The sequence below is a fragment of the Herbaspirillum sp. AP02 genome, assembly GCF_015767275.1.
GTDB lineage: Bacteria > Pseudomonadota > Gammaproteobacteria > Burkholderiales > Burkholderiaceae_D > Herbaspirillum.
In genome coordinates this window covers 1-115,343 of the sequence record NZ_JADWMY010000010.1, presented here as the reverse complement: position 1 = coordinate 115,343, position 115,343 = coordinate 1, and the positions used below count along the sequence as shown (strand labels likewise).

Sequence of the window (115,343 nt, the reverse complement as noted above, 5' to 3'; positions counted from 1 at the left end):
GGTCATCCTGGAAAACCTCAAGCACCGACTGCTGCGGTATCAGTATGTCTGAGCGGTATGTCTGAGGAAAAATCCTGATCCGGGTTTGACCCAACACCAGGTATTCAAGTCATCTGGACTCACGATGCGCGGTCTTCATTCTTTCATTTTTGCGCTGGCGGCATTGCTGTCATGCAGCCTGCAAGCCGGTGTACTGGATGACGCCCGCCGCAGCGGGCAGCTGCGTATCGGTCTGGATCACGTACCGCCGACCTACAAGGGCGGCATGAAATTCCGCACGCCGGAAAACATCGCCACCGTGCTGGCGGACGACCTGGCCGCGCAGTGGAAGGTGAAGGCCGAGCTGCAGACCAACGTGGCCGAACGTGCCGCCGTGAAGGGGATACGGCCCGAGCTGGTGTTCACCCGCACGGCGCCCGGGCAGGCCGCGGCCGGCGATGTGGTCGAGATCCCCACCGGCTACAGCGCCGGCGGCATGGCCATCATGCGCACCGACACCACCATCCGCAAATGGGAAGACCTGCAGGGCCGCAGCGTCTGCGTCGCCATCGGTTCGCCCTATGTCGGCACGCTCGCTGCGCGTTACGGCGCCATCGAAAAGCAGATGCCGGCCCCGGCTGATTCGCTGCTGGCGGTGCGCACCGGCCAGTGTGACGCAGCCGTGCATGACGACACGCTGATGAAGGCCCTGCTCAAGCTGCCGGAATGGAAAAAGTTTTCCGCCCAGTTGCCGCCCACCTCCCGCCAGGCACTGGTACTGCAAGTACGCAGCAGCGACCCGGCCGATCTGGCGGCGGCACGCCAGGTGGCAGCGCGCTGGAACGAGGCGTTCTGGGGCAATGCCGTCAAGAAGTGGGTCAATAGCGTCGCCTTCGAGGTCTATCTGGATCAGAACGTTCCGGATTGTCATTGATCGGCGGGAATCGGGGGCCGGCAAAGAGCGGACGCCACTGATGGCGGGCGGCCCTGATGTGTTCACGTACGGATTGTTCGTTGTCATGCCGGTGTTGCCTTCAATTAGGCCCTAGGTTCCCACCCAATCTGCGCATCTCGCAGATTGGGTGGGAACAGGCCCTAGATAGGGGGCCCTCCCCACGCTCGGTTCTCCTGCAGCACTGCGGCTGCTGGTGGCGGATGCCCGGAGAACTGCCGCGTCCTTCACGTAGCCGGCTTATACACCAAAGATCGTCTGCGTATTCGCCGCCACATACTTCAGGTTCTGCAAGTTCAGCGTATAGGTCTGGCTACCGGCACCGGCGCCGTCTAAATCCACCACCAAGGTCGTGCCAAGCCCATCTGCGGTGGCCGCCGCGCGTGTGGCAAAGCTGGCGAAGTTGGCCGCCGTCACCGTCTGCCCAAACACCTGCACCTTGTCCAGACCGAGCTTGAAGTCGGTCACCGTGGCGCTGAAGTTGCCCGTCTTGCCAAAGGCGCCCACCGTGAGCGTATCGGCGCCATCGCCCGTGGTGACCGTGGGCGAGCTGCCGCTGGGGGTGGCGCTGAGCAGCAAGCCGTCGCTGCCACTACCGCCGCTCAAGTCCCCCATGGATTGCGCCGCCCAATACCAGCCCAACCCCACATCCTTGATCACCGACGTTTGCCCGTTGTGGATGCTGCCTTCGGTCACGTTGGTTACCGTTGCCGTCAGGTCCCGGTAAAAGCCCGGGGCCAGCAGATTGGGCGCGGCTTGCAGCGTGAAGCTGTTGGTGCTTGCCGCGGTGCTGTCGAAGGTGAAGGTGTCGAAGGCCAGCATCTTGCCGCCCAGGCTGATGGTCACCAGATATTGCTGGTTGCCGGTCAGGCCGGGTGTAGTGATGTTGCCGCTAAAGATCAAGCCCTTGTCATAGACCCCGCCGCTGCCCGTGCCAGGGTCGGTGATGGCGGCATAACGCTCACCCCCCAGCACCACGGCCTTGGCGTTGGCGTCAGTGTCGTAGGAGGCCTTGACCGTGAGCTGGGTCAACAGTGGCGCCTTCATGGCCGCGCTGATGCTCACCGTCTCGGCCGCCGATAGGCTGCTGGCGCCGGCGGCCGTGGTGTATTTGCTGACGATGGCATGGTTGCCGGCCGACAGGCTGTCGCTGACCTTGAGCTCCAGCGTTGCCAATGTGCCCGTCCCCGTCGTGAGATCGGTGCTGGTGAGCGTCTTGCTCACCAGCAGCTTGGTCCCCTCGTAGAGCGCAATCACGTCGCCCGCCTGCGCCCTGGCCCGGGTGAAGGACACCGCCATGGTCGGCGTACTGTTTTCGTTGGCCGTGGTGGTCTGGTAAAGCAGGCGGATGTTGCCCATGTCGTAACCGCCTTCGCTGGCGCTGCTGCTGCCGGTAAAGCGGTACTGATCGGTGAGCAGCAAGTCGACGTCCAGCGCGCGCACATCCTTGATGGTCTTGATGGAAATGCTCTTGAGGAAGGCATCGGATTCGGAAAACTTAAGGACGGTGGTGTTCATGGGGACTCTCTGAAGGAACGGATGGATAGAAATCGGCAAGTGGCGCTTGCCATGCGTCATGACCGGGCGCGGCGTTGCATCCGTTGGGGATGGGGGGGGCGTGCGGTCGTGCACATGAGGTCGACGCATCGCTCGTCGATTCGTGATCGGAGCATGGGATGCGAATGGAACCGCGACAAACGATATGCGGATGCGATGATGAAGGCAGGTTCTTGGTACGGTAAGGAGTGCGGTGGAAATTCAGCGAAAACTAGAAAGGATCGCGAATTTGTATCGACGGAATTCTGGATTTGAATCGATTTAAAGCGACGTACTTCAATCGTTGGGGGAACGGTACTTGGCTTTCTCGTCGGGTCTCTTGCGTGCTAGTCAGGTTGCGTCACCCAGCAATTTCGCGGCGCTGGCTGGGCCGTATCACCGACCGACGTTGGCGGATATGCGCCCGCTTGCCCTGGTCTGCGTCCCGCTGACATGGCCTGCAGGGGGCAGCTGGTTCTTGATGGGGGGCGGCCGTCCATCGGCATCGTCCCGGAACTGGATCTCGTGGTAGTCGTGACGGCGGGCTATTGCCAGGATGACAGTGCGCAGGCTTTCAACGTGCAATATGGCGTGTTTGGACAGGCCCTAGTTGAAGCGGAGGAGAGGGGTGCTGGCCTGCATCGCTTGCCCTTCAAGGCCGCGCTGACGAATCCGCTGGCCAGTGATATCGGGCTTGCCTGCAAGACAATCACTTGCCGCCCTGACATCGATGTCCACCGGAATAGGGCGTTTTATTTGCCAGATTCATCACAGTTTCCCCACTGCACCCCGGTAAATCTGCATGCCTCAGGATTTTCCCGGTGGCAGAGCACGACAATGGGCGTAACATAGCGAATTCGTACCAGCAGCGGTACGCCCGATCCGGTTCAGTATCCATCTTCAGTCTTCGCAGTCACAGGGAGCCCAACATGCCCATCGACATTTCCTCCGCCGTCAACGCCGTCGTCGCCGACCCCAACGGCAATACGCCCACTACGGGCAAGGCCAACGACCCGGTCGCCGTGCGTCGTGCCGAGGAGGCCGCCGCTGCCGCCAAGGCCGAAATGCGCCGCCAGGAAGAAATCCAGGCCGACGAAACCCGTGCCGAGACCGCCAACGAAGAGCGCAATCGCCGCGAACAGGCTTCGCGCAACTCCACCGGCGAAATCATCGGCACCACCATCAATTCGGTGGCCTGAGCCGCTTTATTCCGTAGGGCAATGAATACCCGCCCTGCCAATCCGATGGCAGCGCGGGCTTTGTCGTTGCCGCTCGTCCTCAGTGGTGGCCGGGGCCGTTCAGTGAGCCCAGCAGCCAGGTTTCGGCCATGTCGATCTGGTTGATCAGCATCAGGAAGGTTTCATCGTTGATGCGCTGTTCGGCGCGCAGGTAGTGCACCTCCAGGCGCTCGGCGCGGATCGCCTCCAGCCGCAGTTCGCGCTCGAACTGCTTGAAGCGGTTGGCGGCGCGCTGGGTTTCTTCCGAATCGCTCTCCGCATTCATCCGCATCCGGTAGGTGGCCAGCAGGCTGCCGCTGACTTCGGTCAGCAGCGCCAGGTCGTTTTCGTCCAGGGTCACGCCGATGCGTTCCTGGGCGGTTTCGATGCTGCGCACGGCGGCCTCCGACAGGCGCAGGCGCGCCATCATCTCTTCGGCCCGGCGCCGCTTGACCTCGGCATCAAGCTGCAGGTCCTTGAGCAGCCACGGCAGCAGGAAGCTGCCGAACAGCAGCGAGCTGACGATCACCCCGGTAGCCAGGAAGATCAACAGGTCGCGTGCCGGGAAGGGCGTATGTTCCTTCAGCAGCAGCGGGATCGACATCACGCCGGCCAGGGTGATGGCGCCGCGCACGCCCGAGAGCGCGGTGATGCTGATCAGGCGCAGGTCGAACGTGCGGTTACGCCCGCTCTGCCCCCGCAATGCCGAGGCAAAGCGGCGCATGCGCAGGTTGATCCAGACCCAGACGAAGCGCAGCACGATCAGTGCCACGGTGATGGCCAGGATATAGACGAACAGGTGCCACACCGGGACGTTGCCGGCCATCTGCGCATCCACGTGGGCCAGGCTGACGATACCCGGCAACTGCAGGCCCAGCAGCAGGAAGGACATGCCGTTGAAGACGAACTCCAGCATGGTCATGATGCTACGCCCCTGCAGGCGGGTGGCGGCCGATTCGCCGCCGGCCGTTTCCACGTAGGGCATGAGCATGCCGGCGGCCACCGCCGCCAGGATGCCGGACAGGCCGAAATGTTCGGCGAAGATGTAGGCCGAGAAAGGGATCAGCAGCAGCAATACCACCTGGATGCCCGGCTCGTCGCCGGCCCATTCGATGATCTTGCGCCGGATCAGGCCGAAGCCCCAGGCCACGATCAGGCCGACCGCGACACCGCCGGCAGCGATCAGCACGAAGGAAATGCTGGCGTCCAGCAGCGAGAAGCTGCCGGTGATGACGGCGGCAATGGCGAACTTGAAGGCCACCAGGCCGGAGGCGTCGTTCATCAGTGCCTCGCCCTCCAGCACATGCTGCATCGAGGCCGGCAGGCGCCCCTTGCCGATGATGGACGAGACCGCCACCGCATCGGTGGGCGAGAGCACTGCGGCCAGCGCGAAGGCCGAGGGCAGCGAGATGACCGGGATCATCCAGTGGATGAAGTAGCCCACCCCGACCACGGTGAACATCACCAGACCCAGCGCCAGGGCCAGGATGGGACGCGCCAGCCGGAAGAACTCGCGCTTGGGCATGCGCCAGCCATCGGTAAAGAGCAGTGGCGGGATGAACAGCAGCAGGAACAGTTCCGGATCGAAACTGATGCGCAGGCCGAACATGGGCAGCGCCAGCACGGCACCCAGGGCGATCTGGAACAGCGGCAGGGGCAGCTTGAACGGTGCCAGTCTTGCCACCACGCCGGAGACGGCGACGGCCAGCAGCAGGATCAGGACGGTAAAGACGATTTCCATGAGGCAGCGGTAGTGTGTTCTTGTGATGAGGCGCGGGAGGGTCAGACCCGCATGACCGCACTGAGTTGCAGGGGAGTTACAAAGGCTTGCAAGCCGGTTGCAGATGGTTTGCCAGGCGATGCAGGAGAGGGGGAAGTATACGGCAGGAGGGGGCACTCCGTCGCCTGAGCGTGAAGTGGTGGCGACGTCTGCAAAGGAAATGCCGCCCGGTGAGGTACCGGGCGGCATCGTGGGTCAGAGGAACAACGGTGGGCGCCTCAGCCTGCGACCTTGGCCAGGTAGCGCGCGCGCCAGGGTTTCAGGACCATCAGCGCCAGGCAGGCGGTCAGGATGTCCAGCGTGATGGCGGTGCCGAACACCGGGTGCCAGCTGCCGGTCTTCTCGTGCATCATCGCCGCCAGCGGACCGCCGAAGATGGAGCCGATGCCCTGCGAGATATACAGCCAGCCATAGTTGGCGGTGGCATTGCGGGTGCCGAAGGTGTCGGTCAGGGTGGAGGGGAAGAGCGAAAAGATTTCGCCCCAGCCGAAGAACACCACGCCCGACAGCAGCACGAACAGCACCGCGTTCTCGCGCGTGGCCAGCCACAGCGCCATGGCCACGCCTTCCAGGGCGAAGGCGAAGAACATGGTGTTCTCGCGGCCATAGCGGTCCGAGATCCAGCCGAAGAAGGGGCGGGTCAGACCATTGGTGAGGCGGTCGATGGTCAGCGCCAGCGGCAGCGCGGCCAGGCCGAACACCACGACGTTGGCCACACCGAAGTCGCGGGCGAAGGTGGCCATCTGCGAGGTCACCATCAGGCCCGAGGTCGACATCATGGTCATCATCGCAAACATCAGCCAGAACAGCGGGGTGCGGAGCATCTGGCGCGGCGCCAGGTCATGCGTGCTGGCGGCAATGGCCGGGGCCGGCATGGCGGCGGCGTGGCTGGCATCCGGCGAGCGCAGGGCCTGCGAAGCGATGACGCCGATCACGGCAAACACCAGGCCGAACTGCCAGAGCGTGGTTTCCAGACCGGCGCTGGCCAGCGAGGCCGAGATCGGGAAGGTGGTCAGGATCGCGCCCATGCCATAACCGGCTGCCACCATGCCCACGGCAAAGCCGCGCCGGTCCGGGAACCAGCGCACCATCTGGCCGACCACGCCGACATAGACGATGCCGGTGCCCAGTCCGCCCACCAATCCATAGGCCAGGTAGAACATGCCGATGCTGGAAACCTGCGCCGCCAGGACCCAGGACAGGCCGGACATGAAGGTGCCGATGGCGATCAGGCGGCGTGCGCCGAAGCGCTCGATCAGGCTGCCCTGGAAGGGTGAGAAGAAGGTCTGCAGCACGATCAGCATGGAAAAGGTGATCTGCAGTTCCGACAGCGGCACGCCCAGCTTGGCGGTCAGGGGTTTGGTGAACAGGGTCCAGACGTATTGCGGGCTGGAGATGGCCATCATGCAGATCAGGCCGATCAGCAACTGGAACCAGCGGTTGCGCAGCAAGCCCTGCGTGCTCGCCGGGGCGGTTTGGGTGAGGGTGGTCATGCGTTTCTCCTGTACAGAAAGCCGGATGGGGAGGCCAGGGACTGCCGGATGAGGCAGCGGGCCGCGTGCCTGAATTTATGTATGCATAAATCCTGCGCTCACAAAAGCAGTTTTCATGCCATTTGCCTGGCGGCAAGCGCGCATGCGGAAAAACAGTCCGCTACAGGTTCAGACAGAGGGAGAGAGAGGCGGCAGCGGGGAGCCGCCCACCTTGATCAGCCGAAGCGCTTGCGTCGTGCCGGTGCTCCGGCAGCGGATACCTTGCCTTGCGGCGGTGCGGTCTGCACCGACTCGGCGCGCACCTGTTCCAGGCGGGTGATGGTAAGGCGCTCGACCACGGTGTGGCTGTCCTCGATGTGACGGGCGATCAGCGCACCGGCCAGCTCGGCATCGGCAGCGGCGATGGCGTCCAGGATGGCGCAGTGCTCGGCATAGGTGTCGTCGATGCAGTCGCCATAGGCGAAATCGAGCCGGCGCATGATGCGCAGCTGGTCGGTCAGCTGGCGATAGACACTGTCGGCTTCGCCATTGCCCGCGGCCTGCACCAGCGCCGCATGGAAGCCCTCATCCAGGACCGCCACGGCCAGGCCGTCGGGTGGTCGGTCGGTGGCGGCGCACTGCCAGATGGCGCCCTGCGCCGCGACCAGTTGCTGGCGGCGCTCGGAGGCGACGCGCGGGGAGCACAGCTTGCGCACCGCGTGCAGTTCCAGCATTTCGCGCAGTTCATAGAGCGAGGCGAAGCGCGCCAGGTCGATCGGCACCACTTCCCAGCCGTTGCGGAAGTGACCGCGCACCAGGCCCTCGCTCTGCAGCTGCATCAGCGCCTCGCGCACGGGGGTGCGCGAGACCTGCAGGCGTTCGGCCACGTCATTCTCTGCGAAGCGGTCGCCGGGCAGCAGGCGGAAGGCATAGATGTCGTCGCGCAGGCTGGCATACACGGTGTCGGTCAGCTTGCCGGCGCGGCGCTGGGCCTGCTCGGTGGAGGCGATGCGGGGCTTCATAAGGGTGGAAGACGGGCAGGGGCGCTGCATGAATGAGGTGGCGACTATCTTAACGCGCTGTCGGCCCTGGTTGGAAGATGGTCGCCAGCAGAGTTTGCGGGCCACGCCTACAATGGCCGTCACTGTTTCCGACCATCCTGACAAGGAGATTCCGATGCAACAACGCAAGCTGGGTCAATCCGATATCACCGTCGCACCGCTGGCCTTCGGCGGCAATGTGTTCGGCTGGAGCATCGATGAGAAGACCTCCTTCTCCATTCTCGACAAGTTCGTCGAGGCCGGCCTGAACCTGATCGATACCGCCGACGTCTATTCGCGCTGGGCGCCCGGCAACCAGGGTGGCGAATCCGAGACCATCATCGGCAAGTGGCTGGCCCAGGGCGGCCGGCGCGACAAGGTGGTGATCGCCACCAAGGTCGGCAAGGACATGGGCGAGGGCCGTGTGGGCCTGAAGAAAGATTACATCCTGCGTGCCGTGGAGGATTCGCTGCGTCGCCTGCAGACCGACCATATCGATCTCTACCAGTCGCACGACGATGATCGCAGCACGCCGCTGGAAGAAACGCTGGCCGCCTACGACACCCTGGTCAAGGCTGGCAAGGTGCGCCTCATCGGTGCCTCCAACTACGAGGTGGACCGGCTGGCACAGGCACGCGACATCGGCCGCCAGCTGGGTCTGCCGCTGTACCAGACCCTGCAGCCCGAATACAGCCTGGTCGCCCGCGAAGGGTTCGAACGCACGCTGGAGCCGTATTGCCTGGAGCAGGGGGTGGGCGTGATCGGCTTCTATTCGCTGGCCAGCGGCTTCCTCAGCGGCAAGTACAGGAGCGAGGCCGACCTCGGCAAGAGCGCCGCCCGTGGCGGCAAGGTGAAGTCCCATCTCAACCCGCGTGGCTTCCAGATCCTGGCCGCGCTGGATGCGGTCGCCGCCCGTCACGCCAGCACCCCGGCCGCCGTCGCGCTGGCCTGGTTGATGGCGCGCCCCAGCGTGACCGCACCGATTGCCAGCGCCACTTCGCTGGCGCAGCTCGACGAACTGGTGGCGGCCACGCGCTTGCAGTTGAGCCGCGAGGATATCGCCGCGCTTGATCAGGCCAGTGCCTACTGAGCGACCCCGACCTGTTTCATACGAGGGCGCAATGCAAACAGGCCGGCGTTTTGGCGCCGGCCTGTGCTCGCTGCTTTGCGGGAACGGTCAGGCGGTGGTGATCGCCGCTTCCAGTTCCTTGCCCTGCGTTTCCGGCAGGACCAGGCAGGCCACGATCACCAGTGCGTAACAGCCGGCGGCGATCCAGCCGATGGTCTGGCCCAGCGGCATGCTGTTGCTGAGATAACCCACCAGCGCCGGGCAGATCGCACCGACGGCGCGGCCGAAGTTGTAGCAGAAGCCCTGGCCAGAACCCCGCACATCACTGGGGAACAGTTCGGACAGGTAGGCGCCCATGCCCGAGAAGATCCCCGACAGGAAGAAGCCCAGCACGAAGCCCAGCGCCAGCATCCAGGCGTCGGTGATGATCATCTGCGTATAGCTCAGCACCAGCAGGATGCCCATGGCCGCGAACAGCATGAAGCAGCGGCGGCGGCCGATGGTGTCGGACAGCCAGGCCGAGGTGAGATAGCCGCAGAAGGAGCCGGCGATCAACACCAGCAGGTAGGTACTGGTACCCAGCACCGAGAGATGGCGCTCGGTCTTGAGGAAGGTCGGCAGCCAGGTGGTCACCGAGTAGTAGGCGCCCTGCATGCCGGTGGCCAGCAGGCTCGCCAGCAGGGTGGTGCGCAGCAGGTCGCGATGGAAGATGCGCAGGAAGTTGCCGCGCTGGCCGCTTTCACGCATCTTCGCCTGGGCCGCCACGAACACCGCCGGCTCGCTGATGGCGCGGCGGATGTAGAGCGTCAGCAGGGCCGGCAGTACGCCGATCCAGAACAGCACCTTCCACGCCATCTCCGGCGGCAGCACCGCGTACATGCCCCAGAAGGCCAGCGCCGAGGCCGCCCAGCCCACCGCCCAGCTGCTCTGCACCAGGCCTGAGGCCTTGCCGCGATGGCGCGCCGAGATGGTCTCGGCGATCAGCACCGAACCGACCGCCCACTCGCCTCCCATGCCGAAGCCCTGCATGGCGCGGGTGAAGAACAACTGGCCGAAGGAATCGGTGAAGCCGGAGAGGAAGGTGAAGAAGGCGAACCACAGCACTGTCCATTGCAGCACCTGTACGCGGCCGTAGCGATCAGCCAGGATGCCAGCGGCCCAGCCCCCCACGGCCGAGGTCAGCAGGGCGCCGGTGGCGATGTAGCCGGCCTCGGCGCGGCTCATGCTCCACGCCGCCAGCAGCGTGGGGATGAGGAAGGTGTAGATCATGTAATCGAAGCCGTCCACCGCATAGCCGGTGAAGGTGGCCGTCAGGGTGCGTCGTTCTGCGCTGCTGGTTTCTTTGAGCCACATGGTTGTCTCCGGGGCGGGGTGTCAGAGTTCGCTGTTGAGCTTGTCGGTGACCAGCATGTAGCCGGGCGCGTGGGTGATGCAGAAGGCCGGGCGGGCGGCCACGATGGCCGCCTGCGGCGTGACGCCGCAGGCCCAGAACACCGGCAGTTCATCGTCGTGCACCGCCACTGCATCGCCGTAGTCGGGCTGGTTGATATCGGTAATACCGATCAGGGCGGGGTCGCCGATGTGGATGGGCGCGCCATGCACCTGCGGCGTGCGGGCGGTGATCTGTACCGCGCGGATGGCATCGGCAGCCTTGAGCGGACGCATGGAGACCACCGTGGGACCGGAGAAGACGCCCACCGGCCTGGTCGGGATGTTGGTGCGATACATGGCCACGTTGCGGCCTTCGCTGACGTGGCGCAGCGGGATGCCCTCGGCCAGCAGCGCGTGTTCGAAGGAGAACGAGCAGCCCAGCGCGAAGGTCACCAGGTCGTCGCGCCAGTAGGCGCGCAGGTCGGTGACCTCGCCCACGCGTTCGCCATTGCGCCAGAGGTGATAGCGCGGCACGTCGGTACGGATGTCCAGGTCCTGGCCCAGTCCCGGGATGGCCGGCGAGCCGGGCTCGGAGACGCCCAGCAGCGGACAGGGCACCGGATTGAGCTCGCAGAAACGGCGGAAGTCGTCGGCCAGTGCGGCCGGCAGGATGGCCAGGTTGACCTGCACATGGGCGCTGGCCACGCCACTGGTGTGGCCGGTGAAGTCGCCATGGCGGGCGGCCAGGCGCACTTCCAGTGCGGTCGAATCGGCGGTGAGGGAAATGCTGCGGGGGGCGTGCGGCATGGCGGGCGTTTCAGGCATGGCGGTCTCCGGCGTCGTGCTGGCGCTTGATGATGGGATGGGAATGCCACCGATGGTAGGAGGGGCATCCAGCACGCGTCCAACAAAAAATTTATATCTTTTGTTATCGATTTTTTCGATGACGTCAGCGTTTTTGTTGATTGACTTTTGGTTGTTCCCGTCAGCTGATAGAGGTTTGCCGACTGGCGCGAACCGCGCTGCCTGATGGTGATGGCCGGGGGGATGGCGTCGGATTCAGTCTTCGTCCGCGGTTGACGTGCCGCGCCGTTTGCCCTGGGCGCGCCGGGCATGTTCCAGCGCCGAATCCAGCACCAGTTCGGCCACGCTGGAGCCGGGCTCCTCGCGGTAGCTGGCGTGGATCTGCAGCGGGGGCAGCGTTTCTTCGCAGCGCAGGATGCGCAGCGGCAGGCGGCGGGTCAGTTCACGCATGGCCAGCTTGGGCAGGGTGGCCACGCCGAAGCCGCCCTCCACCAGTTGCACCATGGCCGAGATCGAGGAGATGGCGTGCACCCGGGGCATCGGCAGTCCCGACTCCTGCAGCAGCTGCAGCAGCCCCTGGTGCGGCTGCGAGCCGCGCTGGAAGGTGATGAGGTCGTCGGCCGCCAGTTCTTCCAGCCGGTAGCGACGCGTGCCATGGGTCTCGCGATGGCCGACGAAGACCATCTCCATGGACGCCATGATGCGCGAGCGCACCGCCGTATCGCTGCCCACGATGGAGGTGAAGACCAGGTCCTGGGCGCCGCGCCCGATCTGTTCCATCAGCACCGGCGAGGTTTCCACGGTCAGTTCCAGCGCGAAATCGGGATAGCGGCCGCGGATTTCCTTGAGCCAGCCGGGTAGCCAGCTGTGCACCACCGACTCGATGCTGCCGATGCGCAGCGCCATCGGCCCGGCCGGACTGCCGCCCAGTTCCTGGCGGATCTGGCTTTGCAGCGACAGCAGCTTCACCGCCAGCAACTGGAAGCGCTGGCCCGAGGCGGTGAGTCGGAACTGCTTGGCCCGGCGGTCCAGCAGGACCACGCCCAGTTCTTCTTCCAGCGAGGCGATGCGGCTGGACATGGTCGATTGCGTGATATGCAGCTTTTCGGCGGCGCGGGTGATGCTCTTGAGCGAGGCGGCCCAGTGGAAGGCCTCTACGAAGCGCAGGTTCATGGATAGACGAGGGAAGCGATAGGCGCGCCTAGCCTAACAGATGCGATGCAGATGGAGGGCATCGGTCCTCCCCATGGTACGATAGAAAACCATACGTGAATTACGTATGGTTTGCGGATGAAAGCCGTATTCAAAGAAACGCGACTGTTTGAAAATTGCCGGAGTCAATATCTCTCCGACGACGCCTATGCCGAACTTCAAAAGTTGATGATGAGTAATCCACAAGCGGGAAAGCTGATTGCAGACAGCGGTGGACTGAGGAAGCTGCGCTTCCCCGATGCTCGCCGTTGCAAGGGAAAGCGGGGTGGTTTGCGGATCATCTACTATTTCTGGAACGGAGAAAGTCAGTTCTGGCTGTTGACGATCTACGGCAAGGACGAAATGGACGACCTCACAGCTGAACAGCGCAAGCTGTTTAAGCGTGTGCTCGACGCTGAACTGATGGCAAGGAAAAGATCATGAAGAAAAGAAATCTGTTCGACGAACTGATGGCCGGCGTGGAAGACATGGCCAATGAACGTACGGGAAAGCTCACCTTGCGTACCACCCGCTGCCAACTACCTACCGAGCCGGTCTCGATCACAGCTGAAGAAATCCAGCGGGTCCGACAAAAGGCCCGCGTGTCACAGGCGGTGATGGCGCGTAGCCTGCGCGTCAATGCCCGGACCTATCAGAACTGGGAGCAGGGCGTATCTCGACCGAATGCCCAAGCGGCGGTCTTGCTGAAACTGGTAGACCAGGATCCGGGCCTTTTTGCCCGCATCAGTTCGTTGACCTGATGCACCGTCGGGCCTAGACGTCCCATCCCGCGCTCTTTTCTTGCGCGCCGCACCAATGTTCCCGCCGCTTGACACATCCCGCCCCGATACCTATCCTCCACAGCCATTGGTCTTACCTTTGCGACGCATGCGTCCCAGGCCAGCAAGACGTTGCCGATGCGGCAATGAATCATCCCTACAGGTCTTCACCCCCGACAGCATGTCCTTTGATCCCATCGTCCAGAAATCGATTTCCGAGCAGGTCGCGCAGCGCTTGCTGACCATGATCCGCAGCGGTCTGTTGAAGCCCGACCAGCAACTGCCGCCCGAGCGCGAGCTGGCGGCCATGCTGGGCGTGGGCCGGCCGGCCGTGCGTGAGGCCATCCGCGGGCTGGCACTGCTGGGATTGCTGCGCATCCGCCAGGGCGAGGGGACCTTCGTCAGTTCGCTGGAAACCCGCGAACTGCTGGAACCGCTGGAGATGATCATCGACCTCAATCCCGGCACCCTGGAGGCCTTGTTCGACGCCCGTCTCATCATCGAGACCGGGGTGGCGGCGCTGGCGGCCACGCACATGGAGCAGGCCGAGCTGGACCGGCTGGTGCGCAACGTCGAGGACGAGGCACGCCTGCTGTCGGACCCGGCTGCGTTCTCGGCGGCCGACGTGGAATTCCACGAGGCCATCATCGAGGGCTGCAACAACCCCTTCCTGCAGAGCGTGGCCGGCAGCCTCTACATGCTGGGCAAGAAGAGCCGTTCCATCACTTCGCGCATCCCGGCCACGCTGGAGCGCAGCCTGCAGGACCATCGCGACATCCTTGATGCGCTCAGGGCCCGCGATCCGCAGAAGGCCTCCGAAGCCATGCGCAATCACCTCATGAATGTGCGCGACGCCTACCGCAGCGCCGGTCGCAACCGCGACGAATCGGTGCACGACTGATCAGGCAGCAAGCGTCGCCGTTGCCGCCGGACCGGGTCTCGCCGGACCGGGTCCTGCGGCACTCCACAACGGCGACGTGGCAGGACAGCCGCAGTGCGATTTTCTGCGGCGCCCAGAACACAAGAAGCGATACCGGCAGGGCGCGCAGGGCCGTCCCATGCACAAGCCGGAGCATGAATGATCAACCGTTTATGAACAGGAGAACAGCATGCTGGATCTGGCAGGTAAAGTCGTCTTCATCAGTGGTGCAAGCACCGGCATCGGCGCCGCTGCGGCGCGTGCCTTCGCCGCCCGTGGTTCCCATGTGGTGGTGCACTACAACAGCTCGGCCAAGGAAGCCGAAGCGGTCGCCGCCGAGGTGCGCGCCGCCGGCAGCAAGGCCATCACCATCGGCGCCGACGTGCGCGACAGCGCTGCCATCAATGCCGCCGTGGCCAAGGCGGTGGAGCAGATGGGGCGCATCGACGTGCTCATCAACAACGCTGGCAGCCTGGTTCAGCGCATGCCGCTGGAGCAGGTCACCGATGCCTTGTTCGACGACATCGTCAATATCAATTCCCGCTCGGTGGTGGCCTTCACGCGGGCGGTGATTCCGGTCATGCGCGGCCAGGGCGGCGGCAACATCATCAACGTGACCTCGGTGGCGGCGCGGCATGGCGGCGGCCCGGGTGCGCTGATCTATGCGGCCTCCAAGGGCTTCGTGAGCACCATCACGCGCGGCATGGCCAAGGAATTGCTGGCCGACAAGATCCGTGTCAACGCCGTGGCGCCGGGCGTGATCATGACCCCGTTCCAGGAACGCTTCACCACCCCGGAACAGCTGGAGGGGTTCCGCAAGACCATCCCCATGGGCCGCATCGGCGACCCGGACGAGTGCAGCGGTGCCTTCCTCTACCTGGCCTCGGACCAGATGTCGGGCTATGTGACCGGCCAGATCATCGACGTCAACGGCGGGCAGTACATGCCGTAACGGGGCCGGCCGGTGCCACTGTCAGCCCGGGCCCTGGCGGCGGGCACTGGCATGCCTCTTGCGGGCAGGTGGGGATCATGCACAACGATCCCCACCTGCCCGTTTTCGCTTCCGATGCCCTGGCCGCACCCGGCGGCCTGCTGCGCGACAAGCTGGCGCTGCTGCTGGACTCCACCGGCGAAGGCATCTATGGCATCGACCTGGAGGGCCGGTGTACCTTCATCAATCGCGCCGGCGCCGACATGCTGGGCTATGCCCCGGCCGAGGTGCTGGGACGCAACATGCACGATCTGGTGCACCACAGCCATGAGCACGGCGGTCATTATCCCGAGGCCGACTGCCCCATCCTGAAGGCCTTCCGCAAGGGTGAATCCTGCCGGGTCGATCAGGAAGTGTTCTGGCGCGCCGATGGCAGTTTCTTCCCGACTGAATACTCTTCCTACCAGATCATCGACGGCGGCCAGGTACGCGGTGCGGTGATCACCTTCAGCGATATCTCCAAGCGCCGCCAGGCCGAGGAACAACTGCAGCGCGCCAAGGCCGAGCTGGAAGTGCGGGTGGCCGAGCGCACCCGCGAACTGTCGGCCGCGCTGCGCCAGGTGCGGCAGTTGTCGGCGCATGCCCACTCGGTGCGCGAGGATGAGCGCACCCGTATCGCCCGCGAGATCCACGATGAACTGGGCAGCCTGCTGGTGGCGTTGAAACTGGATGTGAACTGGATGGCCAAGCGCGTCACCGACCTGGAACCGGTGGCCCGCAAGTGTGATGCCATGAGCCGCCTGATCGAGACGGCGGTGGACAATGTGGGGCGCATCATCACCGACCTGCGGCCCAGCATCCTGGATCACCAGGGCCTGATTGCTGCCCTCGAATGGCAGGTGCAGGAGTTCTCGGAAGCCACCGAACTGCCCTGCGAGGTCGAGTTCGATATCGCGCCCGAAGCCTTTCCTCCGGATGGTGCCAAGGCCACGGCGGCGTTTCGCATCTTCCAGGAAATGCTCTCCAACGTGGCGCGTCATGCCCAGGCCACGCGGGTGCGCATCGCCGTGCATCTGAGCCCGTCCGAGCTGCGCATGGAAGTGGAAGACGATGGCGTGGGCGCCCCCCGTACGGCGCTGGAGGCGGCCACCTCCTATGGCGTGATGGGCATGCGCGAGCGGGCCTTGCACTTTGGCGGCGCATTGAGCATTGCTGGTGCGCGTCTTGCACCAGCGAGCGGCAGGCCGGGGACCCTGGTCTGCCTGCGCCTGCCCAGCCACGGCGCTCGGGAGACAGCATGAGTGCCGGCGCCGAGACCATCCGCATCCTCTTGTGCGACGATCATCGCATCGTGCGCGAGGGTCTCAAGCAGATCCTGGCCGATACCCCCGATATCGAGGTCGCCGCCGAATGCGCCAGCGGGCCGGAGGTCTTGCACCGCGCCCGGGTGGAGGCCATCGACCTGGTGCTGCTGGACATCGCCATCCCCCAGCAGGACGGGCTGGACGTGCTGCGCCAGATCAAGCAGGAGATGCCGCGCCTGCCGGTGCTGATGCTGTCCACCTATCCCGAGAAGCAATATGCGGCGCGCTGCTACAAGCTGGGTGCGGCCGGCTATCTCAACAAGAGCGCCGATCCCGAACAACTGGTGGATGCCATCCGCAAGGCCGCCGGCGGTGGTCTCTATGTGAGCGCGCAGATGGCCGAGACGCTGGCCTCCGGCCTGGCCCAGCACGCCGGTGGTGCGCAGCGGGCCGCGCACGAGAGCCTGTCGCACCGCGAATACCAGGTGTTCCAGCTGATCGCTGCCGGCCGCAGCGTGCGGGAGATCGCCGAGCAGCTGGAACTGAGCCCCAATACGGTGAGCACCTATCGCAGCCGCATCCTGGAAAAGACCGGTGCCGCCAATGACGTCGGCATCGCCATGTATGCGGTACGTCACCAGTTGCTGCCGGTCTGACGCGGGTTTGGCCCCGGCTTGTAGTGCCAGCACTACAGGATGTCGTGACAGCATGACGTAGCCCATGAGGCTGGCAAGTCCCTTGCAATGGAGGGTGGTGAAGCAAAGAAATCACCGCACACTCACCAAACGGGGGAATCATGCCGAACGCAGCAGACACCAATCTGTTCCACACCTATGACGCCGAGCGCGCCGGCCAGGGCTGTTCCTGTGGCCGCCACGGCAGCCAGCAGCAACACGATGTCGAGGTCGAAGCACTGCGCCAGCAGCGCGGCCAGGATGTGGAAGCCCTCACCAACGACGTGGTGGAAGAAGCCGTGATGCGTTCGCTCTTCCCGCGGGTGGCCGAGCGCCGCGACTTCCTGCGGGCGGTGGGCCGCAATGCGGCGCGGGCGGCCATTGCCAGCGTGCTGCCGCTGGGTTCGCTGCAGGCCATGGCGCAGGAAAAGAATGGTGCCCTGGAAAAGAAGGACCTCAAGATCGGCTTCATCGCCATCACCTGCGCGGCGCCGCTGATCATGGCCGACCCGCTGGGCTTCTATCGCAAGCAGGGCCTGAACGTGTCGCTCAACAAGACGGCCGGCTGGGCGCTGATCCGCGACAAGATGATCAACAAGGAACATGACGCCTCGCATTTCCTCTCGCCCATGCCCATGGCCATGTCCATGGGGGTGGGCAGCAATGCCAGCCAGATGCGCGTGGCGACCATCCAGAACATCAACGGCCAGGCCATCACGCTGCACAACAAGCACAAGGACAAGCGCGATCCCCGGCAGTGGAAGGGCTTCAAGTTCGCGGTGCCTTTCGAGTATTCGATGCACAACTTCCTGCTGCGCTACTACCTGGCCGAACATGGCCTGGACCCGGACCGCGATGTGCAGATCCGCGTCACGCCGCCGCCGGAGATGGTGGCCAACCTGCGGGCCGGCAACATCGACGGCTTCCTCGGCCCCGATCCCTTCAACCAGCGCGCGGTGTATGACGAGATCGGTTTCATCCACATCCTCTCGCGCGACATCTGGGACGGCCACCCCTGCTGTGCCTTCGGTACGTCGGAAGAATTCATCAAGCAGAACCCCAACACCTTCGCCGCGCTGTTCCGCGCCGTGCTGACCGCCGCCGCGATGGCGCGCGACCCGTCCAACCGTTCGCTGGTGGCCAAGGTGATCTCGCCGGCGGCCTACCTCAACCAGCCCGAGACGGTGGTGGAACAGGTGCTGACCGGGCGCTTTGCCGATGGTCTGGGCAATGTGAAGAATGTGCCGGGCCGTGCCGACTTCGACCCGGTCCCCTGGGATTCGATGGGGGTGTGGATTCTCACGCAGATGAAGCGTTGGGGTTACATCAAGGGCGATATCGACTACAAGGCCATCACCGAAAAGGTGCTGCTGCTGACCGAGGCCAAGAAACACATGAAGGAACTGGGCCAGCCGGTGCCGGAAGGCGCCTATCGCAAGTATTCCATCATGGGCAAGGAGTTCGACGCCAACAAGGCCGAGGCCTACGTCAACAGCTTCGCCATCAAGAGGACCGCATGATGCCGGCCAGGCATCTCGGCTGGCGTGCCGCACTGATCTCGCTGTTGCTGTTGGCGGCGTTGCTGATGGTGTGGCATTTCGCGACGCTGCCGCAGGAGGGCGCGGCCAGTGCTGCCCAGGATGAATACGCCAAGCTGATGGGCAAGAGCAGTGGCGCGGTCAAGCGCGACGGCTTTCCCGGACTGGCGCAGATGGGCGAGACCATCCGCAAGGAGCTGGCCAATCCCTTCTACGACAATGGTCCCAACGACAAGGGCATCGGCATCCAGCTGGCCTATTCGCTGGGCCGGGTCGGACTGGGGTTTGCGATTGCGGCGGTGGTGGCGATTCCGCTGGGTTTCCTGCTGGGCATGTCACCGCTGATGCAGCGCGCCTTGAATCCCTTCATCCAGATCCTCAAGCCCATCTCGCCGCTGGCCTGGATGCCGCTGGCGCTGTACACGATCAAGGATTCGTCGATCTCGGGCGTGTTCGTGATCTTCATCTGCTCGGTCTGGCCGATGCTGATGAATACCGCCTTCGGCGTGGCCTCGGTCCGGCGCGACTGGCTCAACGTGGCCAAGACGCTGGAGGTGTCCTCGTTGCGGCGCGCCTTCCTGGTGATCCTGCCGGCGGCGGCGCCCACCATCCTGACCGGCATGCGCATTTCCATGGGGATCGCCTGGCTGGTGATCGTGGCGGCCGAGATGCTGGTGGGCGGCACCGGAATCGGTTACTTCGTCTGGAACGAATGGAACAACCTGTCGCTGACCAGCGTGATCTTCGCCATCCTGGTCATCGGCGTGACCGGCATGGTGCTGGACCTGATCTTCGCCCGGCTGCAAAGGCTGGTGACCTATGTCGAGTAAATCGAGTACATCGAATGAAGAGGGCAATAGCATGGACCACAATTTCCTGAGCGTGCAGGGGCTCTCGAAACGCTATGCGGCGGGCGCGCCGCCGGTGTTCGAACAGGTTTCCTTCGGTATCGACCGCGGTGAATTCGTCTGCGTGATCGGCCACTCCGGCTGCGGCAAGACCACCATCCTCAACGTGTTGGCGGGGCTGGAAGCGGCCAGCGACGGCGTGGTCATCATGGACCGGCGCGAGATCAAGGGGCCGAGCCTGGATCGCGGCGTGGTGTTCCAGAGCCATGCGCTCATGCCCTGGTTCAGCGTGCTGGGCAACGTGGTGTTCGCGGTTCGTTCGCGCTGGCCGGACTGGTCGCGCGCCAGGGCCGAGGAGCATGCGCGCCGTTTCATCGCGATGGTGGGCCTGAAGGGGGCGGAGCACAAGAAGCCCTCCGAACTCTCGGGCGGCATGAAGCAGCGGGTGGGTATCGCCCGGGCCTTTTCCATCGAGCCCAAGATGCTGCTGATGGATGAACCCTTCGGCGCTCTCGATGCCTTGACGCGAGGCGTGGTGCAGGACGAGCTGTTGAAGATCTGCGCGGCCACCGGGCAGACCGTGTTCATGATCACCCACGACGTGGACGAGGCCATCCTGCTGGCCGACAAGATATTCCTGATGTCCAACGGCCCGCAGGCCTGCATCGCCGAGGTGGTCATCAACACCTTGCCCAAGACCCGCAGCCGGGAAGCCATGCATCACGATCCGCAGTTCTATCGCATCCGCAATCACCTGGTGGACTTCCTGGTGCACCGGTCACGCCAGATCCAGGCGGCCCAGGCCAGCGGCGTACCGCGTCCACCCACGCGCATCGTGATGCCGGGGCTGGAGCAGGCGGTGGCGTGAAAACCGGCAGGGCAGCCCAAGAGATTTCGTCATTGTGTAGCAAGCAGTCGTCACGATCGATGACGCGCACTGCAAGGTGTGTCGTCGATCTTCATCCCGTCCACCCAAAGGAGATAGCCATGGACCGCAACCAAGTCACCCAGAAGATTGTCATCGCCAAGGTCAGCAAGAAGATGACCTGGGCCCAGATCGCCGAGCGCATCGGCCAGAGCAAGGAGTGGACCACCGCTGCCATGCTGGGCCAGATGACCCTCACCGCCAAGCAGGCGGCCACCGCCCAGGAGCTGTTCGAACTCACCGATGAAGAAACCCTGTGGCTGCAGATCGTGCCCTACAAGGGTTCGCTGCCGACCCCGGTGCCGACCGATCCGCTGATCTATCGCTGGTACGAGATCGTCAGCGTCTATGGCAGCACCATCAAGGAACTGATCCACGAAGAGTTCGGCGACGGCATCATGAGCGCCATCGATTTCAAGATGGACATCCAGCGCCAGGCCGATCCCAATGGGGATCGCGTGAATGTGATGCTGTCGGGCAAGTTCCTGCCGTACAAGACCTACTGAGCGGCTGACGCGGAGAGTCACATCGCGTTACAAGGCAGTGAAGCCTAAAGCGGGGCGGCGCGGCTAGAATAGCGCGCATGCTCAAAGACAAGAAACTCTCCGCCTATGCCCCGTCGGCGACCCGCATCCGGGCGCGCTTCGTGGCCATTTCCTGGCGCGACCTGGCCGTCAGCTTCGGTCCCATCATCCTGCTGATCCTGATCGGCGCCTGGCTGGTGATCTGGCTGATCCGGCCGGCGCCGCCGTCTTCGATCACCATTGCCGCCGGTCCCAAGGACAGCAATTTCTGGCGCGTAGCCGAACGCTACAAGGCCATCCTGGCGCGCGATGGCATCCGCCTCGATATCGTCGAGACCGGTGGTTCGCTGGACAATCTGAAGCGCCTGGCCGATCCCGACCAGAGCCTGGACGTCGGCTTCGTGCAGGGCGGCCTGGCCGGTGCGGTGCCGGCCGAGGCACTGGCACCGCTGGTGTCGCTGGGCAGCATTTCCTATGTGCCGGTGTCGGTGTACTACCGCACACCGCCGCCACGCGAGGACGGCAAGCCGGTGCCGCCGCTGCGCCAGTTGTCGGAGCTGGCCGGCAAGCGCATCGCCATCGGCGGCGCCGGTAGCGGTTCCAGCGTGCTGGCCGCGACCCTGCTCAAGGCCAACGGCGTGGAAGAGAGCGGCAACACCCAACTGTTGAACATCGGCGGCGACGAAGCGGCCCAGGCGCTGACCGGCGGCAAGATCGATGCGGCCTTCCTGATGGGCGACTCGGTATCGGTGGCGACCATGGGCAAGCTGCTGCGCGCTCCCGGCATCCGCCTGCTCGATTTCTCCCAGGCCGATGCCTATGTGCGGCGCTTCCGCTATCTCAATACCTTGAAGATGCCCATGGGCGTGTTCGACCTGGCGCGCAACCTGCCGGCCCGCGATACCCAACTGATCGCGCCCACGGCCGAACTGGTGGCGCGCGAGGACTTGCATCCGGCGCTGTCGGACCTGCTGATTGCGGCCGCCCGCGAGGTGCATGGCAAGGCCAACGTGATGCAGAAGGCGGGGGAATTCCCGGCGCCGCTGGAGCATGAATATCCGATCAGCGACGATGCGGCGCGCTACTACAAGTCCGGCAAGACCTTCTTCTACCGCACCCTGCCATTCTGGATGGCCAGCCTGGTGGACCGGGCGGTGGTGATCGTGCTGCCGGTGATCCTGCTGCTCATCCCGGGTATCCGCCTGGTGCCGATGCTCTATGGCTGGCGCGTGCGTTCGCGCATCTATCGCTGGTATGGCGAGCTGATCTCGCTGGAACGCGGTCTGTCCCGCGAATCGCCGGAAGACCAGGCCGAGATGCTCAGGCGCCTGGACGAGATCGAGATCGCGGTGAACCGGATGAAGATGCCGCTGGCCTTTGCCGACCAGTTCTATGTGCTGCGGGAACACATCGGCTTCGTGCGGGCGCGTCTGGCGGCCGGTGTGGCTTAGGCGCCACGGCCGGGAATGCAGAAGGGACGGGCTGTTGCAGGCTCGCCAAGCGAATCACAGTACTGTATAAAAAATACTGTGTATTCATACAGTGCTTGTGCTAAAGTGAAGCCTCCAATCGACAAGAAGAGGAATCGCTGCCATGACACACTTTGATCTTGCTTCCGACAATCGCTTCGCTGTTGCATCTTCCAGCCCGTCTTCGCTGGCGATCCGCCTGGGTCGTCGCGAAATCTTCATCTGCCGTGACACCTATGTGCGCCGTTATCGCGTCAATCCGGTGATCGAGTGCAGCGCCGGCATCGAGCCCGGCCATGTGGAAATCCTGTTGTTGCGCCGTTGGCTGGTGGTGCTGTCGAAAGCCCGCTACTGATGCGGCGCGCCCTCGACTGGCTGGTGGTCGACGCGCTGGGACGGGCGGCCTGCGTGGATCAGCGGGTGCTGACGTCGCCGCTGCCTGCGGCCGTGTCCGCTGCCGCCGCTGCCAACGATGACTCCATGCTGGGGAAGGTCACCAGGTGCGTGACGTCCAGCTTGATGCCTATCCACTCCCCCACCGCGTGATCGTGGTGGGAGGGTGCCAGCGACAGCAGTTGCTGCCCATTCTCCAGCGCCAGCGTGTAGAGAAATTCCGCTCCCCTGAATGATTTGCGAACGACCTGCGCCTTGAAGGGCGAGGCGTCGTCATGCATCACATCGTCGGCCCGCAGCAGCACGTCCACCTGGGCGTCTGCCTGGTGGAGGAGCGGGTTGTGCAAGGGCATGCCGCGCAACAGGCCGGCTGCGGTCTGCACTTCGATCTCTCCCTCGCGTCCGTCACTGCCTGAGCCCGGGGTGGGTGTCTTCATCAGTGTTCCCTGCAGCAGCACGCCGTGGCCGATGAAGTCCGCCGCGAAGCGGGTGGCCGGGCGATGGTAGAGCGCGTAGGGCGTATCCCACTGTTCCAGCCGGCCTTGCCGCATCACCCCCACCACGTCGGCCACGGCAAAGGCTTCCATCTGGTCGTGCGTGACCATCAGGGCGGTGGTGCCGGTGCGCTTGAGGATGTCGCGCACATCGTGCGCCAGGCGTTCGCGCAATTCCACATCCAGGCTGGAAAACGGTTCGTCCAGCAACAGCAGGCGTGGCTGCGGCGCCAGTGCCCGTGCCAGGGCGATGCGCTGCTGCTGGCCGCCGGAGAGCTGGTGCGGGAACTTGCCGTCCGACCCGGACAGACCGACCAGTTCCAGCATGTCCGCCACCACCTGCCCGCGCTGGCCGCGTGCCATGCCGCGCAGGCCGAAGCCGATGTTGGCCGCCACATCCAGATGCGGGAACAGCGCGAAATCCTGAAACACCATGCCGATGCGGCGCTCCTCGGCCGCCACCCGGATGCCATCCCCTTCCAGCAATGCCCCGGCCAGCCGGATGCGGCCGGCCTGCGCCGGCTCCAGCCCGGCCACGGCGCGCAGCAGGCTGGTCTTGCCGCTGCCGGAGGGGCCGATCAGCGCACCCAACTCGCCCGGCTGCAGGCGCAGCGAGACGTCGTCGACAGCGGCGGAGGGGGTGCGGGGATAGCGGATGCTGAGGTGCTCGACTTCCAGAAACATGGAGATGCCCGGTGAAATGGTTACAATTCGCGATTGCCTGAGGGTGTGCAGTGTAGCGCAAGCCCCGGCGTCGTCCATCCTGGCGTATTCCCATTTTCGGTCGTTTCCTTTTTTATGCACATCATTGGTTTGCTCGCTGTCTTGATCGCCTTGCCGCTGCTGGGCATCCTCGCTGCCTGGTTCGGCCTGGATGCGGCGGGCGTGGACGGTCTGCGCCAGCAGATGCAGACCGTCCTGCCTGGTTACCTGGCGACCTCCGGCTGGCTGGCGCTGATGGTGCCGCTGGGCGTGGTGCTGGTGGGCGGTGCGGCTGCTGTGACGGTGAGCCTGTTCGAATTTCCCGGACGGCGCTGGCTGTCCTGGGCCTTGCTGCTGCCCATGGCAATGCCGGCCTATGTCTCGGCCTATGCCTATACCGATTTCCTGCAATATGCCGGGCTGGTGCAGAGCACGCTGCGTGGCTGGTTCCCGGGCTGGCGCATGGATGTGCGCGGCTTGCCGGGGGCCATTTGCATGTTCGTCTTCACGCTCTATCCCTATGCCTATCTGCTGGCGCGCAATGCGCTGTCCGAACGCGGCAACCACCTGATGGAGGCGGCCCGCATGCTGGGCACGCCCCTGGCCGAGCGCATCGTGCGCGTGGCGCTGCCGCTGGCGCGCCCGGCACTGGCGGCCGGGGCTGCGCTGGCGTTGATGGAGACGCTGGCGGACTACGGCGTGTCGGCCTATTTCGGCCTGACCACCTTTACCACCGGCATCTACAAGGCCTGGGTGGTGCTGGACGACCGCATCGCGGCGGCCCAGTACGCCTCCTTGTTGCTGCTGTTCGTGGCGGTGCTGCTGTGGCTGGAGCGCCGCGAGCAGGGCCGCATGCGCTTTGCCGCCACCCGTGGCGCGCGCAGCGCCGACGCCGGTGACAGCGCCGAGGGCGCCCGCCCGCCGCTGGCGGCCGGGCCGACGGTGCTGGCCTGGCTGGTGTGCGGCCTGCCGGTGGTGGCGGGGTTCCTGCTGCCGGTGGGCATCCTGCTACACCTGTGGTGGGGCGAGGTGGGCCGTGAGGTGAATCATGAAGCCAGCGTCGCCTTCGACCTCGCTCGCTATGCCGGCTGGGTGTGGAACAGTTTCCGCTTCGGCGGCATGGCGGCGCTGGCGGCCATCGTGCTGGCGCTGGCCCTGTGCTTCGCGCTGCGTGCCGGTGGCCTGCCGCGCCTGCAGGGGGCGCTGTTGCGCCTGACGGCGCGGCTGGCCGGCATGGGCTATGCGATTCCCGGATCGGTGATCGCGGTGGGCATCCTGCTGCCGGTGGCCTGGCTGCAGGCGCGGTGGCCGGCGGCTGGTCTGGGGGTGCTGCTCACGGCCAGCTCGCTGGGCGTGATCTATGCGTATCTGGTACGCTTCACGGCGGTTGCGGTGCAGTCGGTGGAGTCTGGCTATACCCGCATCCCGGCCAGTCTCGATGAAGCGGCGCGCACCCTGGGCAGTTCGCGCGCGGCCATTGCCTGGCGCCTGCACCTGCCCTTGCTGTGGCGTTCGCTGGCGGTGGCGGCCCTGATGGTGTTCGTCGATGTGGTCAAGGAACTGCCGGCGACCCTGCTGTTGCGCCCCTTCGATACCGACACCCTGGCCGTGATCGCGCACAACCTGGCGCGTGACGAGCGCCTGGGCGAAGCGGCGCTGCCGGCGCTGTCCATCGTGCTGGTGGGACTGGCGCCGGTGCTGCTGGTGATGCGGGCGCTGGACGGCGGGCGCGGACGGCACTTGCAAAGCGACAGTACGCCCGCATAACGGTCAGACCGATCACACGGATCAGACCGACCAGATCAAATACGGACGCCGCCGGGGGCAGCGTCCATGCAATGGAGAAACCATGAGCCAATACGATTACGATCTCTTCACCATCGGTGGCGGGTCCGGTGGCGTGCGTGCAGCGCGCTTCGCCGGCCAGACCGGCGCCCGCGTGGGCCTGGCGGAGAAGGGCGACCTGGGCGGCACTTGCGTCAACGTGGGCTGCATCCCGAAAAAGCTGATGTCCTACAGCGCGCATTACCACGAGGACTTCGCCGACGCCGCCGGCTATGGCTGGACCCTCAACGGCAAGCCCAGCTTCGACTGGGCGGCCCTGATCGCCAACAAGGATCGCGAGATCGCCCACCTCAACGACATCTACCAGCGCCTGCTGGATGGGGCCAACGTCAAGCTGCATCGCGGCTTTGCCACGGTGGAGGATGCCCATACGGTCAACGTCGATGGTCAGCGCTTCACCGCCCGCCACATCCTGGTGGCCACCGGCGGCCATCCGGACAAGCCGCAGATTCCCGGGAGCGAACTGGGGATCACCTCGGACGACTTCTTCCACCTCAAGGGTCTGCCCAAGCGCGCGGTGGTGCTGGGGGGCGGCTATATTGCGGTGGAATTGGCGTCCATCCTCAACGGCCTGGGCAGCGAGGTGACCCTGGTCTATCGGCGCGAGCGCCTGTTGCGCAACATGGATGCCGACCTTGGCGTGCACCTGGCCGACGAGATGGCCAAGAAGGGCATCCGCCTGGTCTTCAACGCCAGCATCGATGCCATCGAGTCCGAGGACGCAGGGGCGAAAGAAGACAGCGTCAAGCAGGTGCGCCTGACCAATGGCGAGACCCTGCAGGCCGAGTGCGTGCTGTTCGCCACCGGCCGCACACCCAATACGGGCCGGCTGGGGCTGGAGAAGGTCGGGATCGCGCTGGAAAAGAATGGCGCCATCCCCGTCAACGACAACTTCGAGAGCAGCGTGCCCTCCATCCTGGCCGTGGGCGATGTGATCGACCGCGTGGCGCTCACCCCGGTGGCGCTGGCCGAGGCCATGGTGGTGGTGGCGCGCCTGTTCGGAAAGGGCGAGCGCAGCATGTCCTACCGCAACATCCCCACCGCCGTCTTCAGCCATCCCAACATCGGCACCGTGGGCATGAGCGAGGAAGAGGCCAGGAAGGCAGTGGGCGCGGTGAAGATCTTCAAGACCGATTTCAAGCCGCTCAAGAACACGCTTTCGCGCAATACTGAACGAACCTTCATGAAGCTGGTGGTCGATGCCGCCAGTGACCGGGTGCTGGGCGTGCACATGGTGGGCGGCGACGCCGGTGAAGTGATCCAGGGTTTCGCCGTGGCCCTGCAATGTGGTGCCACCAAGGCGCAGTTCGATACCACCATCGGCATCCATCCGACCTCGGCCGAGGAGTTCGTCACCCTGCGCACGCCAGTGGCCTGACAAGCGACCAAGGTCCGCTGCAACAATGAACAACGGGGATGCAGTGCATCCCCGTTGTGCTTTTGCTGGCCAGTGATCGGGCCCGGTCCTATCGCCACAAGGCGTAGCCGATGCGCAATTGCGGGCTGTCCTTCTGGTTGTAGGTCAGCAGGCTTTCCCCGTAGCCGGAGAAATAGCTGGCCATCAGGTAGCCGGCGGTGCCGGGCAGCAGGCGCGAGAGTGGATAGGAAATCTGCGTCTCGGCGCTGTACTTGCCGCCCAGCCTGCCCTTGCGCAGCATGGTCGCCACTTCCACCCCGTCCGGTTTGCCATAGGCCAGTTTCAGGTCCAGGTGGCCACGGTAGTCGGCGATGTCCGGATTGTCGCGGGTCGGGCCGAGATAGGCGTAGACCTTGGGCGCGACCTTGAAGTGATAGTCGTTGAGGTTGCCGAAGTTGAAGGTCGGTTCGATGAAATAGGTATTGATGCTGCGCGATTCGGGACCGTCGCGGCCATTGGACTCATGCTCCAGGCCGGTGGCGATGCCGATGCGGCTGAACACGCCGTTCTGGATACCCAGGTCCGGCAGGTAGTAGTAGAGGCTGGGACGATAGCTGGTATCGCGGAAAGGCGCCGACGGGGCCGACAGGTCCCACAGCGAGAACTGGGTGTAGCCCAGGTAGAGATTGTCCAGCAGGCCGCGCGAGCGCGGATCGTCCGGTACGAAGACGCGGAACTTGAAGCTGAGCTGGAAGCGCGCATTGGTATCGCCGTGGTTGTGCCCGACCGTGAAGTACATCGGCTCGTTGAAGGACAGGCGGCGATTATTGGAGAGGATGTCTTCGGCCGCCGGTGCGCTGTCGATGGGCGAGGCATTGGTGCCGGGCGTGAGCACCGTGGCCGAGGGCGCCACCGGGGCCACCTTGCTGCTGGAGTCGGCCAGCGGGGTGTTGATCAGGTCGGGCGACTCCGGCAGCGGCCCGAGGCTGGCATCCGGACGCACCACCGCCACCAGCACCGGCGAGGCGTCGATGCCGATCGGTTCGATGCGCACCATGCCGCGCAGGCGCTCCGGCAGCACGCCGCGATAACGCACCTTGCGGAACTCGCCTTGCCGCAGCGTGAGGTGGTCCTCGCCATCGACCCGCTGCAGGGTGATCTGCTGAGGCGGGATCATGTCAGCCGAGGCCGCCACCAGCAGGGTGGGCGGCAGGCTGTAGCTGCGTTCGGCCTGCTCATCCTCGGACACCAGCAGCGTCAGTTCCAGGGGCTTGCTGGCATCGATGCGCTTGGGTGGCTGCACCATGGAGATGCCGGCCTGGGCCGGGCTGCACCAGAGCAGCGGTGCGCCCACGCTGCACAATGCCAGTGCGATCAGGCGGGAAGTACGTTTCCAGCGCGCAGCCAGGCAGTTTTTCCGATGGCGCGGACGGGTTTGGGGTAAGCTCAGCATGATGTCCTTGTTGTCGATTTGTTGTGTTTTGTTTTCATTTTGCATGTTGTCGTGCTGCGCGGGCGGGCCGGGGAGGGCAGCGCCCTCCAGAAAAAACGAAGGAACAGGGACGCTGGAGTGGCCGGCAGGCGCACTGCAGTGAGAACAGATCGATTGCGCCCGATAAAGTTGCCAATCACGTGCGGTTCAACTGCCGATCGGTTGCAGCTTGTTACTCCATGGCTGAGGGGCGGCTCCGAAACATATCAGGATGACAACGGGTATTTCCTGATTGTGGGACAATGCAGCGCCTTCTAAGCTTGGTTCCATGGGCATACTGGGTCACTGATATCGGCTGATACCTCCTGAGATTGGCTGACATTCCCTGATTTTTCCGGTTGCCCTCCGCGATTTTCGTCCTGTTCCTGTCCTGATACGCCGTACCGTTCACCATGCTCATCGCCACCTACGACAAGTTGCTGGTTGTCGTCTCACTGCTGGTTGCCATCCTCGCCTCCTATACGGCGCTGGACATGGCCGAGCGTATCAATACCGCCAGCCACCAGCATCCGCGGGTGGCCCGCTTCTGGCTGACCGGCGGCGCCATCGCCATGGGGGTGGGGATCTGGTCCATGCATTTCATCGGCATGCTGGCCTTCCGCCTGCCGATCGCTCTGGGCTATGACGCCTGGATCACGGCGGTATCGCTGTTGATCGCCATCGCCACCTCCGGTTTTGCGCTGTGGATCGTCACCCTTCCGGTCCTGCCACTGCGGCGCCTGTTCGGCAGTGCGCTGCTGATGGGGGCGGGTATCGCCGGCATGCACTATACCGGCATGGCCGCCATGCGCATGCAGCCGGGCATCGATTATGACGTGGCGCTGTTCGTGGTGTCGGTGTGCATCGCCGTGGCGGCCTCGGCTGCTGCGCTATGGATCGCCTTCAGCCTGCGCAAGAATACCCCGCATGTGAAGGCCGCGCGCGCCGGTGCTTCGGTGGTGATGGGCGTGGCCATCGTCGGCATGCACTACACCGGCATGGCGGCGGCCAGTTTCCCCAGCGGCTCGGTCTGTATGTCGGCCCGCGAAGGGGTGGGCATCGGCTGGCTGGCAATCCTGATCATCGTGGTCACCCTGGCGGTGCTGACGATTGCCTTGCTGACCTCGGTGCTGGATGCACGACTGGAGTCGCGCACCGCCAAGCTGGCCCGTTCACTGGCCGAGGCCAATGAAGAGCTGACCCAGATGGTGCTGCACGACCACCTCACCAAGCTGCCCAACCGCACCCTGCTGGAAGACCGCCTGACCCAGGCGATCAACAAGGCGGCCCGCAGCCATGGTCATTTCGCGCTGATGTTCATGGACCTGGACGGTTTCAAGACCATCAACGATTCGCTGGGCCACCATGTGGGCGACCGCCTGCTGGTGGAAGTGGCGCGCCGCCTGACGGCCACTACCCGCGCCCACGATACGGTGGCGCGCCTGGGTGGGGATGAGTTCGTGATCCTGGTCGACCTGACGCTGCCCGACGATGCCATGCCGGTGGCCGAGAAGCTGGTGGAGGCGGTCAACCAGCCGTTCTGCGTGGGCGAGCATGAGTTGCGGGTCTCGGCCAGCATTGGCATCGCCATCTATCCGGAAGACGGCAATACCCGCCACGACCTGGTCATCAATGCCGATGCCGCGATGTATCACACCAAGCGCGCCGGTCGCAACGGCTACAATTTCTTCGAACCCTCGATGAATGCCAATGCCCACCATCAGCTGCAGTGGCTGCAGGACCTGCGGGTGGCGCTGGAGCGCAAGCAGTTCCGGCTGGTCTACCAGCCCAAGTTCAGCCTGCCCGATGGCCCGGTGCTGGGCGCCGAGGCGCTGCTGCGCTGGCAGCATCCCGAACGTGGCCTGGTCGGCCCGGATGAATTCATCGGCCTGGCCGAACGCTCCGGGCTGATCATCCCCATCGGTGCCTGGGTGCTGGACGAGGCCTGTCGCCAGATGCATGAGTGGCTGACCCTGGGCTATGCCGACTGGAAGATCGCCGTGAACCTGTCGGCAGTGCAATTTGCCGATCCGCATCTGCTGGACGTGGTGCGCGGCGCGCTGGAACGCCATCAGCTGCCGCCGCAGAGCCTGACGCTGGAAGTCACCGAATCGACCGCCATGCACGATACCGAGGCCAGCCTGCTGACCCTGCAGAAGATTGCCGACCTGGGGGTGGAGATTTCCATCGACGACTTCGGGACCGGCTATTCCAGCCTGTTGTACCTCAAGCGCCTGCCGGCCAATGAATTGAAGATCGACCGCGGTTTCGTGCGTGATCTCAGCGACGGCACCGAGGATGCGGCCATCGTCTCGGCCATCGTGGCCCTGGGACGCACGCTGAACCTGCGCATCGTGGCCGAAGGCGTGGAGACCGAGCGGCAGCAGCAATTCCTCGCCTCGGTGGGCTGCGACGCGCTGCAGGGCTATCTCAGGGGGCGGCCGATGGCGCCCGACCTGTTCCTGCAGACCATGCGAGAGCAGCACAAGAGCGCGGCCTGATTGGTCTGCTCCGTCTGATCCGGGAAATTGGCCGTGGCATTGCTCGCTATTCCTCGGATTGCCCGGCAGCGCGAGATGCAAAGATGACTACATAGAGAAACCTTGCTCCGGCAAGGGTTTCAGGCAGGCTCCTGAGGGGGAGGTTGGGGCGGACGGCTCGTGATGGCGTCCGTCCCTTTTTGTTTGGCTTCCCGCGCGGCTATAGCACCTTGCCCGGGTTCATCAGTTGCTGCGGGTCCAGCGCCTGCTTGATGGCACGCATGAGCCGCAATTCCACCGGCGACTTGTAGCGCAGGATTTCCTCGCGCTTGAGCGCGCCCAGTCCGTGTTCGGCCGAGATCGAGCCGCCGAAGCGGTCCACGCTGTCATGCACCACCAGGTTGATGGCCGACTGCTGGCCGAGGAATGCGCTATCGGCCACGCCCACCGGTGGCGAGACGTTGTAGTGCAGGTTGCCATCGCCCAGGTGGCCGAAGGTCACCATGCGGCAGTCCGGCGCGGCCTGCTGCACCAGCACGTCGGTGGTGGCGATGAAGTCGGCGATGCGCGAGATCGGCACCGAGATGTCGTGCTTGATGTTCTTGCCCTCGTGCGCCTGCGCCATCGAGATGCTTTCACGCAATTGCCACAGCGCCCGCGACTGCGCCAGCGAGGCGGCGATCACGGCATCGTTGGCCAGGGCCTGTTCCAGGGCCTCGCCGATGACGCTTTCGAAGAGGGCGCGGGCGTGCTCTTCCGATTCGCTGTCCGACAGTTCCAGCAGGACATATTGCGCATGCCGCTGGGCAAAGGGCAGACGCTGCTCGGGGAAGTGCTTGCAGACCAGCTGCAGGCAGAAGTCCGACATCAGTTCGAAGCCGGTCAATGCAGAAGCACAGCGCGACTGCGCCAGTTGCAGCAGTTGCAGGGCCTGGGCCGGGGTGTCCAGCGCCACCAGTGCCGTCACCTGGGCCAGCGGTTGCGGGAAGAGCTTGACCACGGCGGCGGTGATGACGCCCAGCGTACCCTCGGCACCGATGAACAGGTCGCGCAGGTCGTAACCGGTATTGTCCTTGCGCAAGCCCTTCAGGCTGCTCATCACCTCGCCCTCGGCGGTGACCACTTCCAGGCCCAGGCACAGCTCGCGGGTATTGCCATAGCGCAGCACGCCGGTGCCGCCGGCATTGGTGGAGAGGTTGCCGCCGATGGTGCAACTGCCCTCGGCCGCCAGCGACAGCGGGAACAGGCGCCCCACGGCGGTGGCCTGCTCCTGCAGGTGCTGCAGCACGCAGCCGGCTTCCACGGTCATCGTATTGTTGATCGGGTCGACGGCGCGGATGCGGTTGAGCCGCCGCAGCGACAGCAGCACCGCATTGCCCTGCTGGTCCGGCACGCTGCCCAGTACCAGGCCGGTGTTACCGCCCTGCGGTACCAGTGGCACCGCGTAGTGCGCGCACAGCTTGACGAGGGCCGCCACCTCGCCGGTATCGGCCGGACGCAGCACGGCCAGGGCGCGGCCGGTGTAGCGGCCGCGCTGGTCGGTCAGGTAGCCAGCCGTGTCGGCGGCGTCGGTGAGGACGTGGGCGGCGCCGATGGCGGCGCGGCAGGCGTCGAGGAATTCAGTGGTGGTGGCGTCGGTCATGGCAACAGGTGCGCGCCGCCGGGGGGCGACGCGTGGTATCGAATCAGGAGATTGCGCTGGCAAAGATCAGCGCGAGGCCTTGTGGATGGCCTGGCGGGCGATTTCCTTGGCGGCCTTCTTGAAGGGATGCAAATAGGCCAGTGCGCAGACGAAATAGACCGTGGTCAGCGCTACCTCGCCCCAGGCCAGCCAGACCGAGGTGTGGTTGGCGTCGCTGGTGGCGCGTACCAGGCCTTCGGCCAGGTAGACCAGGATCAGCATGGACGACCATTGCAGGGTATAGACATCGCGCTTGAGGATGCCGCGCAGGGGCAGCAACAGCGGTACCACCTTGAGCACCATCCACGAGCCGCCCGGGCGCAGCGGCGCCAGCGACAGTTCCCACGCCACGCAGAGCAGGATCAGGACGACCAGGCTGGAACTGGCCCCCAGGTGGAAATAGCGCGCGCTGCTGTTCATGATGGTCTCCGTAGTTTTAGTGCAGTCTCTGCCAGCCGTTTGCCCAGCGCGATGGCCAGGGTACGCGAGTCGTCCGACAGCGGCTGGTTGCCGTTGACGCCCGCCCAGTGACTGGCGCCGTAGGGGCTGCCGCCGCTGTGGGTATTCATCAGTTCGGGATGCGCATAGGGCAGGCCCAGCAACAGCATGCCATGATGCAGCAAGGGAATCATCATGGTCAGCAGGGTCGACTCCTGGCCGCCATGCAGGCTGCCGGTGGAGGTGAACACGCAGGCCGGCTTGCCGGTCAGGGTGCCGGAGAGCCACTGCGGCGAGGTGCCGTCCCAGAAATACTTCATGGCCGCGGCCATGTTGCCGAAGCGCGTGGGCGAGCCCAGGGCCAGGCCGTCGCACTGCGCCAGGTCGGCCGCTTCCACATAGGGCGCACCGGAACTCGGCACGTCCGGCTCCACCGCCTCGGTGACCGTGGAGACCGCCGGCACGGTGCGCAGGCGGGCATCGCAGCCGGGGACACTTTCCACGCCCTGGGCGATCAGTTCGGCCAGCTTGCGGGTGGCGCCATGGCGCGAATAGTAGAGCACCAGGATGGTGGCGTTGGAAGGAGCGTTCACGGAAGAGGGGGAGGAGCTGGTCATCATGTGACTTATTATATTTCCGTTTTTTTGCTGCCAGCGTGAGGGAAAAAGAGAGAAATCTCCTCGACTGCTGCCTTTTGCTGCACATCATTGAGGTCATAACTGCAACTTTGGGATGCGGTTTCGATTTTTGCGGGATTTTGCCAGCGGCTTGGGCGATAATCGCCAAACTTGTCATCCTGCCGCCTGGCGGCGGGAAAGAACCCGGGTGCGGCGCTGTTGCTTGCCGTCACCCCATGAAGTCGAACCGATGCCCTCTTTGCGTTTTCCCTTTTCCCGTATGCGTGGTCTGTCCCGAGAACAGTTGAGCGATCTGTTGCGCTTCGCCGGCCGGCGACTGCGCGAGGATCGCCTGCCCCAGGTGGCCGGCAGCCTGACGTTTACCACCATCCTCTCGCTGGTGCCGGTGCTGACCATCGCGCTGGCGCTGTTTACGGCCTTCCCGCTGTTCTCGACCTTCCGTGCTTCGCTGGAAGCCTATTTCGTCGAGAACCTCATGCCCAAGGGGGTGGCCAATACCATCCTGGGCTACCTGAACCAGTTCGCGGCCAAGTCGGCGCGCATCTCGGCGGTGGGCGGGGTGGTGCTGATCCTGACCTCGGTGCTGACCATGTCCACCATCGAGAGCGTGTTCAACCAGATCTGGCGGGTCAAGAAGTCGCGGCCGCTGGTGCAGCGGGTGCTGGTGTACTGGGCCATCATCACCCTGGGGCCGCTGCTGATCGGGGTGTCCATCAGCGTGACCTCCTATCTCTCCAGTGCCACCGGCGGTGCGGTCAAGAGCCTGCCGTGGCTGGGCGCGAGCTTCTATACGCTGGTTTCGCTGATGTTTTCGACGCTGGCCTATACGCTGCTCTACAGCACCGTACCCAACCAGACCGTGGACTGGCGCGACGCCCTGGCCGGCGGCCTGCTGGCCGGTGTCGGCCTCGAAATCGCCAAGCGCCTGTTTGCGGTCTACATCATGCAGTTCCCGACCTACACCATGGTCTATGGCACGGTGGCGGTGCTGCCGATCTTCCTGGTGTGGATCTACATGATGTGGATGATCACCCTGTTCGGCGCGCTGCTGACGGCGGCGCTGCCGGTGGTGCGCTACGAGCGCTGGTGGCATGTGGCCTCGCCGGGGGCGGAGTTCATCGATGCGGTGAAGGTCCTGAAATTCCTCCATGCCGCCCGCGTGGGCGTGGAGTCGGCGGTGGTGAGCATGGATGAGGTGCGTCGCGCCACCCGGCTGGGGCTGGGCGAATTGCAGCAGTTGCTGAGCCGGATGAGTGAAGAAGGCTGGGTGGCCTCGGTCAAGCCGGAGACCAGTCGCCGCACCGGTTGGAATCGCCGCATCACAGATGACATGGACCGCTGGACGCTGGTGGCCAACCCCAGCACGATCCGGCTGGCGCAGGTGTATCGGCTGTTCGTGTTCGATCCGGCCGTGCTGGTGCAGGCCGGTGACGAGGAGGCTCTGGTGAGGCGGGTGGAAGACGCCATCGACGGCGTGCTCGGCCAATCGCTGGATGACTACTGCAGCCCCGCAGGCGTTACCAGCGCGGACCCGCAGGCGCAGAGCACCGTGGCTGCCATGCCCTATGCCGCCGTGCCGCTCGATGAGCGGCGCCGCATGTGGGAGCGCTGAGGGCTCAGAACGAGACCTGCCCGGTCAGCATCTGCCAGTACATGACCCAGTCACCCATGAAGGAATACAGGGGATGGCGGAAAGTGGCGGGCTGGTTCTTCTCCACCATGAAATGGCCGACCCAGGCAAAGCCGTAACCGCAGAACAGGGCCACCGCCAGCCACCACCACTGGTGGGTGATGAGCAGCAGCAACAGGCTCAGCAGCGCCAGCGTCGACCCCAGGAAGTGCAACTGCCGGTTGACCCGGTGCGCGTGCTCGCTGAGATAGGTCGGATAGAACTCGCTGAAGCTGGCGTAGTGACGGTCGGGCAGGGTAGCGGCCATGGGCTTCTCCAGAAGGTCCTGACTTTTCCAGCTTAGTCAGCGCGGCGTGCATATGCAAACCTTGTGCTGAAGCAAGCTTCACATGATCGCTGGTAATACTGCATAGCAGCGCGATTCCCGGTTGCCCAAAGGGCGCGCTTGACCGTACCATGTGCATGCATCGCGGCCCCGCCAGCGGCGGCATCCAGGATCAGTTATGCTGTTGCCCCCATGAATTGGATTTTCCGGGCAGCATCGCCTACAGTCAAAACAGCTTCATACAACTAGGACGACATCATGAAAGTCTCTGAAATCCTCAAGGTCAAAGGCAACATTCTCTTTACCGTCACGCCGGACACCCCGATTCAGGAGGCGGTCGCCGCGATGGCAGAGAAAGACATCGGTTCGCTGGTGGTCATGGAATATGGCGATCTGGTCGGCATGCTGACTTTCCGCGAAGTGCTGCTGACGCTGCACAAGAACGGCGGTGCCCTGGGTGGCTCGACTGTGCGCAAGCACATGAACGACGCACCCATCACGGTCACCCCTGATACCGACCTCAACGAAGTACGCCGCATCATGCTGGAAAAGCATGCACGCTACGTGCCGGTGATGGAAGCGCGCACCGTGCTGGGCGTGATGTCCTTCTACGACGTGGCCAAGGCGGTGCTGGATGCGCAAGGTTTCGAGAACAAGATGCTCAAGGCCTACATCCGCGACTGGCCGGCCGAGGAAGAAGAGCGCGAAGGCAACGCCTGAGCGCTGCCGTTCGGCGCGGTATTTGTTGCTGCATTCGCCGGCACCGCCTGCCATCGCAGGCGGCCTGGTCATGACCGTTCCTGCTGGAGCGGTTTTTTATTGTCCATTGAGGTTGTTGTCATTTCGGCCCGGCCTGCGTAGGCTGCGCATTCCGTTTCCCCTGACCTGATTGCCCATGCAAAAGAACAGCCAGTTCGCGCTTTTTTCCCAACGGCGTTTCGCTCCCTTCTTCTGGACCCAGTTCCTGGGCGCGCTCAATGACAATGTCTTCAAGACCGCACTGCTGACCATCCTCACCTATGACGCCCTGTCCTGGACCGAGATGGATCCGGGTTTGCTCAACAACCTGATTCCGGGCTTGTTCATCCTGCCGTTCTTCCTGTTCTCGGCCACCTCCGGCCAGTTGGCGGACAAGCTGGAAAAGGGCCGCGTGGCGCGTTTCGTGAAGCTGCTGGAAATCGTCATCATGGGTATCGCCGCCTATGGCTGGATGACGCACCACCTGTGGCTACTGATTGCGGCCGTGGTCGGCATGGGCATCCATTCCACCCTGTTCGGGCCGGTCAAGTACGCCTACCTGCCACAGCAGCTGAAGCGGGAGGAGCTGATCGGCGGCAATGGGCTGATCGAGATGGGGACCTTCGTCGGCATCCTGCTGGGTGAAATCCTGGGCGCGGTGCTGGTGGTGCACAAGCCCTGGGGCTTGCAGATGGTGGCCGGCGTGACCATCGGCATCGCCGTGCTGGGCTGGCTGGCCAGCCTGCGCATTCCGCTCTCGCCGGCACCGGCGCCGGAGCTGAGGGTGAACTGGAATCCCTTCACGGAAACGGTGCGCAACCTCGGTTTCTCGCGCCGCAACCGGCCGGTGTTCCTGTCGCTGCTGGGCAATTCCTGGTTCTGGTTCTATGGCGCCATCATGCTGGCGCAATTCCCTGTCTATGCGAAGAACTACCTGCATGGCGACCATAGTGTCTTCGTGCTGCTGCTGGCGGTGTTCTCGGTGGGCATCGGCGTGGGTTCGCTGCTGTGCGAGCGCCTGTCGGGCCACAAGGTGGAAATCGGGCTGGTGCCGTTCGGCTCCATCGGCCTGTCGGTCTTCGGGCTGGAGCTGTACTTTGCCAGCCAGGCCTATTTGACGCCGGCGGCGATGCTGGACCTGGGCGGTTTCCTGGCGCATGGCGGCAGCTGGCGCATCCTCGGTGATTGCCTGGGGATCGGCCTGTTTGGCGGGCTCTACATCGTGCCGCTGTTTGCGCTGATCCAGACCCGCTGCGATCCGGCCCACGTCTCGCGCACCATCGCCGGGATGAACATCATGAATTCGCTGTTCATGGTGGTGTCGGCGCTGGTGGCCATGGTCATGCTGAAGTCGGGGATGACGATTCCGCAGATCTTCCTGGCCACGGCCATCATGAACGGCGTGGTGGCGGTCTACATCTTCTCGCTGGTGCCGGAGTTCCTGATCCGCTTCCTGGCCTGGCTGCTGATCCATACCTTCTACCGGGTGCGCATCGTCAATGGCCAGGCCATTCCCGACCAGGGCGCGGCGGTGCTGGTGTGCAACCATGTGAGCTATGTCGATGCCATTGCCATCATGGCGGCCAGCCCCCGCCCGGTGCGCTTCGTGATGGATTACCAGATCTTCCGGATACCGGTGATGGCCTGGTTGTTCCGCAATGTGCGGGCGATCCCGATTGCGCCGGTCAAGGCCGATCCCTGGCTGACCGAGAAGGCCTTCGTCGACATCGCCCAGGCCTTGCACGAAGGTGAACTGGTGTGCATCTTCCCGGAGGGAAAACTGACGCGTGATGGCGAGCTCAACCCCTTCCGGGGCGGCGTGCAGAAGATCATCGACCGCAGCCCGGTGCCGGTGGTGCCACTGGCCTTGCGCGGCCTGTGGGGCAGCCTGTTCTCGCGCGATCCCAGCAATCCGGTCACGCGCACCTTCCGGCGCGGGCTGTTCTCGCGGCTGGAACTGGTGGTCGGCGAGCCTATCGCGGCCGAGCAGGTCAGCCCCGAGCTGCTGCAGGAAAAGGTGCAGGCCTTGCGCGGCGACTGGAAGTAGTCGCCAGACGGGGAGGGCGCCGTGGCTCGTCGGCGGCGCCCGGGGCTGGTAAAATCGCGTCTTTCTCCCCTTTTGCGCGAATCCCATCATGTCCGGCAATACCTTCGGCACGCTCTTCACCGTCACCACCTTCGGCGAATCCCACGGCCCGGCCATCGGCTGCGTGATCGATGGCTGCCCGCCGGGCATGACGCTGTCGGAAGCCGATATCCAGCCGGAACTGGATCGTCGCCGTCCCGGCACCTCGCGCCACGTGACCCAGCGCCAGGAGCCCGATACCGTCGAGATCCTCTCCGGCGTCTATGAAGGCAAGACCACCGGTACGCCCATTGCGCTGTTGATCCGCAACCAGGACCAGCGCAGCAAGGACTACGGCAATATCCTCGATACCTTCCGTCCCGGCCATGCCGACTACACCTACTGGCACAAGTACGGCATTCGCGATCCCCGCGGCGGTGGCCGTTCCTCGGCGCGCCTGACCGCGCCGGTGGTGGGGGCGGCGGCCATCGCCAAGAAGTGGTTGTTCGAGAAGTACGGCACCACCTTCAAGGGCTGCATGAGCCAGCTGGGCGAAATCGCGATCCCCTTCGAATCCTGGGAGCATGTGCCCCACAATCCCTTCTTCGCCGCCAACGCCAGCATCATCGGGCGCCTGGAAGACTACATGGATGCCCTGCGCAAGGACGGCGACTCCATCGGTGCGCGCATCGACGTGGTGGCGCAGAACGTGCCGGTCGGCCTGGGTGAGCCGCTGTATGACAAGCTGGATGCCGAGATTGCTTTTGCCCTGATGGGGATCAACGCCGTCAAGGGCGTGGAAATCGGCGCCGGCTTCCGTTCGGTGGTGCAGAAGGGTTCCGAGCACGGCGACGCGCTCACGCCGGAAGGCTTCGTCGGCAACAACGCCGGCGGCATCCTGGGCGGTATTTCGACCGGCCAGGACATCACGGCCTCGATTGCCATCAAGCCCACCTCCAGCATCCGCACGCCGCGCCCGTCCATCGACAAGAACGGCCAGCCGATTGCGGTGGAAACCTTCGGTCGCCATGACCCCTGCGTGGGCATCCGCGCCACCCCCATCGCCGAAGCCATGCTGGCGCTGGTGCTGATGGACCACGCCTTGCGCAACCGCGCCCAGTGCGGTGATGTGAAGGTCGATACACCGGCGCTGCGCTGAACCGGGCAGGACCGAGCGCAAGCCGGCCATCGCGCAAGCGGTCGCCGGCTTTTTCCTGCCTGAAACAATTTGCGGCCGGTCGGGTCGAAGCCGCTCATGGCTGGCGGGTGGCGGCATGCCTCCCGGCCGGCTGACCCGGAATCAGATCAATTATTCAATGGAGGCGGGAATGAAACTCAAACCTATCATCAAGAACAGTCTGCTGGCCGCAGCCCTGGTGGGCCTGGTGGCTTGCGAGACAGTCCAGACCACCCAGGGCGGTACCGTCGGCATCGAGCGCAAGCAGCAGATGCTGGTGTCCTCGGCCGAGATGGAAGCGGCATCCAGCAAGGAATATGCGCAGGTACTGGCCGAGGCCAAGGGAAAGGGCCTGCTCAACCGCAACGCCGCGCAGGTGCAGCGGGTGCGCGCCATTGCCAATCGCCTGATCCCGCAGACCGGGGTGTTCCGCCCCGATGCGCTGAAGTGGAACTGGGAAGTCAATGTCCTGAGCTCGGACGAAACCAATGCCTGGTGCATGCCCGGGGGCAAGATCGCGGTCTATACCGGCCTGATCGACAAGCTCAAGATCACCGACGATGAACTGGCTGCCGTGATGGGGCACGAGATCGCCCATGCCCTGCGCGAGCATGCCCGCGAGCGCGCCTCGCAGCAGGTAGTGGCCAATTCGGCCATTTCCATTGGCGCGGCCCTGCTGGGGCTGGGCGACGTGGGCAAGCAGGGCGGCCAGTATCTCTACATGGGCCTGATGGGCTTGCCCAACTCGCGCGCCAACGAGACCGAGGCCGATCGCATCGGCGTGGAGCTGGCGGCGCGGGGCGGTTACGATCCCAAGGCGGCGGTCACGCTGTGGCAGAAGATGGCCAGCCTGGGGGGCGAAGAGCCGATGAAGTTCATGTCCACCCACCCCTCCAGCAGCGAGCGCATCGCCGATCTGACGGTCTACGCGCAGCGCGTCGATCCGCTCTACCAGCAGACGCGCAAGCGCTGAGCGTCGGCGCCGCCTGCGGTATCGAAATCCGGCATGGCCCCGGCGGGATGGGGAAATGCCGGATTTTTCATGTGTGCCGCAACTTCTGCGCTTTTTCTGCTGCTTTGCAGCATTATTGCCTGTTGTGGCGACGCGGCGGAAAACACGGCGGGGAGGTCAGACCTGTCGCTTTATGGCATAATCAAAAGCTATTTTTCCCGATCAGCACCCCTTTTTCAGTTTTCGCCGGACTGCAACATGCTCAAGACGCTTTACGACAAACTCTGGGAGTCGCACGTCGTTCATACGGAAGATGACGGTACCGCCATCCTGTATATCGACCGCCACCTGCTCCACGAAGTGACCAGCCCGCAAGCCTTCGAAGGCCTCAAGCTAGCCGGTCGCCAACCCTGGCGCAATTCGGCCAACCTGATGGTGGCGGACCACAACGTCCCCACCACCGACCGCGCCCACGGCATCGCCGATCCCATCTCGCGCCTGCAGGTGGAGACGCTGGACGACAACGCCAAGCAATACAGCCTGACCTACTTCGGCATGAACGACAAGCGCCAGGGCATCGTGCACGTGATCGGCCCCGAGCAGGGTGCCACGCTGCCGGGCATGACGGTGGTCTGCGGTGACTCGCACACCTCCACCCATGGCGCCTTCGCCGCGCTGGCCCATGGCATCGGCACCTCCGAAGTGGAACACGTGCTGGCCACGCAGACGCTGCTGGCGCGCAAGTCCAAGTCCATGCTGGTGCAGGTCGACGGTGCGCTGCCGGCCGGCGTGACCGCCAAGGACATCGTGCTGGCCATCATCGGCAAGATCGGTACCGCAGGCGGTACCGGCTATGCCATCGAATTCGCCGGTTCGACCATCCGTTCGCTGTCCATGGAAGGCCGCATGACGGTCTGCAACATGGCCATCGAAGCCGGCGCCCGCGCCGGCATGGTGGCCTTCGACGACACCACGATGAATTACCTCAAGGGTCGTCCGTTCTCGCCCTCTGGTCCGCACTGGGAGCGCGCTGTCAGCTACTGGCGCGGCCTGCATTCCGACCCGGGCGCCAAGTTCGACATGGTCGTCACGCTCAATGCCGCCGACATCAAGCCGCAAGTCACCTGGGGCACCTCGCCCGAGATGGTGGTGGCGGTCGACGCCCGCGTTCCCGATCCGGACAAGGAAAAGGATGCGACCAAGCGCGACGGCATGGAAAAGGCGCTGGCCTACATGGCCCTGAAGCCCAACACCCCGATCGAGGATATCCGCATCGACAAGGTCTTCATCGGTTCCTGTACCAATTCCCGCATTGAAGACCTGCGCGAAGCCGCCAAGGTGGTGCGTGGCAAGTTCCGCGCCTCCAACGTCAAGCTGGCGATGGTGGTGCCGGGCTCCGGCCTGGTCAAGGAACAGGCCGAGCGCGAAGGCCTGGACAAGATCTTCCGCGACGCCGGTTTCGAATGGCGCGAACCGGGTTGCTCCATGTGCCTGGCCATGAACGCCGACCGCCTGGAACCGGGCGAACGCTGCGCCTCGACCTCGAACCGCAACTTCGAAGGTCGCCAGGGCGCCGGAGGCCGTACCCATCTGGTGAGCCCGGCCATGGCCGCAGCGGCCGGCATCGCCGGTCACTTCGTGGATGTGCGCTCGCTGTAAGCGCCGGAGACGGGCCGTGTGGCCCGTAGCGTCAGTTTTTGAACAGAAATCAGGAAGGACGGTGCGGCTGGCTCGCCCGTCCGACCCAAGGTCAAGACCATGAATAAATTTATCCTGCACGAAGGACTGGTGGCGCCGCTGGATCGCGCCAACGTCGATACCGATGCGATCATCCCCAAGCAGTTCCTGAAATCGATCAAGCGCAGCGGCTTCGGCCCCAACCTGTTCGACGAATGGCGTTACCTGGATCATGGCGAACCGGGCATGGACAACAGCAAGCGCCCGCTGAACCCGGACTTCGTGCTCAATCAGGAGCGCTATCAGGGCACTTCGATCCTGCTCTCGCGCAAGAACTTCGGCTGCGGTTCCTCGCGCGAGCACGCGCCGTGGGCGCTGGACCAGTTCGGCTTTCGCGCGGTGATCGCGCCCAGCTTCGCCGACATCTTCTTCAACAACTGCTACAAGAACGGTCTGCTGCCCATCGTCCTGACCGAGCAACAGGTCGATCACCTGTTCAATGAAGTCAAGGCCTTCCCGGGTTACCGCCTGGTCATCGACCTGGAAAAGCAGGTCGTCAGCACCACCAATGGCAGCCAGGCCTTCCCGTTCGATATCAGCGAGTTCCGCAAGTATTGCCTGCTCAACGGTTTCGACGATATTGGCCTGACCCTACGCAAAGCCGACACCATTCGTGCCTACGAAGAGAAACACCTGCACGAACAGCCCTGGCTGAGCAACACGATCTGACAGGATCGTTGAAACAACAGCAAAGGGCGGTCAGATGACCGCCCTTGTCATTGATAACCCGAATTCGCTGCATAACTGAGAAAGAGAAGCCATGAAGATTGCTATCCTGCCGGGCGACGGCATCGGTCCTGAAATCGTCGATGAAGCCGTGCGCGTGCTCAATGCACTGGACGAGAAGTTCGAGATGGAATCGGCCCCGGTCGGCGGTGCCGGCTACGAGGCCCACGGCCACCCGCTGCCGGATGGCACCCTGAAGCTGGCCAAGGAAGCCGACGCCATCCTCTTCGGCGCAGTCGGTGACTGGAAGTACGACAAGCTGGAACGCGCGCTGCGCCCGGAGCAGGCCATCCTGGGCCTGCGCAAGCACCTGCAGCTGTTCGCCAACTTTCGTCCCGCGATCTGCTATCCGGAACTGACCGGTGCTTCGTCGTTGAAGCCCGAGCTGGTGGCCAACCTGGACATCCTGATCGTGCGCGAACTGAACGGCGACATCTATTTCGGCCAGCCACGCGGCATGCGCGAAGCGCCGGACGGTCCTTTCAAGGGGGCACGTGAAGGATTTGATACCATGCGCTATTCGGAACCGGAAATCCGCCGTATCGCCCACGTCGCCTTCCAGGCCGCGGCCAAGCGCGGCAAGCGCCTGTGCAGCGTGGACAAGGCCAACGTGCTGGAAACCTTCCAGTTCTGGAAAGACGTCGTCACCGAAGTGGGCAAGGAATACCCGGACGTGGAGCTGTCGCACATGTACGTGGACAACGCCGCGATGCAACTGGTGAAGGCACCGAAGAACTTTGACGTCATCGTCACCGGCAACATGTTCGGCGACATCCTCTCCGATGCCGCCGCCATGCTGACCGGTTCCATCGGCATGCTGCCCTCGGCTTCGCTGGATGCCAACAACAAGGGCCTATACGAGCCTTCGCACGGCTCGGCGCCGGACATCGCCGGCCGTGGTATCGCCAATCCGCTGGCGACCATCCTGTCGGCGGCGATGATGCTGCGTTTCTCCTTGAACCGTGCCGAACAGGCCGATCGCATCGAGAACGCCGTGAAGAAAGTGCTTGCGCAAGGTCTGCGCACCGCCGATATTTATGAAGAAGGCTGCACCAAGGTCAACACCCAGCAGATGGGCGAGGCCGTGGTCAAGGCCCTCGCGTAAGCTCAGTGCCTCGTCCGTCCGCACAAGCCGGGCAGGGCGGGGCGCCTGAAATGCCGGATGGTCCGGCGCATATGTGTTCAATCTGAGTTGTTCACCATGGATGTACTAAATAGGGAAAGATGATGAAACTGGTTGGTTTGGTTGGCTGGCGTGGAATGGTGGGTTCGGTCCTGATGCAACGCATGCAGGACGAGGGTGATTTCGATCACATCGAACCGGTATTTTTCTCGACTTCGAATGCGGGCGGCAAAGCGCCGTCGTTCGCCAAAACGGCAACGACGCTGAAAGACGCCAACAGCATCGATGAGCTGAAGAAATGCGACATCATCATTACCGCACAGGGTGGCGACTACACCAACGAGATCTTCCCCAAGCTGCGTGCAGCCGGCTGGGACGGCTACTGGATCGACGCCGCCTCCTCGCTGCGCATGAAGGATGACGCCGTGATCGTGCTGGACCCGGTCAACAGCAACGTCATCAAGGACGCGCTGGCCAAGGGCGTGAAGAACTACATCGGTGGCAACTGCACCAACTCCATCCTGTTGATGGGCGTGGGTGGCCTGTTCAAGGAAGGCCTGGTCGAATGGGTCAGCTCCATGACCTACCAGGCAGCCTCCGGTGGCGGCGCCAACCACATGCGCGAACTGTTGAAGGGCATGGGCGTCATCAACGCCGCCGTGGCCGAAGAACTGGCCACGCCGTCCTCGGCCATCCTGGACATCGACCGCAAGGTTGCCAAGACCATCCGTGAAGACGTGCCCACCGAGTTCTTCGGCGCACCGCTGGCCGGTGGCCTGATCCCCTGGATCGACGCCCAGCTGGAAAACGGTCAGTCCAAGGAAGAGTGGAAGGGCCAGGCCGAAGTCAACAAGATCCTCGGCAACGAGAAGATCATCCCGGTCGACGGCCTGTGCGTGCGTATCGGTGCCATGCGTTGCCACAGCCTGGCGCTGACCATCAAGTTGAAACGCGACCTGCCCCTGGCCGAGATCGAGTCCATCATCCGCGCCGGCAATCCGTGGGTGAAGTGGGTCCCGAACGAGCGCCCGGTCACCGTCAAGGAACTGACCCCGGCGGCCATCACCGGCGGCCTGGAAATCGGCGTGGGCCGCGTGCGCAAGCTGAACCAGGGTCCGGAATACATCTCCGCCTTCGTCATCGGCGACCAGTTGCTGTGGGGCGCGGCCGAACCGCTGCGCCGCATGCTGCGCATCATCCTGGGCAACCTGGAGTAATGCGGCGGCCGGGAAAATAGCCGGCCAGCAACAGCCGTGCGTTGCTGCAATGCGAATAGGGCTTGCCTATCCCGTTGTCAGTCTGCAACAATAGCCCGCCAGCTTTTCCCCAGGGAGAAGCTGGCGGGTTTTTCTCATCTTGAGAAGTTAAGTACACTTGCGGGTGTAAGTTCTTGATGTTAATTTGAAAAGCCCATTCATTTCATGAAAACCAACATGGCAGCGCCGTCGCCGGGCGCCTGCTGGATTTTGATGAAATGGATCTGCATTTCCGTTCCCTGAGCTGCAAAAGAATGCTTTCAAGACAGCAAGGGCTACAGGGACAGGAGCAGCGACGGCCTACTGCAAGGCTGCGCAGCACATGCCCCATTCACGGCTTCCACCGGGTTGAACGCGAGCGTGACGGGTTTCAAGCGGAACGTTTCTCTAAGCCATATAAAACATGCCTCTGAATACTAACAAGAAGCTTCCCCTGTCCCAGATGAAGACCCTGAGCGCCGCCGTCGCGCTGGCCCTGGCCTTGCCACTGGGCGCGCAGGCCGCCGGACTGGGCAAGCTCACCGTGCTGTCCTCGCTGGGCCAGCCCTTGCGCGCCGAGATCGAGGTCACTTCCGTGAGCGCCGACGAGGCCGGCAAGCTGTCGGCCCGCCTGGCGCCGGCCGAGGCTTTCCGCCGCGCCAACATGGACTACAACCCGGTACTGGGCTCGCTGTCCTTCGTGGTCGAACAGCGCCAGGGGCGCCACTTCATCCGCATCAGCTCATCCCAGCCGGTCAGCGATCCGTTTGTCGACCTGTTGATGGAATTGAGCGCAGGCGACTCCCGCCTGCTGCGTGAATATACCTTCCTGCTGGACCCGCCTGACAGCAAGGCGCCGCGCAACGCCCAGGTGGCACCGCTGACGCCGGGCAATGCCGGCGCCACGACCGGTTCGCCCGCTTCCGGCGAGACGGCGGCAGCGAGTGCTGCGGCCACACCCGCTACCCCTGCTGCCCAGGCTTCCGATTCTGCACCGACCGCTGCGCAGGCCGCATCGACTCCCGCAGCTGCACCGGCACCCACTCCTGCCCCAGCGCAGGCTGCCGCAACCGCAGTGGCGCCTGCTGCCAGCGCCCCGATTCCGGTCAGTGGCGAAGAGCCTGCTACCACCATTGTCCAGCGCCCGGCGCCGTCGGCCCTGGCCGAGGAACTGATCCGCCGCCAGCAGGCGGCACCTGCCGATACGCCGGCCTCGGCCAGCCCGGATGCGCTTGCCGCCTCCCGGGCAGCGACGCAAAGCGCCACGGGGACGGTGGCACAGCCGGCGGCGGCAAATCCGGCAGCTCCGGCTGCTGCCACCCCTGGCAAGAGCGCCGACTACCGCGTCAAGCAGGGCGATACCCTGGGCGCGATCGCCGCCCGCAACCAGCCGGCCAATGTCTCGCTGGACCAGATGCTCATTGCCCTGTATCGCGCCAATCCGGGCGCCTTCCAGGGCAACAACATCAACCGCCTGCGCGCCGGCAGGATATTGAGCATTCCCGACCAGCCTACTGCCGCCGCGGTCGACCGCGATGAAGCACGCGGCATGGTGGTGGCGCAGGCGCAGGACTTCAACGCCTACCGCAACAAGCTGGCCGGCCAGGTCGCCAACGCACCGGCTGCCAAGCCCGGCACCAGCCGTCAGAGTGGCGGTGGCAAGATCAGCACGCGAGTGGAAGAGCGTTCCGGCACCCAGTCAGCGCGTGACCGTCTGGAGCTGTCCCGTGCCAACAAGGGCAGCGGCAAGACCGGCAGCGCTGGTGCCGCCGCCGAAGACAAGGCCGCCAGCGAGCGCGCACTGGCCGAAGCCAATGACCGCGTCAAGGACCTGGAAAAGAACGTCGACAACCTCCAGAAATTGCTGGAGCTGAAGAACAAGACCATCGCCGAACTGAGTGCGCAACCGCAGAAGGACGGCGAAGCCGGCAAGCCGGCCGCCGCTCCCGCAGCGACCCCAGCGGCCGATGCGGCCGCACCCAAGGCCGAGGACAAGCCGGCCGATGCGCCCGCGACACCTGCGCCAACACCGGCACCGGCAGTTGCTGCGTCGACCACGCCACCGGCTGCCAGCGCCAAGCCGGCAGACAAGAACGGTGGCAGCTTCATCGACAAGGTGAAGGAAAATCCCGCCTTCCTGATCGGCGCCGGCGTGCTGGTGGCGCTGTTGGCCGCCGGTGGTGGTGTGCTGGCCATGCGTCGCCGCAAGAAGAAGTCCGAGGAAGGTGCCGTCGAGCCTGCCAGCGAACCCGAGCCTGCCCCGCCTGCGCCTGCAGTGGCGGCAGCAGCGGCGGTAGTCGCCGCTGAGGCTGAAGCCGAACCCGAGGCCCCGGCGCCCGCGCCGGTAGTCGAGCCCGTGGCCGAGGAAGCCGCGCCGGCCGCTGCTGTGGTTCCGGAAGAACCGGTCGATCCGATCTCCGAAGCCGACACGTATATCGCCTATGGCCGCGATGAGCAGGCCGAGGACATTCTCAAGCTGGCACTGCAGACCCAGCCTGGGCGCCAGGCGCTGCACGCCAAGCTGCTGGAAATCTATGCCAAGCGCGGCGACGTGGCGAACTTCAACAAGGTCGCCCTCGACCTGCATCAACTGAGCGGTGGTCTCAATGAAACCTGGGTCAAGGCAGCGGCGCTGGGCCTGGAAGTGGACCCCGCCAACCCGCTGTACGGTGGCGTTCCGCCTGAAGCGGAACCTACCCTCGCGGCCGAGGAAGAGCAGGGCATGGAGTTCGACCTCAGCGATTTCAAGGGTGCCGAACTGCCGTCCGAACCGACGCCGCCGGCAGGGGCCGCGATGGACCTGGGCAAGGACATCGATTTCGACCTGGACCTGGAGAACGGTGCCAAGCCCGACGCCAACGAGCCCATCCTGCCGGCGTCGAGCGGCGCCACGTCGGCATCGATGCTGCTGGATAGCCTCGATGAGACGCCCGCCACCAGCCTGGCCGATCTCGACCTGAGCCTGCCGGAGGAGAGCGCTGCCGCGCCATCGGCCACCAACCTGCTGGAGGAGGATGAAGAGTCCGCCTTCGAGGCCGAGATGACTACCAAGCTCGACCTGGCCGCCGCCTATGAGGAAATCGGCGACAAGGAAGGCGCCCGCGAATTGCTGGAAGAAGTCATGCGCGGCGGCAGCGATGCCCAGATCGCACGGGCCAAGCAAATGATGGCCGCCCTGGGCTGAAGCCCACGGCCGCAGCGATTACAATAGCTTCATCTCGCGGGCAGCTCGCATGAGCTGCCCGTTTGTTTTCATCGTGCCGCAAACCTCCGTGAACAGCGCAGGTGAAGCGGCCTGCAGTGACCACCATGACAGACATTTCCCCCCAAACCGACGGCCTGCGCCGCGTGGTACTGGGCGTGCAATACGACGGCGCCTGCTGGCAGGGCTGGCAGACCCAGCCGCACCGCCAGACGGTGCAGGATCAGCTGGAAGCGGCCCTGCTGCGCTTCAGCACCCGGCCCATTGCCACCACTTGCGCCGGCCGCACCGATTCCGGCGTGCATGCGCTGGAGCAGGTGGTCCATTTCGACACCGCCATCGCCCGCGACAGCTTTTCCTGGGTACGCGGCACCAATGCCTTCCTGCCACCGACGATTGCGGTGCGCTGGGCCTGCGAGCTGCCGTACGTGGATGATGCGGCCATTGCTGGCGCGGCCCCGGTCGCCGAGCTGCATGGCGAGCAACGCCAGGACGCTTCGCAGCTGGCGCAATTCGGCTTTCATGCACGTTTTTCGGCCATCGCACGCACCTATCACTACGTGCTGTACAACCATGCGGTCCGTTCGCCGCTGATGGCCGGCAAGGCCGGCTGGACCTTCCGGCCGCTGGACGCCGACCGCATGCACCGCGCGGCCCAGCACCTGATTGGTGAGCACGATTTCACCAGCTTCCGGGCCGTGGAGTGCCAGGCCAAGTCGCCGGTGCGCAAGATGGAGAGCATCGCCGTGCGCCGCCATGGCGACATGATCGTCCTCACGCTCAAGGCCAATGCCTTCCTGCATCACATGGTGCGCAACATCGTCGGCTCGCTGATCGTGGTCGGCAGCGGCAAGCAGGGGCCGGAGTGGATAGGGCAGGTGCTGGCCCTGCGCGACCGCAGCCGGGCCGCCCCGACCTTCATGCCGGACGGCCTCTACCTGGCGCGGGTAGACTATCCGGATGCCTGGGCACTGCCGCAGGAGAACCGCTCCTGGCCCTGGCTGTAGAGCGCTATGGGCGGCCACGCCCGCCCCTGAAATTCTTGCAAAAAGGCAATACCGATGAGCTTGCGTACCCGTATCAAGATCTGTGGACTGACCCGCGAAGAGGATGTCCGCGCCACCGTGGCCGCTGGCGCCGATGCGCTGGGCCTGGTGTTCTATCCCAGGAGCCCGCGCTATGTCACGCCGCAACGTGCCGGCGAACTGGCGCGGGCGGTGCCGCCGCTGGTAAGCATCGTCGGCCTGTTCGTCAACCCGACCCTGGAGGAAGTGCAGCAGGTCCTGGCCGAGGCGCCCCTGACGATATTGCAGTTCCACGGCGACGAAACGCCCGAGCACTGCGCCGCGATCGCCCGTGCCGTTGTCAGACCCTTCATGCGCGCGGCCAGAATAGGAAGTTCGACGCAGCCCTCGGATTTGTTAGAATATGAACAGGCATATCGCTCCGCCAGTCCGTTTTTCACCGGACTGCTGCTCGACACCCTGGTCGAGGAGTACGGCGGCAGTGGAAAGGTTTTCGATTGGTCTCTCATTCCAAAAGAACTCGCGCCTCGGGCCGTTTTGAGTGGTGGCTTGAGCGTACACAACGTCACTGAGGCGGTGACCCGCGTTCGTCCCTACGCGGTCGATATCAGCAGTGGTGTCGAGGCCGCCAAGGGCATCAAGGATGCCGCCAGGATCGAGGCCTTCATCAGCGCCGTCCGTCTGGCGGACGCTACCCCGGCGTAGCACTCCCCATACAGTACGCAGTACGAGATTCAGAGGAAACCCATGAAAGAATTGAACCCTCTCGGCAGCTTTGCCGAGCGTCAGGCCGTTCCCGTTGCGGCCCTGCACCAGACGGCCCACTACAACCTGCCGGACGCCCGTGGCCACTTCGGCCCCTACGGCGGTAGCTTCGTTTCCGAAACCCTGACCCTGGCCCTGAACGAGCTGCGCGAGGCCTATGCCCGTTACCAGCACGATGAACAGTTCCTCGCCGAATTCCACACGGAACTGAAGCATTTCGTCGGCCGCCCCAGCCCCGTGTACCACGCCAAGCGCTGGTCCGAGCAGGCCGGCGGCGCGCAGATCTACTTCAAGCGCGAAGACCTCAACCACACCGGCGCCCACAAGATCAACAACGTGATCGGCCAGGCATTGCTGGCCAAGCGCATGGGCAAGAAGCGCATCATCGCCGAGACCGGCGCCGGCCAGCACGGCGTGGCCACGGCCACCATCTGTGCGCGCTTCGGCATGGAATGCATCGTCTACATGGGCGCGGAAGACGTGAAGCGCCAGCTGCAGAACGTGTATCGCATGAACCTCCTGGGCGCCAAGGTGGTGCCGGTGGAATCCGGCTCCAAGACCTTGAAGGATGCGCTCAACGAAGCCATGCGCGACTGGGTCACCAATGTCGAGAGCACCTTCTACATCATCGGCACCGTGGCCGGTCCGCACCCCTACCCGATGATGGTGCGCGACTTCCAGTCGGTGATCGGCAACGAGTGCATCCAGCAGATGCCGGAAATTGCCTCACGCCAGCCGGACTACGTGGTGGCGGCCGTCGGTGGCGGTTCCAACGCCATGGGCATCTTCTATCCCTATATCGACTATGCCGATGTGAAGCTGGTCGGGGTGGAAGCCGCCGGCGACGGGCTTGATACCGGTCGCCATTCGGCCTCGCTGACCCTGGGCTCGCCCGGTGTGCTGCACGGCAACCGGACCTACCTGCTGCAGGATGCCAACGGCCAGATCATCGAGACCCACTCGGTCTCGGCCGGCCTGGATTATCCGGGCGTGGGGCCGGAACACGCATGGCTCAAGGACAGCGGCCGCGCCAGCTATGCCTGCATCACTGACGAAGAGGCACTGCAGGCCTTCAACACCTGCTGCCGCATCGAAGGCATCATCCCGGCGCTGGAGTCCAGCCATGCCCTGGCCCATGCGGCCAAGCTGGCGGCGACCCTGCCCCGGGACCAGATCGTGCTGGTCAACCTGTCCGGCCGTGGGGACAAGGACATGCATACCGTGCAACAGCGCCAGGGCTGATCGCCGACCCTGCCTGACGCGTGCCGGCTACCCGACGGGTGGCCGGCTGGTTCGACAAAATACTTCACCATCATGTCCAGAATCCAGACTACCTTTTCCCAACTGGCCGAGCAGAAGCGCAAGGCCCTGATCACCTTCATCACCGCCGGCGACCCGGCCCCCGAGCTGACCGTGCCGCTGCTGCACGCGCTGGTGGCCGGCGGCGTCGACATCCTCGAGCTGGGCGTGCCGTTCTCCGACCCCATGGCCGAAGGCCCGGTGATCCAGCGCGCCTGCGAGCGGGCCCTGAAGTTCGGCATCAGCACCCATGACGTGCTGGGCTATGTGCGCGAATTCCGCAAGACCAATACCCATACCCCCATCGTATTGATGGGCTATGCCAACCCCATCGAACGCTTCGGCGTGGATGCCTTCATCGCCGCTGCCAGCGAGGCGGGCGTGGACGGCACCATCGTGGTGGACTATCCGCCCGAGGAATGTGAAGAATTCGCCCAGAAGATGCAGGCCAATGGCATGGACCCGATCTTCCTGCTGGCCCCGACCTCGTCGGAAGAGCGCATCCGCCAGGTGGCGGCCGTGAGCAGTGGTTTCTGCTATTACGTCTCCCTCAAGGGCGTGACCGGCGCCGGCCATATCGATACCGCCGAAGTGGCCGAGCGCATCGCCGCCATCCGCCAGCACGTGAAGCTGCCCATTGCCGTGGGCTTCGGCATCCGCGATGGTGCCACCGCCCGCACCGTGGGCAGCACGGCCGATGCCGTGGTGATCGGCAGCCGCATCATCGCCGAACTGGAAAACACCCCGCCGGAGCGCGCCTGCGAGGCAGTGCAGACCTTCGTCACCGGCATCCGCCAGGCGCTCGATGCCTGAGCCTGGCCGGCACGGGTAACAGGATCGAAAGCCTCCGACGCACCCCGGAGGCTTTCTTTTTTGATCAGGCGCAAGCTGGCCGCAGTGCCATTCTTGCCAGATGGAAAGCATGACCGTGCTTTACCTCCCGCCCCGGTCGGCTCTGGTACAATGCGCGCCACCGGAAAAATCTATGAGGTATCTATGAGCTGGCTCGAGAAGTTACTGCCACCCCAGATTCAACGCGGCTCCACCAGCCGCAAGGCCATCCCGGAAGGTTTGTGGGTCAAATGCCCCTCCTGCGAGGCCGTGCTGTACCGTACCGACCTGGAGTCCAACCTCCACGTCTGCCCCAAATGCAGCCACCACATGCGCATCCGCGCCCGCGCTCGTCTCGATGCCCTGCTCGACGAAGGCGGCCGCTATGAGATCGGCCAGGAAGCCCTGCCGGTCGACACCCTGAAGTTCAAGGACAGCAAGAAGTACCCGGATCGTCTCAAGGACGCCATGGAATCCACCGGCGAAACTGATGCCATGGTGGTCATGGGCGGTGCCATCATGACCCTGCCGGTCGTGGTGGCCTGCTTCGAATTCGAATTCATGGGCGGTTCCATGGGCTCGGTGGTGGGTGAGCGCTTCGCCCGCGGCGCCCAGGCGGCGCTGGAACAGAAGGTCCCCTTCATCTGCATCACCGCCACCGGCGGTGCCCGCATGCAGGAAGGCCTGCTGTCGCTGATGCAGATGGCCAAGACCACGTCCATGCTGACCAAGCTGTCGGAAAAGAAGCTGCCCTTCATCAGCGTGCTGACCGACCCGACCATGGGCGGTGTCTCGGCCTCCTTCGCCTTCATGGGCGACGTGGTGATGGCCGAACCCAAGGCCCTGATCGGCTTTGCCGGCCCCCGCGTGATCGAGAACACGGTGCGCGAAAAGCTGCCGGAAGGCTTCCAGCGTGCCGAATTCCTGGTCACCAAGGGCGCCATCGACATGATCGTCGACCGCCGCAAGATGCGTGAGGAAATCGCCCGTCTGCTGGCCCTGCTGCAAAACCAGGCCGCCGAAACGGTTTCCTGATAAGCGGATATACTTCAGGCCCGGATTTGCAGAAGTGCAAATCCGGGCCTTGTTTTTTCGCCTTTTACTTTCCGTTTTCCGTATTTCGAGCTGTTGCACTACCGACCGAGACGCGCCATGACTTCCCAAGCTTCCCCGAGCCCTGCCACCCCCGCCACCTTGAGCGAATGGCTGGCCCTGCTGGAACAACGCCACTTCAAGCAGATCGACATGGGCCTGGAGCGCGTCATGCAGGTCAAGCAGAAGCTGGACATCCAGTTCGACTGCCCGGTCATCATGGTGGCCGGTACCAACGGCAAGGGCTCCACCTGCGCCATGCTGGAATCGATCCTGCTGCGCGCCGGCTATCGCGTGGGCCTGTACATGAAGCCGCACTTCCTGCATTTCAACGAACGCGCCCGCATCAGCGGCGACATGGCCAGCGATGCGCAACTGATTGCGGCCTTCGAGGCGGTGGAGGCGCAACGTGGTGACATTTCCCTGACCTATTTCGAATTCACCACCCTGGCCATCATGAAGCTGCTGGCCGACGCCAAACAGGACGTGGTGATCCTGGAAGTCGGCCTGGGTGGCCGGCTGGATGCGGTCAACGTGATCGATGCCGATGTGTCCATCGTCACCAGCATCGACATCGACCATACCGAATACCTGGGCGAGACCCGGGAAGAAATCGGCTTCGAGAAGGCCGGTATCTTCCGCCCCGGCAAGGTCGCCGTGTGCGGTGATCCGCTGCCGCCCAAGTCGCTGATCGATCACGCCGAGAAGATCGGCGCCGATCTGTGGCTGATGGGGCGCGACTTCAACTACCAGGGCGACAAGCAGCAGTGGGCCTACGGCGGACGCGGCATGCGTCGCAATTCGCTGGCCTATCCCAGCCTGCGTGGCGCCAACCAATTGCTCAACGCCTCGGCCGCCCTGGCTGCGCTGGAGGCCTTGCGCGAGATCTTGCCGGTGGGTGCGCAGGAAGTGCGCACGGGACTGGCCACGGTGGAATTGCCGGGGCGCTTCCAGGTCTTGCCGGGCCAGCCGCTGGTGATCCTGGACGTGGCGCACAACCCGCATGCGGCCGCCACGCTGGCGCAGAACCTGGACAACATGGGCTTTCATCCCTACACCTATGCGGTGTTCGGTTCCATGCTGGACAAGGACATCGAAGGCGTCATCGGTCATCTGAAGGACAAGATCGACCACTGGTGCGTGACCGACCTGCCGTTGCCTCGTGCGGCCACCGCGCAACAGCTCAAGGACACCCTGCTGGGGGTGGGCGTGGCACCGGAATTCAGGCGCGACGCGGCGCGCAGCATCGAAACCTTCACTTCGCCGGCCGACGCCTATGCAAATGCATTAAGCAGAGCAGGGGAGAATGATAGAATTGTGGTTTTCGGGTCCTTCCTCACCGTGGCCGGCGTCATGCAGGCGCGCCGCCCCGGTCTGCACTGATCCCGGACCCGATTTCCGGAGCCGGACGCCACGCCCGACGATGCCAGGCCTTTGATGGGCCAGGCAGGTTTTCCAAGATATTCAGATCAATTCAAGACGACTCCGCATGGGCTTGTTCTCGTTTTTCCGCAAAAACAAGCAGGACTCTGCTTCCGACCAAGGCACTTTCCGTTCGCGTTCCGACGAGCAATCTTCCGTCATTCGCAGCCGCGGCAGTCGTAGCGCCGCCAATACCTCCGGTCGTGCCGCAGGTGGACGGGCCAAGGCCGGCAAGGAGGCCGCGGCTGACCCCTTGTTGCCGGAAAAGAAACGTGCCCGCCGCCGCCTGATCGGTGCCGTCGCACTGGCGCTGGCGGTGGTGATCGTGTTGCCGATGATCCTCGATTCCGAGCCCAAGCCGCTCAACGACGATATCGCCATCCAGATTCCCTCCAAGGACCAGGCCGCCGCCGGGACCTCGGCCCCGGCCTCTGCAGGCGACGCCAAGCAGGCCTCGCTGGACCAGAAGGAAGAGATCGTCGAGCCCGCCAGCATTGCACCCGAGCCCTCCACCGCTCCGGCCCCGGCAGCACAGCCGGCCAGCCCGCCCGTGGCAGCCGTGGCGCCCAAGGTGATCGACAAGCCCGCGCCCAAGGTCGAGGAAAAGAAACCGATCGTGGTCGAGCACAAGGAAGAGCCGAAGAAGGAAGCCGCCAAGCCCAAGGCCCCGGCCTCGATCTCTACCCCGCCGGCAGCCGCGCCTTCCGCCCATGACGATTCGGCGCGCGCGCTGGCGATCCTGGAAGGCAAGTCCAATGCAACTGGCGGTGCCGCCGCCGCACCGGCCGAGAAGAAGCCGGCTGCCATCGGTGGCAAGTTCGTCATCCAGGTCGCCGCGCTGGCGACCCAGGACAAGGTCAATGAATTGCGCAACAAGCTCAATGCAGCAGGTATTCACTCCTACACGCAAAAGATCGCGACCCAGGCCGGCGAACGCACGCGCATCCGCGTCGGGCCCTTCGGCAGTCGCGATGAAGCCGAGCGCATGGGAAGCCGAATCAAGAAGCTGGGCTTGAATGCTACTATTGTTCCTGCTTGATATTGGCTGCAGATAGCCGCATATTGTTGTCATCGTGACGATATTTGACTACCTGGTGCTGCTGATCCTGGCGTGTTCCGTGATCATCGGCACCCTGCGCGGACTGGTGCGCGAGGTGTTGTCGCTGGCTGGCTGGATCGTGGCGCTGGTGGTGGCCAACATGTATGGCGAGGCGCTCTCGACGATGCTGCCGGACGTGGTGCCGGGCGAATTGACGCGACTCATCGTCGCCTTCGTGGCCTTGTTCATCGGCACGCGCCTGTTGATGGCGCTGGTGGCCAAGACATTGAGTGAGCTGGTCAAGGCCACGGGCCTGACCATGCTGGACAGGACATTGGGCAGTATTTTCGGCGTGGCGCGTGGCGTCCTGCTGGTGGTGGCGGTGGCATTGCTGTGCGGCACGACCTCGATTCCGCAGCAGCCGTTCTGGAAAGAGGCCCGGTTCAGTGCCTGGGTTGAACAGGGCGCCGAAGCTGTCTTGCCCTACCTGCCGGGAAAACTGGCCGAGCATGTGAATTTTTCACCCCCTGTCTGATGCCGCTGCCGCGGGCAGACCCCGTGGCAGGGCGCATTGGTCGCTGGTTGCAGTCGTGGTTCATTTTCGTTTTCGTTTTTCGTTAGGAGTCCACCATGTGTGGCATCGTCGGTATCGTCTCTCATAGCCCCGTCAACCAGATGCTGTATGACGCGCTGCTGCTGTTGCAGCACCGTGGTCAGGATGCAGCGGGCATCGCAACCAACCACACCAACGGTTTCTCGATGCACAAGGCCAACGGCCTGGTGCGCGACGTGTTCCGTACCCGCAACATGCGCTCGCTGCCCGGCAACACCGGCATCGGCCAGGTGCGTTACCCGACCGCCGGCAGCTCGTCCTCGGAAGAAGAGGCGCAGCCGTTCTACGTCAATGCCCCCTTCGGCATCATCCTGGCGCACAACGGCAACCTGACCAATGCGGAACAGTTGAAGATCGAGATGTTCAAGAACGATCGTCGCCACATCAATACCGATTCCGATACCGAAGTGCTCCTGAACGTGCTGGCCCACGAAATCCAGCAGGCCACCACCGGCTACTCGCTGGACCCGGCGGCGCTCTTCAAGGCCGTGGCCATGGTGCACAAGCGCGTGCGCGGCTCCTACGCCGTGGTGGCGCAGATCGCCGGTTACGGTCTCCTGGGCTTCCGCGATCCGTACGGCATCCGTCCGATGTGCCTGGGCTTCAACGAAAGCGACAAGGGCATCGAATACATGATGGCCAGCGAATCGGTGGCCCTGGAAGGCATGGGCTTCCGCTTCCTGCGCGACGTCAACCCGGGTGAAGCCATCTTCATCGACAACGACGGCAAGCTGTACAACCAGCAATGCGCCGAGAACCCGTCGCTGAACCCCTGTGCCTTCGAATACGTCTACCTGGCCCGTCCGGACTCCATCATCGACGGCGCCTCGGTCTACGGCGCCCGCCTGAAGATGGGCGAGTTCCTGGCCGAGAAGATCCGCAAGCAGTTCAAGCACGGCGAGATCGACGTGGTCATGCCGATCCCCGACTCCTCGCGTCCGGCCGCCATGGAACTGGCGCTGAAGCTGGGTATCGAGTACCGCGAAGGCTTCATCAAGAACCGCTACATCGGCCGCACCTTCATCATGCCGGGCCAGGCCCTGCGCAAGAAGTCGGTGCGCCAGAAGCTCAATGCCATCGGCAGCGAATTCAAGGGCAAGAACGTGCTGCTGGTGGATGATTCCATCGTGCGTGGCACCACCAGCCGCGAGATCGTGCAGATGGCGCGCGAGTCCGGCGCCAAGAACGTGATCTTCGCTTCGGCCGCGCCGCCGGTGAAGTTTCCCAACGTCTATGGCATCGACATGCCGACCCGCGACGAGCTGATCGCCTTCGGCCGCAGCGAAGAGGAAGTGTGCCGCGAGATCACCGCCGACGCCCTGGTCTACCAGGACGTGGAAGCGATGAAGCGCGCCATTGCCGATTCCAACCCGGCCCTGCGCAACTTCGAGGCTTCCTGCTTCGACGGTCACTACATCACCGGCGACATCACCCAGGAATACCTGGACCGCATCGAATATGCCCGCAAGAATCCCAAGCCGGCACTGGAAGATGCAGTACGTTCGCAGCTGAACCTGAACCTGGCCCGCGTGGATTGATCCGCGCCTGACCAGAGGCTGGAACAGCACGCCGGTAGCCGCTTCTGCGGCGCCGGCGTTTTTCTTTCATGCGCAGCCGGTGGGAAACTGGCTTATCATTTTGCCTTTGGCCCGGGCTTGCCGCTTCCGCCCACCTTGCCCATCTTGCCCACCCTGCATTTCCGACTCCCGCGATGAACGATAAAAAGACCTACGGCTTCACCACCACCATCCTCCACAGCGACCGCCAGAAGGGCATCGAGCATGGCTCGCTGCACAAGCCCATCCACACCTCGGTGACCTTCGGCTATGAAGATGCACGCCAGCTGGCCGAAGTCTTCCAGGGCAAGCAGCCGGGCTATCGCTACGGTCGCCAGGGCAACCCGACCGTCTCGGCGCTGGAAGAGAAGATCACCAAGATGGAGGACGGCAAGTCCACCATCTGCTTCGCCACCGGCATGGCCGCCATCGGCGCCATCGTCCAGGGTCTGCTGCGCGAGGGCGACCATGTGGTGTCCTCGGCCTTCCTGTTTGGCAATACCAATAGCCTGTGGATGACGGTGGGCGCGCAGGGCGCCAAGGTGTCCATGGTGGATGCCACCGATGTGAAGAATGTGGAAGCGGCCATCACGCCCAATACCCGTCTGGTCTTCGTCGAGACCATCGCCAATCCGCGCACCCAGGTGGCGGACCTGAAGCGCATCGGCGAGCTGTGCCGCGAGCGCGGCATCCTCTACGTGGTGGACAACACCATGACCTCGCCCTACCTGTTCCGTCCCAAGACGGTCGGTGCCGGGCTGGTGGTCAATTCGCTGACCAAGTCCATCGGCGGCCACGGCAATGCGCTGGGGGGAGCATTGACCGATACCGGCGAATACGACTGGACCCGCTATCCGCACATCGCCGACAACTACAAGAAGAACCCGGCGCCGCAATGGGGCATGGCGCAGATCCGCGCCAAGGCGCTGCGCGACTTCGGTGGCTCGCTGGGCCCGGAGGCGGCGCATCACATCGCCGTCGGCGCCGAGACCATGGCCCTGCGCCTGGAGCGCGAATGCAAGAATGCCCTGGCCGTGGCGCAGATGCTGGAAGCCGATGAGCGCGTGGCGGCCGTCTACTACCCGGGGCTGGAGTCCCACCCGCAGCATGCCTTGTCCAAGGCATTGTTCCGCTCCTTCGGCAGCCTGATGTCCTTCGAGCTGAAGGACGGCATCGATTGCTTCGACTATCTCAACCGCATGCATCTGGCGGTGGCCGCCAGCAACCTGGGCGACACCCGCACCCTGGTGATCCCGGTGGCCCACACCATCTTCTACGAGATGGGCGCCGAGCGCCGTGCCAGCATGGGCATTGCCGAGTCGCTCATCCGCGTCTCGGTGGGCCTGGAAGATACCGAAGATCTGGTGGCGGACTTCCGTCAGGCACTGGAGGCCTGATAGCCTGAAAGGCTGGCTAAGCCCCGGTTTTAGCCAAAAGTGAAGAAATGAGAACGCCCGTCGCCTCGCAGGAGGGACGGGCGTTTTGCTTGCCGCAGGAATGTGAAGAAACGGAAATGAATTCCGCAAAACCTGCAACCGCTCCAGGTCCGCAGGCGGGACCGGGCCTGGGTTAAGTCAAGGCACCAGGTTGGCCACCGCTTCGCGATCGGCCCATTTGGTCTTGTAGGTCGGTTTGAAGCTCTGGAAGCGCTCGATCAGCGTGGCCGGATCGGCTTCATGCATCATCAGCCCGGACTGGTCGGAGCTGACGAAACGCTGCGACACCAGATGGTCGACGAAGGCGATCAGGTTGTTGTAGAAGCCTTCCACGTTGTACAGGCAGATCGGCTTGTAGTGGAAGCCCAGTTGCGCCCAGGTCAGCACCTCGAACAGTTCTTCCAGCGTCCCCATGCCGCCCGGCATGGCCACGAAGCCGTCGGAGAGCTCGGCCATCATGGCCTTGCGTTCGTGCATGTCCTTGACGATGTGCAGGCGGGTCAGGCCGTGGTGGCCCAGTTCCTTGTCCAGCAGGGCCTTGGGGATGACGCCGGTGGCTTCGCCCCCGAGTTTCATGACTTCGCTGGCGATGATGCCCATCAGGCCCACATTGCCGCCGCCATAGACCAGGGCGATGTTGTTCTTCACCATTTCCTGCGCCAGCTTGCGCGCCGCCTCGGCGTAGGCGGGCGATGCACCGGGGGAAGAGCCGCAATATACGCAAATCGATTTCATGTGTCCTCTGCAGTGTCCGTCGTGACGTCTTTACTTCGTTACAATGGCCGAGCTGTTTCCTATGGGCGCCGGCATGTTGCTTTTTGTTGCCAATTTGTTTCCATCGGGCAGCCACTTTTCGGCAGCGCGGTATTCGTGTTATACCATGATAGTGCAGTGCAGCATAAGCTTATGTGGTGACCCGGGCATGACAGCCCGCAGGATGTGACCGAGGAAAAGGACATCATGTCGAACAAGATCGTCAGTCTGGCTCTGCAGGGTGGTGGCTCGCACGGCGCCTTTACCTGGGGCGTGCTGGACCGCCTGCTGGAAGATGGGCGGCTGGACATGGAAGGCATCAGTGGTGCCTCCGCCGGGGCCATGAACGCGGTGGTGCTGGCCCAGGGCTATGTGCAGGATGGTCGCGATGGCGCGCGGGCGGCGCTGGAGCGCTTCTGGACGGCGCTATCCACCGGTGCGCCGCTGGATCATCTCGGCGCCGAGGGCGCTCCGGTGATCTCCAATCCCACGCCCATGCCGGGCATGCAGGCCTTGCTGGCGATGACCCGCTTCTTCTCGCCCACGCAACTCAATCCGCTGGACATCAACCCGCTGCGCGATATCCTGCTGGAGCAGGTGGACTTCGAACGGCTGCGCCGGCAGCGCGAGTTGAAGCTCTTCATCGCCGCCACCCAGGTCAGCACCGGCATCCTGAAGATCTTCCGCAATGCCGACCTGTCGGTGGAGGTGCTGCTGGCCTCGGCCTGCCTCCCTTCGCTGCACCGGCCTATCGAGATCGATGGCGAGGCCTACTGGGATGGGGGTCTCACTGCCAATCCCCCGATCTTCCCCTTGCTGCATGCCTGCGCCGCGCGCGATGTGATGGTGGTGCTGCTGCACCCCAGCCGCCGCGCCGGGACGCCCACCAGCAGCCACGATATCGGCCAGCGTCTCTCGGAAATCAGCTTCAGCTCGGCCTTCTTCACCGAACTGAGCGGGCTGGCCCTGGCCAAGCGCGAAGCCGAGAATTCCACCCTGGCCTTCGGTGCGCTGGAGCGGCGCCTGCGCCAGCTCAATATCCACATGATCGATGCCAACGAGCTGATGGAGCAATTGACCAATCTCTCCAAGCTCAATACCCAGGCCAGCTTCATCGGCAGCCTGTTCCAGCAGGGGCGGGAGCGCGCTTCCGAGTGGCTGGAGCAGAACTTTGCCGAGATCGGCCACCGTTCCACCTTCGACCTGGGACGCTTCCTTCCCTGAACCGCCGGATCGAGGGTCTTCGCGCACGATCGTTCACTTTTGTCTATACTTTGCTGCTTGATCTTTCGTAGTCCCGCCTCGCAGCACCGATAACAAAGAAAACGACATGCCTCCGACCATCGCCAAGCACGCTTCACGCTCCGAATTCCTCACCGTACGCGGCCTGCGCTATCACATCCGTCACTGGGGCGACCCGCAGGCGCCCAAGATCTTCATGTTCCACGGCTGGATGGATATGTCGGCCTCGTTCCAGTTCATGGTCGACGCGCTGCAGCGCGAGTGGCACGTGATCGCGCCCGACTGGCGCGGCTTTGGCCTGAGCGAGCGCAGCCCGGCAGATGCCTACTGGTTCCCTGACTACCTGGCCGATCTGGAGGCCATCATCGACCACCATGCGCCCGGGGAAGCCATCAACCTGCTGGGCCACAGCATGGGCGGCAATGTGGTGACGCTCTATGCCGGCCTGCGCCCGGAGCGCATCGCCCGCCTGATCAACCTGGAAGGCCTGGGCCTGCCCACGGCCAAGCCGGAACAGGCACCGGGCCGGTTCGTGCAATGGCTGGACGAGATCAAGAACCCGCCACTGCTGCGCGGCTATGACACGCTGGAAGAAGTGGCCACGCGCCTGCAGAAGAACAATGCGCGCCTGTCCGACGAGCGTGCTGCTTTCCTGGCGCAACACTGGGCGCAGCAGGATGGCAGCGGACTGTGGCAGATCCTGGGTGATCCGGCGCACAAGCAGGTCAGCCCCATCCTGTATCGGGTGGACGAGATGATGGCCTGCTGGCGCCGCATCACCGCGCCGGTGCTGTGGATCGAAGCGACCGACAGCGACATCGGCCGCTTCTTCGGCCCGGCCTCGCTCAAGCGCGAGGAAATCGATCGTCGCATCGCCTGCATCCCGCGCACCCAGGTCGAGATGATCGACCAGGCCGGCCACATGCTGCACCACGACCAGCCAGAGCGGCTGGCGCAACTGATCGAGACCTTCCTGGCGCAGCCGGCCTGAGCGGGGCAGGGAGGAAGGGCGTAGAATGAAGGTATTCCAGTCACCCCGCATTCCCTGATCGGCGGCAGCCACAAGCGACCGGCCCGAGTCATCGCGCATTCCTATGTCTGAGCTCAAGTTCGACCTGCATTGCCACTCCAACGTCTCCGACGGCCTGTTGCCACCGGAGGAGGTGGCCGCGCGTGCCAAGGCCAACGGCGTGGGCGTGTGGGCGCTGACCGATCACGACGAAGTCGGTGGCGTGGCGCGTGCCCGCGCGGCGGCGCAGGCGCTGGGCCTGCAACATGTGGGCGGGGTGGAAATCTCGGTCACCTGGGCCGGGCAGACGGTGCACATCGTCGGCCTGCGCATCGACGAGACCAACCGCGCGCTGGTCGAGGGACTGGCCGCCACCCGCAACGGCCGCGAGCGCCGCGCCCGCGAGATCGCCCAGGCGCTGGACCAGTACGGCATCTGCGGCGCCTATGAAGGCGCGCTCAAGCACGTGGGCAATCCGGACCTGATCTCGCGCACCCACTTCGCCCGCTATCTGGTCGAGTGCGGCCAGTGTGGCGATACCAAGGAAGTGTTCGCCAACTACCTCACCGAAGGTAAGCCGGGCTACGTGCCGCATCGCTGGGCCACGCTGGAAGAGGCGGTGCGCTGGATCCGCGGGGCCGGCGGGGTGGCAGTGATCGCTCACCCGGGCCGCTACAAATACAGCCAGACCCAGTTCGGCGCGCTGTTCGATGAATTCAAGCAGTTTGGCGGCGCCGCCATCGAGGTCAATACCGGCAGCCATACCCCCGAGCAGTATCAGGAATACGCCCAGGTGGCGCGCAGCTACGGCTTCCTGGCGTCGATGGGCTCGGACTTCCATGGCCCCGGCGAGTCGCGTGTGGACCTGGGCGGTCTGCCGGCCTTGCCGACAGGGGTCAAGCCGGTGTGGCACGACTGGGGACTGTAAGTCGGAGCTGCAAGCCGGTGAAAACTGCGCCCATGGCCGAGCTTGCCCTTGATTTCCGGGGACGGACTCTTATCTAATAACCACTTTCCCGATAGGAGTTTTCCCCATGAAACGCATCTTGTTGTTTATTGCGACCAATATCGCCGTGCTGGTCGTGATGAGCGTCATCTTGTCGCTGTTGGGCGTGGACCGTTTCCTGACCCGGTCCGGCCTGAACCTGCCGATGCTGCTGGTGTTCTCGCTGGTGGTCGGCTTCACGGGCTCCATCATTTCCTTGCTGATGAGCAAGAGCATGGCCAAGTGGTCCACCGGCGCCAGGGTGATCGAGACCCCCATGAACGGCACCGAGGCCTGGCTGCTGCAGACGGTCGGCAAGCTGGCCCAGCGCGCCGGCATCGGCATGCCGGAAGTGGCGGTCTATGACGGTGAGCCCAATGCCTTCGCTACCGGCGCGTTCAAGGACTCGGCCCTGGTGGCGGTCTCCACCGGGCTGCTGCAGGGCATGACGCAGGACGAGGTGGAAGCCGTGCTGGGCCACGAGGTGGCGCACATCGCCAATGGCGACATGGTCACCATGACGCTGATCCAGGGCGTGGTGAATACCTTCGTGGTGTTCCTGTCGCGGGTGGTGGGTTACTTCGTCGATGCGGCCCTGCGCCGCAACAACGACCAATCCGGTCCCGGCATCGGCTATACCGTGACCGTGCTGGTCTGCCAGATCGTCTTTGGCATCGGCGCTTCGATGATCGTGGCCTGGTTCTCGCGCCACCGCGAGTTCCGTGCCGACGCCGGCGCGGCCCGCCTGCTGGGTACGCCGCAGCCGATGATCAATGCGCTGGCGCGGCTGGGCGGTTTTTCGCCCGAAGGCCTGCCGCAGAACATGGCGGCCCTGGGCATCAGCGACAAGCCCGGCTTCATGGAACTGTTCTCGACGCACCCGCCGCTGGAACAGCGCATCGCCGCCCTGCGCGGCCAGCGTTAAGCCCGGCGGGCAGCGACAACGGCGGTGGCGACACCGCCGTTGTGCTTTTTACGAATTGAAATCGATTTGGTATTGGAAATGGAAACGGAAACCGCATCATGAGCCAGTTTTTCGAGATTCACCCCGAGAACCCGCAGCTGCGCCTGATCAAGCAGGCGGCGCAGATCATCCACAAGGGTGGCCTGGTGGCCCTGCCGACCGACTCCTGTTATGCACTGGTCTGCCAGCTCGACAACAAGGATGCGGTGGAGCGCGTGCGTCGCATCCGCGGCGTGGACGACAAGCACCACCTGACCCTGCTGTGTCGTGACCTGTCCGAGATTGCCCTGTACGCCAAGGTCGACAATCGCCAGTACCGCCTGCTCAAGGCGGCCACCCCGGGCGCCTACACCTTCATCCTGGAAGCCACCAAGGAAGTGCCGCGCCGCCTGTCGCATCCCTCGCGCAAGACCATCGGCCTGCGTGTGCCGGAAAACCGCATTGCCCACATGCTGCTGGAAGAACTGGGCCAGCCGCTGCTGGGCACGACCCTGATCCTGCCCGATGAAGACCTGCCGCTGACCAGCGCCGACGATATCCGCGACCACCTGGAAAAGCAGATCGACCTGGTCATCGACAGCGGCGCCTGCAGTCTGGAACCGACCACCGTCATCGATCTCACCGACGATGAACAGCCGGTGCTGGTGCGCCAGGGCAGGGGGGATGCCGGCATCTTCGGTCTGCAAGCCGCCTGAGTGAGCGATTTTTTTGCTTAAACAGCCCGCCGGGGTGGAATTCCCGGGCGCCGTGTTGCCCCTCTGATAAAATCCCCGCCCATGAACGATCTCATCCAGACTGTCGCGGTCTACGCGCTACCGGTGCTCTTCGCCATCACCCTGCACGAGGCGGCGCATGCCTATGCCGCCAAGTTCTTCGGCGACAATACCGCCTATTCCATGGGGCGCATGAGCCTGAACCCGCTCAAGCACATCGATCCCTTCGGCACCATCCTCATTCCCATCCTGCTGTACTTCGCCACCAGCGGTGCCTTCCTGTTCGGCTATGCCAAGCCGGTGCCGATCAACTTCGGCCACCTGCGCAAGCCCAAGCGCGACATGGCCTGGGTCTCGCTGGCCGGTCCGGCTGCCAATTTCCTCATGGCACTGCTGTGGATGATTGCCATCTACGCCCTGGCGCTGGGGGGTGTGCAAGAAGAATTCTTCACGCTCATGGCCAAGGCCGGCGTGTTGACCAATCTGGTGATGTTCGCCTTCAACCTGTTCCCGATCCCGCCGCTGGATGGCGGCCGCATCCTCACCAGCCTGTTACCCAACAAGTACGCCTATAAATTCGCCCAGATCGAGCCCTATGGCTTCTTCATCGTCATGGCGCTGGTGCTGCTCAAGGTGATCTATACCTGGTGGATGGCACCGGTGATGTACGGCGCCGGTCTGGTGCTGCAGTTGATTACCTATCCGATCACCTTGCTGTTCCACTGAGTGAAGCGGGCCACTCTCATGATCTGCATCATTCCCCCTCCTGACCACCTAGCCTACTGCCATGTATCCTGATCGCGTCGTCTCCGGCATGCGCCCCACCGGCGCGCTGCACCTGGGCCACTATCATGGCGCCCTGAAGAACTGGGTCAAGCTGCAATCCGAATTGCCCTGCCTGTTCTTCGTGGCCGACTGGCATGCACTGACCACCCATTACGACGATCCCTCGGTGATCGAAACCAGCACCTGGGAGATGGTGATCGACTGGCTGGCTGCCGGGGTGGATCCGGCCCAGGCGACGCTGTTCATCCAGTCGCGCGTGCCGGAACATGCGGAGCTGCACCTGCTGCTGTCCATGGCCACCCCGCTGGGCTGGCTGGAGCGCGTGCCTACCTACAAGGACCAGCAGGAGAAGCTGGCCGACCGCGACCTGGCGACCTATGGTTTCCTCGGCTACCCGCTGCTGCAGGCGGCCGACGTGCTGATCTACCGCGCCAGCCAGGTGCCGGTGGGCGAGGACCAGGTGCCGCACATCGAGATCATGCGCGAGATCGCGCGCCGCTTTAACCACCTGTACGGCAAGGAAAAGGGCTTCGAGGAAAAGGCGCTGGCTGCCACCCGCAAACTGGGCAGCAAGCGCGCCAGGCTGTACCTGGAGCTGCGTACGCAATTCCAAGAGAAGGGCGATGACGAGGCGCTGGAGCAGGCCAAGGCCATGCTGGATGATGCCCAGAACCTGTCGATGATCGATCGTGAACGTCTGTTCGGCTATCTCGAAGGCAGCCGCAAACTGATCCTGACCGAGCCGCAGGCCATGCTGACCGAGGCCTCGCGCCTGCCGGGCCTGGATGGTGCCAAGATGTCCAAGAGCTATGGCAACGCCATCGCCCTGCGCGAAGACAAGGAGTCGGTCACCAAGAAGGTCAAGACCATGCCGACCGACCCGCAGCGGGTGCGCCGCAGCGATCCGGGCGATCCGGAGAAATGCCCGGTATGGCAATTCCACCAGGTCTATTCCCCGGCGGATGTGAAGGATTGGGCGGCCAAGGGCTGCCGGTCGGCCGGCATTGGTTGCCTGGAATGCAAACAGCCGGTGATCGATGCCATCCTGCAGGAGCAGCAACCGATGCTGGAGCGCGCGCAGCCTTATCTGGACGATCCCTCGCTGGTGCGGGCGATCGTCGCCGATGGCTGCGAAAAGGCCCGCAAGCTGGCCCAGGACACCATGCGTGACGTACGCGAAGCCATGGGGCTGGGCTATTGAGGGACGGCAAGTCCGGCCGTTGAGGACGAAAACCGGCGTCCTCCCCAGATTTTTTACGCCAGCCTTCATCTGAAGCGCCGGCAAAATTGACCTGTTGAGGCGTCTATCCGCTACAATCAGGCCTTTATTTTGACCATTACCTAAAGCACGCACACCATGATCAAGGGTAGCATTGTTGCAATCGTCACTCCCATGCATCCGGACGGCAGCCTCGATTACGATGGCCTGCGCAAGCTGATCGACTGGCATATCGCCGAGGGAACTGACAGCATCGTCATCGTCGGTACCACCGGCGAATCGCCCACCGTCTCGATGGAAGAGCACTGCGAACTGATCAAGGTCGCGGTCGAGCACACGGCCAAGCGCATCCCCATCATCGCCGGCACTGGCGGCAACTCCACTTCCGAAGCGATCGAACTGACCGAATTCGCCAAGAAGGTCGGTGCCGATGCCTCGCTGCAGGTGGTGCCGTACTACAACCGTCCGACCCAGGAAGGCATGTACCTGCACTTCAAGACCATCGCCGAAGCGGTGGATCTGCCGGTGATCCTGTACAACGTGCCCGGCCGTACCGTGGCCGACATGAGCAACGAGACCATCCTGCGCCTGGCACAGGTCAAGGGCATCGTCGGCGTGAAGGATGCCACCGGCAACATCGCCCGCGGTACCGACCTGATCCGCCTGGCGCCCAAGAGTTTTGCGGTCTACTCCGGCGACGACGCCACCGCGATCGCCCTGATGCTGTACGGCGGCGCCGGCAACATCTCGGTCACCGCCAACGTCGCCCCGCGCGACATGCACGAACTGTGCGTGGCGGCCATGAGCGGCAACATCGCCCGTGCCGTGGAACTGAACAACAAGCTACTGCCCCTGCACAACAAGCTCTTCGTCGAACCCAATCCGGTGCCGCTGAAGTGGGCCATGCAGGAAATGGGCCTCATTCCGTCTGGCATGCGTCTGCCGCTCGCACCGCTGGGGGCGGCATACCACGACACCGTGCGCGCGGCCCTGCGCGAGTCCGGTGTATTAAAATAATCGGCTTGGCCGCTTTGGCGCAGGTCTCCTGAAATCCGATTCCGCTTTCAATAGTAACGATATGACTAATAGCAAGAACGTTCGTCCGGTATCCCGCTCCGCGTACACACTTACCCAACGCAGTATCGTCATCGCACTGGCGCTGGCCGGACTGGCAGGATGTTCCTCCATCGGCAACATGCTCGAAGGGGACCGTATCGATTACAAGAGCGCAGAAAAGGCCCGTGGCCCGCGCCTGGAAGTCCCGCCCGACCTGACCCAGCTGCAGCGCGACAACCGTTACTCCATCCCCGAGGCCAACAAGGGCGTGGCGACCGCGTCCGGCTACCAGCTGGAGCAGCAGAACAAGCCGACCACCGAAGTCACCTCGGTGGCGCCGACTGCCAAGGGCGACGAAATCCGCATCGAGCGCGACGGTTCCCAGCGCTGGCTGGTGGTCAAGCAGAGCCCGGAACAGCTGTGGTCGCAGATCAAGGATTTCTGGCAGGACAGTGGTTTCCTGATCAACGTGGAATCGCCCGATACCGGCGTGATGGAAACCGACTGGGCCGAGAACCGTGCCAAGATTCCCCAGGACTTCATCCGCAACACGCTGGGCAAGGTGTTCGATTCGCTGTATTCCACCGGCGAGCGTGACAAGTTCCGTACCCGCCTGGAACGCGGCCCCAACGGCACCACCGAGATCTTCATCAGCCATCGCGGCGCCGAAGAAGTGCTGACTGGTTCGGCCAAGGAAACCTCGGTGTGGACCGCGCGTCCCTCCGACCCGGGCCTGGAAGCCGAATTCCTGTCGCGCCTGATGGTGCGCCTGGGTGCCGAGGAAACCAAGGCCAAGGCGGCCGTGGCCAATGCCCCGTCGCTGCAGGCACGTTCGCGTCTGCAGAAGGGCGTGGCCGGTACCAGCGTGCAAGTCGATGAAGGCTTCGACCGCGCATGGCGCCGCGTCGGCCTGGCGCTGGACCGCGTCGGCTTCACCGTGGAAGACCGCGACCGCAGCCAGGGTATCTACTTCGTCCGTTACGTCGACCAGAACCAGGATGCCAAGGACAAGAAGGATGATGGTTTCTTCTCGCGCATCTTCAGCTCCAAGGACAAGGACAAGAAGGCCGCCAAGTACCGTATCGTGGTCAAGGGCGCCGGTTCCGACAGCAGCAACATCACCGTCCAGAACGGCGAGGGTGGTCCGGATACCTCGGGTATCTCCGACAAGATCCTCGGTCTGCTGAACGATCAGTTGAAATAAGCAGGACCCGGGGCTCAGATGAAGTTCGCGAGCCTCGGTAGCGGCAGCGAAGGCAATGCGCTGCTGATCTCGGCCGCAGCCGGCGACGAGCGTCCCTCCTCAGGGACCACGGTTATGCTGGACTGCGGCTTTACTTTGCGCGAAGCCGAAAAGCGCATGCTGCGCCTGGGTCTGGACCCGTCCGACGTCGCCGCCATCGTCGTCACGCACGAGCACTCGGACCACGTCAGCGGCGTGTTCAAGTTCGCGCGACGCTACCGGATTCCGGTCTGGCTCAGTTATGGCACCTGGCAGGCGGTGGCCGAGCAGGCTACCGATGTCGATGTGCGTTTCTGCGCCGATGGCCAGAAGATCGCCATCGGCGATCTTGAATTGTCCCCCTATACCGTTCCCCATGACGCCCGCGAGCCCATCCAGTATGTGGCCGGCGACGGCGATCGGCGCCTGGGCGTGCTGACCGATGCCGGTCAGCCGACCGCGCACCTGGTGCAGGCGCTGGGCGCTTGCGATTCCCTGCTGCTGGAATGCAATCACGACCGCGAGATGCTGGATCGCTCGCCTTATCCCGCCTTCCTCAAGCGCCGCATCGGTGGTGATTATGGCCACCTGGCCAATGACGCCAGCGCTGACATCCTGCGCCTGCTCGACAAGAGCCGGCTCAAGCGCGTCATTGGCGCGCATCTCAGCCAGCAGAACAATACGCCCGAGCTGGCGCGTGCTGCCATCGAAAGCGTCCTCGGCACGACCTTCGGCGGCATCGGCATTGCCTGCCAGGCAGAAGGTTTTGCCTGGCTGGACGTCTGACCGAAACGCGAGTCGGTCAGCCTGCTGTCAGCTGCTCTTGCCCGACGGCAGAAACAATTTGTTTCTCTTTCCTGGCTGCTTGCTGACCACTTCTTCCCTTGTTGACGACCCTGCCGGCACTCGCCTGCCTGGCAATGAGGAGTGGACCGCTACGGGCCGCTGGAGACGCTGTCAGTGCTTTGTCAGTCCGAAGGGGCAATCACCGTGCTGGAATCGCCTGGGGCGCTTTCTGATGCGTTCTGGAGGGTGGGACGGGGTGGTCTGATGTCAGGAGCTTGACCGGATATTGATGGAGGGAAGAGCGTGGAAAATCTGGACGAAAAAAAACCGGTCTTGCGACCGGTTTTCTGACAATAATCCGAAGATTACTTGGCCGGAGCGGCTTCAGCCGGCTTTGCGTCAGCGGCAGGAGCAGCGTCAGCAGGCTTAGCGTCAGCAGCCGGAGCAGCGGCGTCAGCCGGCTTGGCAGCGTCAGCAGCAGGAGCGGCGTCAGCCGGCTTTGCATCAGCAGCCGGAGCAGCAGCGGCCGGAGCTTCAGCAGCAGGAGCGGCAGCAGGTGCCGGAGCTTCTTCCTTCTTGCCGCAAGCAGCCAGGGCAATAGCCAACAACGAAGCGATCAACAGAGTCTTTTTCATGAATATTCCTTCAATATTTAAAAATTGTGCGATGAATAATTACCGGTAATTATCGCTCTACTGGGAGGCTTTCGCCGCAGGCTATGACCTTGCGGTCGGGCTTCGGTTCTTGCTTCTTTTTACTGCCGAAACATCTCCGGACAACGAAAACTTTCCAGCCCATCATTATAGCGATTTTTTGCCGGAATCACACCGGCGACTAACTTTTTCGTAAGAATTTGTAAGTTCTTACATCTAAAACCATGCGCCCGGAAGGCCTTTGCTGGAGCCGCTTCCAGGGATTTTCTAAAGTGATTTCGAGGTCGCTTCCACTTAAAGTGGAATCAATCTCAAACAAATTCGATCCAGCCACTTTCATACCACTGATGAAGCGCTTCCAGCAGGTCTTCAGAAGCCTTCTCGAAGTCGGTTTTTTCAAGTGTGCGGGTGTCGGCCAGTCGGGCAAGAATCGTCTTGTCATGACGGCCGACCTGGAACGATTCGCCATTGATGAAGACGTGCGAGCCGCGATAGAGCACGCGTGTCTTGCGATGCAATGCCAGACCGCGTTTCTTGGCCCCCTGGAAAAAGCGAGCAAAGGAAATCGGCTCGTCCGGCGGCACGAAAAAGACGCTGGGTTTGGGCTCCGACAGATGCTCACCGAGGAAGATGGTGATGTCGTCGTCAGTGAAGCGGATCTTGTTGAGCTCGTCGCGGATGCGCGTGATCATGTCCGCCTGCAGTTCGGCCGGGCGGGCGCTGGTCTTCAGGTCCGGGTCGGCGTAGCGGCCGGGCAGGTCGATGGTATCCATCATGAATTCCAGGAAGGATTCGCCCAGTTCCTGATAGGCCGGCGCGCGGAATCCCACCGAATAGGTCATGCATTCGCCCACGGCCACGCCGTCGTGCGCGTAATGCGGCGGCAGATAGAGCATGTCGCCGGGCTCCAGGATGAATTCTTCTTCCGGCTGGAAGTGGCTCAGGATCTTCAGGGGTACGCCTTCTTCCAGCGTCAGGTCGTCCTGGGCGCTGATGCGCCAGCGGCGCTGGCCATGGGCCTGCAGCAGGAACACGTCGTAGGAATCGAAGTGCGGACCGACGCCACCACCGTCGGTGGCGTAGCTGATCATCAGGTCATCCAGGCGCGCATCGGGCACGAAGCGGAACTGGCGCAGCAAGGCATCGGCGGCCGGGTGGTGCAGGTTTGCGCCCTGTACCAGCAGGGTCCAGGCCTTTTGCTTCAAGGGCGGGAGTTTGTTGAACGGGCCGTGCTGCATGTCCCAGCCATCTTCGCGATGGGTGATCAGGCGCGACTCGACGTCGTCGCGCCGGGCCAGCTCGAACAGTTCCTGGCGCGGCAGGGGGGCGGAAAAACCGGGGATGGCATTGCGGATCAGCAGTGGCTTCTTGTGCCAGTAGTCACGCAGGAATTGGGCGGGCGTGATGCCGCCGAGCAGATCGAGTTTTTTCATGCCCGCCATTATAGGCGTCGGAGCGCGGCCGTACGGCATCGGCGGTGGTGAAGTTTGATGCAGGTATAATTCCCGGGTCGAGAAACCGTTTGAAAGAGTCCTTGCCTCGCGGGAATGGCAAGGGGATGGTTCTTAGGCCCCAACCCGGGTGGCAGGTGTCGCGCGCGACCAGACCGCAGTACCTGCCGCTCCCGCACCACTATCGATACAAAGGACCCTTACGATGAAGATCGCAAAGAATACCGTCGTTTCCGTCAACTACAAGCTGTCGGATGCCCAGAACAACCTGATCGAGCAGAGCAGCGAGCCAATGGTCTACCTGCACGGCGGTTATCACAACACCCTGCCCAAGATCGAAGAAGCGCTGGACGGCAAGGAAACCGGTTACAGCACCACCCTCCAGGTCGAACCGGAAGATGCCTTCGGCGAATACGATTCCGAGCTGGTCAAGATCGAACCCGTCGAGCGTCTGCCGCAGCCGCTGGAAGTGGGCATGCAGTTCGAAGGCTCGCCTGACGACGAAGGCGAAGAATCAGTCATCTTCACCGTCACCGAAGTGGCCGACGGCAAGGCTGTGCTGGATGGCAACCACCCGCTGGCCGGCATCGCGCTGCGCTTCGAGCTGAACGTGATCGAGGTGCGTGCCGCTTCCGAGGAAGAAGTCGCCCACGGTCACGTGCATGGCGCCCATGGTCATCATCACCATGATGAAGACGAAGGCGATGCCGGCGATCATTTCCGCAGCCAGCCGCTGAACTGATCCCGGATCTGACGGCGGCCTGGTGATCCAGGCGGCCAGTCGATGCCGAAGCCAGAGACGGCGCAAAAACGCAACGCCCGCAGAGACATTCTGCGGGCGTTTGTTTTTTCAGAATAAAAAAGCAGGCAGAGCCGGTTCTAGCGCCGTTCTCCATCGGCATCTGCCACCGCGAACAACTGCGGCAGGTGATCGTCTACCACGAGCTTGAGCCAGCGTTCTCCCACACCCACATTGCCGAGGTTGCCGCTCCACAGGATGTGCGCCGGGGCCTTGGCCTTGGGCGCCTGGGCATGCACCACCAGCACCCGGCCGGGGAATTTGGCTGCCAGCTCCGAGAACAGGCGCCGCGTCTCCGCAAAGCCGTCGCGCTGGGTGCGGAAGAAGGAGCGTCGCGGTGGCGGACCGAAGGGATTGCCATCGCTGAAGAAGACGATGGCCGCGCACTTCTTCAATGCGGCGAAGGCGAACAGGTGCTGCAGCCAGTTGCGGTTGGCGATCAGCCTGTCCTCGAACTCGTTGTTGCGGCCGCCGTCGAGCAGGAAATGATTGTTGCCGGCCGGCAGATTGACGGTCGCGAAGAGCACGTTGCCCACTTCCCAGCGGGTGTTTTCGGCATAGCTGCGGAACTTGGGCGTGAGCGATTGGCGCAGCATCGGCAGGCGGCTCGCGCCCAGCGAGAATTCACCGGCATAGAAGATTTCGCGCATGCGCGCCAGTCGCTCGATGGCGTCCGAGCGGTTTTCGCGGTCACGGCAGGTGATCCAGTCGCTGCCGGCCAGCGACAGGAAGATGCCGTTCTGTGCCTGCGACAGCATCTCGTGGCGCTGGCTGTAGAGATTGTCGTCGCAGCTCTCGGAAGGTGACTTGATGCCGTTGACCACCACGAAGGCCAGGTTGTCGGCATCGGTCTCGGCAATCTCTCGCCGCAGTTTTTCCTCGGCGGCATCCCCGGCCATGGCGTGATTGATGACGCCGAACGAGAAATCCTGGGGCGCCGCCCAGACGGTGCTGGCGGCCAAGGCAGCAGCGCAGCTCAGCAAGGTGCACAGCAGGATGCGTTGGACCGGGCGGCTCGTCATGCAGTCTCTTTGCGGTTGCTTTGCGGTTGTGATGGGGCTGCCGGATGGAGGCCCCTTATTGAGCCCGACTCAGGGCCTTGAGCTGGTACAGCGCCTCCAGCGCCTGGCGCGGCGTGAGGGCATCGGGGTCGATGCCCTCCAGCGACTGCAGCAGGGCCTGGGCCAGCGGATCGGGTTCGACCACCTCAAGGGCGTTGCGTTCAGCCAGGACATCCTGTTGCTTCACTTCCGACTCCGATTCCATGAAGGCCGGCGCACTGAAGAGGTCAAACTGCGGCGTCGGTTGCATGGACTGGCTTTCCAGCGCCGAGAGGTGCTTGCGGGCCGCCCGGATCACCGGTGCCGGCACCCCGGCCAGTTGTGCCACCTGCAGGCCGTAGCTCTGCGAGGCCGGCCCGCTTTGCACAGCGTGCAGGAAGACGATGCTGTCCTTGTGCTCCACCGCCGAGAGGTGGACGTTGGCCGCCGTGGGATGGATGTCCGGCAACTGCGTCAGTTCGAAGTAGTGGGTGGCGAAGAGCGTAAAGCTGCGCGTCACATCGATGAGGTGCTTGGCGATGGCCCACGCCAGTGCCAGGCCATCGAAGGTGGAGGTGCCGCGCCCGACCTCGTCCATCAGCACCAGCGAATGTTCGGTGGCGTTGTTGAGGATGGAGGCCGATTCGGTCATTTCCACCATGAAGGTCGAGCGTCCGCCGGCCAGGTCGTCGGCTGCGCCGATGCGGGTGAAGATGCGGTCGATCGGGCCGATCACGGCGCCGCTGGCCGGCACGAAGCTGCCCACGTAGGCCAGCAGCGTGATCAGTGCCACCTGGCGCATGAAGGTCGATTTACCGCCCATGTTGGGGCCGGTGATCAGCAGCAGCTTGCGCTCGGCCGCCAGCTGGCAGTCGTTGGCAATGAAGCGCTCGATCTGGTTTTCCACCACCGGGTGGCGGCCCTGCTCGATCTGGATGCAGGGCTCGTCCACCAGTTGCGGGGCGCACCAGTTGTTGCGTACGGCATGGTCGGCCAGCGCCACCAGGGTATCGAGCTGGGCCAGCGCATGGGCGATGGACTGCAGGCGCAGGATATGCTCGCCCATGTCATTGAGCAGTTGTTCGTAGAGGAACTTCTCGCGTGACAGCGAACGTTCCTGCGCCGACAGCGCCTTGTCCTCGAAGGCCTTGAGCTCGGGGATGATGTAGCGCTCGGCGTTCTTCAGCGTCTGGCGGCGGCGGTAGTCTTCCGGCACCTTGTCGGTCTGGCCGTGCGTGACTTCGATGTAGAAGCCATGCACCTTGTTGTATTCCACCCGCAGGTTGGCGATGCCGGTGCGCTCGCGCTCGCGGGCTTCCAGGTCCAGCAGGTACTGGCCGGCGTTTTCGGACAGGCCGCGCAATTCATCGAGTTCCGCATCGAAGCCGCGTGCGATCACGCCGCCATCGCGCACCATGGCAGCGGGTTCCAGCGTGATGGCGCGTTCCAGCAGGTCCAGGCATTCCACCGGCGTGGCCAGGTCTTCATGCAACTGGCCCAGCAGCGGCGCATCGGCGTCACGTGCGCACATTTCCACATAGGCACGCAGCGAGCCCAGTTGCTGCAGGCCGGCGCGCAGGCCGGCCAGGTCACGCGGACGGGCTGACAGCAGGGCGATGCGGGTGGTGATGCGTTCGATGTCGGGCACGGCCGCCAATGTGGCCGACAGACCCGAGCAGGCATCGGTGCGCATCAGGGCGTTGATGGCCGCATGGCGCGCCCGCGCTACCCGCTGGTCGCGCAGCGCGTGATGCAGCCAGTGGCGCAGCAGGCGCGAGCCCATGGCGGTGCGGCAGTGATCCAGCGTGGAGAACAGGGTGGGCGACAGCGCATTGGCATCCTGCGCGCGGATGGTTTCGGTCAGTTCGAGATTGCGGCGGGTGGCGGCGTCCAGGCCGATGAATTCATTTTCGGATTCGACCGTCAGCGTGCGCACGTGCTGCAGTCCGCGTCCCTGGGTGGATTGTGCATAGCGCAGCAGCGCGCCGGCCGCGCAGATCGCCGGCCCCAGGCCATCGGCGCCGAAGCCGTGCAGGGTGGCCACGTTCAACTGTTCCAGCAAGGCTTTCTCGCCGCTGGGCTGGTCGAAATGCCAGTCCGGCACCGTCACCGCGCGGTTGGGCAGGAGCGGCTCGCACAGTTCCAGCTGGCCATCGGCCACCAGCACCTCGGCCGCCGAGATGCGCTCCAGTTCCTGCTTCACACGGCCGTCCAGCAGGGTGGTCTCGACCGTGAATTCCATCATCTTCAGCGCGCCGCTGGCCATGGACAGCCAGGCCAGGCCCACCTGCATCTGCTTGCGCGACTTGGACGGCAGCATTTGCATGGCCAGCAGGCAGCGTTCGGCTTTTTCGGGCAGCAGGTCAGAGTCGGTCAGGGTGCCGGGCGTGACCACCCGTACCACCTTGCGCTCCACCGGCCCCTTGCTGGTGGCCGGGTCGCCGATCTGCTCGCAGATCGCCACCGACTCACCCAGCTTGATCAGGCGCGCCAGGTATTGCTCCACCGAGTGGAAGGGCACGCCGGCCATCTTGATCGGGTTGCCGTTGGAGGAGCCGCGCTGGGTCAGGGTCACGCCCATCAGGCGAGAGGCCTTCTCGGCGTCGTCGAAGAACAGTTCGTAGAAATCGCCCATGCGGTAGAACACCAGCGTGTTGGGGTGATCTGCCTTGATGCGGAGGTATTGCTGCATCATCGGCGTGTGGGCGGCGAGGTCTTTGGTCATTGGTCACTCATGGCGATGCGTGGATCGCGTCTTGCAAGTTCGGGAAGGCGCTTGCCGTGCGGGCAGGTCCGGATCGGGAGGGATCGACGGGCCGGGGCTGACGGCAGGGAGTCAATCAGGCGGCCTGGCAGGCAGGTCGCCATAAATCAAAAATGCGGACCGTGGTCCGCATGCTTGAGCCGGGATTGTACGCGCTTGGCCGGGTGCAGCCAAGCGGCGGCAGTCCAGGCTCCAATTCAGTGGCAGGAGGTCCGGCCCATCGACCTTGTCGCCGGGCAAAAAAACAGGCGGCCACCGAAGTGGCCGCCTGCCCAGTCCGCAGGGGGGACGGACTGTGGGGGGAGAGCAAGAGGGGGTCTCGTCAGTGGGCCGAGGACGTATCGGCCACGCGGGTCGGCTTGGGCGCCAGCCACACCGCCAGGGCGGCCAGCGAGAAGGACACCGCCGCCATCATGAAGATGTGATTGGTGGCCAGCATCACCGCCTGGTTCTGTACCGTCTGCGCCAGCGAGGCGGTGGCCTGGTCCGGGCTCATGCCGGCAGCCACCATGGTGTTGACCGCCTCGCCACCGCGATCGACCAGGCCGGACAGTTCGGCATGGAAGAAGGTGGCATCGTTTTCCCAGCTGGTGTTGACGATGGAGGTGGCGATGGCGCCGGCCATGGTGCGGCAGAAACTCATCAAGCCGGCGGCCGAGGCGGTTTCTTCCTCGTTCACGCTGGACAGCGCCAGCCCGGTCAGCGGCACGAAGAACAGCGGCAGTCCGATGCCCTGCAGGAACAGCGGCCAGCCGATCTGGAAGAAGGACATGTCGGTCGTGTTGAAGGCGCGCAGGAAGGTCATGAAACCCAGCCAGGTCACACCGATGCAGACCAGCTTGCGGGCATCGATGGTGGCGGACATCTTGGCCACCATGGGCGCGGTCATCACCGCCAGGATGCCGGTCAGCGCCGTGATGAGGCCCGACCAGGTGGCGGTGTAGCCCATGTAGCCCTGTAGCCAGAGCGGGGTCAGCACCACCGAACCGAAGAAGGCACCGAAGGCCAGGCAGATGGTGGTCACGCTGGCCGTGAAGCCGCGATGGCGGAATACCCGCAGGTCGACGATAGGATTGCGTTCGGTCAGTTCCCAGATCAGGAATGCGATGAAAAATACTACCGCCGTCACCGCCAGCAGCACGATCTCGGTGGAGGCGAACCAGTCCTTTTCCTTGCCTTCGTCCAGCATCAGCTGCAGCGCCGCGACCCACACCACCATCAGGATCAGGCCCACGCGATCGATCGGCAGCTTGAACGTCTTGGTTTCAAAGCGCTTGAGCATGCGCCAGCCGAGGTAGCCGCAGATCAATGCCACCGGCACGTTGATCCAGAAGATATAGGGCCAGCTGTACTGGTCGCACAGCACGCCGCCCAGGATCGGGCCGGCAATCGGCGCCACCAGGGTGGTCATGGCCCACAGGCCGACCGCAGCGGGCGCCTTTTCCTTGGGGAAGATGCGCAGCAGCAGGGTCTGCGAGAGCGGCATCAGGGGGCCGCCGGCCAGGCCCTGCATCACGCGGAAGGCGATCAGCATGCCCAGCGAATTGGCCAGCCCGCAGAGGGCCGAGAACAGGCCGAACATCACCATCGACAGGATGAACACGCGCACCGTGCCGAAGCGGTTGGCCAGCCAGCCGGTCAGCGGCACGGTGATGGCTTCGGCCACCGCGTAGGAGGTGATGACGTAGGTGCCCTGGCTGGTGGAGGCGCCCAGGCCTCCCGCAATGGTCGACACCGAGACGTTGGCGATGGTGGTATCGAGCACGGCGATGAAGTTGGCCGCCGCCAGCAGGATGCCGGCACCGACCAGCTGAGCGCCGCTCAGGGGCGCTTCGAACAGCGCCGGCTGGGCAGTAGGCGGAGGGGCCGGTGGCGTACCGGCATCTGCGCTGAGTGTGGATGACATGGGAAACCTCTTCTTGTCGTGGGGCCTGCCTTACAGGGCGGCGGCCTTGGTGTCGCTGTTCTGCGCGCTCTTGGGCTGTGCATCGCCGACCTGCATCTGGCCGCGCGTATCGATCTCCACCACCATCGACAGGCCCACCGACAACGGGCGCTGCGCCAGTTCCTTGGGGTCGAGCGAGATGCGCACCGGCAGGCGCTGCACCACCTTGATCCAGTTGCCAGTGGCGTTCTGCGCCGGGATCACCGCAAAGGCGGAGCCGGTACCACCGGAGAGACCTGTGACCACACCGTGGTATTCCACCGAGCCGCCATAGAGGTCCGCCTTCATGGTGACCGGCTGGCCGATGCGCACCTTGGTCAACTGGCCTTCCTTGAAGTTGGCGTCCACGTGCATCTGCTGCAGCGGCACCACCGACAGCAGGGCGGCACCGCTCTGCACGCGCTGGCCGACCTGCACCTGGCGGCGGGCAATCACGCCATCCACGGGGGCGCGCAACACGGTGCGCTCCAGGTCCAGCTTGGCCTGGTCGAGCTTGGCGCGGGCCAGTACCACTTCCGGGTTGTCATCCACGGTGGTGTTGGCGGTCAGCACCGTGCTGGCCTTCTGTGCGCCCTGGGTGGCCTTGATGTTGGCGCGCGATTGCACTTCGGCGGCCTCCGCTGCCTTCTGGTTGGCCTGGGCGGTCAGCAGGGCAGTGCGGGCGTTGCTCAATTCCTCGCCCGAGACCGAGCCCGACTTGGCCAGTGCTTCGCGGCGTTGCAGGTCGATCTCGGCACGCTTGAGATCGGCCTGGGCCGACAGCAACTGCGCACCGGCGCGCTTCTGATCGGCTTCGCGGGCCAGCACCTGGGCCGCCAGGCCGGCATCATTGGCGAAGAAGCCCTTGACCTTGCGCTCGGTACGGTCCAGGTCGGCAGCGGCCTGGTCCACCGCCAGCCGGGCGTCGGCGTCGTCGATGCGCACCAGCACCTGGCCCTTCTTGACGGCCTGGGTATCGACCACGTCCACGGCCGACACGATGCCGTTGACGGCCGGCGTGACGGTGGCGATCTCGGTGGCGGTGTAGGCATTGTCGGTCTCGACGTAGCGCGAGCCGATCAGGTACCAGTAGGTGCCATAGCCAATGGCGGCAATGGCGACCACGCCGCCGAAGATGGAGAAGAGCTTCTTGCGCTTTTGCGCGGACGCAGCCTGGGCGGCGGCTTCATTGCGTTGCTTGGCGTCGTCGGCCAGGGTCTGGGTCGCTTGGGAATCGCTGTGGGACATGATGATCAACCTTTCGCTTGCGTATTTGGCATATCGGTGTGGGGCGCGTCGGCGCTGTTCTGGCGGCTGCTGTCGTCGGTGGCGCGGTAGCCACCGCCCAGGGCGCGCACCAGCGCGACATCCAGGGTGAACATGCGCGAGCGCAGGTCGGAAAGCTGGCGCAGGTTGCTGATGAGCGTGTCCTGCGCATTGAGTACGTCGAGGTAGTTGGCCAGGCCGCCGTTGTAACGGTTGCTGACGATGCGGTAGGCCTCCTCGGCCGCATCGGCGGCAGCCTGCACGTCGGCCAGGCGTCCGGCCAGGGCCTTCTCGCTCACACCGACGTCGGCCACGTCCTGCAGGGCCTGGGTGACGGCCTGGTCGTAGTTGGCCACGGCTTCGTCATAGCTGGCGCTGGCGGAGCGGAACTGCCCCCGCAGGCGGCCGCCGTTGAAGATCGGCAGCGAGATCGCCGGACCGAAGCTGCCGATGTCCGAGCCACTGCGCGTGAGCATGTCGATGCCCAGCGACTGGAAACCGAAATAGGCCGTCAGGTTGACGTTGGGATAGAAGGCGGCGCGCGCCACCTTGATCTGCTTGCCGGCGGCTTCGGCGCGCAGGCGTGCGGCCACGATGTCGGGGCGGCGGCCCAGCAGTTCCACCGGCAGTTGCGCCGGCAGGGCGAAGGGCTTGGAGAGGTCGATCTGCGGGCGGACCAGTTGCAGGCCACGATCCGGCCCGGCGCCCAGCAGCGCGGCCAGCTTGTTGCGCTGCAGGCCGATGGATTCGTCGGTGGCCTTCAGGTCGGCCTGGGCAATAGCGCGACGCGCTTCCATCTGCTTGACCGAACCACGGGTTTCCAGTCCATTGCTGAAACGCTGGTTGAACAGATCCAGGCTTTCCACCCGCACCTTCAGGGCGGCTTCGTTGGTATCGCGCTGGGCATAGAGCTGGGCCAAGTCGGCATAGGCCGAGGCAATCGAGGTCGCCAGCGTGATGCGGGCCTGGGCGGCATCGGCGCGGCTGGCTTCCAGTTCCGAGGTGGCCGACGCCAGCGCGGCGCGGTTCTTGCCCCAGAAGTCGATCTCGTAGCTGAAGTCCAGGGTGGTGCGGGTTTCGTTGTTGTAACCCTTGGGGACGAAATCGGGCGGCACGCCATTGTTATAGGACTGCTTCATCCGGTCCAGCGAGGCGTTGGCGCTGATCTGCGGATACAGCGCCGCACCCTGCTGCTGGGCCGCACCTTCCGCCTTCATCAGCCGCGCCTTGGCCACGGCCATGGAGGGCGCGCCTTGCAGGCCTTCAGTGATGAGCGCATCCAGTTGCGCGTCGCCATAGACCTTCCACCACTGGTCGCTGGGCCAGGCGGCCTGCACAGCGGTGGCCGCCAGCGTCTGGCTGCCCTGATACTGCGCGATGGGTTTGGGTTCGGCGCGTGGACCGAGATCGGTGAAGGAGGCGCAGCCTGCCATGAGCGTTGCCGTCAGCACGGCGGCCGAGGCCGTCACGGCCCGCCGCCAGCGCTGAGGACGTCGCGGCGACGGCGTACGCTGACCGTGGAGAGATGAATTGTTATTCATGTTCGTGGAGTGTGGAGTGAACAACTGAAGCAGAAATGTTTGGTTTTAAAACTGTACAGTTCAGTATAGTATTTGATTTTATGAATAGTCAAGACTCATTGCGAGAAATTACTCGCCTTTGTGCGGCAATACCGCAACAGCGAATTTAGACAGGCAATTGATGTGAATCTGGCGGCTTTGGATGGCTTCTCCGCCTATAATTCGACATTGGCCGCAGCAAACATCGCGATGACGGCCGGCACCACAGGAAAATTCATGCGCAAGAAAAGTGAAGAACGCCGCCAGGCAATGATTGATATCGCTGCCGAGGTGTTCAACGAAATCGGTTTCGAAGCGGCCTCGATGGCGGAAATCTCGGCCCGGGTCGGCGGTTCCAAGGCCACGCTCTACAACTACTTCAACTCCAAGGAAGAAATCTTCGTGGAGGTGATGATGAAACAGGTGGGGTGCCAGTTCGAAGAACTGTTCATGGCCTTACGCAACGAAGACGATCTGAAAACCGGTTTATTGCGTCTGGCGACGCATTATTTGAGCGTGGTGTTCCGACCCGAGGTCATCGCCGTCAAGCGGCTGGCGTCGTATTACGCCGGCAAGTCCGATCTGGGCCCCATGCTCTATGAGCGCGGCCCCCGTCGTGGCTGGACCCGCATCGCCGAGTTCCTGAAGGTCAAGATGGACGAGGGCAAGCTGCATGGCGGCGATCCGTGGATCGCGGCCATGCAGTTCCGGGGCTTGATGGAGGCGGAATGGATGGAGATGCGCGTGCTCAACGTGGTCACCGAGATTACGCCGCAACAGCAGCGCGAATCGGCCGAACGGGCGGTGCAGGCATTCATCTACCTGTACCAGCCGCGCTGAGGCGGGTAGGTCAGAAGCTCAATGCGGCCGCGTGCTGGTAGTCGATCGTCATGCCCATCGGCGTGGCGATCCAGGCCTGTTCCCGATGGGAGGCTTCCGAGATATCGTTGGCCGTCATCCTGGCAAAGCGCTTCTTGATATCGAGGAGCAGGGCCAGTTGCTCTTCATCGAAGCAGTTCCGGTCCGACGCCAGCAGCGGCAGGACCTGCGTTCCCTCAATGACGCCCACCTTCACTTCCACCTGGCAAATCAGGCCACGTTGTTCCAGCAGCGAGAACAGCAGCCGGAACGCCGAAGGCACTGGCCCATACGGCAGGCGTTCATAGGCCAGTCCGGACAGGCTGCGTCCTCGTTGTTTGTAGAAACTGAAGTCGCTGTAGAACAGCAGCTTGTTGAGTTTCGTGACGAAGACGCCTTCCGGTTCGCTCAGCAGCAGCACCAGTTGCCCCAGCTTCTCCAGGTGGATTCCCTCGGCCGGTGCAGTACGCACGCTGGCCAGAAAGGCCTTTTCCAGCGCCTGGGCGGCGGCCTTCTTTTCGAGATCAGCCAGCAGGCGGGAACGCACCTGCGGTGGCAGGTCGGCGGCGGTGCGCACCAGTTCCATGGCGGTTTCGGCCGAGATCATGGCCATACGCATGGCCTTGTCATGGGCATCGGACTGCAGCTTGCCGTTCTCGTAGCGACTGACGGTGGCCACGCCCCAGCCGAGTACGGCCGCCAGTTCGACCTGGGACAGTCCGAGCGACTTGCGCCACGTCGTCAGTTGCGCCGGCTGGACCATCCCGTGCTTGTCGCGATACAGATCGCGCGCCAGGGCCAGGCTGTCGTCCATCTCCATCGTCTGGAAACTTTCGCCACAGCGCTGGCAGGCGAAGTAGTTCACCGGAACCTCGAAGGCTTCCTTGTTCACCGTACGGATTTCGGTCGTACTCACGGCCTGTACCCTGCCTTCGCCGGCACAGTTGGGGCAGATATCGAAAAGCTTGTTGTCCATTGGAAGCTCCATTGAAGGAGAAGAGCCTGCTGAAGGAAGAGACGTCGTATGGCCACAAATGTAAATCAATTGATAAGTCGAATGGTTATACATTTCAAATGATATTGCTCAGTAGATACATTTGAGCTTTGGATGCTCCATCAATCAGCGTCCGTGTGGTCACGAAAAAGTTGGAAAAAGACAAAGAAAAAGGCAGACGTAAAAAAGCCCGGCTCACCGCAAGGGCAAGCCGGGCCAGATGATGGCGGCCTGATGTGAAGCGATCAGCGCTGATGCACCTTCACTCCCGCCGAATAGGTCGCGGCAATGGCGCGGTCGTCCCCCAGGATAGCCAGGGCGAACAATTGTTCTTCCAGGCTGTCGGTGGTCGCACTGCGGCGCGCCAGCAAGGGGGTGGCCTGCGGATCAAGGACGATGAAGTCGGCGTCGCAGCCCGGCGTGAAGCTGCCGATGGTCCCCTCCAGTTGCAGGGCGCGTGCACCGCCCAGGGTGGCGAGGTAGAACATGCGCTGCGCCGGCAGATAGGTACCGCCCATGCGGGCCACCTTGTACAGCTCGTTCATGGTCTGCAGCATCGAGAAACTGGTACCACCGCCGACGTCGGTGGCCAGCGACAGCGGTACGCCTGCCGCATCGGCACGGGCAAAGTCGAACAGGCCGCTGCCCAGGAACAGGTTGGAGGTCGGACACAAGGTCGCAGCCGACTGCGTGGCCGCCATGCGCGCGCGGTCCTGGTCGTCCAGCCAGATGCAGTGCGCATACAGGGCGCGCTGGCGCATGAGGCCGTAGCCGTCATACACGTCCAGGTAGCTGCGCGCATCCGGGTAGAGCTCCTTGACCCACTTCACTTCGTCGGTGTTCTCGGCCACGTGGGTCTGGATATACGTATCCGGATACTGCGCCGCCAGTTCGCCGGCCAGCTTCATCTGCGCATGCGTGGACGTCGGTGCGAAACGCACGGTGATGGCGTAATGCTGGCGTCCCTTGTTGTGCCAGCGCTGGATCAGCGCCTCGCTCTCGCGTACGCCGCTCTCGGCCGTGTCACGCAGGAAGTCGGGCGCATTGCGGTCCATCAGGCACTTGCCGGCCACCATGCGCAGGTTGCGCGCGTGGCTGGCGCTGAAGAAGGCATCCACCGACTGCGGATGCACGGTGCAATACACCGCCGCGCTGGTGGTGCCATTGCGCAGCAGTTCGCTCAGGAAGAAGTCGGCCACTTCGGCCGCATGCTCGGGCTGCTGGAAGCGACGCTCCGCCGGGAAGGTGTAGTTCTCCAGCCAGGGCAGCAGGCCCGGGGCGGGGGAACCGATGATGTCGGTCTGCGGATAGTGGACGTGGGTATCGACGAAGCCGGGGCAGAGGATCTTGCCTCGCAGGTCCTCGATGGCGGTGCCAGTTGGCAGGCTGGCGGCCAGTGCGGCGTAGTCGCCGGCGGCCTGGATCTTGCCGTCCTGGACCAGCAGCAGGCCATCGCTGTGCCAGTGCGTGGCGTGTTCGTCGAAGGCGGGATCGTTGCTGAAGTACAGCAGGCTGGCGCGGTAGGCTTGCAGGGATGGGTTCATGGTATTTCCTCGTTGCAGGCGGCCTGGCGCGGATTGGGCGCAGGCCGTCGATTCAATATTCATCATACTGGAAGGCACAGACGTGAAGATGCTTTCCGTACAGGGATAGGGTGGAATCGATGGGGAAATCCGATCGTGTCTGGCGTGTGGAGCGGGACCGGTGACGCGGATTTCCGGAGGGTGACGGCAGGGTGTTCCTTCAGCCTCTGCCGTCCAGAGCGTGTGTCACCAGGGAGGAGGGATAGCGTTGCGCGGCCGGCTGGCGGGATCGCAATTCCCACAACTGCATCAGTTGGGCCACCACCGCGATGGCGATGCTGGCGGGTTCCTTGCCGTAGATGCCGGGAATGCCGATGGGGCAGGTGATGCGTTCCAGTTGCTGCGCACTGAAACCGCGTTCGGCCAGACGATGTTCGAACTGCCTGCGCTTGGTGATCGACCCGATCAGGCCGAACCAGGCCGCATCCCCGCGTTTCAGGATGCGTTCGGTCAGTTGCTGGTCGAGGGCGTGGCTGTGGGTCATCACGAGATAATACGCACCCGGCTCGGCCATGTCGACCGCGGCATTGGGCACGTCGGTGGCTTCGGTGGTGATCTGCGCCGGCAAGCCGGGCGGGAACATGTCTTCCCGCTCATCCACCCATAGCACCCGGCAGGGTAGCGTGGACAAGACCTTGACGATGGCGGCACCCACATGGCCGGCGCCGAACAGCACCACCTGCGGCTGGTGCGCACGGCACAGGTCCAGCAGCCAGCGGCGGCCCTGCTGGTCGCGCACCAGCTGCGTCTGGCTTGCTGTACGCGCCATGTCCTGCAGCGTGTGCTGCGGGCCATCAGGTTGCAGCAGTTGCATGGGCTCGGGATGGTCCAGCGGCAAGGCCCGCCACCGGTCATTACCACGGGTCCATGATTGCTCCAGTTCCTGCCACGGCCGCAATGCCTCGGCATCGCTGGCTATCCGTTCGAAACAGAGAAACACCACGCCACCGCAGCACTGTCCCAGGCTGGGACCCAGCGCGATGCGCTCCAGCCGCCGTTGCCCATCCAGCCGGGCGGGATCGGCCTGCAGCATGGCGCGAGCAATCTGCGCGGCGCGCCATTCGAGGTGGCCGCCGCCGATGGTGTCGAACTGTGCATCGGCGGTGTAGAGCATGCGCGCCCCAGGCTCACGCGGGGTTGACCCCTGGATCTGCGCCACCGTCACCAGCACGGCCGGTGTGGTGCTCTGCTGCATGCGGCGCAAGGCGGCTAGCCATGTGGTCATGATCGCTCTCCGATGGTCTGGCTTATTGCACCGCTGCGGCCGCGCGGACCGCATCGACCGCATCGAGGATGGCCTCGCTGGTGGCTGGTGCGCGCAATGGCGGGTTGATGCGATGCTCGCCCACTGCCGAGACCGCATCGCGTATGGCCAGGAACACCGAGAACGGCAGCAGCAGCGGCGGCTCGCCCACCGCCTTGGAGCGGTGGATGGTGTCGGAGACATTGCTGTTGCGATACAGCTCGGTGCGGAAGGCTTCCGGGCAATCCGAGATGGCCGGGATCTTGTAGGTCGAGGGGGCGTGCGTCATCAGCTTGCCGTCCTTGTTCCACCACAGTTCCTCGGTGGTCAGCCAGCCCATGCCCTGGATGAAGCCACCCTCGACCTGGCCGATGTCCAGCGCCGGGTTCAGGCTTTCTCCGGCGTCGTACAGCAGGTCGGCCTGCAGCAGTTTCCACTCCCCGGTCAGGGTATCGATCACCACTTCCGACACCGCCGCCGCATAGGCGAAGTAGAAGAAGGGATGGCCATGCATGCGCTTGGCATCCCAATGCACCTTGGGCGTGGAATAGAAGCCATCGGACCACAGCTGCACCCGTTGCAGGTAAGCCTGCATCACCAGTTCGACGAAGGCGATCGATTGCTCGCCGGCCATCACCAGGCCATCGGCAAAGCGGATGGCCGATGCGTCCACGCCGAAATGCCGGGCCGCTACCTGGGCCAGCCGTTCGCGGATCTGCAGGGCCGCATCCTGCGCGGCCTTGCCGTTGAGGTCGCTGCCGGTGGAGGCGGCGGTGGCCGAGGTATTGGCGATCTTGCTGGTGTCGGTCGCGGTGCAGCGCACCTGCTCCAGCGGCACGCCCAGCGCATTGGCGACCACCTGCGCCACCTTGGTATTGAGCCCTTGCCCCATCTCCGTGCCGCCATGGTTCACCAGCACCGAGCCATCGGTATAGACGTGCACCAGCGAACCAGCCTGGTTCAGGTGCGGCACGTTGAAGGAAATGCCGAACTTCACCGGCGTCAGCGCCAGGCCTTTCTTCAGCACCGTATTGCTGGCATTGAAGTCGGCAATCGCACGCCGCCGTTCCTGGTAGCGGCTGCTCTTTTCCAATTGGTCCACCAGGCCGTGGATGACGTTGTCCTCCACCTTCTGCCCGTAGTGGGTGACGTTGCGCGCCCCCGGACCTTCTTCATCGCTGGGGCCGTAGAAATTGTTGCGGCGGATCTCCAGCGGATCACGCCCCAGGTTGCGGGCGATCTCGTCGAGGATGTACTCGATGGCCAGTGCCCCTTGGGGGCCGCCGAAGCCGCGGAAGGCGGTGTTGGACTGGGTGTTGGTCTTGCCGCACATGGCGTGGATTTCCACGTCCGAGAGGTAGTAGGCATTATCGAAGTGGCACACCGCCCGCGTGGCCACCGGGCCGGACAGGTCGGCCGAAAAACCGGCCCGCGAGATCATGTCGATCTTGGCCGCCAGGATACGTCCGCTGTCGTCATAGCCGATCTCGTAGTCGTAGGCGAAGCAGTGGCGCTTGCCGGTGACCATCATGTCGTCATCCCGGTCGGCGCGCAGCTTGACCGGACGACGCAGCCGCGCCGCCGCCACGGCAGCGGCGCAGGCCCACAGCGCCGATTGCGATTCCTTGCCGCCGAAGCCGCCGCCCATGCGCCGGCATTCCACCAGCACATCGTGCGAGGCCAGTTTCAATACGGTGGCGATATGGTGCTGCATCTCGCTGGGGTGCTGGGTCGAGCAGTACACGTGCATGCCGCGCCCTTCCTTGGGGAGGGCATAGGAAATCTGCCCCTCCAGGTAGAACTGCTCCTGTCCGCCCACATCGAACTGGCCGCGCAGCTTGTGCGGCGCCAGCGCCAGGGCCACCGCCGGTTCGCCGCGCGACAGGTGCATCGGCGGCAGTACGTAGGATTGCGCGGCATGGGCGGCGCGTGGCGTCAGGACCGGCGGCAGTTCTTCGTAATCGATCACCGCCAGGCGCGCGGCGCGGCGCGCATGGTCGTGACTGTCGGCCACCACGATGAACATCGGCTGACCCACGTATTGCACCAGCCCATCGGCCAGCACCGGATCGTCGTGGATGATGGCGCCGCATTCGTTCTCGCCCGGAATGTCCGTGGCGGTGAAGACTGCGACCACACCGGTGGCCGCCTTGACCTTGTCCAGGTCCATCGCACGTACCCGGGCATGGGCCTTTTGTGACAGGCCCAGGGCCGCATGCAGGGTCCCCTGCAGTTCCACGATGTCGTCGGTGTAGGTGGCTTCGCCGGTCACGTGCAGCAGGGCCGATTCATGCGGATGCGGCTTGCCCACGGTAGCCCAGTCCTGGGGCGGTTGTACCAGGGTATTGAGGAATTGTTCGCTTTGCTTGTTCATGCTGTTCTCCTGCGGATTCTGTCGATAGGCTGTACGCGATGCACTCACGCCGCGAAGGCGCGCACGTCCTGGCGCGCCAGCGGCGCCTCGCTGCGGGTTTCCAGCCAATAGCGATAGAGCAGGTTCTGCGCGCTGCGCAGGCGATAGGCGGCGCTGGCGCGCATGTCCGACAGCGGCGCGTAATCCTGGGCCAGCGCAGCCATGGCAGCGCGCACCTGTGCCTCGCCCCAGGGCTGGCCTTGCAACAGTGCCTCCGCTTGCGCGGCGCGCTTGGGCGTGGCCGCCATGCCGCCGAAGGCAATGCGGGCCTCGGCAATGAGGTCGCCGTCCATGCGCAGGGCAAAGGCGGCGCAGACCGCCGAGATATCCTGGTCGAAACGCTTGGAGAGCTTGTACACGCGGAAACGCACCTCCTTGCTGGGCAGCGGAATACGTACGGCCTGCACCACCTCGTTGGCTTGCAGGGCCGACTTCTGATAGGCCAGATAGAAGTCTTCCAGGGGCATGACCCGCTGACCGTCCACGCCGGCCAGCACGATCTGCGCACCCAGCGCGATCAGCCATGGCATGGAGTCGCCGATGGGCGAGCCATTGGCGACATTGCCGCCCAGGGTGCCGGCGTTGCGCACCGGCATGGAGGCAAAGCGCTGCCATAGTTCGGACAGTTCTTGCGGATAGTGGCGGGCCGCTTCGGCATAGGCATCTTCCAGCGAGACGCCGGCCCCGATCTCCAGCATGCCCTCCTGCACGGACATGGCGCGCAGTTCCTCCACGCGACCGATGTAGAGGATGTCACCCAGCTCGCGCATCTGCTTGGTCACCCACAGGCCGACATCGGTGGAACCGGCCAGGATGCGCGCCTTGGGCAGCTCGGCGCGCAACTGCAGCAGCTGCGCCAACGTGCGCGGGGCGTGGAAGGTCTGGCCACCATGGGTCACGGCCAGTGGCGCGTCGCGATCGATGGCGCGTAGCGCGGTCTTGACGGCGTCGCGGTCGAAGTCCACCTTGGGCAGTTCGCCCATGCGGCGTGCCGCATCGATGATGGGGCGATAGCCGGTGCAGCGGCACAGGTTGCCGGAGAGGGCGTCGTCAATCTCGCGCTTGGTTGGCGTGACGCCATCCTGGTCGTGCTTCAGGTACAGGCCCCACAGCGACATCACGAACCCCGGCGTGCAGAAGCCGCACTGCGAGCCATGACATTCCACCATGGCCTGCTGCACCGGGTGCAGGCAGCCATCGCCCTGCTTCAGGTCTTCCACGGTGAACAGCGCCCGGCCGTCCAGGGTGGGCAGGAACTGGATGCAGGAATTGACCGTCTTGAGCTCCAGCTGATCATTGCGCAGCTCGCCCACCACCACGGTGCAGGCTCCGCAATCGCCTTCGGCACAGCCTTCCTTGGTGCCGGTGCAATGCAGGTCTTCGCGCAGGTGCTGCAGAACGGTGCGGGTCGTGGGTTGGCCTGCTACTTCGTGGGTCTGGCCGCGAAAGTAGAACTGGATGGGGCGGATGGTCTCTGGCATTTGGCTTTACTCAATATGGATTGTCTACAAAACAGACTGCTTTATGGCGCGCTCCAGGGCGTATCGTGGGGCGTGCTTCTTATTGTTGGATCTGCTTTCAGGCGGCATGTCCGCTTGGGGCGGCGGCCGGCCTGGGGTGTCTCCCGTGGCCAGATGGCATTCAAGAAACGTGCCGGGGTCGTCAAAAGAGGAAACGGATTGTCCGCAGTCTATTGTTGCGGACGATTGTCGGGTTCCCTCTTGTCACGATCCCGAAGAGGCAGCCCCTGTCGTTGCGGGCCGCCTCTTCGATGGTTCAGACTACTACTACTACTACTACTACTACTACTACTACTACTACTACTACTACTACTACTACTACTACTACTACTACTACTACTACTACTTCATGACGCTGCATGCGCTCATTCGCCACCGAGGTAGATGATCTTGAACAGGAAGATCGCAGCGATGATCCAGATTACCACCGACACGTCCCGGGCGCGACCGGTGAGCAGCTTCAGGCCGGCGTAGCTGATGAAGCCCAGTGCCAGGCCATTGGCGATCGAATAGGTGAAGGGCATCACCAGCGCCGTGATCACGGCCGGCACGCATTCGGTGGTGTCGTCCCAGTCGATATGCACCAGTTCGCGCAGCATCAGGCAGGCCACGAAGAACAGCGCCGGTGCCGTCGCATAGGCCGGTACCACGCCAGCCAGCGGGGCGATGAACAGGCACAGCAGGAACAGCACCGCGATGGCCACCGCAGTGAGGCCGGTACGGCCGCCGGCCTGCACGCCGGCGGCGCTCTCGATGTAGGCGGTGGTGGATGAGGTGCCCAGCAGGGAGCCGGCAACGATGGCGGTGCTGTCGGCCATCAGGGCCTTGTTCAGGCGCGCCATCTTGCCGTCCTTCATCAGCCCGGCGCGGGTAGCCACACCCATCAGGGTGCCGGTGGCGTCGAACAGTTCCACCAGGAAGAACACCAGCACCACGTTGACCAGGCCCATGGAGATGGCGCCCTTGATATCCAGCTGCAGGAAGGTCGGTGCAATCGAGGGCGGCGCGGCGAAGATGCCCGAGAAATGGTTGCCGCCGAAGAAGAAGGAGAGCACCGTCACCAGCAGGATGCCGATCAACAGCGCCCCGCGCACCTTCAGGCGATCCAGCGCCACGATCACCAGGAAGCCGATGACGGCCATCACCGGCGCCGGCTGGTGCAGGTCACCCAGTGTGACGAAGGTGGCCGGATTGGCGGCGACGATGCCCGCGCTCTTGAGCGAAATGATCGCCAGGAATAGCCCGATGCCCGCCGGGATGGCCGTGCGCAAGGAACGGGGAATGCTCTGGATGATCACTTCCCGGATGCGCAGCACGCTCACCAGCAGGAACAGGCAGCCCGAGATCAGCACCGCGCCCAGTGCGGCCTGCCACGGGAAGCCCATGCCCTTGACCACGGCATACGCGAAGTAGGCATTGAGCCCCATGCCGGGCGCCAGGCCGATGGGGTAGTTGGCATACAGGCCCATGATGAGGGTGCCCACGGCAGCGGCCACGCAGGTGGCGACGAACACCGAATCCTTGGGCATGCCGGCGTCCCCCAGGATGGAGGGATTGACGAAGATGATGTAGGCCATCGTCAGGAAGGTGGTGAGCCCGGCCAGCAGCTCGGTGCGCACGGTGGTGCCGTTTTCTTCCAGACGGAAGAATCTGTTCAGGGCGTTCATTGTGGGTTGTCTCCGTTGGGTCCTTTTTTATGCGCCGGAAAACCCGCCTGCAGCGGTGGCAGGCAGAAAGTGGGCGTTGCTGTTGTCTTGGCAGCGTTCGTAATGTCGTTGAATTTCATGATGCGCGATGTAAGGGCCGGGGCATAGCCATTATTGGGCTGGGGTTATAACGGTCGGATTGGCGGAAAACCCGCCTGGCAGGCGGATTTTGTTGCATTGCATTGTCGGCATACGGGTAAGTAATTCATCGTCGCAAATTGCCGCCAGGACCGAGATTTTGCCACTGTTGTCGGATTGCATCCGGGAAGGCCGGTTTTTCGGCTTTCGCCTCAGGCCGTACGGGCCGGGCTGCGCGCCCGGTTCCAGTAGTCCGGCTGGGCATAGACTTCCTTGAGGTAATCGATGAAAAAGCGCGTCTTGGCCGGCAGGTGCCGCTGCTGCGGGTAGACCGCCATGATGTCGTAGTGGGGCAGGGCGTAGTCGTCCAGCACCGTCACCAGCTCGCCCGAGGCCAGTTGCGCCTGGATTTCCCAGGTGGAGCGCCAGGCCAGTCCCAGCCCTTCGCTGGCCCAGCGGTGCAGCAGTTCGCCATCGTTGCAATCCAGCTTGCCCTGTACCTTGATGATGACCGGCTTGCCATTCTGCTGGAAATACCAGCCGCGCTGCTGGCCGCCCTGCAGGTTGAAGGCCAGGCAGTTATGCCGCGCCAGGTCATCCAGCGTGCGCGGGATGCCGTGGCGATGCAGGTAATCCGGCGCCGCGCAGACCACGCGCCGGTTGCTGGCCAGGCGCACGGCCACGAAACTGGGCTCGATGGCGCCGCCGATGCGGATGCCCAGGTCATAGCCCTCGCGCACCAGATCCACCACGCGATCGGTCAGGTTGAAGGAGATCTGCACCTCCGGGTGGGCCGCCAGGAAGGTGGGGGCATGCGGCGCCACATGCAGGCGGCCATAGGCGGCAGGCGTAGAGACCACCAAGTGGCCGGTCGCCTTGTGACGCCCTTCGGCCACGCTTTTTTCGGCCGTGTCCATCTGTTCCAGCAGCTTGCGGCAGTGATCCAGGAAGACGCTGCCCTGCTCGGTCAGCGTCAGGTGGCGCGTGGTCCGGTGCATGAGCTTGGTCCCCAGGCGCTTTTCCAGGGCATCGATGCGCCGGCCCATCATCACCGGCGTGACCTGTTCTTCCAGCGCCGCGGCGGCCAGGCTGCCCTTGTCCACCACCGAAACGAAGGCTTCGATCTGCTTGAGTTTGTCCATCAATTCCTCCTGGCTGCAGTGTAATTCAATACTTTTTCTATGTTTCCATACTTTTGGTAAGTAATCAGTGGATTCCGATGGTACTTATCATCCGGATTTGTAATGACTAGCATGGCCTCCAGAGATCAACACCATCCCAACGGACATCTGGAGAACGAGCATGGCAAAGATGAGAGCAGTCGACGCGGCAGTGCATGTACTGGTCAAGGAGGGCTGCCTGCAGGCCTTTGGCGTGCCGGGCGCGGCCATCAACCCCTTCTATTCGGCCCTCAAAAAGCACGGCGGCATCGGACACATCCTGGCGCGCCATGTGGAGGGGGCCTCCCACATGGCCGAGGGCTATACCCGCGCCAGGGCCGGCAACATCGGCCTGTGCATCGGTACCTCCGGGCCGGCCGGCACCGACATGATCACCGGCCTCTATTCGGCCCAGGCCGATTCCATTCCCATCCTGTGCGTGACCGGCCAGGCGCCGCGTGCGCGGCTCTACAAGGAAGACTTCCAGGCCGTGGACATCGAATCCATCGCCAAACCCGTCACCAAGTGGGCCGTGACCGTGCGCGAGCCGGCCCAGGTGCCGCGCGTGTTCCAGCAGGCCTTCCACCTGATGCGCTCGGGCCGCCCGGGGCCGGTGCTGATCGATTTGCCCTTCGATGTGCAGATGGCCGAGATCGATTTCGATCCCGATACCTATGCGCCGCTGCCGGTCTATCGTCCCGCCGCCACCCGCGCCCAGATCGAGAAGGCCCTGGAGATGCTCAACGCCGCAGAACGTCCGCTGCTGACCATCGGCGGGGGCGTGGTCAATGCCGATGCGGCTGCGCTGGCAGTGGAGTTCGCCGAGCTGACCGGGGTGCCGGTGATCCCCACCCTCATGGCCTGGGGCGCCATCCCCGATGACCATCCGCAGATGGCCGGCATGGTTGGTCTGCAGACCAGCCATCGCTATGGCAATGCCACCCTGCTGGCCTCGGACTTCGTGCTGGGCATCGGCAACCGCTGGGCCAATCGCCATACCGGCTCCATCGATGTCTTCACCAAGGGCCGCAAGTTCGTCCACGTCGACATCGAACCGACCCAGATCGGCCGGGTCTTTGGTCCCGACTATGGCATCGTCAGCGATGCCGGTGCGGCCCTGAAGCTGTTCGTCGAGGTGGCGCGCGAGCTCAAGGCGGCGGGCCGCCTGCCGGACCGCTCGGCCTGGCTGACGGAGTGCCAGCAGCGCAAGAAGACCCTGCAGCGGCGCACCCATTTCAACGAGGTACCGGTCAAGCCGCAGCGCGTCTATGAAGAAATGAACCGCGCCTTCGACCGCGATACCTGCTACGTCGCCACCATCGGCCTGTCGCAGATCGCGGCGGCGCAATTCCTGCATGTCTACAAGGACCGCCACTGGATCAACTGCGGCCAGGCCGGTCCGCTGGGCTGGACCATCCCCGCCGCGCTGGGCGTGGTGGCGGCCGATCCGCAGAAGAAGGTGGTGGCCATCTCGGGCGACTACGACTTCCAGTTCATGATCGAAGAACTCGCCGTGGGTGCGCAATTCAAGCTGCCCTACCTGCACGTGCTGGTCAACAACTCCTACCTCGGCCTGATCCGCCAGGCCCAGCGCGGCTTCGAGATGGACTACTGCGTGCAGCTGGCCTTCGAGAACATCAACGCCCCCGAACTGCAGGGCTATGGCGTGGACCATGTGGCCGTCGTCGAGGGTCTGGGCTGCAAGGCCATCCGCGTGACCGACCCCAACGGCATCCAGGATGCGCTGGTCCAGGCGCAGCGCTGGATGGCCGAGTATCGCGTGCCGGTGGTGGTGGAGATCATCCTGGAGCGCGTCACCAACATCGCCATGGGCACCGAGATCGATGCCATCAATGAATTCGAAGCCCTGGCCGAGCGCGCCGAGGATGCGCCCACCGCCATCAGCCTGCTGGACTAAGAGGAGGCACCATGACCCGACTTGCCGCCAATCTCACCATGCTGTTTACTGAACAGCCTTTCCTGGAACGCTTCAAGGCTGCGGCCGATGCCGGTTTCAAGGGCGTGGAATTCCTGTTCCCGTATGCCTTCACGCCGCAGCAGATCGCCGACCAGCTGCGCACCCATCGCCTGCAACTGGTATTGCACAACCTGCCGGCCGGCAACTGGGATGCGGGTGAGCGGGGCATTGCCTGCCACCCGGACCGGGTGGCCGAGTTCCGCGCCGGTATCGATGAGGCGATCCGCTATGCCAAGGCGCTGGAGGTGCCGCAACTGAACTGCCTGGTCGGCATCCTGCCGCCGGGTGTCGCGCGCGAGGCCGCCCGCGAGGTGCTGGTGGGCAATCTCAAGTATGCCGCCAGCAAGCTCAAGGAGCAGGGCATCCGCCTGCTGATCGAACCGATCAACCATTTCGATATCCCCGGCTTCTTCCTCAACACCACGCGCCAGGCGGTAGAACTGATCCTGGCCACCGGCTCGGACAATCTCTTCGTCCAGTACGACATCTATCACATGCAGCGCATGGAGGGCGAACTGGCCAACACCCTCAAGGCTAACCTCTCCCTGATCGGCCACGTGCAACTGGCCGACAACCCCGGACGTGGCGAGCCCGGCAGCGGCGAAATCAATTACCGCTACCTGTTCGGCTGGCTGCAGGAGATCGGCTATCGCGGCTGGATCGGCTGCGAATACAAACCGCAGGCCGGCACCGTCGCCGGCCTGGGCTGGATGGCGCAACACGGCTTGCAGCACGCGTGAGTGCATGAGTGCGCAAGTGCGCGCAAGCAGGATTTCATCTTTTCTTGAGGAGACACAGCATGGCAAAAGTCGGATTCATCGGCCTGGGGATCATGGGCGCACCCATGGCGGACAAGTTGCAACAAGGCGGCCACAAGCTCTACCTGCATGACCAGAAAAATCCGCCGGCGGGATTGCTGGAAGGCGGTGCCACCGTCTGCACCTCGGGCGCGGAAGTGGCCAAGCGCGCCGACATCGTCATCGTCATGGTGCCGGATACGCCGCACGTCCAGGCTGTGCTGTTCGGCGAAAAGGGCGTGGCCGAAGGCCTCTCGCCCGGCAAGATCGTGGTCGACATGAGTTCCATCTCGCCCATCGCCACCAAGGAGTTCGCGCAGAAGATCAACGCCCTCGGTTGCCAGTACCTGGACGCACCGGTCTCGGGTGGCGAAGTCGGCGCCAAGGCCGCCTCGCTGACCATCATGGTCGGCGGATCGGAATCGGCCTTCAACGACGTCAAGCCCCTGTTCGAACTGATGGGCAAGAACATCACCCTGGTGGGCGGCAACGGTGACGGCCAGACCACCAAGGTCGCCAACCAGATCATCGTGGCCCTGAACATCCAGGCCGTGGCCGAGGCACTGCTGTTCGCTTCCAGGGCCGGTGCCGATCCGGCCCGGGTGCGGCAGGCACTGATGGGCGGTTTCGCCGCCTCGCGCATCCTGGAGGTGCATGGCGAGCGCATGGTCAAGCGCAGCTTCAACCCGGGCTTCCGCATCGAGTTACACCAGAAGGACCTGAACCTGGCCCTGCAAGGTGCCAAGGCGCTGGGCATCAGCCTGCCCAACACCGCCACCGCGCAGGAGCTGATGAATGCCTGCGCCGCCCATGGCCTGAGCGGGCTGGATCACTCAGCGCTGTGCCGCGCCGTGGAGATCATGTCCAATCATGAAATCGCCCAGGCCTGAGCCTTGATCCCGACCAGATCAGGAGGATATCCAATGCGCCGCCAACGCCAGGCCAAGATCGTCGCCACCCTCGGTCCCGCCAGTGCCACGCCGGAGATGATCCGCGCCCTCTTCGAGGCGGGTGCCGACGTGTTCCGTTTCAACTTCAGCCATGGCAGCCACGCCGACCATGCGGTGCGCTACCGCATCGTGCGCCAGGTGGAACATGCCGTCGGCCGGCCCATCGCCGTACTGGCCGACCTGCAAGGCCCCAAGCTGCGCATCGGCCAGTTCGCCCAAGGCCGTGTGAGCATCGAGGCCGGGCAGGTCTTCGTGCTGGACCACGATGCGACGCCAGGGGACGCTCGCCGGGTATGCCTGCCGCATCCGGAATTGTTCGAGGTCATCGGCCCCGGGCAAAGCCTGTTGATCGATGATGGCAAGGTGCGGCTGCAGGTCGAATCCAGCGATAGCGCCCGCATCCTTACCCGCGTGGTCAACAGCGGCGTGTTGTCTGACCGTAAAGGCGTCAACGTGCCCGATGCCGTGCTGCCTATCCCGGCGCTCACCGCCAAGGACCGGCGCGACCTCGATTTCGCATTGGACATGGGCGCGGACTGGATCGCACTATCCTTCGTACAACGTCCCGAAGATGTGAAGGAAGCCCGCATCCTGGTTGCAGGCCGCGCCGCCATTCTTTCCAAGCTGGAAAAGCCTGCTGCGCTGGACCGGCTGGAAGAGATTGTCGACGTCTCGGACGCCATCATGGTGGCGCGCGGCGACCTTGGCGTGGAGCTGCCCCCGGAATGCGTGCCGGGCACGCAAAAGCGCATCCTGCGTGCCTGCCGCCAGCAGGGCAAGCCGGTCGTGATTGCCACCCAGATGCTGGAATCCATGATCAGCGCCCCGGTCCCCACCCGCGCTGAAGTCTCGGACGTGGCCAGTGCCATCTATGATGGCTCGGACGCGGTGATGCTCTCGGCTGAATCGGCCAATGGGGACTATCCGTTGCAGGCGGTGACGATGATGGACCGCGTGATCACCGAGGTGGAGAAAGACCCGCTCTACCGCACCCTGATGCAGGCCCAGTACGCGCCCCCGCAGCGCAATCGCCCGGACGCCATCTGCGCCGCTCTGCGCGACGTCACCGGCATCCTCGGTGCCAGCGCCACGGTGACCTACACCAGCTCCGGCCACACCAGCCTGCGCGCCGCCCGCGAACGCCCGGCCGCGCCCATCCTCTGCATTACCCCGCAACTGACGACAGCCCGACGGCTGGCGCTGGTATGGGGCGTGCATTCCACCATCAGCGAACAGATGCACGACGAAAGCCAGTTGGTCGGTGCCGCCTGCCAGGCAGCGGTGCGGGAGGGATTTGCGCGCAAGGGGGACCAGATCGGCATCACCGCCGGCATGCCCTTCGGACAGCCGGGCAGCACCAATCTGTTGCGGGTGGCGGAGGTGTGGGGCTGAGCGGCAGATACCGGTATCAGGGTGCCTGCAGGCGTTGCAGACTGCCGTCCTTGTCCAATGCCAGCAGGCACTTGATCAGCAATTGCTGGAACAGGTCTTCCTGAACGGATCTGGCGGGTTGCAGGCGCGGGTCATCCGGTAGGCGGGATTTGGCCAGCATGATATAGAACGCGCCGCGTACCGCTGGTGAATGCGCACTCTTGTCTCCGACTCGGATGGCAAGAGACATCGTCATCTCTTCCTTGGTGGTGACATGGCCGTCCCCCCATGTTTCACCCAGGCGTACCCCTTGATTGATCGCCTCGGCAATATCGGAAACGTCATTGAGCGTGACCTTGACCACGCCCACGGCGTCGTTCTGGCTGATCTCGATGACCCCTGTCTGTCGGAATGCGGCTTCCAATGCGTTGCGCAACATCAGGGGGTCCGGCCCGGGCGGGGTGATCTGCATCGGCTGCGCGTTGGTATCGGGCGCGCGGCCATTCATCAGCCACTGCACTTCCATCTTCAATTTCAATGGCGCATCACTGTGCGTCAAATCAGCCGAGCTCGCGCGCATCATCGCGCTATCACGATAGGCGGCAATGGGGTAGGCGGTGCAGCCGCTCAACAGCAGCGCACACGTGCTGGCGCACAGCAGAAGGATTTTTTTCATGATCGTGGGTAGGATTGCGCTGCAAGGCCGCGACGCTGTCTTTATTTATCGAAGAATCCCAGTTCGGCTGAACCGTTGACTTCGATCTTCTTGCCTACCAGTGTGCTGCTGGCCTCTTCTTCGATCCACACTGCGCTGTAGGTCGGCCCCAGCTTGCCGCGCACGACATAGTTCTTGTCGGGTTCCGGCGTGAAATCGATTTCGCCCTTGACCTGATAGACCGTACCGGTCATCGCCATGATAGGCATGGCATAGGCCGTCCTTGCCACGACCTGTACCTTGAGCGGTGTTGCGGGGATACGGCGCTCCACCTTCTGCAGCAGCATCAGAGCACCGCGCCCTTGGCTCGCGCCTTGTGTAGCGGAGCGTACATTGTTGACATCGACGGCATTGATGTTGGTGGCATAGTACATGTCGGCCTTGCTCATGGTGAGCATCTCGGCCGAGTCCTTGAGGATGGCCGTCGGTCCAGCATAGTTCTCGGGCAGTAAGGGTGTGCGGGTGGCACAGGCTGTCAGCGCCAATGCGATGGAAAGCGCAGCGCAAGTACGGAACCCGCCTGCGGTGGCAATTCGAACGTTCATTGTTTCCCCTGATTGATTTTTATAGGCAGGCGCACCGGACGTGGGGCCGATCGCCAGCCGTCGCACATATTACGTCATGTGACAGGGGATTGTAAGACGTTCCAATGCTGTGGGTCCATGCCAGCGCGGCGAGCACCGGTGAAGGCGATCTGCTTGAAGCGCGCGTTGGGAATGACCTTACGCTGCAGTCGTCACACTGCCAGCTTGAACACCCCCACCGCCTCCTGCAATTGCACCGCCTGATCACGCATGGCCTGAGCGGCTGCGGCGGCCTGTTCCACCAGGGCCGCGTTCTGCTGGGTCGATTCGTCCATTTGGGTGATGGCCCGGTTGATTTCTTCCAGGCCCGTGCTCTGTTCCTGGCTGGCCCGGCTGATCTCGGCGATGATGGTGTTGACCCGCTGCACGCTGGCCACCACATCCTCCATGGTGCTGCCGGCCTGCTGCACCAGGCTACTGCCGTTTTCGATCTTGCCCACCGAGTCATGGATCAGGGTCTTGATCTCGCGGGCGGCGCTAGCGCTGCGCTGGGCCAGCGAGCGCACCTCCGAGGCCACCACCGCAAAGCCGCGTCCCTGTTCGCCGGCACGCGCGGCTTCCACGGCGGCATTGAGCGCGAGGATATTGGTCTGGAAGGCGATGCCGTCGATGACCGCGATGATGTCCACGATCTGCCGTGAGGACGCATTGATGTCAGCCATCGTATCGACCACCTGATGCACCACGCTCCCGCCCTGTACCGCGATGGCGGAGGCGGTGCTGGCCAGTTGCGTGGCCTGGCGAGCGTTGTCGGCGTTCTGTCTGACTGTGGTGGTCAGCTCTTCCATGGCCGAGGCGGTTTCCTCCAGCGAGCCGGCCTGTTGCTCGGTACGGGCCGAGAGATCCAGGTTGCCGCTGGCGATTTCACCGGCGGCATGGTGGATCGTATTGCTGCCCTGGTGCACGCGACCAACGATGTTGCGCAAGTTCTCATTCATCAGTTTCAGGGCAGCCATCAGCTCGCCGGTCTCGTCGCGCGAGGTGACTTTCACCTGCGTGGACAGGTCGCCTTCGGCCACGCGCCGTGCCACGCTCACGGCATGCCCGAGCGGGCGCGAGATGCTGCGCGAGACCAGCCACGCGACTGCGGCAGCCAGCAGCAGAGCGACCACGGCCAGGCTGTTGATGAGCAGACGGGCACTGGCCGAATCCCGGGTGGCTGCTTCACCGGCCGCATCCATCAGGCCACCCTGGTAGTCGAACATGGCATCGAGCGCAATGAAGTACTTGATCTGCACCGGCATGAATTGCTGCGGCAGGAAGGCCTTGGCTTCATCGGTGCGACCCGCCATGGCCAGGGCCATGAGCTGGTCGCGCGCGGGGACGTAGGTCTGGCGTGCCGCGATGGCGGCTTCCACGTATCGCCTGTCTTCCTCGGTGCGTGCCACTTGCTGCAGCCTGGTCAGGTACTCGTTCATCCTGCGGTCGGCCGCCGTGGCATCGGCGGCCAGGGCCTTTATGCGCTCGGGGTCGCTGGTGAGCAGGATGTCGCGGATATCCAGGGCGATCTTGTTGACCTGGATCTGTACCGTGTTGGCCATGACCGTCTTGGGATAGCGGTCCTTGACGATGAGGCCGATGCCATCGGCCAGTCGTCCCAGTTGCAGGTTGCCGAGTATGGCGATGGCCAGCAGGAGCACCATGACTGCGCCAAAACCCAGCGCCAGGCGGGCGCCGATCTTCATGTCCGAGATACGCATGTTCGACTCCGGAGTGAGGGTGGCTTAGTGGGCGGATGAGCGGGCCGCTTCAGCCAGTTGCAGCGACAGGGCGTTGTGCCGCTCCAGCACCACCCCCAGATCGATACTGGTGAACTGCCCCTCGCGCACGATCACGCGGCCGTTGATGATGCTGTAGTCCACATTGGCCGGGGTGCAGAACACCAGCGCAGCCACCGGGTCATGCAGCGCCCCGGCAAAGGCCAGCTGGCGCGTGTCGAACAGCACCAGGTCGGCTGACATGCCGGGTTTGAGCGCGCCGATGTCGTCCCGATTCAATACCTTCGCGCCACCCAGGGTGGCGATCTCCAGCGCCTGACGCGCCGTCATGGCGTCCGGGCCGAATCCTACCCGCTGCAGCAGCATGGCCTGACGCACTTCACCCAGCATGTGGGCGCTGTCGTTGGAGGCACTGCCATCCACCCCCAGTCCGACCGGTACGCCCGCGTCCAGCATCTTGCGGATGGGGGCGATGCCGGAGGCCAGGCGCATGTTGGAACAGGGGCAATGCGCCACGCCGGTGCCGGTGCGGGCAAAGAGATCGATGCCATGGTCGTCCAGTTGCACGCAGTGGGCGTGCCAGACGTCGTGGCCGACCCAGCCGCAGTCCTCGGCGTATTGGGCCGGGGTCATGTTGAATTTTTCGCGGCTGTAGGCGATGTCGTTGACGTTCTCAGCCAGGTGGGTGTGCAGGGAGACGCCGTAGTGGCGGGCCAGGTCGGCGGCCTCGCGCATAAGGTCGCGCGAGACCGAGAAGGGCGAGCAGGGGGCGACCACGATGCGCTGCATGGCGTGACGCGCAGGGTCGTGGTAGGTCTCGATCAGGCGACGGCTGTCCTGGAGGATGGTTTCTTCGTCTTCCACCACGCTATCCGGCGGCAGGCCGCCCTTGGATTGGCCTACGCTCATGGCGCCTCTGGCGCCGTGGAAGCGCATGCCTATCTGGGTCGCGGCTTCGAGGCTGTCGTCCAGGCGGGTCTGGTTGGGGTAGATGTAGAGGTGGTCGCTGCTGGTGGTGCAGCCGGAGAGGATCAGCTCGGCCATGGCAGTAAGCGTGGATACCTGGATCATCTCGGGGGTGAGGCCGGCCCAGATCGGGTAGAGATTGGTGAGCCAGTTGAACAGTTCGCCATTCTGCGCCGAGGGAATGGCGCGCGTAAGGCTCTGGTACATGTGGTGGTGGGTGTTGACCAGGCCGGGGATGACGACGTGGTGGGTGGCATCGATGATTTCATCGGCTTGCTGCGGCAGGTCGGCGCTCTTGCCGATCTGTTCGATCACGTTGTCGCGGATGTAGACGGCGCCTTGTGGAATTTCTTCGCGGGTGTCGTTCATGGTGACGAGCACGCGGGCGTTCCTGATCAGCAGGGTCTTGCTGTTTGGCTTGTGTTGCATGTTGCTGGACTCCTTCTTGGGTTCCTTGTTTCTGTTGGATTGGCTTGCTTGCGGGGCGACGCAGGTGACAGGGGGAGTCCCTTTCTTGCCCTATTAACGCTGCGGCGGATGGGGTTGCTGGGTGGACTACATGTTGAGCGGGTTAGTCTGCACGGAATGCTTGTGTGCGCTCTGGTTTGATTCTGATCTTTCTCCGGTCGCAGGGGAGCGCCGGGGGCGGCCCGGCAGCCGCTCACTTTCTTTGGCCCGCCAAAGAAAGTAAGCAAAGAAAACGGCCCCCAAGAGCCAGCCCTCCTGCGGAGGGTGCCCGCCGGAGTGAAGCCGCAAGTGGGAAAAATAGAGTCGCTTCGCTCCCACTATTTTTCTGATCCACTTGCGGCTTCACTCCGGCGGCTGGCTCCCAAGGGGGAAAGCGTGTCCGGCTCGCCTTCGGCCTCGCGGGGGGCTCGCCTTCGGCTTCGCGGTGACTTGCTCGCCTTCGGCTTCGCGCCGTTACTGGGTAGCTCAGCAGTTTCGTGCCGATGTACTTACTTCTGAATCTTTTAAATTATATAAATAATTAATTTTTCGTCCTGAAGCTGCGCAGGAAATCCAGCAGGATCTGTCCCGATACCTCCGCATCATCGGCCGTCATGGTCTCCAGCGGGTTGTGGCTGATGCCGCCGTTGCCGCAGCGGGTGAAGAGCATGCAGACGTCGGTCAGGCGGGCGATGGCCATCGCGTCGTGGCCGGCACCGGAGGCCAGTTCGAAGGGCGGGACGCCGGCGCGTTCGGTGGCGGCGGCCAGTTGTTCCATCAGCCAGGGGGCGCAGGGGGCGGCCGGGGCGCTCAGGGTTTCTTCCAGCTTGATGTCGATGCTGCGCCGTGTGCCGATGTCTTCGATTTTGGCGAGGATGTCCTTGACCGCGGCCAGGCGGATGTCGTCGCGGGCGGCGCGGATGTCCAGCGAGAGCTGGCAGGCGCCAGGGATGACGTTGGTGGAGCCGCGGGGTACCTGCAACTGGCCGACCGTGCCGACCAGGGCGGCATGCTGGTCCTGCGAGCAGCGCTGTTCCACATAGAGGATGATCTCGGCGGCCGCAGCAGCGGCGTCCTTGCGCATGTCCATCGGCGTGGTGCCGGCGTGGCTGGCCACGCCTTTCAGGTCGACCAGGTAGCGTGAGCTGCCGGCAATGGAGGTGACGATGCCGACCGGCAGGTCGCGGTTCAACAGGACCGGGCCCTGTTCGATGTGGACTTCGACATAGCCCAGGATATCGGCGGCATCGCGGGCGATCTGCGGGATGGCGGTGACGTCGTGGCCGGCCTGGGTGATGACCTCGCGCATGCTGATGCCGTCCTTGTCCTGCAGGTCGAGTAGCTTCATGTCGAACTGGCCGGTGACGGCATTGCTGCCCAGGAAGGTGCTCTTGAAGCGTACGCCTTCCTCTTCCGAGAAGCCGATGACTTCGAAGTGGAAGGGCAGGGTCTCGCCCCGCTCATGCAGGTGCCTGACCACGGCGATGGGCAGCAGGATGCCTTCGCGGCCGTCGTACTTGCCACCGTTGCGCACCGTGTCGTAGTGCGAGCCGGTCATCAGGGTCTTGGCCTGCGGGTCGCTGGAGAGGTAGCGCCCGACCACGTTGCCCACCGCATCGATGTGGACGTGCATGCCGGCTTCGCGCATCCATTGGGCGATCTGGTCGGCGGTGCGGCGGTGGGTGTCGGTCAGGTAGGTGCAGGTGAGGGCGCCTTCGTCTTCGGACAGGGCGCCGATTTCCTCGGCCCATTGCATGACGGTGGCGCCCAGTTGCGGGCGATGGCCCAGCAGGTCGTTCAGGCGCATCTCGGCAATGCGGCCGATCTGGCGCAGGGCTTCGCGCAGTTCGTCTTCGACCTGGTTGCGCAGGCGACGGGCGAAAGTGGCGATGATCTGCTGGCGCGTCAGGCCAGCGCCGGTCGGGCCTTTCACGGCCAGGATGAAGGGGAAGCCGAAGCGGGCGTTGTAATCGGTGTTGAGCTGTTGCAGGCGGGTAAATTCCTCCGGGCTGCACTGGTTCAGGCCGGCCCGGGCCTGCTCGCCGGTGGATTCGGCGGTCAGTTCGCCGGCGATGGCGGCGCGGCCGGCCAGTTCCGGGTGGGCGCGGATCAGGCCCAGTTGTTCGGCGCGGCTGGCGTCGGTGACGACGTTCTGCAGGGCCAGTTTCAGGGCGGTGATGTTGCGGAAGGGACGCTGCAGCGCGGCGCGCTCGGGAATCCAGGGCGAATGCTCGTAGATGCCGTGCAGGGCGGCGATGAAGGCGGAGGCATCGGCCTCGTTCAATTGTTGCAGTGTCGTCGTCATGTGCTGGCCGGTCGGTCTGCGCCGGCTCCCTCGCTGGTTCGTTGCTGTTGCGATCAATACCGGCGCCCACCATCTGAAAATCAGTATTGTCGGCGCCGATTGTTGTCTGTGATTGTGGGTTGCCGCTGCCGTCCGGGGAGGGCAGCGGGCGCGCCCGGTGGGTATCCGGGCGCAGGTGAGACTTTAAAACATCTTGGCCCGGATGGCATCAACGGTTTCATCTGGCGCGTATCGGCTTTGGCATATCTGTCGATGGCAAGACCGCGCCTGCGCTCAGTGATCCGAGCTTTGTGCCGCCGCTACCGCATAGCGGGCCACGTCTTCCTCGCTGCCGCGGCCGTTGAAGAACAGGTTCAGGCCCACCGCCATGGCCGAGGCCAGCAGGATGCCGCTGTGGAAGATGGTGCCCAGCAGGTGCGGCATCTTGTCGAAGAAGGTGGGGGCGACGATGGGGATCATGCCCACGCCGATGCTGATGGCAACGATGAAGAGGTTGTTGCGGTTATTGTGGAAATCGACCTTGGAGAGGATCTTGATCCCGGTCGCCGCTACCATGCCGAACATCACGATGCCGGCGCCGCCCAGCACGAATTGCGGGATCGAAGCCGCCACGTGCGCCATCTTGGGGAACAGGCCAAAGGCGATCAGGATCACGCCGGCTGCCACGCAGACGAAGCGGCTGCGAATGCCGGTCACCCCCACCAGCCCGACGTTCTGCGAGAACGAGGTATAAGGGAAGGTGTTGAATATGCCGCCGATCACGGTGCCCAGGCCATCCACACGCAGGCCGCTGGCGAGCGCGCGGTCGTCGATCCGGCGGCCGACGATGTCGCCCAGGGCTATGAACATGCCGGTCGATTCGATCATGGTCACGATCATCACCAGGCACATGCTGATGATGGAGGCCAGGTCGAACTGCGGCAGGCCATAGTGGAAGGGCTGGATGAAGGCAAACCAGTCGGCCGCGTCCAGGCCGTCGAAGCTGATCTTGCCCAGTGCAAAGGCGATCACGAAGCCCACCACCATGCCCAGCAATACCGAGATATTGGAGATGAACCCCCGCGCGTACTTGGTGATCAGCAGGATGGCCACCAGCACCACCGCCGCAATCGACAGCGACAGCGGTGAGCCATAGTCGGGATTGGGGACCTTGACGAAGACGCCGTCGACCAGCTTGCCGATCACCGGTTGTCCGCCCGCCGCCCAGTTGATGCCCACGCCCATCAGCGAGACCCCGATCACCGTGATCACGGTACCCGTCACCACCGGTGGGAAATAGCGCATGAGCTTGCTCATGTAGGGCGCGGCCAGGATGCAGAACAGGCCCGAGGCAATCACCGCGCCATAGATGTGCAGGATGTTGAGCTGGGGATTGTTGGCCATGGCCACCATCGGCCCCACGGCGGCGAAGGTCACGCCCATCATGACCGGCATGCGGATGCCGAACTTCCAGATACCGGCACTCTGGATGATGGTGACCACGCCACAGCAGAACAGGTCGGCACTGATCAGGTAGGCGATCTCGGACTTGGGCAGGTTCAGGGCACCGCCGATGATGAGCGGCACGGCAATCGCACCGGCATACATCACCAGCACGTGCTGCATGCCGAGCGCGAAGAGCTTGAATACGGGTAGGCGTTCATCCACTGGATGGCTGGGGGCTTGCATGGGCTGTCTCCTGGTATTTTTTATGGAGGAACCTGACATGTGACCTTGCCCCGGCTGTCTGGAACGGGGCCGGCCTTGTCGCTTGAATGTGGTTCCGGCTCAGTGCCGTGTTCTGCCTTCCTGTGCGCTTTGGAGGCGGATACCGGCCTGATGCTGGCGATACTAAAGCAATCCGGCAGGGGCGATATAGTGGCCCCGGCATACCGCTACACGTCCGGGCGATATATGGTCGGGTGTCATTTCCCTTTGCTGGCCGGCGTCCTGGCGGGCTGCCGCCATGCCAGCCATGTCCCTCATGCCCGCCCCTGGGCCAGCAGCTTGGCGGCCGCGCTCACCTGGGCGCGCAGCCACTTGTGCTCGGTGGCCTGGTGTACGCGCTCGTGCCAGAGCTGGTAGAAGCGCAGCGGCGGGAACTTGATGGGCACCGTATAGCTTTTCAGGGCCAGCAGCTTTTCGTAGAAGCTGGCGAACTGCTGGCCGGCCGTCAGCACCAGGTCGGTCTGCGCCACCATGTAGGGCAGCATGCGGAAGTGGGCCGACTCCACCACCACGTTGCGGTGCAGGTTCTGTTTTTCCAGGAAGCTGTCGATGGTGCCGTGATAGCCGGGCAGGATCTGCGAAGGCGCGGCGTGGGGCAGGGAGAGATAGTCCTCGATGGTCATCGCATCGCGCGCGGTGCGCTTGGCATAGGCGCAGTCGGCGCGCATCAGGCAGACGATGGGGTCGTCGAACAGCTTGGTGAGGTGCAGGTGCGCGGGTGGCTCGTCCCAGTTGGCGATGACCAGGTCCAGTTCCCCGTCCGAGAGCAGGCGCACGTAGTCGGTATCCGGGCCCAGCGCGTGGATCACGATGTGACTGCGCGGTGATTCGCGACGCAGGCGGGCGATCACCTCGGTGAAGAAGGGGGTGTTCATGTAGTCCGGCGCGGCGATGTGGAAGGTACGCTCTTCCTCCTGCGGCAGGAAGGCGGTCTTGGGGACGAACAGGCGTTCGGTCTCGTCGAGGATGCGCTTGGCCGGTTTCAACAGGCTTTCGCCATGCTGGGTCGGTACCATGCCACGGGCGCCGCGCACCAGCAGGGGATCACCGGTGAGCTCCCGCAGCTTGCGCAGCGAAGCGGAGATCGAGGGTTGCGGCTGGTTCAGTTTCAGGGCCACGCGTGAGACATTCTTTTCGCACAGCAACAGATAGAGGATGCGGATGAGGTGGATATCGAGGTGGTCAGGCAGCCTGGACATGGGGATGTCTCCGGGGTCTTTGTTCTAGCGTGGGGCAGGTGACGGTTTTTCGTTCACTCTGATGGCGCCGCATCGGGTGGGTGCCTTGTCGTTGTTATTCACCGAGGCCGGCTCGCGGCGGCGGCCTGGCGTGATGCGAGCGCAAGCGTCCCACATCCAGGGGGCATTTTTGTATATGAACTTTCGTATGTCAAATATATGTTGCCGGCCATGTTTTGGACGGTCCCCGCGTTTATCGTTCGTGCAACCGGTCCGCGCCAGCCATTGCCAGCCTCACGAGGGCAGCGCCGCAGGACGAGGACCGAGACAACAGATGGCAGCAGCCATCGGGTCGTAGCGGCAGCACGACGGGAGACCAGCAGCGACGCCACTTCTAGGCTTCGTGCGCGTCCCGGCGCGCGGAAAGCCTTCACTCCCACTCATCCAGCAGTTTCCATGCGGCATGCATGGCGGGGGAGGGCTTTCATGGCGGCCCATTCCTGAGGCAATGCCTCGCCTGTCCGGAGTAGGTCGCGGTGGCGGACAGCAATCCTGCGTGGGGAAGACATGGAAGCACTCCTGGTTTCATATGGCATCGACTGGGCCAATCTGCTGGTTCGCTGGCTACACCTGATCACGGGCATCGCCTGGATCGGCGCCTCTTTTTATTTCGTCTGGCTGGACAACTCCATCCGCCCGCCCAAGCCGGGCAGCGACCTGGAGAAGAAGGGTGTCTCCGGCGAGCTGTGGGCAGTCCACGGCGGCGGTTTCTACAATCCGCAGAAGTATCTGGTGGCACCGGCCGAGCTGCCCCAAGAACTGCACTGGTTCAAGTGGGAAGCCTATGCCACCTGGATCACCGGCGTGGCCATGCTGTTCATCGTCTATTACTTCAATGCCTCGGCCATGATGGTGGACAAGTCGGTGGCCAATCTCTCCGGTATCGAAGCGGTGGGCGTGGGCATTGGCACGCTGGTGCTGGGCTGGATCGTCTATGACCTGCTGTGCCGCTCGCCGCTGGGCAAGCGCGAAGGACTGCTGGGGCTAGTGATGTTCGTCTTCATCGTGGCCGTGGCCTATCTGCTCACGCACCTGCTGTCGGGACGGGCCGCCTATATCCACGTGGGTGCCATGATCGGTACCATCATGGTCGGCAATGTGCTGATGGTGATCATCCCCGGGCAACGCAAGCTGGTGGAGGCGATGCAGCAGGGCCGCTCGCCCGACCCCATCCACGGTCGTCGCGGCAAGCAGCGCAGCGTGCACAACAACTACTTCACGCTGCCCATTTTGTTCATCATGATCAGCAACCACTATGCGATGACCTATACCCATGCCCATAGCTGGCTGGTGCTGGCGGCGATCATGGCGGCGGGTGTGCTGATCCGTCACTTTTTCAATCTGCGGCACAAGGGCCGGGTGTCGATCGGCTATCCCATCGCCGGGGTGGCCCTGCTGCTGGCCGTGGCGGTGGCGATCGCGCCGCGCCCGGTAGCGCCGGTGGCTGCCTCGGCGCCTGCCGCCGCAGGCGGCGCCCCGGTTGCAGCGGCAGCGCCCGACTTCACCAGGATCCAGACCATCATCACCCAGCGCTGCGCCAGCTGCCATTCGGACAAACCGACCCAGGCGGGCTTTGCCACGGCACCGGCGGGCATGATGCTGCAGACCCCTGAGCTGATCCACCAGCACGCCGCCAAGATCTTCCAGCGCGCCGTCCAGACCAAGGACATGCCGCTGGCCAACATGACCCAGATGACCGACGAAGAACGCGCCGACGTGGCCGCCTGGTTCCAGGCTGGCGCCAAGTAGGCTCCGATCACGTCAGAAAGAAGACACCACACATGCATACCATCACCATCGACGGCTTCAACCTCAGCGCCGCGCAAGTCATCAGCGTTGCCCGCGCACCGCATCTCAAGGTCGCCCTGGCTGACTCATCGCGCGCGGCCCTCAAGCACAGCCGCGACTACATCGAAAGCACCTGGATGCACGATGAAGCGCCCATGATGTACAGCTTCAATACCGGCGTGGGGCTGCTCAAGGACACGCGCATCAAGGTGGAACATATCGAACTGTTCCAGACCCAGTTGATCCGCGCCCACAGCGCCGGCATCGGTGAACCCTTCTCCGAGGAAGTCAGCCGCGCCACCATGCTGTTGCGTGCCAACGCGTTCGCCTCCAACTATTCCGCGCCCCGGGTGGAGGTGGTGGATCGCCTGCTGGCCTTCCTCAATGCCGGCATCCACCCCATCATGCCGCAGAAGGGCTCGGTGGGGGCCTCCGGCGACCTGGCACCGCTGGCCTATCTGGCTGCCGCCATCGCTGGTTTCGACGAGGCCGAGGTGATGTTCCAGGGGCAGCGCATGCGGGCTCCACAGGCCATCGAACAGGCCGGCATCGCACCGGTGAAGTTCGACCTCAAGGCCAAGGATGCCTCGGCGCTGATCAATGGCTGCACCGCCTCGCTGGCGGTGGCTATCCTGGCGGCGCGCGATGCGCGCCACCTGCTGACGGATGCCTGCCTCTCGCTGGGGTTGACGCTGGAGGCCATGCGCGCCGAGATGTCGGCCTTCGATCCGCGCATCCAGCAGGCGCGGCCGCACGCCGGGCAGATCAAAACGGCGGACGTGATCCGCACCCTCCTGCAGGGTTCCACCCGCACCACCCACGCGGCGCGTGCGGTGCAACTGCCGGACGAATTGCGGCGCACCGATATCCCCTATACGGCGCGCATCCAGGATGTGTATTCGCTGCGTTGCGCGCCGCAGGTGTATGGCCCGGTATTCGATGCGCTGGACTACATCGACACCATCATCGAGAAGGAGACCAATTCGGCCACCGATAACCCGCTGATCTTCAACAAGGAAGATGGCGAGGGTTTCGAGATCATTTCCGGCGGCAACTTCCACGGCCAGTACCTGGCCCAGGCCATGGACCTGCTGGCCATGGCCATCACCGACCTGGGCAGCATCTGCGAGCGCCGCATTGCGCGGCTGATCGATCCCACGCTGTCGTGGGGGCTGCCGCGCAACCTGATGAGTGGCGTGCGCGGCGTCAATACCGGCTATCCGGTGGTGCAGTGTTCGATGAGTGCGCTGGTGATGGAAAACCGCACGCTGTGCATGCCGGGCAGCGTCGACAGCATCCCCTCCAAGGGCAATAGCGAGGACCACATCTCCAACTCCACCTGGTGCGCGCGCAAGGCCCTGACGGTGGTGCAGAACACGCAGTACATCATCGGCGTGGAAATGCTGCTGGCGGCGCAGGCGCTGACGATGACCGAAGAACTGCTCAAGGACTTCGTGCTGGGCCGTGGAACGCAGGCGGCCTACGACGAGATCCGCCGGCAGATCCCGGCCTGCCTGGAGGGCGACCGCTGGTTCCATGACGACGTGCAGGCCGCGCAGGGCTTCGTGGTCAGCGGGTCGGTGCGGGAGGCGGTGACGGCGGCCATCGGACGTTTCGTCTGATCCCACCCTGGGGGAAGAAAGCAGAAAGGCCGTCCGGTGTCATGCCGGACGGCCTTTTCCGCTTAAACAATATAAAGAATTTACACTTCGAGAATTACACTTCCGCCCACTGCCGCAGCAGGTTGTGATAATGCCCGGTCAGTCCCAGCACTTCATCGGTGTCGCCGATCTGCTGGCGCAGGCTGTAGATGTTGCGGTCCAGTTCGAAGAGCATGCTGCGCTGCCAGTCGTCGCGCACCATGCTCTGGGTCCAGAAGAAGGAACAGACGCGGGCGCCACGAGTGACCGGTTCGACACGGTGCAGGCTGGTGGAGGGATAGACGATCATGTCGCCGGCCGGCAGCTTGACCTCGTGGGTGCCGTAGGTATCGACCACCACCAGCTCGCCCCCTTCGTACTCATCCGGGTCCGACAGGAACACCGTGGTGGAGACATCGGTGCGGATGCTGCCGGCGGCATTGGGCAGGTTGCGCACCGAGCCATCGACGTGCAGGCCATAATGTTCGCCGCCTTCGTAGCTGTTGAACAGCGGCGGCATGGTCTTCTTGGGCAGGGCAGCGGCGAAGAACAGGGGATTTCTGCGCAGCGCCTCCAGGATGATCTCGCCCAGCTGGAAGCCCAGCGGCGAATGCTCCGGCAGTTGCCGGTTGCGCTTCACACGTGCGCCCTGGTCGCCGACGGTGGCGCGGCCGTCGATCCAGTCGGCGCGGTCCAGTTCGGTGCGGATGTGGCGCACCTGCTCGGCGCTGAGGACTTCGGGAATGTGCAGCATCATGATGGACTACTCCTGTCGCGAATGAAAAGGCCCCTCCACGCGGGAGGGGCCGTCAAGTCTGGCTGATCCATGAAGGACTCAGCGGGCACCATCACTTTAGGCAAAGTGCATGGCGCCAGGGCTGAGGCAGATCAAATCATCGCCATGGGCAGGGTCAGAACTTGAAGTTGGCGGTGAGTGCCACGGCGCGTGGCGACCCCGGGGTGTAACGATAGCCGCTCTTGTTGATTGCCGCTACGTAATCCTTGTTGAAAATATTATAGAGATTCAACTGCAGGTCCACGTTCTTGTTCACGACATAACCGAGCATGCTGTCCACCACCCAGTAGGAATTGGCGTACTTGGGCGTGCCGACCGCACCGTCGGTGCCGCGCAGCAGCGAGCTGACGTAGCGTGCACCGCCACCGATGGTGAAGCCTTGCGGCAGGCGGTAGGTCGCCCAGGAGGTGAAGGCCTGCTTGGGTGTGTAGGCCAGGTTGTTCTCGCCCGAGGCGGTGGTGATGGCGCCGCTGTCGACCTTGGTGTCCATCCAGGTGTAGCCGGCGGCCACCGAGAGGTTGTTGGTGACGTCACCGGTCACGCCCAGTTCGATCCCCTGCACGGTCTTCTTGCCGGTCTGGAAGTAGCGACCGGAGGTGCCGTCCTGCTCGACTTCATTGCTCACTTCGGTATGGAACACGGCAGCGGTTACGGCCAGCTTCTTGTTCAGCAGATCCCACTTGGTGCCCAGTTCGCTGGTCTTGGTCTTTTGCGGTGCGTAGTTGGAATTGGCGGCGCTGTTGACCGCGCTGGAGAGCGCGAAGTTGGCGCCACCCGGCGGCTGCTGCGAAGTGGCATACAGCGCGTAGATGCTGCTGTAGTCGGTCGGCTTGAAGATCGCGGCCAGCTTCCAGTTGAACAGGTTGCCCGAGGTCGACAGGTTGGTGATGGTGCCGGCGGCGTTGGAGTAATACGTAGTGCGATAGTGGTCTTCGCGGATGCCGCCGTTGATCGACCACTGCTCGTTGAACTTCACGGTGTCGAACAGGTAGGCCGAAATGGTATCGGTCTTGCCATCGTTGTAGCCGGTCGGGGTGATGGTGAAGCTGCCATTGCCGAAGTTGGCGTTCGGGCTGTACAGGTTGGCCGCCGGCAGCGTGCCGCTGGTGGTGAAGGAGGTGGCGTGCTGTTTTTCCTGCGTGAATTCCACGCCGCCCACCAGGGTGTGCTGCAGCGAACCGGTCTTCAGGTTGGCCGTCAGGTTGGTCTGGTTGGTGAGGATTTCATTGGACTGGTCCTTGCGGGTGGGCAGGTTGCGGGCCAGGGTCCAGGTCGACAGATTGGTCGCCGAAGGGGTGAGCAGGCCGGTCGGTCGGGTGCTGGTGGCGGTGCCGGTCGCCATGAAGGAGGTCAGGAAATAATCCTGGGTGGTCTTGGCGTAGCGGGTGGTGTTCTGCAGCTTCAGGTCCTGCGAGAAGTCATGTTCCACGCGGGCGGTGAACATGTCGGAGGTGACCTTGTCGTAGTCGTTCACGCTGCCGTAGAAGTTGCTGGAACCCACGCGCGGGGCGCTGGAGATGTACGGACGGGCCGGGTCCGGCGAGGTATAGCCGGGCAGGCCGATGGTCGGTACACCGCCATCGGGGACGTTGTCCTGATCGATGTGCAGGTAGTTCAGGAACACCCGGGTCGGACCGTTCAGGCCGAAGGCCAGCGAGGGCGCGATGCCGTAGCGGTCATTCTTGACTTCGTGGCGACCGGGGACGCCGCTGTCCTGCTTCATCAGGTTCAGGCGCAGGGCGATGCCGCGGTCTTCATCCAGAACCTTGTTCCAGTCGGCGGTACCACGCTTCTGGTTCCAGCTGCCGTAGGTGGTGGAGGCGTTGAAGAAGTTGCTCATCTCGGCCTGCTTGGTGACCAGATTGATGGAACCGGTCGGCGAGCCACGGCCGCTGTCGGTGCCGGCCGGACCCTTCAATACTTCCACCTGCTGGATGTTGAACATGTCGCGCGAGATCGAACCGAGGTCGCGCACGTTGTCCACGAAGATCGCGCTGGAGCTGTCGAAGCCGCGCATGTAGATGGCGTCGCCGGTGCTGGTGTTGCCGTTCTCACCGAGATAGAAGGTGCCCACGCCGGGGCTGTTGCGCAGCGCCTCGGTCAGGGTGGTGGCGCCTTGCTGGTCGATCAGTTGCTTCTTGATGACGGTCAGGGTCTGCGGGGTATCCACCAGCGGCTGGCTGTATTTGGTGGAGGAGGCCTTGTCGGCCTTGTAATCCGATTCCTGGGCAGCGGTCACTTCCACCTTGGGCAGGGTGCTGGTCTGGGCGTGGACGCCGACGGCGGGCAGCAGCAGGGCGCCGGCAACGGCGGCGGACAGGCGGGTCGAAGCGAACGCGGGCTGCGCGTGCTTGCGGCTCTTGATGTAGCTCATGGCAAGGTTCCGAGAGAAGTTGTTTTGGGTTCTCTTGGCTGGCTATGAGTCGGACGGGCGGCCGGTCGGTCAGCGGGGACCCGGCCTGCACCGCCGCAATGGCTGGCGAGTACGTGTTTTTTTGTTATCCGGTATCGCTCGTTGGTTTTCGAATTGATACAAGATATTTACAATTATAAAGAATCTACAAATAAAAGTGATTCTTATTCTAAAAATTTCTGGTAGGTGCCTATTGCTTCAGGCGAGGGATCGTGCGGAAGGCCTTGTGATAGCGCGATTTTGCGAATGAAAGCGCGTATGCGCGATGTTGTACAAACAATACGGACAGGATTGGTCAGCAATGGGCAAGCGTCGGTAATCCGGCTTAAAAAGGCATTTCCGCCAGTCTCGGAGGCGAAGGGGGAGAAGTGGGAG

The 115,343-nt window shown here is 63.9% G+C and carries 96 protein-coding genes (1 of these 96 running past the window's edge); 58 read left to right on the top strand and 38 right to left on the bottom strand.

Going from position 1 to position 115,343, the window contains the following annotated elements; all coding sequences use genetic code 11:
- Together I5R65_RS19120 and I5R65_RS19115 are read left to right on the top strand one after the other, a co-directional pair.
- On the top strand, positions 1-52 hold the 3' portion of the coding sequence (locus tag I5R65_RS19120) for an ABC transporter permease (protein WP_180670429.1). Its footprint begins 722 nt before the window's first position; the window shows 52 of its 774 coding nt (coding positions 723-774); its start codon lies beyond the left edge, outside the window; its stop codon occupies positions 50-52.
- Between the two features lie 72 nt (positions 53-124).
- Positions 125-913, top strand: a complete 789-nt coding sequence (locus tag I5R65_RS19115) for a transporter substrate-binding domain-containing protein (protein WP_180670427.1) — start codon at positions 125-127, stop codon at positions 911-913.
- A 258-nt stretch (positions 914-1,171) separates the two neighbouring features.
- Here I5R65_RS19115 and I5R65_RS19110 read toward each other — a convergent pair whose 3' ends face one another.
- A complete protein-coding gene (locus I5R65_RS19110; RefSeq protein ID WP_180670266.1) occupies positions 1,172-2,449 on the bottom strand; it encodes a hypothetical protein in 1,278 nt (425 codons plus the stop codon).
- A gap of 947 nt (positions 2,450-3,396) precedes the next feature.
- On the opposite strand from I5R65_RS19110, the gene I5R65_RS19105 reads away from it, so the two are divergent.
- Positions 3,397-3,666: a hypothetical protein gene (locus I5R65_RS19105; RefSeq protein WP_180670425.1), complete on the top strand. Its 270-nt coding sequence runs from the start codon at positions 3,397-3,399 to the stop codon at positions 3,664-3,666.
- Positions 3,667-3,745: 79 nt separating this feature from the next.
- Here the strand turns inward: I5R65_RS19105 and I5R65_RS19100 are convergent, their stop codons facing one another.
- The 3 genes from I5R65_RS19100 to I5R65_RS19090 all read right to left on the bottom strand — a co-directional run bounded on the left by I5R65_RS19100 (position 3,746) and on the right by I5R65_RS19090 (position 7,958).
- Positions 3,746-5,425, bottom strand: coding sequence for a Na+/H+ antiporter (locus tag I5R65_RS19100; protein WP_180670423.1), 1,680 nt, complete (start codon positions 5,423-5,425; stop codon positions 3,746-3,748).
- A 257-nt stretch (positions 5,426-5,682) separates the two neighbouring features.
- On the bottom strand, positions 5,683-6,957 hold the full coding sequence (oxlT, locus tag I5R65_RS19095; protein WP_180670421.1) for an oxalate/formate MFS antiporter: 1,275 nt from the start codon (positions 6,955-6,957) through the stop codon (positions 5,683-5,685).
- 215 nt (positions 6,958-7,172) lie between these two features.
- Positions 7,173-7,958, bottom strand: a complete 786-nt coding sequence (locus tag I5R65_RS19090) for a GntR family transcriptional regulator (RefSeq protein ID WP_180670420.1) — start codon at positions 7,956-7,958, stop codon at positions 7,173-7,175.
- A gap of 154 nt (positions 7,959-8,112) precedes the next feature.
- On the opposite strand from I5R65_RS19090, the gene I5R65_RS19085 reads away from it, so the two are divergent.
- The gene (locus tag I5R65_RS19085; RefSeq protein ID WP_180670418.1) at positions 8,113-9,066 is read left to right on the top strand and encodes an aldo/keto reductase; all 954 of its coding nucleotides are present in this window, start codon (positions 8,113-8,115) and stop codon (positions 9,064-9,066) included.
- Between the two features lie 87 nt (positions 9,067-9,153).
- Here the strand turns inward: I5R65_RS19085 and I5R65_RS19080 are convergent, their stop codons facing one another.
- From I5R65_RS19080 to I5R65_RS19070, 3 genes are all read right to left on the bottom strand, one after another.
- Positions 9,154-10,398: an MFS transporter gene (locus tag I5R65_RS19080; protein WP_180670416.1), complete on the bottom strand. Its 1,245-nt coding sequence runs from the start codon at positions 10,396-10,398 to the stop codon at positions 9,154-9,156.
- 21 nt (positions 10,399-10,419) lie between these two features.
- On the bottom strand, positions 10,420-11,241 hold the full coding sequence (locus I5R65_RS19075) for a putative hydro-lyase (RefSeq protein ID WP_180670414.1): 822 nt from the start codon (positions 11,239-11,241) through the stop codon (positions 10,420-10,422).
- Positions 11,242-11,475: 234 nt separating this feature from the next.
- A complete protein-coding gene (locus I5R65_RS19070; RefSeq protein WP_180670412.1) occupies positions 11,476-12,393 on the bottom strand; it encodes a LysR family transcriptional regulator in 918 nt (305 codons plus the stop codon).
- Between the two features lie 117 nt (positions 12,394-12,510).
- Between I5R65_RS19070 and I5R65_RS19065 the strand changes: the two genes are divergently transcribed.
- The 12 genes from I5R65_RS19065 (at position 12,511) to I5R65_RS19010 (ending at position 22,677) form a co-directional block, all read left to right on the top strand.
- Entirely contained in the window at positions 12,511-12,855 is a 345-nt protein-coding gene (locus I5R65_RS19065; RefSeq protein ID WP_180670410.1) for a toxin, read from the top strand.
- The gene (locus I5R65_RS19060) at positions 12,852-13,172 is read left to right on the top strand and encodes a DNA-binding transcriptional regulator (RefSeq protein ID WP_180670408.1); all 321 of its coding nucleotides are present in this window, start codon (positions 12,852-12,854) and stop codon (positions 13,170-13,172) included. The genes I5R65_RS19065 and I5R65_RS19060 overlap by 4 nt, the downstream gene beginning before the upstream one ends.
- A gap of 199 nt (positions 13,173-13,371) precedes the next feature.
- Positions 13,372-14,091, top strand: coding sequence for a FadR/GntR family transcriptional regulator (locus I5R65_RS19055; RefSeq protein ID WP_180670406.1), 720 nt, complete (start codon positions 13,372-13,374; stop codon positions 14,089-14,091).
- Between the two features lie 208 nt (positions 14,092-14,299).
- A complete protein-coding gene (locus I5R65_RS19050) occupies positions 14,300-15,061 on the top strand; it encodes an SDR family NAD(P)-dependent oxidoreductase (protein WP_180670404.1) in 762 nt (253 codons plus the stop codon).
- Between the two features lie 77 nt (positions 15,062-15,138).
- Positions 15,139-16,341 carry a PAS domain-containing sensor histidine kinase gene (locus I5R65_RS19045; protein ID WP_180670402.1) on the top strand — a complete coding sequence of 401 codons (1,203 nt, stop codon included), beginning with the start codon at positions 15,139-15,141 and terminating at the stop codon, positions 16,339-16,341.
- Positions 16,338-17,000, top strand: a complete 663-nt coding sequence (locus I5R65_RS19040) for a response regulator transcription factor (protein WP_180670400.1) — start codon at positions 16,338-16,340, stop codon at positions 16,998-17,000. Before I5R65_RS19045 ends, I5R65_RS19040 begins: the two co-directional genes overlap by 4 nt.
- Positions 17,001-17,140: 140 nt before the next feature.
- Positions 17,141-18,538, top strand: coding sequence for a CmpA/NrtA family ABC transporter substrate-binding protein (locus I5R65_RS19035; RefSeq protein WP_180670398.1), 1,398 nt, complete (start codon positions 17,141-17,143; stop codon positions 18,536-18,538).
- Positions 18,535-19,386, top strand: a complete 852-nt coding sequence (gene ntrB / locus I5R65_RS19030) for a nitrate ABC transporter permease (RefSeq protein ID WP_180670396.1) — start codon at positions 18,535-18,537, stop codon at positions 19,384-19,386. Before I5R65_RS19035 ends, ntrB begins: the two co-directional genes overlap by 4 nt.
- Positions 19,387-19,417: 31 nt before the next feature.
- Entirely contained in the window at positions 19,418-20,272 is an 855-nt protein-coding gene (locus tag I5R65_RS19025) for an ABC transporter ATP-binding protein (RefSeq protein WP_102663366.1), read from the top strand.
- A gap of 119 nt (positions 20,273-20,391) precedes the next feature.
- Positions 20,392-20,835: a cyanase gene (gene cynS / locus I5R65_RS19020; protein ID WP_180670394.1), complete on the top strand. Its 444-nt coding sequence runs from the start codon at positions 20,392-20,394 to the stop codon at positions 20,833-20,835.
- A gap of 77 nt (positions 20,836-20,912) precedes the next feature.
- A complete protein-coding gene (locus tag I5R65_RS19015) occupies positions 20,913-22,304 on the top strand; it encodes a TAXI family TRAP transporter solute-binding subunit (protein ID WP_180670392.1) in 1,392 nt (463 codons plus the stop codon).
- A gap of 142 nt (positions 22,305-22,446) precedes the next feature.
- Positions 22,447-22,677 carry a hypothetical protein gene (locus I5R65_RS19010; protein ID WP_180670390.1) on the top strand — a complete coding sequence of 77 codons (231 nt, stop codon included), beginning with the start codon at positions 22,447-22,449 and terminating at the stop codon, positions 22,675-22,677.
- Between the two features lie 58 nt (positions 22,678-22,735).
- Here the strand turns inward: I5R65_RS19010 and I5R65_RS19005 are convergent, their stop codons facing one another.
- Complete coding sequence (locus tag I5R65_RS19005) at positions 22,736-23,893, bottom strand: ABC transporter ATP-binding protein (protein WP_180670388.1); 1,158 nt, start codon at positions 23,891-23,893, stop codon at positions 22,736-22,738.
- Between the two features lie 114 nt (positions 23,894-24,007).
- Here I5R65_RS19005 and I5R65_RS19000 point away from each other — a divergent pair, with 114 nt between their 5' ends.
- Both I5R65_RS19000 and gorA read left to right on the top strand, forming a co-directional pair.
- Positions 24,008-25,678, top strand: a complete 1,671-nt coding sequence (locus I5R65_RS19000) for an iron ABC transporter permease (RefSeq protein WP_180670386.1) — start codon at positions 24,008-24,010, stop codon at positions 25,676-25,678.
- 82 nt (positions 25,679-25,760) lie between these two features.
- Positions 25,761-27,134, top strand: coding sequence for a glutathione-disulfide reductase (gene gorA / locus I5R65_RS18995; RefSeq protein ID WP_180670384.1), 1,374 nt, complete (start codon positions 25,761-25,763; stop codon positions 27,132-27,134).
- Positions 27,135-27,222: 88 nt separating this feature from the next.
- On the opposite strand, the gene I5R65_RS18990 is transcribed toward gorA, so the two are convergent.
- A complete protein-coding gene (locus I5R65_RS18990) occupies positions 27,223-28,566 on the bottom strand; it encodes a phospholipase A (protein ID WP_231395248.1) in 1,344 nt (447 codons plus the stop codon).
- Between the two features lie 431 nt (positions 28,567-28,997).
- Here I5R65_RS18990 and I5R65_RS18985 point away from each other — a divergent pair, with 431 nt between their 5' ends.
- Positions 28,998-31,085, top strand: a complete 2,088-nt coding sequence (locus tag I5R65_RS18985) for a bifunctional diguanylate cyclase/phosphodiesterase (protein WP_180670381.1) — start codon at positions 28,998-29,000, stop codon at positions 31,083-31,085.
- Between the two features lie 199 nt (positions 31,086-31,284).
- On the opposite strand, the gene I5R65_RS18980 is transcribed toward I5R65_RS18985, so the two are convergent.
- The 3 genes from I5R65_RS18980 to wrbA form a co-directional block, all read right to left on the bottom strand.
- Positions 31,285-32,706 (bottom strand): FAD-binding oxidoreductase, encoded by a 1,422-nt coding sequence (locus tag I5R65_RS18980; protein ID WP_180670379.1) that lies wholly within the window; start codon positions 32,704-32,706, stop codon positions 31,285-31,287.
- Between the two features lie 66 nt (positions 32,707-32,772).
- On the bottom strand, positions 32,773-33,165 hold the full coding sequence (locus I5R65_RS18975) for a DUF2069 domain-containing protein (RefSeq protein ID WP_180670377.1): 393 nt from the start codon (positions 33,163-33,165) through the stop codon (positions 32,773-32,775).
- Positions 33,162-33,800, bottom strand: a complete 639-nt coding sequence (gene wrbA, locus I5R65_RS18970; RefSeq protein WP_180670559.1) for an NAD(P)H:quinone oxidoreductase — start codon at positions 33,798-33,800, stop codon at positions 33,162-33,164. The genes I5R65_RS18975 and wrbA overlap by 4 nt, the downstream gene beginning before the upstream one ends.
- Positions 33,801-34,080: 280 nt before the next feature.
- Between wrbA and I5R65_RS18965 the strand changes: the two genes are divergently transcribed.
- Entirely contained in the window at positions 34,081-35,433 is a 1,353-nt protein-coding gene (locus I5R65_RS18965) for a YihY family inner membrane protein (protein WP_180670373.1), read from the top strand.
- A 4-nt stretch (positions 35,434-35,437) separates the two neighbouring features.
- Here the strand turns inward: I5R65_RS18965 and I5R65_RS18960 are convergent, their stop codons facing one another.
- On the bottom strand, positions 35,438-35,758 hold the full coding sequence (locus I5R65_RS18960) for a DUF962 domain-containing protein (protein ID WP_006462728.1): 321 nt from the start codon (positions 35,756-35,758) through the stop codon (positions 35,438-35,440).
- Between the two features lie 276 nt (positions 35,759-36,034).
- Between I5R65_RS18960 and I5R65_RS18955 the strand changes: the two genes are divergently transcribed.
- The 19 genes from I5R65_RS18955 to I5R65_RS18865 all read left to right on the top strand — a co-directional run bounded on the left by I5R65_RS18955 (position 36,035) and on the right by I5R65_RS18865 (position 59,770).
- Positions 36,035-36,496 (top strand): CBS domain-containing protein, encoded by a 462-nt coding sequence (locus I5R65_RS18955; protein ID WP_006462727.1) that lies wholly within the window; start codon positions 36,035-36,037, stop codon positions 36,494-36,496.
- Between the two features lie 175 nt (positions 36,497-36,671).
- Positions 36,672-38,561 (top strand): MFS transporter, encoded by a 1,890-nt coding sequence (locus I5R65_RS18950; protein WP_180670371.1) that lies wholly within the window; start codon positions 36,672-36,674, stop codon positions 38,559-38,561.
- Between the two features lie 88 nt (positions 38,562-38,649).
- Positions 38,650-39,738, top strand: coding sequence for a chorismate synthase (aroC, locus tag I5R65_RS18945; protein ID WP_180670369.1), 1,089 nt, complete (start codon positions 38,650-38,652; stop codon positions 39,736-39,738).
- Positions 39,739-39,907: 169 nt separating this feature from the next.
- Positions 39,908-40,729, top strand: a complete 822-nt coding sequence (locus I5R65_RS18940; RefSeq protein WP_180670367.1) for a M48 family metallopeptidase — start codon at positions 39,908-39,910, stop codon at positions 40,727-40,729.
- Between the two features lie 237 nt (positions 40,730-40,966).
- A complete protein-coding gene (gene leuC / locus I5R65_RS18935; protein ID WP_180670365.1) occupies positions 40,967-42,367 on the top strand; it encodes a 3-isopropylmalate dehydratase large subunit in 1,401 nt (466 codons plus the stop codon).
- 99 nt (positions 42,368-42,466) lie between these two features.
- Entirely contained in the window at positions 42,467-43,114 is a 648-nt protein-coding gene (leuD, locus tag I5R65_RS18930; protein WP_180670363.1) for a 3-isopropylmalate dehydratase small subunit, read from the top strand.
- A 91-nt stretch (positions 43,115-43,205) separates the two neighbouring features.
- A complete protein-coding gene (leuB, locus tag I5R65_RS18925; RefSeq protein ID WP_180670361.1) occupies positions 43,206-44,276 on the top strand; it encodes a 3-isopropylmalate dehydrogenase in 1,071 nt (356 codons plus the stop codon).
- A 122-nt stretch (positions 44,277-44,398) separates the two neighbouring features.
- Positions 44,399-45,511 (top strand): aspartate-semialdehyde dehydrogenase, encoded by a 1,113-nt coding sequence (gene asd / locus I5R65_RS18920; RefSeq protein ID WP_180670359.1) that lies wholly within the window; start codon positions 44,399-44,401, stop codon positions 45,509-45,511.
- A gap of 442 nt (positions 45,512-45,953) precedes the next feature.
- Positions 45,954-48,713 carry a FimV/HubP family polar landmark protein gene (locus tag I5R65_RS18915; RefSeq protein WP_180670357.1) on the top strand — a complete coding sequence of 920 codons (2,760 nt, stop codon included), beginning with the start codon at positions 45,954-45,956 and terminating at the stop codon, positions 48,711-48,713.
- Positions 48,714-48,838: 125 nt separating this feature from the next.
- Positions 48,839-49,738 carry a tRNA pseudouridine(38-40) synthase TruA gene (locus tag I5R65_RS18910; RefSeq protein WP_180670355.1) on the top strand — a complete coding sequence of 300 codons (900 nt, stop codon included), beginning with the start codon at positions 48,839-48,841 and terminating at the stop codon, positions 49,736-49,738.
- 54 nt (positions 49,739-49,792) lie between these two features.
- Positions 49,793-50,461 (top strand): phosphoribosylanthranilate isomerase, encoded by a 669-nt coding sequence (locus I5R65_RS18905; protein WP_180670353.1) that lies wholly within the window; start codon positions 49,793-49,795, stop codon positions 50,459-50,461.
- 42 nt (positions 50,462-50,503) lie between these two features.
- On the top strand, positions 50,504-51,763 hold the full coding sequence (gene trpB, locus I5R65_RS18900) for a tryptophan synthase subunit beta (RefSeq protein ID WP_180670351.1): 1,260 nt from the start codon (positions 50,504-50,506) through the stop codon (positions 51,761-51,763).
- 72 nt (positions 51,764-51,835) lie between these two features.
- The gene (gene trpA / locus I5R65_RS18895) at positions 51,836-52,633 is read left to right on the top strand and encodes a tryptophan synthase subunit alpha (protein WP_180670349.1); all 798 of its coding nucleotides are present in this window, start codon (positions 51,836-51,838) and stop codon (positions 52,631-52,633) included.
- A gap of 183 nt (positions 52,634-52,816) precedes the next feature.
- Positions 52,817-53,686 carry an acetyl-CoA carboxylase, carboxyltransferase subunit beta gene (gene accD, locus I5R65_RS18890; protein ID WP_077236336.1) on the top strand — a complete coding sequence of 290 codons (870 nt, stop codon included), beginning with the start codon at positions 52,817-52,819 and terminating at the stop codon, positions 53,684-53,686.
- A gap of 117 nt (positions 53,687-53,803) precedes the next feature.
- A complete protein-coding gene (gene folC, locus I5R65_RS18885; RefSeq protein ID WP_180670347.1) occupies positions 53,804-55,126 on the top strand; it encodes a bifunctional tetrahydrofolate synthase/dihydrofolate synthase in 1,323 nt (440 codons plus the stop codon).
- A 106-nt stretch (positions 55,127-55,232) separates the two neighbouring features.
- Positions 55,233-56,204, top strand: a complete 972-nt coding sequence (locus I5R65_RS18880) for an SPOR domain-containing protein (protein ID WP_180670345.1) — start codon at positions 55,233-55,235, stop codon at positions 56,202-56,204.
- A gap of 34 nt (positions 56,205-56,238) precedes the next feature.
- On the top strand, positions 56,239-56,739 hold the full coding sequence (locus I5R65_RS18875; RefSeq protein WP_180670343.1) for a CvpA family protein: 501 nt from the start codon (positions 56,239-56,241) through the stop codon (positions 56,737-56,739).
- Between the two features lie 95 nt (positions 56,740-56,834).
- On the top strand, positions 56,835-58,355 hold the full coding sequence (gene purF / locus I5R65_RS18870) for an amidophosphoribosyltransferase (RefSeq protein WP_180670341.1): 1,521 nt from the start codon (positions 56,835-56,837) through the stop codon (positions 58,353-58,355).
- A gap of 173 nt (positions 58,356-58,528) precedes the next feature.
- On the top strand, positions 58,529-59,770 hold the full coding sequence (locus I5R65_RS18865) for a cystathionine gamma-synthase family protein (protein ID WP_180670339.1): 1,242 nt from the start codon (positions 58,529-58,531) through the stop codon (positions 59,768-59,770).
- A gap of 177 nt (positions 59,771-59,947) precedes the next feature.
- On the opposite strand, the gene I5R65_RS18860 is transcribed toward I5R65_RS18865, so the two are convergent.
- A complete protein-coding gene (locus I5R65_RS18860; protein WP_006462708.1) occupies positions 59,948-60,544 on the bottom strand; it encodes a TIGR00730 family Rossman fold protein in 597 nt (198 codons plus the stop codon).
- A gap of 225 nt (positions 60,545-60,769) precedes the next feature.
- Between I5R65_RS18860 and I5R65_RS18855 the strand changes: the two genes are divergently transcribed.
- From I5R65_RS18855 to I5R65_RS18810, 10 genes are all read left to right on the top strand, one after another.
- On the top strand, positions 60,770-61,786 hold the full coding sequence (locus I5R65_RS18855; protein ID WP_180670337.1) for a patatin-like phospholipase family protein: 1,017 nt from the start codon (positions 60,770-60,772) through the stop codon (positions 61,784-61,786).
- Between the two features lie 106 nt (positions 61,787-61,892).
- Positions 61,893-62,795 (top strand): alpha/beta fold hydrolase, encoded by a 903-nt coding sequence (locus I5R65_RS18850; RefSeq protein ID WP_180670335.1) that lies wholly within the window; start codon positions 61,893-61,895, stop codon positions 62,793-62,795.
- A 103-nt stretch (positions 62,796-62,898) separates the two neighbouring features.
- A complete protein-coding gene (locus I5R65_RS18845; protein ID WP_077236343.1) occupies positions 62,899-63,741 on the top strand; it encodes a 3',5'-nucleoside bisphosphate phosphatase in 843 nt (280 codons plus the stop codon).
- A 106-nt stretch (positions 63,742-63,847) separates the two neighbouring features.
- On the top strand, positions 63,848-64,723 hold the full coding sequence (htpX, locus tag I5R65_RS18840) for a protease HtpX (protein WP_180670333.1): 876 nt from the start codon (positions 63,848-63,850) through the stop codon (positions 64,721-64,723).
- 98 nt (positions 64,724-64,821) lie between these two features.
- Positions 64,822-65,457 (top strand): L-threonylcarbamoyladenylate synthase, encoded by a 636-nt coding sequence (locus I5R65_RS18835; RefSeq protein WP_180670331.1) that lies wholly within the window; start codon positions 64,822-64,824, stop codon positions 65,455-65,457.
- Between the two features lie 81 nt (positions 65,458-65,538).
- Entirely contained in the window at positions 65,539-66,201 is a 663-nt protein-coding gene (locus I5R65_RS18830) for a site-2 protease family protein (RefSeq protein ID WP_006462702.1), read from the top strand.
- A 61-nt stretch (positions 66,202-66,262) separates the two neighbouring features.
- Complete coding sequence (locus I5R65_RS18825; RefSeq protein WP_180670329.1) at positions 66,263-67,462, top strand: tryptophan--tRNA ligase; 1,200 nt, start codon at positions 66,263-66,265, stop codon at positions 67,460-67,462.
- Positions 67,463-67,618: 156 nt separating this feature from the next.
- On the top strand, positions 67,619-68,497 hold the full coding sequence (dapA, locus tag I5R65_RS18820; RefSeq protein ID WP_180670327.1) for a 4-hydroxy-tetrahydrodipicolinate synthase: 879 nt from the start codon (positions 67,619-67,621) through the stop codon (positions 68,495-68,497).
- Between the two features lie 61 nt (positions 68,498-68,558).
- A complete protein-coding gene (gene bamC, locus I5R65_RS18815) occupies positions 68,559-69,740 on the top strand; it encodes an outer membrane protein assembly factor BamC (protein ID WP_180670325.1) in 1,182 nt (393 codons plus the stop codon).
- An 18-nt stretch (positions 69,741-69,758) separates the two neighbouring features.
- On the top strand, positions 69,759-70,544 hold the full coding sequence (locus I5R65_RS18810; protein WP_180670323.1) for an MBL fold metallo-hydrolase: 786 nt from the start codon (positions 69,759-69,761) through the stop codon (positions 70,542-70,544).
- A gap of 365 nt (positions 70,545-70,909) precedes the next feature.
- Here I5R65_RS18810 and I5R65_RS24335 read toward each other — a convergent pair whose 3' ends face one another.
- Both I5R65_RS24335 and I5R65_RS18800 read right to left on the bottom strand, forming a co-directional pair.
- Entirely contained in the window at positions 70,910-71,179 is a 270-nt protein-coding gene (locus tag I5R65_RS24335; protein WP_231395247.1) for a hypothetical protein, read from the bottom strand.
- Positions 71,180-71,508: 329 nt separating this feature from the next.
- The gene (locus tag I5R65_RS18800; RefSeq protein WP_180670319.1) at positions 71,509-72,630 is read right to left on the bottom strand and encodes a cupin domain-containing protein; all 1,122 of its coding nucleotides are present in this window, start codon (positions 72,628-72,630) and stop codon (positions 71,509-71,511) included.
- A 223-nt stretch (positions 72,631-72,853) separates the two neighbouring features.
- Here I5R65_RS18800 and I5R65_RS18795 point away from each other — a divergent pair, with 223 nt between their 5' ends.
- Positions 72,854-73,390: a peptidylprolyl isomerase gene (locus I5R65_RS18795; protein WP_180670317.1), complete on the top strand. Its 537-nt coding sequence runs from the start codon at positions 72,854-72,856 to the stop codon at positions 73,388-73,390.
- A gap of 137 nt (positions 73,391-73,527) precedes the next feature.
- Here the strand turns inward: I5R65_RS18795 and I5R65_RS18790 are convergent, their stop codons facing one another.
- The 5 genes from I5R65_RS18790 to I5R65_RS18770 all read right to left on the bottom strand — a co-directional run bounded on the left by I5R65_RS18790 (position 73,528) and on the right by I5R65_RS18770 (position 81,982).
- Positions 73,528-74,469: a hypothetical protein gene (locus I5R65_RS18790; RefSeq protein ID WP_180670315.1), complete on the bottom strand. Its 942-nt coding sequence runs from the start codon at positions 74,467-74,469 to the stop codon at positions 73,528-73,530.
- Positions 74,470-74,524: 55 nt separating this feature from the next.
- Positions 74,525-77,212 (bottom strand): DNA mismatch repair protein MutS, encoded by a 2,688-nt coding sequence (gene mutS, locus I5R65_RS18785; RefSeq protein ID WP_180670313.1) that lies wholly within the window; start codon positions 77,210-77,212, stop codon positions 74,525-74,527.
- A 361-nt stretch (positions 77,213-77,573) separates the two neighbouring features.
- Positions 77,574-79,157: a DHA2 family efflux MFS transporter permease subunit gene (locus I5R65_RS18780; protein WP_180670311.1), complete on the bottom strand. Its 1,584-nt coding sequence runs from the start codon at positions 79,155-79,157 to the stop codon at positions 77,574-77,576.
- A 30-nt stretch (positions 79,158-79,187) separates the two neighbouring features.
- The gene (locus tag I5R65_RS18775) at positions 79,188-80,423 is read right to left on the bottom strand and encodes an HlyD family efflux transporter periplasmic adaptor subunit (protein ID WP_180670309.1); all 1,236 of its coding nucleotides are present in this window, start codon (positions 80,421-80,423) and stop codon (positions 79,188-79,190) included.
- Between the two features lie 5 nt (positions 80,424-80,428).
- Positions 80,429-81,982: an efflux transporter outer membrane subunit gene (locus tag I5R65_RS18770; protein ID WP_219341883.1), complete on the bottom strand. Its 1,554-nt coding sequence runs from the start codon at positions 81,980-81,982 to the stop codon at positions 80,429-80,431.
- 255 nt (positions 81,983-82,237) lie between these two features.
- On the opposite strand from I5R65_RS18770, the gene I5R65_RS18765 reads away from it, so the two are divergent.
- The gene (locus I5R65_RS18765; RefSeq protein WP_077236353.1) at positions 82,238-82,840 is read left to right on the top strand and encodes a TetR/AcrR family transcriptional regulator; all 603 of its coding nucleotides are present in this window, start codon (positions 82,238-82,240) and stop codon (positions 82,838-82,840) included.
- A 10-nt stretch (positions 82,841-82,850) separates the two neighbouring features.
- Here the strand turns inward: I5R65_RS18765 and I5R65_RS18760 are convergent, their stop codons facing one another.
- From I5R65_RS18760 to xdhA, 5 genes are all read right to left on the bottom strand, one after another.
- The gene (locus I5R65_RS18760; protein WP_180670307.1) at positions 82,851-83,834 is read right to left on the bottom strand and encodes a type II TA system antitoxin MqsA family protein; all 984 of its coding nucleotides are present in this window, start codon (positions 83,832-83,834) and stop codon (positions 82,851-82,853) included.
- Positions 83,835-84,097: 263 nt separating this feature from the next.
- Positions 84,098-85,396 carry a guanine deaminase gene (gene guaD / locus I5R65_RS18755; protein WP_180670305.1) on the bottom strand — a complete coding sequence of 433 codons (1,299 nt, stop codon included), beginning with the start codon at positions 85,394-85,396 and terminating at the stop codon, positions 84,098-84,100.
- A 199-nt stretch (positions 85,397-85,595) separates the two neighbouring features.
- The gene (xdhC, locus tag I5R65_RS18750) at positions 85,596-86,660 is read right to left on the bottom strand and encodes a xanthine dehydrogenase accessory protein XdhC (RefSeq protein ID WP_180670303.1); all 1,065 of its coding nucleotides are present in this window, start codon (positions 86,658-86,660) and stop codon (positions 85,596-85,598) included.
- A gap of 22 nt (positions 86,661-86,682) precedes the next feature.
- Positions 86,683-89,052, bottom strand: coding sequence for a xanthine dehydrogenase molybdopterin binding subunit (gene xdhB, locus I5R65_RS18745; RefSeq protein ID WP_180670301.1), 2,370 nt, complete (start codon positions 89,050-89,052; stop codon positions 86,683-86,685).
- 44 nt (positions 89,053-89,096) lie between these two features.
- Positions 89,097-90,572, bottom strand: coding sequence for a xanthine dehydrogenase small subunit (gene xdhA, locus I5R65_RS18740; protein ID WP_180670299.1), 1,476 nt, complete (start codon positions 90,570-90,572; stop codon positions 89,097-89,099).
- A 43-nt stretch (positions 90,573-90,615) separates the two neighbouring features.
- Here xdhA and I5R65_RS18735 point away from each other — a divergent pair, with 43 nt between their 5' ends.
- Positions 90,616-90,999, top strand: a complete 384-nt coding sequence (locus I5R65_RS18735) for a hypothetical protein (protein WP_196872203.1) — start codon at positions 90,616-90,618, stop codon at positions 90,997-90,999.
- Here the strand turns inward: I5R65_RS18735 and I5R65_RS18730 are convergent.
- Together I5R65_RS18730 and I5R65_RS18725 are read right to left on the bottom strand one after the other, a co-directional pair.
- Entirely contained in the window at positions 90,977-92,278 is a 1,302-nt protein-coding gene (locus I5R65_RS18730; protein WP_180670295.1) for an NCS2 family permease, read from the bottom strand. The two genes, I5R65_RS18735 and I5R65_RS18730, sit on opposite strands and share 23 nt — an antisense overlap.
- Before the next feature lie 329 nt (positions 92,279-92,607).
- A complete protein-coding gene (locus I5R65_RS18725; RefSeq protein WP_006465200.1) occupies positions 92,608-93,537 on the bottom strand; it encodes a LysR family transcriptional regulator in 930 nt (309 codons plus the stop codon).
- 160 nt (positions 93,538-93,697) lie between these two features.
- On the opposite strand from I5R65_RS18725, the gene gcl reads away from it, so the two are divergent.
- From gcl to pyk, 4 genes are read left to right on the top strand one after another with little or no spacing between them, the layout of a single operon-like run.
- On the top strand, positions 93,698-95,473 hold the full coding sequence (gene gcl, locus I5R65_RS18720) for a glyoxylate carboligase (RefSeq protein WP_180670293.1): 1,776 nt from the start codon (positions 93,698-93,700) through the stop codon (positions 95,471-95,473).
- Between the two features lie 11 nt (positions 95,474-95,484).
- Positions 95,485-96,273: a hydroxypyruvate isomerase gene (hyi, locus tag I5R65_RS18715; protein ID WP_180670291.1), complete on the top strand. Its 789-nt coding sequence runs from the start codon at positions 95,485-95,487 to the stop codon at positions 96,271-96,273.
- 59 nt (positions 96,274-96,332) lie between these two features.
- The gene (locus I5R65_RS18710) at positions 96,333-97,220 is read left to right on the top strand and encodes a 2-hydroxy-3-oxopropionate reductase (protein WP_077236362.1); all 888 of its coding nucleotides are present in this window, start codon (positions 96,333-96,335) and stop codon (positions 97,218-97,220) included.
- 33 nt (positions 97,221-97,253) lie between these two features.
- Positions 97,254-98,672: a pyruvate kinase gene (pyk, locus tag I5R65_RS18705; RefSeq protein ID WP_180670289.1), complete on the top strand. Its 1,419-nt coding sequence runs from the start codon at positions 97,254-97,256 to the stop codon at positions 98,670-98,672.
- Positions 98,673-98,688: 16 nt separating this feature from the next.
- Here pyk and I5R65_RS18700 read toward each other — a convergent pair whose 3' ends face one another.
- The 7 genes from I5R65_RS18700 to I5R65_RS18670 all read right to left on the bottom strand — a co-directional run bounded on the left by I5R65_RS18700 (position 98,689) and on the right by I5R65_RS18670 (position 108,292).
- On the bottom strand, positions 98,689-99,327 hold the full coding sequence (locus I5R65_RS18700; protein WP_180670288.1) for a hypothetical protein: 639 nt from the start codon (positions 99,325-99,327) through the stop codon (positions 98,689-98,691).
- Positions 99,328-99,368: 41 nt separating this feature from the next.
- Positions 99,369-99,911 carry a hypothetical protein gene (locus I5R65_RS18695; RefSeq protein ID WP_180670286.1) on the bottom strand — a complete coding sequence of 181 codons (543 nt, stop codon included), beginning with the start codon at positions 99,909-99,911 and terminating at the stop codon, positions 99,369-99,371.
- Positions 99,912-100,102: 191 nt separating this feature from the next.
- Positions 100,103-101,650, bottom strand: a complete 1,548-nt coding sequence (locus I5R65_RS24430) for a methyl-accepting chemotaxis protein (RefSeq protein ID WP_180670284.1) — start codon at positions 101,648-101,650, stop codon at positions 100,103-100,105.
- A 24-nt stretch (positions 101,651-101,674) separates the two neighbouring features.
- Positions 101,675-103,063, bottom strand: coding sequence for an 8-oxoguanine deaminase (locus tag I5R65_RS18685; protein ID WP_180670282.1), 1,389 nt, complete (start codon positions 103,061-103,063; stop codon positions 101,675-101,677).
- Positions 103,064-103,622: 559 nt separating this feature from the next.
- Positions 103,623-105,386: an allantoate amidohydrolase gene (locus tag I5R65_RS18680; RefSeq protein ID WP_180670280.1), complete on the bottom strand. Its 1,764-nt coding sequence runs from the start codon at positions 105,384-105,386 to the stop codon at positions 103,623-103,625.
- A gap of 273 nt (positions 105,387-105,659) precedes the next feature.
- Positions 105,660-107,054: a nucleobase:cation symporter-2 family protein gene (locus I5R65_RS18675; protein ID WP_180670278.1), complete on the bottom strand. Its 1,395-nt coding sequence runs from the start codon at positions 107,052-107,054 to the stop codon at positions 105,660-105,662.
- A 293-nt stretch (positions 107,055-107,347) separates the two neighbouring features.
- Positions 107,348-108,292, bottom strand: a complete 945-nt coding sequence (locus tag I5R65_RS18670; RefSeq protein ID WP_180670276.1) for a LysR substrate-binding domain-containing protein — start codon at positions 108,290-108,292, stop codon at positions 107,348-107,350.
- 546 nt (positions 108,293-108,838) lie between these two features.
- Here I5R65_RS18670 and I5R65_RS18665 point away from each other — a divergent pair.
- Entirely contained in the window at positions 108,839-110,080 is a 1,242-nt protein-coding gene (locus tag I5R65_RS18665) for a urate hydroxylase PuuD (protein WP_180670274.1), read from the top strand.
- Between the two features lie 32 nt (positions 110,081-110,112).
- Complete coding sequence (gene hutH, locus I5R65_RS18660) at positions 110,113-111,741, top strand: histidine ammonia-lyase (protein ID WP_180670272.1); 1,629 nt, start codon at positions 110,113-110,115, stop codon at positions 111,739-111,741.
- 94 nt (positions 111,742-111,835) lie between these two features.
- On the opposite strand, the gene I5R65_RS18655 is transcribed toward hutH, so the two are convergent.
- The 3 genes from I5R65_RS18655 to I5R65_RS24320 form a co-directional block, all read right to left on the bottom strand.
- Positions 111,836-112,516 carry a Fe2+-dependent dioxygenase gene (locus tag I5R65_RS18655; protein ID WP_180670270.1) on the bottom strand — a complete coding sequence of 227 codons (681 nt, stop codon included), beginning with the start codon at positions 112,514-112,516 and terminating at the stop codon, positions 111,836-111,838.
- Positions 112,517-112,670: 154 nt separating this feature from the next.
- Entirely contained in the window at positions 112,671-114,929 is a 2,259-nt protein-coding gene (locus tag I5R65_RS18650; RefSeq protein ID WP_180670268.1) for a catecholate siderophore receptor Fiu, read from the bottom strand.
- A gap of 203 nt (positions 114,930-115,132) precedes the next feature.
- Positions 115,133-115,343 (bottom strand): hypothetical protein (locus tag I5R65_RS24320; protein WP_231395246.1); only part of this gene is annotated, 211 nt, incomplete at its 5' end.

Bases quoted from the DNA above. Each gene is read 5' to 3' on its own strand.
- I5R65_RS18695 (WP_180670286.1), bottom strand. From the start codon at position 99,911: ATGAACGTTCGAATTGCCACCGCAGGCGGGTTCCGTACTTGCGCTGCG.
- I5R65_RS19035 (WP_180670398.1), top strand. From the start codon at position 17,141: ATGCCGAACGCAGCAGACACCAATCTGTTCCACACCTATGACGCCGAG.
- I5R65_RS19000 (WP_180670386.1), top strand. From the start codon at position 24,008: ATGCACATCATTGGTTTGCTCGCTGTCTTGATCGCCTTGCCGCTGCTG.
- pyk (WP_180670289.1), top strand. From the start codon at position 97,254: ATGCGCCGCCAACGCCAGGCCAAGATCGTCGCCACCCTCGGTCCCGCC.
- xdhC (WP_180670303.1), bottom strand. From the start codon at position 86,660: ATGACCACATGGCTAGCCGCCTTGCGCCGCATGCAGCAGAGCACCACA.
- asd (WP_180670359.1), top strand. From the start codon at position 44,399: ATGAAACTGGTTGGTTTGGTTGGCTGGCGTGGAATGGTGGGTTCGGTC.
- trpB (WP_180670351.1), top strand. From the start codon at position 50,504: ATGAAAGAATTGAACCCTCTCGGCAGCTTTGCCGAGCGTCAGGCCGTT.
- I5R65_RS19060 (WP_180670408.1), top strand. From the start codon at position 12,852: ATGAAGAAAAGAAATCTGTTCGACGAACTGATGGCCGGCGTGGAAGAC.
- I5R65_RS19090 (WP_180670420.1), bottom strand. From the start codon at position 7,958: ATGAAGCCCCGCATCGCCTCCACCGAGCAGGCCCAGCGCCGCGCCGGC.
- I5R65_RS18865 (WP_180670339.1), top strand. From the start codon at position 58,529: ATGAACGATAAAAAGACCTACGGCTTCACCACCACCATCCTCCACAGC.
- I5R65_RS18810 (WP_180670323.1), top strand. From the start codon at position 69,759: ATGAAGTTCGCGAGCCTCGGTAGCGGCAGCGAAGGCAATGCGCTGCTG.
- I5R65_RS18650 (WP_180670268.1), bottom strand. From the start codon at position 114,929: ATGAGCTACATCAAGAGCCGCAAGCACGCGCAGCCCGCGTTCGCTTCG.
- I5R65_RS18760 (WP_180670307.1), bottom strand. From the start codon at position 83,834: ATGGACAACAAGCTTTTCGATATCTGCCCCAACTGTGCCGGCGAAGGC.
- I5R65_RS18910 (WP_180670355.1), top strand. From the start codon at position 48,839: ATGACAGACATTTCCCCCCAAACCGACGGCCTGCGCCGCGTGGTACTG.
- I5R65_RS18730 (WP_180670295.1), bottom strand. From the start codon at position 92,278: ATGAACGCCCTGAACAGATTCTTCCGTCTGGAAGAAAACGGCACCACC.
- I5R65_RS18985 (WP_180670381.1), top strand. From the start codon at position 28,998: ATGCTCATCGCCACCTACGACAAGTTGCTGGTTGTCGTCTCACTGCTG.
- accD (WP_077236336.1), top strand. From the start codon at position 52,817: ATGAGCTGGCTCGAGAAGTTACTGCCACCCCAGATTCAACGCGGCTCC.
- I5R65_RS24430 (WP_180670284.1), bottom strand. From the start codon at position 101,650: ATGCGTATCTCGGACATGAAGATCGGCGCCCGCCTGGCGCTGGGTTTT.
- I5R65_RS18990 (WP_231395248.1), bottom strand. From the start codon at position 28,566: ATGCTGAGCTTACCCCAAACCCGTCCGCGCCATCGGAAAAACTGCCTG.
- I5R65_RS18955 (WP_006462727.1), top strand. From the start codon at position 36,035: ATGAAAGTCTCTGAAATCCTCAAGGTCAAAGGCAACATTCTCTTTACC.
- I5R65_RS18655 (WP_180670270.1), bottom strand. From the start codon at position 112,516: ATGATGCTGCACATTCCCGAAGTCCTCAGCGCCGAGCAGGTGCGCCAC.
- I5R65_RS18780 (WP_180670311.1), bottom strand. From the start codon at position 79,157: ATGTCATCCACACTCAGCGCAGATGCCGGTACGCCACCGGCCCCTCCG.
- aroC (WP_180670369.1), top strand. From the start codon at position 38,650: ATGTCCGGCAATACCTTCGGCACGCTCTTCACCGTCACCACCTTCGGC.
- I5R65_RS18830 (WP_006462702.1), top strand. From the start codon at position 65,539: ATGAACGATCTCATCCAGACTGTCGCGGTCTACGCGCTACCGGTGCTC.
- I5R65_RS19025 (WP_102663366.1), top strand. From the start codon at position 19,418: ATGGACCACAATTTCCTGAGCGTGCAGGGGCTCTCGAAACGCTATGCG.
- I5R65_RS18765 (WP_077236353.1), top strand. From the start codon at position 82,238: ATGCGCAAGAAAAGTGAAGAACGCCGCCAGGCAATGATTGATATCGCT.
- I5R65_RS19070 (WP_180670412.1), bottom strand. From the start codon at position 12,393: ATGAACCTGCGCTTCGTAGAGGCCTTCCACTGGGCCGCCTCGCTCAAG.
- bamC (WP_180670325.1), top strand. From the start codon at position 68,559: ATGACTAATAGCAAGAACGTTCGTCCGGTATCCCGCTCCGCGTACACA.
- I5R65_RS19100 (WP_180670423.1), bottom strand. From the start codon at position 5,425: ATGGAAATCGTCTTTACCGTCCTGATCCTGCTGCTGGCCGTCGCCGTC.
- I5R65_RS19115 (WP_180670427.1), top strand. From the start codon at position 125: ATGCGCGGTCTTCATTCTTTCATTTTTGCGCTGGCGGCATTGCTGTCA.
- oxlT (WP_180670421.1), bottom strand. From the start codon at position 6,957: ATGACCACCCTCACCCAAACCGCCCCGGCGAGCACGCAGGGCTTGCTG.
- leuD (WP_180670363.1), top strand. From the start codon at position 42,467: ATGAATAAATTTATCCTGCACGAAGGACTGGTGGCGCCGCTGGATCGC.
- I5R65_RS18775 (WP_180670309.1), bottom strand. From the start codon at position 80,423: ATGTCCCACAGCGATTCCCAAGCGACCCAGACCCTGGCCGACGACGCC.
- I5R65_RS18735 (WP_196872203.1), top strand. From the start codon at position 90,616: ATGGCGCGCTCCAGGGCGTATCGTGGGGCGTGCTTCTTATTGTTGGAT.
- mutS (WP_180670313.1), bottom strand. From the start codon at position 77,212: ATGACCAAAGACCTCGCCGCCCACACGCCGATGATGCAGCAATACCTC.
- leuC (WP_180670365.1), top strand. From the start codon at position 40,967: ATGCTCAAGACGCTTTACGACAAACTCTGGGAGTCGCACGTCGTTCAT.
- I5R65_RS19110 (WP_180670266.1), bottom strand. From the start codon at position 2,449: ATGAACACCACCGTCCTTAAGTTTTCCGAATCCGATGCCTTCCTCAAG.
- hyi (WP_180670291.1), top strand. From the start codon at position 95,485: ATGACCCGACTTGCCGCCAATCTCACCATGCTGTTTACTGAACAGCCT.
- gcl (WP_180670293.1), top strand. From the start codon at position 93,698: ATGGCAAAGATGAGAGCAGTCGACGCGGCAGTGCATGTACTGGTCAAG.
- leuB (WP_180670361.1), top strand. From the start codon at position 43,206: ATGAAGATTGCTATCCTGCCGGGCGACGGCATCGGTCCTGAAATCGTC.
- I5R65_RS24335 (WP_231395247.1), bottom strand. From the start codon at position 71,179: ATGAAAAAGACTCTGTTGATCGCTTCGTTGTTGGCTATTGCCCTGGCT.
- I5R65_RS18700 (WP_180670288.1), bottom strand. From the start codon at position 99,327: ATGAAAAAAATCCTTCTGCTGTGCGCCAGCACGTGTGCGCTGCTGTTG.
- I5R65_RS19015 (WP_180670392.1), top strand. From the start codon at position 20,913: ATGCTCAAAGACAAGAAACTCTCCGCCTATGCCCCGTCGGCGACCCGC.
- wrbA (WP_180670559.1), bottom strand. From the start codon at position 33,800: ATGACCAGCTCCTCCCCCTCTTCCGTGAACGCTCCTTCCAACGCCACC.
- xdhB (WP_180670301.1), bottom strand. From the start codon at position 89,052: ATGAACAAGCAAAGCGAACAATTCCTCAATACCCTGGTACAACCGCCC.
- I5R65_RS18835 (WP_180670331.1), top strand. From the start codon at position 64,822: ATGAGCCAGTTTTTCGAGATTCACCCCGAGAACCCGCAGCTGCGCCTG.
- I5R65_RS18680 (WP_180670280.1), bottom strand. From the start codon at position 105,386: ATGACGACGACACTGCAACAATTGAACGAGGCCGATGCCTCCGCCTTC.
- gorA (WP_180670384.1), top strand. From the start codon at position 25,761: ATGAGCCAATACGATTACGATCTCTTCACCATCGGTGGCGGGTCCGGT.
- I5R65_RS18915 (WP_180670357.1), top strand. From the start codon at position 45,954: ATGCCTCTGAATACTAACAAGAAGCTTCCCCTGTCCCAGATGAAGACC.
- I5R65_RS18855 (WP_180670337.1), top strand. From the start codon at position 60,770: ATGTCGAACAAGATCGTCAGTCTGGCTCTGCAGGGTGGTGGCTCGCAC.
- guaD (WP_180670305.1), bottom strand. From the start codon at position 85,396: ATGAACCCATCCCTGCAAGCCTACCGCGCCAGCCTGCTGTACTTCAGC.
- I5R65_RS18850 (WP_180670335.1), top strand. From the start codon at position 61,893: ATGCCTCCGACCATCGCCAAGCACGCTTCACGCTCCGAATTCCTCACC.
- I5R65_RS19055 (WP_180670406.1), top strand. From the start codon at position 13,372: ATGTCCTTTGATCCCATCGTCCAGAAATCGATTTCCGAGCAGGTCGCG.
- I5R65_RS18710 (WP_077236362.1), top strand. From the start codon at position 96,333: ATGGCAAAAGTCGGATTCATCGGCCTGGGGATCATGGGCGCACCCATG.
- folC (WP_180670347.1), top strand. From the start codon at position 53,804: ATGACTTCCCAAGCTTCCCCGAGCCCTGCCACCCCCGCCACCTTGAGC.
- I5R65_RS18790 (WP_180670315.1), bottom strand. From the start codon at position 74,469: ATGACGAGCCGCCCGGTCCAACGCATCCTGCTGTGCACCTTGCTGAGC.
- trpA (WP_180670349.1), top strand. From the start codon at position 51,836: ATGTCCAGAATCCAGACTACCTTTTCCCAACTGGCCGAGCAGAAGCGC.
- I5R65_RS18725 (WP_006465200.1), bottom strand. From the start codon at position 93,537: ATGGACAAACTCAAGCAGATCGAAGCCTTCGTTTCGGTGGTGGACAAG.
- I5R65_RS19075 (WP_180670414.1), bottom strand. From the start codon at position 11,241: ATGCCTGAAACGCCCGCCATGCCGCACGCCCCCCGCAGCATTTCCCTC.
- I5R65_RS18960 (WP_006462728.1), bottom strand. From the start codon at position 35,758: ATGGCCGCTACCCTGCCCGACCGTCACTACGCCAGCTTCAGCGAGTTC.
- I5R65_RS19040 (WP_180670400.1), top strand. From the start codon at position 16,338: ATGAGTGCCGGCGCCGAGACCATCCGCATCCTCTTGTGCGACGATCAT.
- I5R65_RS19065 (WP_180670410.1), top strand. From the start codon at position 12,511: ATGAAAGCCGTATTCAAAGAAACGCGACTGTTTGAAAATTGCCGGAGT.
- I5R65_RS18770 (WP_219341883.1), bottom strand. From the start codon at position 81,982: ATGAATAACAATTCATCTCTCCACGGTCAGCGTACGCCGTCGCCGCGA.
- htpX (WP_180670333.1), top strand. From the start codon at position 63,848: ATGAAACGCATCTTGTTGTTTATTGCGACCAATATCGCCGTGCTGGTC.
- I5R65_RS18675 (WP_180670278.1), bottom strand. From the start codon at position 107,054: ATGCAAGCCCCCAGCCATCCAGTGGATGAACGCCTACCCGTATTCAAG.
- cynS (WP_180670394.1), top strand. From the start codon at position 20,392: ATGGACCGCAACCAAGTCACCCAGAAGATTGTCATCGCCAAGGTCAGC.
- I5R65_RS18965 (WP_180670373.1), top strand. From the start codon at position 34,081: ATGCGTGGTCTGTCCCGAGAACAGTTGAGCGATCTGTTGCGCTTCGCC.
- I5R65_RS18665 (WP_180670274.1), top strand. From the start codon at position 108,839: ATGGAAGCACTCCTGGTTTCATATGGCATCGACTGGGCCAATCTGCTG.
- xdhA (WP_180670299.1), bottom strand. From the start codon at position 90,572: ATGCCAGAGACCATCCGCCCCATCCAGTTCTACTTTCGCGGCCAGACC.
- I5R65_RS18670 (WP_180670276.1), bottom strand. From the start codon at position 108,292: ATGTCCAGGCTGCCTGACCACCTCGATATCCACCTCATCCGCATCCTC.
- I5R65_RS18845 (WP_077236343.1), top strand. From the start codon at position 62,899: ATGTCTGAGCTCAAGTTCGACCTGCATTGCCACTCCAACGTCTCCGAC.
- I5R65_RS18940 (WP_180670367.1), top strand. From the start codon at position 39,908: ATGAAACTCAAACCTATCATCAAGAACAGTCTGCTGGCCGCAGCCCTG.
- I5R65_RS18905 (WP_180670353.1), top strand. From the start codon at position 49,793: ATGAGCTTGCGTACCCGTATCAAGATCTGTGGACTGACCCGCGAAGAG.
- I5R65_RS18795 (WP_180670317.1), top strand. From the start codon at position 72,854: ATGAAGATCGCAAAGAATACCGTCGTTTCCGTCAACTACAAGCTGTCG.
- I5R65_RS18860 (WP_006462708.1), bottom strand. From the start codon at position 60,544: ATGAAATCGATTTGCGTATATTGCGGCTCTTCCCCCGGTGCATCGCCC.
- I5R65_RS19045 (WP_180670402.1), top strand. From the start codon at position 15,139: ATGCACAACGATCCCCACCTGCCCGTTTTCGCTTCCGATGCCCTGGCC.
- I5R65_RS18980 (WP_180670379.1), bottom strand. From the start codon at position 32,706: ATGACCGACGCCACCACCACTGAATTCCTCGACGCCTGCCGCGCCGCC.
- I5R65_RS18800 (WP_180670319.1), bottom strand. From the start codon at position 72,630: ATGAAAAAACTCGATCTGCTCGGCGGCATCACGCCCGCCCAATTCCTG.
- I5R65_RS19085 (WP_180670418.1), top strand. From the start codon at position 8,113: ATGCAACAACGCAAGCTGGGTCAATCCGATATCACCGTCGCACCGCTG.
- I5R65_RS18950 (WP_180670371.1), top strand. From the start codon at position 36,672: ATGCAAAAGAACAGCCAGTTCGCGCTTTTTTCCCAACGGCGTTTCGCT.
- purF (WP_180670341.1), top strand. From the start codon at position 56,835: ATGTGTGGCATCGTCGGTATCGTCTCTCATAGCCCCGTCAACCAGATG.
- I5R65_RS18825 (WP_180670329.1), top strand. From the start codon at position 66,263: ATGTATCCTGATCGCGTCGTCTCCGGCATGCGCCCCACCGGCGCGCTG.
- I5R65_RS19005 (WP_180670388.1), bottom strand. From the start codon at position 23,893: ATGTTTCTGGAAGTCGAGCACCTCAGCATCCGCTATCCCCGCACCCCC.
- I5R65_RS19050 (WP_180670404.1), top strand. From the start codon at position 14,300: ATGCTGGATCTGGCAGGTAAAGTCGTCTTCATCAGTGGTGCAAGCACC.
- I5R65_RS19080 (WP_180670416.1), bottom strand. From the start codon at position 10,398: ATGTGGCTCAAAGAAACCAGCAGCGCAGAACGACGCACCCTGACGGCC.
- I5R65_RS19010 (WP_180670390.1), top strand. From the start codon at position 22,447: ATGACACACTTTGATCTTGCTTCCGACAATCGCTTCGCTGTTGCATCT.
- I5R65_RS18685 (WP_180670282.1), bottom strand. From the start codon at position 103,063: ATGCAACACAAGCCAAACAGCAAGACCCTGCTGATCAGGAACGCCCGC.
- I5R65_RS18880 (WP_180670345.1), top strand. From the start codon at position 55,233: ATGGGCTTGTTCTCGTTTTTCCGCAAAAACAAGCAGGACTCTGCTTCC.
- I5R65_RS18975 (WP_180670377.1), bottom strand. From the start codon at position 33,165: ATGAACAGCAGCGCGCGCTATTTCCACCTGGGGGCCAGTTCCAGCCTG.
- I5R65_RS19105 (WP_180670425.1), top strand. From the start codon at position 3,397: ATGCCCATCGACATTTCCTCCGCCGTCAACGCCGTCGTCGCCGACCCC.
- hutH (WP_180670272.1), top strand. From the start codon at position 110,113: ATGCATACCATCACCATCGACGGCTTCAACCTCAGCGCCGCGCAAGTC.
- ntrB (WP_180670396.1), top strand. From the start codon at position 18,535: ATGATGCCGGCCAGGCATCTCGGCTGGCGTGCCGCACTGATCTCGCTG.
- dapA (WP_180670327.1), top strand. From the start codon at position 67,619: ATGATCAAGGGTAGCATTGTTGCAATCGTCACTCCCATGCATCCGGAC.